92 protein-coding genes (2 of these 92 cut by a window edge) are annotated in these 115,343 nt (G+C 68.1%); 52 read left to right on the forward strand and 40 right to left on the reverse strand.

The window, feature by feature from the left end:
• The 5 genes from G4G00_RS16760 to adh form a co-directional block, all read right to left on the reverse strand.
• Window positions 1–1,450, reverse strand: the 5' portion of a protein-coding gene (locus G4G00_RS16760) for a TonB-dependent receptor (protein WP_240336173.1). The gene continues 1,304 nt to the left of window position 1, outside the view; the window shows 1,450 of its 2,754 coding nt (coding positions 1–1,450); its start codon is at window positions 1,448–1,450; its stop codon lies off the left edge, out of view.
• 169 nt (window positions 1,451–1,619) lie between these two features.
• Entirely contained in the window at window positions 1,620–2,015 is a 396-nt protein-coding gene (locus G4G00_RS16765; RefSeq protein WP_108754974.1) for a hypothetical protein, read from the reverse strand.
• A 24-nt stretch (window positions 2,016–2,039) separates the two neighbouring features.
• On the reverse strand, window positions 2,040–2,417 hold the full coding sequence (locus G4G00_RS16770) for a DUF779 domain-containing protein (protein WP_108751695.1): 378 nt from the start codon (window positions 2,415–2,417) through the stop codon (window positions 2,040–2,042).
• 116 nt (window positions 2,418–2,533) lie between these two features.
• Window positions 2,534–3,562 carry an alcohol dehydrogenase AdhP gene (adhP, locus tag G4G00_RS16775; protein ID WP_164275148.1) on the reverse strand — a complete coding sequence of 343 codons (1,029 nt, stop codon included), beginning with the start codon at window positions 3,560–3,562 and terminating at the stop codon, window positions 2,534–2,536.
• 74 nt (window positions 3,563–3,636) lie between these two features.
• Complete coding sequence (gene adh / locus G4G00_RS16780) at window positions 3,637–5,166, reverse strand: aldehyde dehydrogenase (protein ID WP_164275151.1); 1,530 nt, start codon at window positions 5,164–5,166, stop codon at window positions 3,637–3,639.
• A gap of 225 nt (window positions 5,167–5,391) precedes the next feature.
• Between adh and G4G00_RS16785 the strand changes: the two genes are divergently transcribed.
• A complete protein-coding gene (locus G4G00_RS16785; RefSeq protein WP_240336174.1) occupies window positions 5,392–7,266 on the forward strand; it encodes a sigma-54-dependent Fis family transcriptional regulator in 1,875 nt (624 codons plus the stop codon).
• 125 nt (window positions 7,267–7,391) lie between these two features.
• Here the strand turns inward: G4G00_RS16785 and eda are convergent, their stop codons facing one another.
• Window positions 7,392–8,030 carry a bifunctional 4-hydroxy-2-oxoglutarate aldolase/2-dehydro-3-deoxy-phosphogluconate aldolase gene (eda, locus tag G4G00_RS16790; protein ID WP_108751699.1) on the reverse strand — a complete coding sequence of 213 codons (639 nt, stop codon included), beginning with the start codon at window positions 8,028–8,030 and terminating at the stop codon, window positions 7,392–7,394.
• A complete protein-coding gene (locus tag G4G00_RS16795) occupies window positions 8,017–9,036 on the reverse strand; it encodes a sugar kinase (protein WP_108751700.1) in 1,020 nt (339 codons plus the stop codon). The genes eda and G4G00_RS16795 overlap by 14 nt, the downstream gene beginning before the upstream one ends.
• A gap of 285 nt (window positions 9,037–9,321) precedes the next feature.
• Between G4G00_RS16795 and G4G00_RS16800 the strand changes: the two genes are divergently transcribed.
• The 3 genes from G4G00_RS16800 (at window position 9,322) to G4G00_RS16810 (ending at window position 19,386) form a co-directional block, all read left to right on the forward strand.
• A complete protein-coding gene (locus G4G00_RS16800) occupies window positions 9,322–12,102 on the forward strand; it encodes a TonB-dependent receptor (protein WP_164275156.1) in 2,781 nt (926 codons plus the stop codon).
• A 224-nt stretch (window positions 12,103–12,326) separates the two neighbouring features.
• Entirely contained in the window at window positions 12,327–15,509 is a 3,183-nt protein-coding gene (locus G4G00_RS16805) for a TonB-dependent receptor (RefSeq protein WP_108751702.1), read from the forward strand.
• A 58-nt stretch (window positions 15,510–15,567) separates the two neighbouring features.
• Window positions 15,568–19,386: a LamG-like jellyroll fold domain-containing protein gene (locus G4G00_RS16810; protein WP_164275159.1), complete on the forward strand. Its 3,819-nt coding sequence runs from the start codon at window positions 15,568–15,570 to the stop codon at window positions 19,384–19,386.
• Between the two features lie 207 nt (window positions 19,387–19,593).
• Here G4G00_RS16810 and G4G00_RS16815 read toward each other — a convergent pair whose 3' ends face one another.
• From G4G00_RS16815 to G4G00_RS16830, 4 genes are all read right to left on the reverse strand, one after another.
• Window positions 19,594–20,181: a cysteine dioxygenase family protein gene (locus G4G00_RS16815; protein WP_108751704.1), complete on the reverse strand. Its 588-nt coding sequence runs from the start codon at window positions 20,179–20,181 to the stop codon at window positions 19,594–19,596.
• Window positions 20,182–20,302: 121 nt separating this feature from the next.
• A complete protein-coding gene (locus tag G4G00_RS16820) occupies window positions 20,303–21,130 on the reverse strand; it encodes a rhamnogalacturonan acetylesterase (protein ID WP_240336181.1) in 828 nt (275 codons plus the stop codon).
• A gap of 31 nt (window positions 21,131–21,161) precedes the next feature.
• Window positions 21,162–22,787: a carboxylesterase family protein gene (locus G4G00_RS16825; RefSeq protein WP_164275165.1), complete on the reverse strand. Its 1,626-nt coding sequence runs from the start codon at window positions 22,785–22,787 to the stop codon at window positions 21,162–21,164.
• Window positions 22,784–23,818, reverse strand: coding sequence for an alpha/beta hydrolase (locus G4G00_RS16830; RefSeq protein WP_164275167.1), 1,035 nt, complete (start codon window positions 23,816–23,818; stop codon window positions 22,784–22,786). The genes G4G00_RS16825 and G4G00_RS16830 overlap by 4 nt, the downstream gene beginning before the upstream one ends.
• A 155-nt stretch (window positions 23,819–23,973) precedes the next feature.
• Between G4G00_RS16830 and G4G00_RS16835 the strand changes: the two genes are divergently transcribed.
• From G4G00_RS16835 to G4G00_RS16880, 10 genes are all read left to right on the forward strand, one after another.
• Window positions 23,974–24,801, forward strand: coding sequence for a 2-keto-4-pentenoate hydratase (locus G4G00_RS16835; protein ID WP_108751708.1), 828 nt, complete (start codon window positions 23,974–23,976; stop codon window positions 24,799–24,801).
• Window positions 24,802–24,841: 40 nt separating this feature from the next.
• Entirely contained in the window at window positions 24,842–25,843 is a 1,002-nt protein-coding gene (locus G4G00_RS16840; protein WP_164275170.1) for a TRAP transporter substrate-binding protein, read from the forward strand.
• Between the two features lie 10 nt (window positions 25,844–25,853).
• Window positions 25,854–26,390, forward strand: coding sequence for a TRAP transporter small permease (locus tag G4G00_RS16845; RefSeq protein ID WP_108751710.1), 537 nt, complete (start codon window positions 25,854–25,856; stop codon window positions 26,388–26,390).
• Between the two features lie 3 nt (window positions 26,391–26,393).
• Window positions 26,394–27,677: a TRAP transporter large permease gene (locus G4G00_RS16850; protein ID WP_108747944.1), complete on the forward strand. Its 1,284-nt coding sequence runs from the start codon at window positions 26,394–26,396 to the stop codon at window positions 27,675–27,677.
• Window positions 27,650–28,831, forward strand: coding sequence for a pectate lyase (gene pelA / locus G4G00_RS16855; RefSeq protein ID WP_240336175.1), 1,182 nt, complete (start codon window positions 27,650–27,652; stop codon window positions 28,829–28,831). Before G4G00_RS16850 ends, pelA begins: the two co-directional genes overlap by 28 nt.
• 28 nt (window positions 28,832–28,859) lie before the next feature.
• Entirely contained in the window at window positions 28,860–30,446 is a 1,587-nt protein-coding gene (locus G4G00_RS16860) for a family 43 glycosylhydrolase (RefSeq protein ID WP_164275173.1), read from the forward strand.
• Between the two features lie 38 nt (window positions 30,447–30,484).
• Window positions 30,485–31,543, forward strand: coding sequence for a LacI family DNA-binding transcriptional regulator (locus G4G00_RS16865; protein WP_108751712.1), 1,059 nt, complete (start codon window positions 30,485–30,487; stop codon window positions 31,541–31,543).
• A 155-nt stretch (window positions 31,544–31,698) separates the two neighbouring features.
• On the forward strand, window positions 31,699–32,547 hold the full coding sequence (gene kduI, locus G4G00_RS16870; RefSeq protein WP_164275176.1) for a 5-dehydro-4-deoxy-D-glucuronate isomerase: 849 nt from the start codon (window positions 31,699–31,701) through the stop codon (window positions 32,545–32,547).
• An 81-nt stretch (window positions 32,548–32,628) separates the two neighbouring features.
• Window positions 32,629–33,384 carry a 2-dehydro-3-deoxy-D-gluconate 5-dehydrogenase KduD gene (gene kduD / locus G4G00_RS16875; protein ID WP_108751714.1) on the forward strand — a complete coding sequence of 252 codons (756 nt, stop codon included), beginning with the start codon at window positions 32,629–32,631 and terminating at the stop codon, window positions 33,382–33,384.
• Between the two features lie 92 nt (window positions 33,385–33,476).
• Complete coding sequence (locus G4G00_RS16880) at window positions 33,477–34,574, forward strand: GDSL-type esterase/lipase family protein (protein ID WP_164275179.1); 1,098 nt, start codon at window positions 33,477–33,479, stop codon at window positions 34,572–34,574.
• A 129-nt stretch (window positions 34,575–34,703) separates the two neighbouring features.
• Here the strand turns inward: G4G00_RS16880 and G4G00_RS16885 are convergent, their stop codons facing one another.
• Window positions 34,704–35,387, reverse strand: coding sequence for a DUF4375 domain-containing protein (locus G4G00_RS16885; RefSeq protein ID WP_240336176.1), 684 nt, complete (start codon window positions 35,385–35,387; stop codon window positions 34,704–34,706).
• A 117-nt stretch (window positions 35,388–35,504) separates the two neighbouring features.
• The gene (phhA, locus tag G4G00_RS16890; protein ID WP_164275182.1) at window positions 35,505–36,398 is read right to left on the reverse strand and encodes a phenylalanine 4-monooxygenase; all 894 of its coding nucleotides are present in this window, start codon (window positions 36,396–36,398) and stop codon (window positions 35,505–35,507) included.
• A 125-nt stretch (window positions 36,399–36,523) separates the two neighbouring features.
• On the opposite strand from phhA, the gene G4G00_RS16895 reads away from it, so the two are divergent.
• The 4 genes from G4G00_RS16895 (at window position 36,524) to G4G00_RS16910 (ending at window position 41,445) form a co-directional block, all read left to right on the forward strand.
• Window positions 36,524–37,006: an Lrp/AsnC family transcriptional regulator gene (locus tag G4G00_RS16895; protein WP_108747953.1), complete on the forward strand. Its 483-nt coding sequence runs from the start codon at window positions 36,524–36,526 to the stop codon at window positions 37,004–37,006.
• An 86-nt stretch (window positions 37,007–37,092) separates the two neighbouring features.
• Window positions 37,093–39,102 carry a hypothetical protein gene (locus tag G4G00_RS16900; RefSeq protein WP_164275185.1) on the forward strand — a complete coding sequence of 670 codons (2,010 nt, stop codon included), beginning with the start codon at window positions 37,093–37,095 and terminating at the stop codon, window positions 39,100–39,102.
• Window positions 39,103–39,229: 127 nt separating this feature from the next.
• Window positions 39,230–40,084 (forward strand): hypothetical protein, encoded by an 855-nt coding sequence (locus tag G4G00_RS16905; protein ID WP_164275188.1) that lies wholly within the window; start codon window positions 39,230–39,232, stop codon window positions 40,082–40,084.
• Window positions 40,081–41,445 (forward strand): XVIPCD domain-containing protein, encoded by a 1,365-nt coding sequence (locus G4G00_RS16910; RefSeq protein WP_164275191.1) that lies wholly within the window; start codon window positions 40,081–40,083, stop codon window positions 41,443–41,445. The genes G4G00_RS16905 and G4G00_RS16910 overlap by 4 nt, the downstream gene beginning before the upstream one ends.
• Window positions 41,446–41,512: 67 nt before the next feature.
• On the opposite strand, the gene G4G00_RS16915 is transcribed toward G4G00_RS16910, so the two are convergent.
• Window positions 41,513–42,505, reverse strand: a complete 993-nt coding sequence (locus G4G00_RS16915; RefSeq protein ID WP_108754679.1) for a patatin-like phospholipase family protein — start codon at window positions 42,503–42,505, stop codon at window positions 41,513–41,515.
• Between the two features lie 163 nt (window positions 42,506–42,668).
• Window positions 42,669–43,715, reverse strand: coding sequence for a TIGR00266 family protein (locus tag G4G00_RS16920; protein ID WP_108751721.1), 1,047 nt, complete (start codon window positions 43,713–43,715; stop codon window positions 42,669–42,671).
• Window positions 43,716–43,874: 159 nt separating this feature from the next.
• Between G4G00_RS16920 and G4G00_RS16925 the strand changes: the two genes are divergently transcribed.
• Window positions 43,875–46,142, forward strand: coding sequence for a TonB-dependent receptor (locus G4G00_RS16925; RefSeq protein ID WP_108754999.1), 2,268 nt, complete (start codon window positions 43,875–43,877; stop codon window positions 46,140–46,142).
• Between the two features lie 124 nt (window positions 46,143–46,266).
• Here G4G00_RS16925 and G4G00_RS16930 read toward each other — a convergent pair whose 3' ends face one another.
• The gene (locus G4G00_RS16930; RefSeq protein WP_108751723.1) at window positions 46,267–47,106 is read right to left on the reverse strand and encodes a phosphatase PAP2 family protein; all 840 of its coding nucleotides are present in this window, start codon (window positions 47,104–47,106) and stop codon (window positions 46,267–46,269) included.
• Between the two features lie 209 nt (window positions 47,107–47,315).
• Here G4G00_RS16930 and G4G00_RS16935 point away from each other — a divergent pair, with 209 nt between their 5' ends.
• Window positions 47,316–48,194, forward strand: a complete 879-nt coding sequence (locus tag G4G00_RS16935) for a hypothetical protein (protein ID WP_108755000.1) — start codon at window positions 47,316–47,318, stop codon at window positions 48,192–48,194.
• Between the two features lie 11 nt (window positions 48,195–48,205).
• Window positions 48,206–49,408: a DUF4785 domain-containing protein gene (locus tag G4G00_RS16940; RefSeq protein WP_164275193.1), complete on the forward strand. Its 1,203-nt coding sequence runs from the start codon at window positions 48,206–48,208 to the stop codon at window positions 49,406–49,408.
• Between the two features lie 220 nt (window positions 49,409–49,628).
• Here the strand turns inward: G4G00_RS16940 and G4G00_RS16945 are convergent, their stop codons facing one another.
• Window positions 49,629–50,387 (reverse strand): ATP-binding cassette domain-containing protein, encoded by a 759-nt coding sequence (locus G4G00_RS16945; protein ID WP_234414746.1) that lies wholly within the window; start codon window positions 50,385–50,387, stop codon window positions 49,629–49,631.
• A 215-nt stretch (window positions 50,388–50,602) separates the two neighbouring features.
• Here G4G00_RS16945 and G4G00_RS16950 point away from each other — a divergent pair, with 215 nt between their 5' ends.
• From G4G00_RS16950 to G4G00_RS16980, 7 genes are all read left to right on the forward strand, one after another.
• Window positions 50,603–51,805 (forward strand): fatty acid desaturase, encoded by a 1,203-nt coding sequence (locus G4G00_RS16950; protein ID WP_164275196.1) that lies wholly within the window; start codon window positions 50,603–50,605, stop codon window positions 51,803–51,805.
• Entirely contained in the window at window positions 51,802–52,134 is a 333-nt protein-coding gene (locus G4G00_RS16955; protein WP_164275199.1) for an EF-hand domain-containing protein, read from the forward strand. Before G4G00_RS16950 ends, G4G00_RS16955 begins: the two co-directional genes overlap by 4 nt.
• Window positions 52,135–52,178: 44 nt before the next feature.
• On the forward strand, window positions 52,179–52,829 hold the full coding sequence (locus G4G00_RS16960) for a hypothetical protein (RefSeq protein ID WP_240336177.1): 651 nt from the start codon (window positions 52,179–52,181) through the stop codon (window positions 52,827–52,829).
• Between the two features lie 66 nt (window positions 52,830–52,895).
• Window positions 52,896–53,708, forward strand: coding sequence for a bifunctional DNA-formamidopyrimidine glycosylase/DNA-(apurinic or apyrimidinic site) lyase (gene mutM / locus G4G00_RS16965; protein WP_164275202.1), 813 nt, complete (start codon window positions 52,896–52,898; stop codon window positions 53,706–53,708).
• Window positions 53,709–53,775: 67 nt separating this feature from the next.
• A complete protein-coding gene (locus G4G00_RS16970) occupies window positions 53,776–54,342 on the forward strand; it encodes an ECF-type sigma factor (RefSeq protein ID WP_108747965.1) in 567 nt (188 codons plus the stop codon).
• 22 nt (window positions 54,343–54,364) lie between these two features.
• Window positions 54,365–56,830, forward strand: a complete 2,466-nt coding sequence (locus G4G00_RS16975; protein ID WP_108751728.1) for a serine/threonine-protein kinase — start codon at window positions 54,365–54,367, stop codon at window positions 56,828–56,830.
• A 48-nt stretch (window positions 56,831–56,878) separates the two neighbouring features.
• The gene (locus G4G00_RS16980; RefSeq protein WP_164275205.1) at window positions 56,879–58,483 is read left to right on the forward strand and encodes a glucan biosynthesis protein D; all 1,605 of its coding nucleotides are present in this window, start codon (window positions 56,879–56,881) and stop codon (window positions 58,481–58,483) included.
• 506 nt (window positions 58,484–58,989) lie between these two features.
• On the opposite strand, the gene G4G00_RS16985 is transcribed toward G4G00_RS16980, so the two are convergent.
• Window positions 58,990–59,610, reverse strand: a complete 621-nt coding sequence (locus G4G00_RS16985) for a thymidine kinase (protein ID WP_108751730.1) — start codon at window positions 59,608–59,610, stop codon at window positions 58,990–58,992.
• 101 nt (window positions 59,611–59,711) lie between these two features.
• On the opposite strand from G4G00_RS16985, the gene G4G00_RS16990 reads away from it, so the two are divergent.
• The 5 genes from G4G00_RS16990 to G4G00_RS17010 all read left to right on the forward strand — a co-directional run bounded on the left by G4G00_RS16990 (window position 59,712) and on the right by G4G00_RS17010 (window position 64,725).
• Window positions 59,712–61,688 carry a UvrD-helicase domain-containing protein gene (locus tag G4G00_RS16990; RefSeq protein WP_108755007.1) on the forward strand — a complete coding sequence of 659 codons (1,977 nt, stop codon included), beginning with the start codon at window positions 59,712–59,714 and terminating at the stop codon, window positions 61,686–61,688.
• An 83-nt stretch (window positions 61,689–61,771) separates the two neighbouring features.
• A complete protein-coding gene (locus G4G00_RS16995; protein ID WP_164275208.1) occupies window positions 61,772–62,536 on the forward strand; it encodes a DUF3592 domain-containing protein in 765 nt (254 codons plus the stop codon).
• A gap of 45 nt (window positions 62,537–62,581) precedes the next feature.
• Entirely contained in the window at window positions 62,582–63,043 is a 462-nt protein-coding gene (locus G4G00_RS17000; RefSeq protein WP_164275211.1) for a DUF3592 domain-containing protein, read from the forward strand.
• A 91-nt stretch (window positions 63,044–63,134) separates the two neighbouring features.
• On the forward strand, window positions 63,135–63,671 hold the full coding sequence (locus G4G00_RS17005) for a GNAT family N-acetyltransferase (protein WP_164275214.1): 537 nt from the start codon (window positions 63,135–63,137) through the stop codon (window positions 63,669–63,671).
• A gap of 46 nt (window positions 63,672–63,717) precedes the next feature.
• On the forward strand, window positions 63,718–64,725 hold the full coding sequence (locus tag G4G00_RS17010; protein WP_164275217.1) for a DUF4272 domain-containing protein: 1,008 nt from the start codon (window positions 63,718–63,720) through the stop codon (window positions 64,723–64,725).
• A gap of 44 nt (window positions 64,726–64,769) precedes the next feature.
• Here the strand turns inward: G4G00_RS17010 and G4G00_RS17015 are convergent, their stop codons facing one another.
• Window positions 64,770–65,426, reverse strand: a complete 657-nt coding sequence (locus G4G00_RS17015) for a DUF480 domain-containing protein (protein ID WP_164275219.1) — start codon at window positions 65,424–65,426, stop codon at window positions 64,770–64,772.
• A gap of 102 nt (window positions 65,427–65,528) precedes the next feature.
• Between G4G00_RS17015 and G4G00_RS17020 the strand changes: the two genes are divergently transcribed.
• The 5 genes from G4G00_RS17020 to plsB all read left to right on the forward strand — a co-directional run bounded on the left by G4G00_RS17020 (window position 65,529) and on the right by plsB (window position 72,118).
• Complete coding sequence (locus G4G00_RS17020; protein WP_108751735.1) at window positions 65,529–66,452, forward strand: 5'-nucleotidase, lipoprotein e(P4) family; 924 nt, start codon at window positions 65,529–65,531, stop codon at window positions 66,450–66,452.
• Window positions 66,449–67,174, forward strand: a complete 726-nt coding sequence (pyrF, locus tag G4G00_RS17025; protein WP_108751736.1) for an orotidine-5'-phosphate decarboxylase — start codon at window positions 66,449–66,451, stop codon at window positions 67,172–67,174. The genes G4G00_RS17020 and pyrF overlap by 4 nt, the downstream gene beginning before the upstream one ends.
• Before the next feature lie 215 nt (window positions 67,175–67,389).
• Window positions 67,390–68,205, forward strand: coding sequence for a serine protease (locus G4G00_RS17030; RefSeq protein WP_164275222.1), 816 nt, complete (start codon window positions 67,390–67,392; stop codon window positions 68,203–68,205).
• 317 nt (window positions 68,206–68,522) lie between these two features.
• The gene (locus G4G00_RS17035) at window positions 68,523–69,482 is read left to right on the forward strand and encodes a hypothetical protein (RefSeq protein WP_164275225.1); all 960 of its coding nucleotides are present in this window, start codon (window positions 68,523–68,525) and stop codon (window positions 69,480–69,482) included.
• Window positions 69,482–72,118, forward strand: coding sequence for a glycerol-3-phosphate 1-O-acyltransferase PlsB (gene plsB / locus G4G00_RS17040; RefSeq protein WP_108747980.1), 2,637 nt, complete (start codon window positions 69,482–69,484; stop codon window positions 72,116–72,118). The genes G4G00_RS17035 and plsB overlap by 1 nt, the downstream gene beginning before the upstream one ends.
• A gap of 272 nt (window positions 72,119–72,390) precedes the next feature.
• Here plsB and G4G00_RS17045 read toward each other — a convergent pair whose 3' ends face one another.
• Window positions 72,391–72,594 carry a YdcH family protein gene (locus G4G00_RS17045; protein ID WP_079224582.1) on the reverse strand — a complete coding sequence of 68 codons (204 nt, stop codon included), beginning with the start codon at window positions 72,592–72,594 and terminating at the stop codon, window positions 72,391–72,393.
• A gap of 91 nt (window positions 72,595–72,685) precedes the next feature.
• Here G4G00_RS17045 and ttcA point away from each other — a divergent pair, with 91 nt between their 5' ends.
• From ttcA to G4G00_RS17060, 3 genes are read left to right on the forward strand one after another with little or no spacing between them, the layout of a single operon-like run.
• Window positions 72,686–73,573, forward strand: a complete 888-nt coding sequence (gene ttcA / locus G4G00_RS17050; protein ID WP_205515574.1) for a tRNA 2-thiocytidine(32) synthetase TtcA — start codon at window positions 72,686–72,688, stop codon at window positions 73,571–73,573.
• A 38-nt stretch (window positions 73,574–73,611) separates the two neighbouring features.
• Entirely contained in the window at window positions 73,612–74,517 is a 906-nt protein-coding gene (locus tag G4G00_RS17055) for a recombination-associated protein RdgC (RefSeq protein WP_108747982.1), read from the forward strand.
• 59 nt (window positions 74,518–74,576) lie between these two features.
• A complete protein-coding gene (locus tag G4G00_RS17060) occupies window positions 74,577–75,356 on the forward strand; it encodes a SprT family zinc-dependent metalloprotease (protein ID WP_108760841.1) in 780 nt (259 codons plus the stop codon).
• A gap of 168 nt (window positions 75,357–75,524) precedes the next feature.
• On the opposite strand, the gene G4G00_RS17065 is transcribed toward G4G00_RS17060, so the two are convergent.
• Window positions 75,525–76,388: a methylglyoxal synthase gene (locus tag G4G00_RS17065; protein WP_108751741.1), complete on the reverse strand. Its 864-nt coding sequence runs from the start codon at window positions 76,386–76,388 to the stop codon at window positions 75,525–75,527.
• A 165-nt stretch (window positions 76,389–76,553) separates the two neighbouring features.
• On the opposite strand from G4G00_RS17065, the gene G4G00_RS17070 reads away from it, so the two are divergent.
• A complete protein-coding gene (locus G4G00_RS17070) occupies window positions 76,554–79,016 on the forward strand; it encodes a response regulator (RefSeq protein WP_240336178.1) in 2,463 nt (820 codons plus the stop codon).
• Here G4G00_RS17070 and G4G00_RS17075 read toward each other — a convergent pair.
• The 3 genes from G4G00_RS17075 to G4G00_RS17085 form a co-directional block, all read right to left on the reverse strand.
• Entirely contained in the window at window positions 79,002–80,447 is a 1,446-nt protein-coding gene (locus tag G4G00_RS17075) for an FAD-dependent oxidoreductase (RefSeq protein ID WP_108751742.1), read from the reverse strand. The two genes, G4G00_RS17070 and G4G00_RS17075, sit on opposite strands and share 15 nt — an antisense overlap.
• 28 nt (window positions 80,448–80,475) lie before the next feature.
• Window positions 80,476–84,930 (reverse strand): glutamate synthase large subunit, encoded by a 4,455-nt coding sequence (gltB, locus tag G4G00_RS17080; RefSeq protein WP_108751743.1) that lies wholly within the window; start codon window positions 84,928–84,930, stop codon window positions 80,476–80,478.
• Between the two features lie 172 nt (window positions 84,931–85,102).
• A complete protein-coding gene (locus tag G4G00_RS17085) occupies window positions 85,103–85,492 on the reverse strand; it encodes an I78 family peptidase inhibitor (protein WP_108751744.1) in 390 nt (129 codons plus the stop codon).
• 118 nt (window positions 85,493–85,610) lie between these two features.
• Here G4G00_RS17085 and G4G00_RS17090 point away from each other — a divergent pair, with 118 nt between their 5' ends.
• From G4G00_RS17090 to G4G00_RS17105, 4 genes are all read left to right on the forward strand, one after another.
• A complete protein-coding gene (locus G4G00_RS17090) occupies window positions 85,611–86,663 on the forward strand; it encodes a DNA topoisomerase IB (protein WP_164275231.1) in 1,053 nt (350 codons plus the stop codon).
• Between the two features lie 127 nt (window positions 86,664–86,790).
• Window positions 86,791–88,209: an XVIPCD domain-containing protein gene (locus G4G00_RS17095; RefSeq protein ID WP_164275234.1), complete on the forward strand. Its 1,419-nt coding sequence runs from the start codon at window positions 86,791–86,793 to the stop codon at window positions 88,207–88,209.
• Window positions 88,210–88,212: 3 nt separating this feature from the next.
• Complete coding sequence (locus G4G00_RS17100; RefSeq protein ID WP_240336179.1) at window positions 88,213–89,013, forward strand: hypothetical protein; 801 nt, start codon at window positions 88,213–88,215, stop codon at window positions 89,011–89,013.
• Window positions 89,014–89,016: 3 nt separating this feature from the next.
• Window positions 89,017–89,835, forward strand: a complete 819-nt coding sequence (locus tag G4G00_RS17105) for a hypothetical protein (RefSeq protein WP_240336180.1) — start codon at window positions 89,017–89,019, stop codon at window positions 89,833–89,835.
• 35 nt (window positions 89,836–89,870) lie between these two features.
• Here G4G00_RS17105 and G4G00_RS17110 read toward each other — a convergent pair whose 3' ends face one another.
• Complete coding sequence (locus tag G4G00_RS17110) at window positions 89,871–90,215, reverse strand: hypothetical protein (RefSeq protein WP_108747990.1); 345 nt, start codon at window positions 90,213–90,215, stop codon at window positions 89,871–89,873.
• A gap of 198 nt (window positions 90,216–90,413) precedes the next feature.
• Between G4G00_RS17110 and G4G00_RS17115 the strand changes: the two genes are divergently transcribed.
• The 3 genes from G4G00_RS17115 to G4G00_RS17125 all read left to right on the forward strand — a co-directional run bounded on the left by G4G00_RS17115 (window position 90,414) and on the right by G4G00_RS17125 (window position 93,965).
• Window positions 90,414–91,520: an SDR family oxidoreductase gene (locus G4G00_RS17115; protein ID WP_164275237.1), complete on the forward strand. Its 1,107-nt coding sequence runs from the start codon at window positions 90,414–90,416 to the stop codon at window positions 91,518–91,520.
• 165 nt (window positions 91,521–91,685) lie between these two features.
• The gene (locus tag G4G00_RS17120) at window positions 91,686–92,072 is read left to right on the forward strand and encodes a BlaI/MecI/CopY family transcriptional regulator (RefSeq protein WP_108751749.1); all 387 of its coding nucleotides are present in this window, start codon (window positions 91,686–91,688) and stop codon (window positions 92,070–92,072) included.
• A 3-nt stretch (window positions 92,073–92,075) separates the two neighbouring features.
• Window positions 92,076–93,965: a M56 family metallopeptidase gene (locus G4G00_RS17125; protein ID WP_164275240.1), complete on the forward strand. Its 1,890-nt coding sequence runs from the start codon at window positions 92,076–92,078 to the stop codon at window positions 93,963–93,965.
• A 71-nt stretch (window positions 93,966–94,036) separates the two neighbouring features.
• Here G4G00_RS17125 and G4G00_RS17130 read toward each other — a convergent pair whose 3' ends face one another.
• The 3 genes from G4G00_RS17130 to G4G00_RS17140 form a co-directional block, all read right to left on the reverse strand.
• Window positions 94,037–94,360, reverse strand: coding sequence for an I78 family peptidase inhibitor (locus G4G00_RS17130; protein ID WP_164275243.1), 324 nt, complete (start codon window positions 94,358–94,360; stop codon window positions 94,037–94,039).
• Window positions 94,361–94,445: 85 nt separating this feature from the next.
• Window positions 94,446–95,468 carry a ribonuclease H-like domain-containing protein gene (locus G4G00_RS17135; RefSeq protein WP_164275246.1) on the reverse strand — a complete coding sequence of 341 codons (1,023 nt, stop codon included), beginning with the start codon at window positions 95,466–95,468 and terminating at the stop codon, window positions 94,446–94,448.
• Window positions 95,465–97,954: a DEAD/DEAH box helicase gene (locus tag G4G00_RS17140; RefSeq protein WP_164275250.1), complete on the reverse strand. Its 2,490-nt coding sequence runs from the start codon at window positions 97,952–97,954 to the stop codon at window positions 95,465–95,467. The genes G4G00_RS17135 and G4G00_RS17140 overlap by 4 nt, the downstream gene beginning before the upstream one ends.
• A gap of 236 nt (window positions 97,955–98,190) precedes the next feature.
• Between G4G00_RS17140 and G4G00_RS17145 the strand changes: the two genes are divergently transcribed.
• Together G4G00_RS17145 and G4G00_RS17150 are read left to right on the forward strand one after the other, a co-directional pair.
• Window positions 98,191–98,679 (forward strand): hypothetical protein, encoded by a 489-nt coding sequence (locus tag G4G00_RS17145; protein WP_164275254.1) that lies wholly within the window; start codon window positions 98,191–98,193, stop codon window positions 98,677–98,679.
• A gap of 37 nt (window positions 98,680–98,716) precedes the next feature.
• Window positions 98,717–99,391, forward strand: a complete 675-nt coding sequence (locus G4G00_RS17150) for a hypothetical protein (protein WP_164275256.1) — start codon at window positions 98,717–98,719, stop codon at window positions 99,389–99,391.
• A gap of 103 nt (window positions 99,392–99,494) precedes the next feature.
• Here G4G00_RS17150 and G4G00_RS17155 read toward each other — a convergent pair whose 3' ends face one another.
• The 9 genes from G4G00_RS17155 to G4G00_RS17195 are packed head-to-tail and all read right to left on the reverse strand — an operon-like array spanning window position 99,495 to window position 111,829.
• Window positions 99,495–101,303 (reverse strand): hypothetical protein, encoded by a 1,809-nt coding sequence (locus G4G00_RS17155; RefSeq protein WP_164275259.1) that lies wholly within the window; start codon window positions 101,301–101,303, stop codon window positions 99,495–99,497.
• Window positions 101,300–103,441, reverse strand: coding sequence for a DUF4175 domain-containing protein (locus tag G4G00_RS17160; RefSeq protein ID WP_164275262.1), 2,142 nt, complete (start codon window positions 103,439–103,441; stop codon window positions 101,300–101,302). Before G4G00_RS17160 ends, G4G00_RS17155 begins: the two co-directional genes overlap by 4 nt.
• Entirely contained in the window at window positions 103,438–104,559 is a 1,122-nt protein-coding gene (locus G4G00_RS17165; RefSeq protein ID WP_164275265.1) for a BatA domain-containing protein, read from the reverse strand. Before G4G00_RS17165 ends, G4G00_RS17160 begins: the two co-directional genes overlap by 4 nt.
• Window positions 104,556–105,452: a DUF58 domain-containing protein gene (locus G4G00_RS17170; protein ID WP_164275313.1), complete on the reverse strand. Its 897-nt coding sequence runs from the start codon at window positions 105,450–105,452 to the stop codon at window positions 104,556–104,558. The genes G4G00_RS17165 and G4G00_RS17170 overlap by 4 nt, the downstream gene beginning before the upstream one ends.
• Window positions 105,453–105,471: 19 nt before the next feature.
• Window positions 105,472–106,455 (reverse strand): MoxR family ATPase, encoded by a 984-nt coding sequence (locus tag G4G00_RS17175; RefSeq protein ID WP_164275268.1) that lies wholly within the window; start codon window positions 106,453–106,455, stop codon window positions 105,472–105,474.
• A 13-nt stretch (window positions 106,456–106,468) separates the two neighbouring features.
• Entirely contained in the window at window positions 106,469–107,176 is a 708-nt protein-coding gene (locus G4G00_RS17180; protein WP_108760858.1) for a DUF4159 domain-containing protein, read from the reverse strand.
• On the reverse strand, window positions 107,176–108,510 hold the full coding sequence (locus G4G00_RS17185; protein WP_164275272.1) for a TldD/PmbA family protein: 1,335 nt from the start codon (window positions 108,508–108,510) through the stop codon (window positions 107,176–107,178). Before G4G00_RS17185 ends, G4G00_RS17180 begins: the two co-directional genes overlap by 1 nt.
• Window positions 108,511–108,531: 21 nt before the next feature.
• Window positions 108,532–110,166, reverse strand: coding sequence for a TldD/PmbA family protein (locus G4G00_RS17190; protein ID WP_108751763.1), 1,635 nt, complete (start codon window positions 110,164–110,166; stop codon window positions 108,532–108,534).
• Between the two features lie 31 nt (window positions 110,167–110,197).
• Window positions 110,198–111,829, reverse strand: a complete 1,632-nt coding sequence (locus G4G00_RS17195; protein WP_164275274.1) for a TldD/PmbA family protein — start codon at window positions 111,827–111,829, stop codon at window positions 110,198–110,200.
• Between the two features lie 797 nt (window positions 111,830–112,626).
• On the opposite strand from G4G00_RS17195, the gene G4G00_RS17200 reads away from it, so the two are divergent.
• Window positions 112,627–113,241 (forward strand): DUF938 domain-containing protein, encoded by a 615-nt coding sequence (locus G4G00_RS17200; RefSeq protein ID WP_108751764.1) that lies wholly within the window; start codon window positions 112,627–112,629, stop codon window positions 113,239–113,241.
• Here G4G00_RS17200 and G4G00_RS17205 read toward each other — a convergent pair whose 3' ends face one another.
• The 3 genes from G4G00_RS17205 to G4G00_RS17215 form a co-directional block, all read right to left on the reverse strand.
• Window positions 113,242–114,528 carry a type II toxin-antitoxin system HipA family toxin gene (locus G4G00_RS17205; protein WP_108751765.1) on the reverse strand — a complete coding sequence of 429 codons (1,287 nt, stop codon included), beginning with the start codon at window positions 114,526–114,528 and terminating at the stop codon, window positions 113,242–113,244.
• A gap of 33 nt (window positions 114,529–114,561) precedes the next feature.
• Complete coding sequence (locus tag G4G00_RS17210) at window positions 114,562–114,921, reverse strand: helix-turn-helix transcriptional regulator (RefSeq protein WP_070488755.1); 360 nt, start codon at window positions 114,919–114,921, stop codon at window positions 114,562–114,564.
• 181 nt (window positions 114,922–115,102) lie between these two features.
• Window positions 115,103–115,343: the end of an indolepyruvate ferredoxin oxidoreductase family protein gene (locus G4G00_RS17215; RefSeq protein ID WP_108751766.1), read on the reverse strand. It continues 3,446 nt past the right edge of the window; 241 of the gene's 3,687 nt are visible here — the last part of the coding sequence; its start codon lies beyond the right edge, outside the window; it ends in the stop codon at window positions 115,103–115,105.

Consider the following 115,343-nt stretch of genomic DNA (forward strand, 5'->3'; position numbering starts at 1 on the left):
CGTTGAGCGCGGGGAAGAACGCCAGGTTGAGCTGCCGGCGCAGGTCGAGCTGCGCGGCGTACTTGTCATCCTTCACGTTCTCCACTTCGGTTTCGTAGGCCTCGAACACGTATTTCTCCGGCGAGGCATACATGTTGAAACCGTTGGAGGCTGCACTGGGCACGGTCTCGCCGCCATCGGCAGTCCAGCGCGTGCGCGAGGGCGCATAGGCCACATGCTTCAGGTTGGCGTAGTCCGAATCCTTGCGCGCGCCGGAATAGCCGACCAGCGCGTCGATATCCCAGCCGCCCACCTTCCAGTCCAGTTTGCTGCTGAACTGGCGATAGTCGGTGTTGGCGCTGCGTTCCTTGCTGAGGATCTCGTGCTGGGTGGCGGTGTAGGACACATCCTTCAGCACGGTGATGCCATAGGCCGACAGGGTGTCGCTGTCGTAGTCGTGGATGGTGTCGAGCGTGCTGCGGCTGGAGGCCGAATAGGCGGCCGCATCGTACTCGTCCTCATGCGTGTCGTAGCCGCCGAACATGGCATCGAAGCTGAGCGAGAACGTATCGCTGGGCTTGAACTGCAGCGATGCGGTGGCACCCCACTGGTCCTGTTCGTTCAGATAGACGCGGTCGCCGACCTTGTCCTGGAAGATGATGCGGCTGGTTTCATCCTTGTCCATGCGGTCCTGCACGATGATGCCCGCATCGCGCGCCAGCACCGCCGCGGCCTGCGCGCCACGCGTGCCTGACGCCTCCAGGAAGCGCCCCATCGGCCGGAAGTTGATGCCCGAGTTGGAATCAGTACGGTTCGTGCGCTTGGCCTTGGAGAACGACACCAGGCCACCCCAGTCGCCCCAGGTGTCGCTGGCCAGGAACGAGATCTTCGGATCGATCTTGCCGTTGATCGAGTTGTGCGAGGCTTCGGCCGAGGCGCTGAACTTCGGTTCGGCATAGTCGAACGGCTTGGCGGTTTCGATGTAGACCGAGCCGGCGATGCCCCCTTCCTCGTCGGCCGCGGTCGGCGACTTCTGCACGGTCACCGTCTGCACCACGTCGGCGGCGAAGATGTCGAACTGCACATCACGCCCACCGCTGCCGGAGGCCGTGGCCAGGTTGTTGATCGACACCAGGGTGAACTCGCTGGGCAGGCCACGCACGCTGACCTTGCTGCCCAGGCCCTTGTTGCGCTCGATGGTGACACCGGGCATGCGCTGCAGCGCTTCGGCCAGGTTCTGTTCGGGGAAATCGGCCACGTCGGTGGCCACGATCGAATCGGAGAAACCGATGTTGGCGCGCTTGAGGTCGACGGCCTTCTCAAGGCTTTTGGCGTAGCTGCCGGTCACGGTCACCGTGTCCAACTGCTGCAGCTGTTGGCGGGTATCGCCATCGGCGGCCTCTTCGGCCATCGCGTCGATGGGCAGCACGGCCAGGCCGCCGATCAGCACCGCATGCACGGCGCGGGACAAAAGCTTCGCATGGGGAGCCGCAACGGCGGCTTCCCGGATCTGGTGACGCATCGGATGATTTCCCGGTTCCCTGTGGTGTCTTACGCCGCGCCTGCCCCTTTATCCGTGGGTGCAGGCCCCTGCGCCGCGTTGCCGACGTTCGGCGGGCACCGAGCCTAGGGGGGAATTGTTAAGCCTGTGTTGCGCTGCGCGAGGGGCGGCGCCCGAACCACCAGCCCAGCAGCAGTTGCACCGGCAGTGACAGCAGCAGGGAAACCGCGAACCAGCGTGGGAAATCGCCGCCCATCAGCCACAGACCGTAACCGGCACCGAGCACCAGCAGCAGCCACACCGAGGTGCCATGCGCGCGCGGCCAGCACGGCGCGTAGTAGGTCGCGAAGGCAATGGCGGCGATGCCGCCCAGCACGCTGAAGGCCAGGTCCCAGCCCAGCTGCGCTTCACTGCCCGGGTGCAGGCCGAACAACGACGGCAGCCAGCCACCGGCGCTGCTGACCAGAGCCAGGGCAAGCAGCGCACCGATCAGGGCGACGATGGACAGGAAGATGGTTTTGAGCAGGGCAGGCATGCACACATTGTACGGCGCGCCGGGTCATGCCTTGCTGGCGGCCTGCAAGGCGGCGAACTCTTCATCGCTGAACAAGCGCGAGCGCACCAGGAAGCGCACGCCCTCGCCGTTTTCCAGCGAAAACATGCCGCCCCGCCCGGGCACCACGTCGATGATCAGCTGTGTGTGCTTCCAGTATTCGAACTGCGAGGGGCTGATGTGGAACGGCGCGCCGCCGATCTCACCCAGGCAGACGTCACGGTCGCCCACGATGAAATCGCCCTGCGCGAAGCACATCGGCGAAGAGCCATCGCAGCAGCCACCGGATTGATGGAACAGCAGCGGGCCGTGGCGCGCGTGCAGCCGCTCGATCAGCTGCAGTGCGGCCAGGGTGGCGGTGACCTGTGGCGGAAGGTCGTTCATGGTGGCCTCGTTCGAGGGTCAGAGCCCTCTGCCAGTGGCAGAGGGATCCGACCCCTTTGCACGCCTGCCGCGCCCGTGGGAGAGGGGGACGGGCGCGGCAGCCGTGCGCGGGAGGGTCAGGCGGCGAAGTCCAGCACCACGCGGCCTTCAATGGTGCCCGCGTGCATGCGCGCGAACACGTCGTTGACGTTCTCCAGGCGGTCGGTGCTGACCGTCGCCGCCACCTTGCCCTCGGCAGCGAACAGCAGCGATTCCTGCAGGTCCAGGCGGGTGCCGACGATGGAACCGCGCACGGTCACCCCGTTGAGCACCATGCCGAAGATATCCAGGGGGAAGTTGCCCGGCGGCAGCCCGTTCAACGACACCGTGCCGCCGCGGCGGACCATGCCCAGCGCCTGCTCGAACGCCTTGGGCGACACCGCGGTGACCAGTGCACCGTGCGCGCCGCCGATTTCCTTCTTCAGGAACGCGGCCGGATCGGTGGTGCGCGCATTCACCGTCACCTGCGCGCCCAGGCGCTCGGCAAGCTTCAGCTTGGCATCGTCCACGTCCACGGCCGCTACGTTCAGGCCCATGGCGCGTGCGTACTGCACGGCCATGTGGCCCAGGCCGCCGACGCCGGAAATCACCACCCAGTCGCCGGGCTTGGTGTCGGTCACTTTCAGGCCCTTGTAGACGGTCACCCCGGCGCACAGCACCGGTGCGATCTCCACGAAGCCCACTTCCTTGGGAAGCAGGCCGACATAGTTGGCATCGGCCAGTGCGTACTCGGCGAAGCCGCCGTTGACCGAGTAGCCGGTGTTGCGCTGTGTTTCGCACAGCGTTTCCCAGCCGCCCAGGCAGTGTTCGCAATGGCCACACGCCGAGTACAACCAGGGGATGCCGACCCGGTCACCTTCCTTGATGTGGCCGACCCCGCCGCCCACGGCCACGACGTGCCCCACGCCCTCGTGGCCGGGGATGAACGGCGGGTTCGGTTTCACCGGCCAGTCGCCCTCGGCGGCGTGCAGGTCGGTATGGCAGACGCCACAGGCCTCGATCTTGACCAGTACCTCGCCCGCCCCCGGGCGCGGTACCACCACTTCTTCGATGACCAGCGGCTTGCCGAACTCACGGACAACGGCGGCCTTCATGGTTCTGTTCATGCATGGATCTCCGTAGTGCGCTTGCGGACAGAATGGCGCCGGCGGCGAACCGGCGCCTTGATCACGATCAAACTTCAGAAGAAACCCAGCTTCTTCGGCGCGTAGCTCACCAGCAGGTTCTTGGTCTGCTGGTAGTGGTCGAGCATCATCTTGTGGTTTTCGCGGCCGATGCCCGACTGCTTGTAGCCGCCGAAGGCCGCGTGCGCGGGATAGGCGTGGTAGCAGTTGGTCCACACCCGCCCGGCCTGGATCGCGCGCCCGACCCGGTACAGGCGCGCCGCATCGCGGCTCCACACGCCCGCCCCCAGGCCGTACAGCGTGTCGTTGGCGATCTGCAGGGCCTCTTCCTCGGTCTTGAAGGTGGTCACCGCCACCACCGGCCCGAAGATTTCTTCCTGGAAGATGCGCATGCGGTTGTGGCCCTTGAACACAGTGGGCTTCACGTAGAAGCCGCCGGCCAGCTCACCCTGCAGCGTGTTGCGCTCGCCGCCGATCAGCACTTCAGCGCCCTCCTGGCGGCCGATGTCGATGTAGGACAGGATCTTTTCCAGCTGCTCGCTCGATGCCTGCGCGCCGATCATCGTGTTCGGGTCCAGCGGGTCACCCTGGACGATCGCCGCCACGCGCGCCAGCACGCGTTCGATGAACTTCTCGTAGATCGATTCCTGCACCAGTGCACGCGAGGGGCAGGTACAGACCTCGCCCTGGTTGAGCGCGAACATCACGAAGCCTTCCACCGCCTTGTCGAGGAAGTCATCGTCTTCGGCCATCACATCGGCGAAGAAGATGTTGGGCGACTTGCCGCCCAGCTCCAGGGTGACGGGAATCAGGTTCTGGCTGGCGTACTGCATGATCAGTCGGCCGGTGGTGGTTTCACCGGTGAAGGCGATCTTGGCGATGCGCGGGTTGCTGGCCAGCGGCTTGCCCGCTTCCAGGCCGAAGCCGTTGACCACGTTCAGCACGCCCGGCGGCAACAGATCGCCGATCACTTCCATCAGCACCAGGATCGAGGCCGGGGTCTGCTCGGCGGGCTTGAGCACCACGCAGTTGCCGGCGGCCAGCGCCGGGGCCAGCTTCCACGCCGCCATCAGCAGCGGGAAGTTCCACGGAATGATCTGCCCGACCACGCCGAGCGGTTCATGGAAGTGGTAGGCCACGGTGTCCGCATCGATCTCGGACAGGCTGCCTTCCTGCGCGCGCAGGGCACCGGCGAAGTAGCGGAAGTGATCGACCATGAGCGGCAGGTCGGCGTTGAGCGTCTCGCGGATCGGCTTGCCGTTGTCCCAGGTTTCGGCATGGGCCAGCAGTTCCAGGTTCTGCTCGATGCGGTCGGCAATGCGGTTCAGCACCAGCGAGCGCTGGGCCACCGGAGTGCGGCCCCAGCCCTCCCGGGCGGCGTGGGCCGCGTCCAGCGCGGCTTCAACATCGTCGGCATTGGAGCGGGCCACTTCGGTGAACACCTGGCCGTTCACCGGCGAGGTGTTGTCGAAGTACTGGCCGCTGCGCGGGGCAACCCAGTCGCCGCCGATGTAGTTGCCGTAGCGCGGCTTGAAGATCGAACGCGGGTCGGTGGCATGCGGACGGGTGGACGTTACGGCGTTCATGCGGGGCTCCCAACGGGTTGGCGTAGTGCCCGTGCTGGCGCAAGGACGGTGCCAACTGTGGCGTGCTGCGGCGCGTCACGAGGTCCTGCGCTGCCCCGCCTGCGCCTGAGACGCGCGGCTGCGGCGCTGCAGCAGCGGCCTTCCTTGCGGGCTGGCGCGCGATGTGCTGTTAATCGGAACAGGTCCTGAAACAACTGTCGCAGAATGCGACACAGGAGGCTGTCGGTGTCCCCGCTTGCTCCCGACCCGCGCCTGGGCAGTGCCCGGCGCAGTTTCTTCGAACGCGGTGCGGCGCCGGTGGGCGCGGTGCCCGACGCCATCCTGCACTCGTGGCAGCGCTGCCAGCGTCATGGCCTGCTGGTGGACGCGCAACCCAATGCCGAACCGCTGACCGATGGCCGCCTGCGCGAGCTGCGGCAGCGCCGCGAACGGTTGTGGCGGCAGGCCCGGCCCGAACTGGAAGGCTTGGCGGCGGAGATGACCCACAGCGGCAGCATCGTGCTGCTGACCGACGAGGATGGCTGGATCCTGGATGCCGAAGGCAGCACCGGCTTCCTGGACAAGGCTGGCCGTGTCGCGCTGATGCCGGGCGTGCGCTGGGACGAAACCAGCGTGGGCACCAACGCGATCGGCACCGCGCTGGTGGAAGGCCGTGCGCTGCAGGTACGCGGTGGCGAACACTACTTCGCCCCGCACGGCATCCTCACCTGCTCGGCGGTACCGATCATGGACCCGCACGGCCAATGCCTGGGGGTGCTGGACGTATCCGGCGACGCGCGCCTGCCCCACCTGCACGCACTGGCCCTGGTGCGGCAGGCGGTGGCCCAGATCGAGCACCGTGGTTTTGCCGATGGGCTGCCCGACTGCGAGCTGTTGCGCCTGCACCACCAACCGGTGCTGCTGGGCAGCGCGCGGGAGGGCGTGCTGGGCTTCCGCGGCGGGCGCCTGGTCGCGGCCAACCGTGCCGGCCTGGCCCTGTTCGGGCTGGAGCGCCATGACATCGGAAGAACGCCGTACGAAGCCTTGTTCGAGCAACCGCTGTCACGGCTGGCCGACGATGGCGTGCTGCTGGATCGCCAGGGCCGCCGCCTCTACGGGCTGCGCCAGCCGCGCGGTACGCGGCGCGCGCAGGGCGCCCCCGCGCAGCGCCTGCCGCAGGCGCCGCCGGTGGTCGCAGCGGTTCCGCGCGGGCCGTTGTTCGATGCCGCCCAGCAGGCGCAGCTCGACGCGGCCGGGCGGGTCCTGCAGGCGGGCCTGCCGGTGCTGCTGCAGGGTGAAACCGGAACCGGCAAGGAAGTATTCGCACGTGAACTGCATGCGCGCAGCGCACGCGCGGGGCGGCCGTTCGTTGCGGTGAACTGCGCTGCATTGCCCGAGGGCCTGATCGAATCGGAGCTGTTCGGTTACGAAGAAGGCGCGTTCACCGGCGCGCGCCGCCACGGCAGCACCGGGCTGCTGCGCCAGGCCGAAGGCGGTGTGCTGTTCCTGGATGAGATCGGTGACATGCCGCTGGCGCTGCAGCCCCGGTTGCTGCGCGTGCTGCAGGAACGCGAGCTGTCGCCGCTGGGCGGCGGCAAGCCGGTGAAGCTGGATTTCGCCCTGGTCTGCGCCAGCCACTGCGACCTGCCGCAGGCGGTGGCCGCCGGGCGCTTCCGCGCGGATCTGTACTACCGCATCGCCGACCACGTGGTGACCCTGGCACCGCTGCGCCAGCATCCCGATCGTGGCGCGGTGGTCGATGCGCTGTGGCAGCAGCTGGGCCACGACCAGGCGTTGCCCGCTGCCACCCGTGCCGCGCTGGCGGCCTGTGCCTGGCCGGGCAACCTGCGCCAGCTCAGCGCCTGCCTGCGCACCCTGGTGGCGTTGGCAGGGCCAGGCCAGCCGGCAGGCCCGGAACTGCTGCCTGATGTCGTGCGCAACGGTGCGGCGGACACCGTGCCACCGGTACTGGCGTCCACCGCAGCACTGGGGGAGATTGCCGAAGCGGCGATGCGCCAGGCGCTGGCCGCGTGCGAGGGCAATGTAAGCGCAGCGGCCAAGCGGCTGGGAATCAGCCGCAGCACGCTGTACCGGCGGCTGGGCGCACCGCGCGGCGGTTGAACGCGGGGCAATGCCGGGCTTGCGCGACGAACCCGGTCCGTAGAGTCGAGCTTGCTCGACTGCTCTACGCGAAATGCCGCGAAAGGCCAGTCGAGCAAGCTCGACTCTACCAACGGCGGTGGCCGTCAGCTGGCCAGTACCGAGGCCTGGCGTGCCAGGTCTTCGATGCCCTGCCAGTCGCGCGCCTGCACCAGGGCGGCGGTGGTCAGCCACGAACCGCCCACGCACAGCACGTTGGGCAGGTGCAGGAACTGCGGTGCGGTCTGCACGCTGATGCCGCCGGTCGGGCAGAAGCGCACATCGGCGAACGGGCCGTGCCAGGCCGACAACAACGCCGCGCCACCGGCCTGCACCGCCGGGAAGAACTTGAAGGTGTCCAGCCCGTGCTCAAGACCCACGATCAGCTCCGAACCGGTGGCCACGCCCGGCAGGTACGGAAGGTCGGCATCGCGGGCGGCGGCATACAGGGTGGGCGTTGCGCCGGGCGACACCGCGAAGCGCGCACCGGCGGCCTTCGCGGCCTGCATCTGCGCCGGCGTCATCACCGTGCCAGCGCCGACCACGGCATCGGGCACGGCCTCGACCATCGCCTTGATCGCCTCCAGCGCGCGCGGCGTGCGCAGGGTCACCTCGATCACCGGCAGGCCGCCACGGAACAGGGCCTGTGCCACCTGCACCGCATCGTCCACGTCATCGGGAGTGAACACCGGGATCACCGGGGCCAGTTTCAGTACCGCACGTACGCGCGGATCAGCGCCGGACATCGAATCGCTCCTCGCCCACCAGGGCCAGCACGTCAGCTTCGCTGACAGGGTTGAAATCGCCGGGGATCGAATGCTTCAGTCCGCCGGCCGCCAGGCCGAAGCGCACGGTGGCCTCGGCATCCAGACCGGACAGGATGCCATGCAGAATGCCGGCGGCGAAGGCGTCGCCACCGCCGATGCGGTCGACGATGCCCTGCAGCTGGCGTACCGGCGCCTGAGCGCGGGTGCCATCGCGGCCCAGCAGCAGCGCGCCCAGTGCGTGGTGGTCCACGCTGATCGCCTGGCGCTGGGTGCAGGCCATCCACTGCAGGTGCGGGAAGGCGGCAAAGGCGGCCGCCGCTGCGGCTTCCACCTTGGCCACCACATCGGCCTGCTCGAACCGCTGGCCGAGGATCACCTCGATGTCGCGGTAGTCGGCGAACACGATGTCGGCCTGCGCGAACAGCTGGTGCAGGATCGCCTGCGCATCGCCGCCCCAGCGCTGCCACAGCTTGGGCCGGAAGTTGCCGTCGAAGGACACGCGCACGCCCAGGGCGCGCGCTGCACGCGCTGCTTCCAGCGTGGCCTGCGCCACGTCCGGGCCCAGCGCCGGGCTGACCCCGGACAGGTGCAGCCACTGCGCGCCCTGCAGCAGTGCCGGCCAGTCGTAGTCGGCGGCAGTACTGCGGGCGAAGGCCGAATCGGCACGGTCGTAGACCACTTCGCTGGCCCGCTGCACCGCACCGGTGGTCAGGAAGTACAGGCCCATGCGCCCATCCGGGTCCTGGCGTACGCCGCGCGTGTCCACGCCATGGCGGCGCAGTTCGCCCAGCACGTGCGCGCCCAGCGCATTGCCGGCCACGGTGCTGACCATGGCCACCTCATGTCCGAAGCAGGACAACGAGACACCCACGTTCGCTTCCGCACCGCCCACATGCACCTGCAACTGCGGCGACTGCAGCAGCAGCTCGCGACCTGGTGCTCCCATCCGCAGCAGCAGTTCCCCGAAACACACGACACGACCCATTTCCGCTCCCTTACGCTGGCCGCCAGCACGTACGGCTGCACGGCGTGGAATCGCACCACGCACCCGCGTGGCGGTTGGCTATCGGTGTCATTGTAGATCCGACCCGCCGTCCGCACAGCCTAGCAAACTGTCGGAAGCATTGTCCCGCAAGCGTCTTGGAGACATTGCAGATCTGTTGCGGTGCAAGATGCCGGAACCGGGAGGTGCTGTTACCGTCCGCCTTGACCAGCGGTGTCATTCCGCTGAAACACTCGCGAGACCAGACCTTTGGGAGAGGGGAAAGGCATGCATTCTCGGAACCACGCAAAAAAGACACCGGTTACCTTGCTGGCCATGGCCGTCGGCCTGGCACTGTCGGCAGGCGCCGCCGCCCAACAGCAGAGCGAAGCGCCCGCCGCCACCAACCTGGACACGGTGAACGTCACCGGCTACCGCGCCAGCGTGGAAAAGGCGCTGGACATCAAGCGCAGCGAATCCGGCGTGGTCGACGCCATCGTGGCCGAGGATGTGGGCAAGTTCCCCGACCTGAACCTGGCCGAATCGCTGCAGCGCATTCCCGGCGTGGTCATCACCCGCGAAGCCGGCGAAGGCCGCAACATTTCGGTGCGCGGCCTGGGCCCGGATTTCACCCGCGTGCGCTTGAACGGCATGGAAGCGCTGACCACGGTGGGCGCCGGCGACCAGAGCGGCGGCACCAACCGTGGCCGTGGCTTCGACTTCAATGTGTTCGCCTCGGATCTGTTCTCGCAGATGATCGTGCGCAAGACCGCCTCGGCCGATGTCGAGGAAGGGTCGCTGGGCGCCACGGTGGACCTGCGCACCGCGCGCCCGTTCGACTACGACGGCTTCACCTTCGCGGCCAGCGGCCAGGCCGGCTTCAACGCCATGGCTGAAAAGGCCGACCCGCGCATGGCCGCGCTGATCGCCAACACCTTCGCCGACGGCACCTTCGGCGCGCTGCTGTCGGTGGCCTATTCCGAACGCCAGGCGCTGGAAGAAGGCTCCAACACCGGGCGCTGGGCCAACGGCACCAGCAACGGTGGGTTCGCCGCCAGCCCGCTGTTCCCGGCCGCGCGCAGTGCCGATGTGTACCACCCGCGCTTCCCGCGCTACGTGCAGATGGAACACGAACAGAAGCGCCTGGGCGTGACCGGTTCGCTGCAGTGGAAGCCGACCGATCGCACTGAAATATCGCTGGATACGCTGTATTCGAAGATCGACGCCACGCGCGACGAGCACTACATCGAAGCGATCTCGTTCAGCCGCAACCGCGATGCCGCCACCGGTGCCAACCGCCGCCCCGACCGCGACGGCAAGCCGGTGATGGTGGTGCGCAACGGCGAGATCCGCAACAACGCGCTGGTCTACGGCGAATTCGACAACGTCGATATCCGCAGCGAGAACCGCCACGACGAATGGAGCACCGAGTTCAAGCAGGCCAGCCTGAACTTCGATCATCGCTTCAACGATGCGTTCTCGTTGAACGGCAAGCTGGGCGTCTCGCGTTCCAAGCACGAGAACCCGGTGCAGACCACCATCATCATGGACAAGTACGATGTGGACGGTTACAGCTACGACTACCGTGGCAACAGCCGTGCGCCGGTACTGAACTACGGCATCGACCCGACCAACCCCAATGGCTGGGAGCTGGCCGAGATCCGCCTGCGCCCGCAGTACGTGGACAACGACTTCGACACCGCCGAAGTCAACTTCAACTGGAACATCAGCCTCGGCTTCCGCCTGAAGGGCGGCGTGCTGGCCAAGAACTACACCTTCGACACGCTGGAGCTGCGCCGCAACAGCGAAGGCGCGGTACCGACCTTCGCCAACGGTTCGCGCATCGTGCCGGTGGACCTGACCAGCCAGGCCGGGCTGAAGGGCATCTCCGGTTCGCCGTCGAGCTGGGTGGTGCCGAACCTGGATGCCGTGGCCGACGCGCTGGACATCTACAGCAATACCGGCACGTTCGCACTGGCACCGCGTGCCAACAACAGCCGCAGCGTGGAAGAGAAGGACCGTGGCGTCTGGCTGATGGGTGAGTTCTCCACCGATCTGGGCAGCATTCCGCTGTCGGGCAACTTCGGCGTGCGCTACGTGCAGACCGAACAGACCTCCAGTGGCGCGGCCACCGTGGGCGGCGTGCTGGTGCCGGCCACCACCAACCGCAAGTACAACGACACCCTGCCCTCGTTCAACCTGGTGGCCGAGATCACCCCGGACTTCCTGATCCGCCTGGGCGCGGCCAAGGTGATGAGCCGACCGGGCCTGGGCAACCTGACCCCCGGCGTGACCGTGGCCGTGGCCGGCGGTGCGCGCACCGTGGCCGGCGGCAACCCGAACCTGGATCCGTTCCGCGCCACCAACGTGGACATGAGCTTCGAGTGGTACTTCAACGAAGGCGCGATGGCCGGCATCGGCCTGTTCTACAAGGACATCGAATCGTTCGTGCAGACCACCCGCGAAGTGCGCCCGTATTCCACCAGCGGCCTGCCGGCCAGCCTGCTGGAAGGCACCGGTGCATCGGTCAACGATGACTTCACCTTCAGCATTCCGCTGAACACCCCCGGTGGCGAGCTGTACGGCGTGGAAGCCAACTACACCCAGCCCTTCACCTTCCTGCCCGGCAAGTGGTCGAACCTGGGCGTGCAGCTGAACTACACCTGGGTCGACACCAGCATCCAGTACGTGAACGGCAACGGCGTGGCGGTGATGAAGAACCAGCTGACCGGTACCTCGAAGAACGCCTGGAACGCCACGCTGTTCTACGAAGGCGAGGTCTGGTCCGGGCGCGTGTCGGCCACCAACCGCAGCGATTACCTGACCCAGGCACCGGGCCAGGAAACCGGCTTCAACCTGGATGGCTACCACGGCATGACCGGCACCACCGTGCTGGATGCTTCGATCCGCTACCGCATCAGCGACCAGCTGGAACTGAGCCTGGAAGGCATCAACCTGACCAACGAAGCATCCGACGAGTGGGTGTACTCGCCCACCACCGGTCAGCTGCCGCTGCAGTACACCGAAACCGGCCGCCAGTATCTGCTGGGCGTGCGCTACAAGTTCTGATGCAGCCGCGGCGGCGTGTGCGCACGCCGCCGCATTCCCGTGCAACGACATACCGCTGCGGCGCACTGCTGCGGCGCAAGATGCCGCGTCCCATGTGCTTTGTTACGTTCACGCATGACCCGCGGTGTCAGCACGTCGTTGCACCCGCGTCGTGCCGGAGGAGGCCGGCACGAACGCAGCAACGCACCTGCAACGCTTGAGGACACCCTGGGAGGGGATTTCAGATGGATTCGTCGCTCGCGCTTCATCGCGGCCGCGCGCCGCGCGCCGTGCTTGCCCTGTCGATCGGCCTGGTGCTGTGCCAGGCTGCCTATGCCCAGCAGACCCCGGAAGCGGCTGCGTCCGCACCCGATGCGGTCGACCTGGACAAGGTGGAAGTAAAGGCCACCTACCGCGAAAGCCTGCAGCAGTCGCTGGACGAGAAGCGCTACAGCGTCGAGCAGGTCGATGCGATCTACGCCGAGGACATCGGCAAATTCCCCGATCTGAACCTGGCCGAATCGATGCAGCGCATTGCCGGCGTATCGATCGACCGCGAAGGCGGCGAAGGCCAGCAGATTTCCGTGCGTGGCCTGGGGTCGGACTTCACCCGCGTGCGCATCAATGGCCTGGAAGCCCTGTCCACCGCCGGCAGCGGCACCACCGGGGTGAACCGCAGCCGTGGCTTCGACTTCAATACCTTCGCCTCGGAACTGTTCAGCCGGGTCAAGGTGAACAAGACCCAGTCGGCGCAGATGGATGAAGGCTCGCTGGGTGCGACCGTCGATCTGCGCGCCTCGCGACCGTTCGATTTCGAGGGCTTCCAGGCCTCGCTCAACGGCCAGTACGGCTTCAACGAACTGTCGCGCAGCAAGGACCCGCGCGTGTCTGCGCTGCTGAGCAACACCTGGGCCGATGGCCGCTTCGGTGCCCTGATGTCAGTGGCGTGGAGCAAGCGCACCATCTTCGAGGAGGGCTACAACCCGGTTCGTTGGGAGCACGGCAACTACCGCAACTCCAACCAGTCCACCGCTGCCAACAACGGCACCTACGGTTTCTGCAGCCCGGTGGGCTACGACCCGCAGACGCCGCGCAACCCGGCCAGCAATGAAACCGCGCAGGGCGTGGGCAGCGCCGCCAACCAGGCGCGCAACAACGGCTGGGGCAGCTACGGCATCGATGCCACCCACTGCGGCACCGGCATCGACCGGCCGGCGGCCACGGCAGAAAACATCGCCGCCTACGAGACCGCGACCAATGCGTGGATTCCCCGCTACCCGCGCTACGTACGCACCGAACACGAGATCGAACGGCTGGGCGTGACCGGCGCGCTGCAGTTCCGCTTCAGCCCCGACAGCCTGTTGAACCTGGACCTGATGTATTCCCGCCTGGACAAGGACCAGCGCGAGGATTCGCTGGGCGCCAACCTGCACCGCACCGCGCAGTACGGCGGCAAGACCCAGATCGCCGTGCGCGAGGCGCAGGTGGATGCGCAGAACCGCCTGGTCTACGGCGTGTTCGACAACGTGGATTTCCGCACCGAATCGACCTCGATCGAAGAGACCACCGAGTTCAAGCAGGCCAGCCTGAACTTCGAGCACCGCTTCAACGACGCGGTGCGCCTGGACGCGCTGGTCGGCCATTCCTCGTCCAGCTTCGAACGTCCCGTGTTCTCCATGGTCAGCTTCGACAACAGCAACCTGGATGGCTTCGTGCTGGACATGCGCAACGGCGCCAGCATGCCCTCGATGACCTTCCCGTTCGCGCTGGGCGATGCCGCATCGTGGCAGTGGCTGGGCTATGGCACTGCACCGGTGAATGCCAACGGCACCGCGCGCGGCGGCAACATCAGCGAAGTGCGGCTGAACCCGCAGTACGTCGACAACAGCTTCGACACCGCCAAGGTCGACCTGACCTTCAACATCTCGCCCACCTTCACCCTGCGCGGCGGCCTGGCCTACAAGGACTACGGCATGAGCACGCAGGAATACCGCAACATCAGCTACGGGCGCATGTCGCAGGCGCTGCCCAGCGGCGTGGGCGTGGGCGATCTGTCCACCACCCTGGACGGCTTCGGCAAGGGCCTGGACGGCAACACGCCGAACGGGTGGTTGATTCCCGATTTCAGCCGCATCGCCGAACTGCTGGATATCTACTGCAACTGCAACACCGGCACCCTGGGCGGCGACTACCGGCTGGCCGGCGTGGGCCACTATGGCGCATCGAACAACAACTTCGACGTGACCGAGAAGAGCTACGCCAGCTACCTGCAGCTCGATTTCAACACCGAATTGTGGGACCGGCCGTTCCGCGGCAACCTGGGCCTGCGCTACGTGCGCACGCAGATCGATGCCAGTGGCTATGCGCCGTGCCAGGCCGCCAACAGCAACGACCTGTCGTCGCAATGCGAGCCGTTCCTGGGCGTGGCCAGCGCCACCGCCGATGCCGGCGAGCGCCTGCTGGTCGGCACCACCGTCGCCCACCGCTACGACGACTGGCTGCCGTCGCTGAACCTGGCGTGGGACCTGACCGACACCTTCGTGCTGCGCTTCGGCGCGGCCAAGACCATGGCCCGGCCCACCCTGTCCAACCTGTCGCCCAGCGTCAGCGGTGGCCCAACCGCCTTCGTCGATGAAGACCGCTACTACTCGATCAACCTGGGCAACCCCAAGCTCGATCCGTTCCGCTCCACCAACTACGACCTGAGCGCGGAGTGGTACTTCCAGGAAGGCGCGCTGCTGTCGGCGGCGGTGTTCTACAAGGACATCGAGACCTACGTGCAGCGCACCCGCCTGCTGACCACCTGGCAGGACATGGGCTATTCGCTGGACCTGCTGCCGGCCGGCTTCAGTCCGAACTCGCTGTTCAACGTGCAGAGCTACTTCAACACGCCGGGCGGCCCGTTGAAGGGCTACGAGCTGACCTACCAGCAGCCCTTCAGCTTCCTGCCGGGCTTCTGGAAGAACTTCGGCATCCAGCTGAACTACACCCACGTGGATTCGAAGATCAAATACCTCTTCAGTTCCGGCAGCGGCGACACCATCGTCACCACCTACACCGAGAACGACCTGCTGAACCTGTCGCCGAACTCGTACAACGCCACCCTGTACTACGACGACGGGCGCTTCAGTGCGCGTGTTTCCACCAGCTACCGCGACGCCTACATCAACCAGATCCTGACCCAGGAAAACGTGTGGGACCTGGACGGCAACCAGTACGCCACGGCCGATGTGACCGGCAAGTACAGCGTGGAGAACGTGGATTTCAACATGTCCTGGAAGTTCAACAAGCAGCTGACCGTCAGCTTCGAGGCGATCAACCTGCTGGACAGCGCCGATGAGCGTTACGTGGACTCGGCCCTGTCCCTGCCCGACCGCTACACCCATACCGGTCGCCAGTACTACCTGGGGCTGCGCTACAAGTTCTGAGCCCCTGCCTGCCCTGCCGTACCGCTGCACCGTCGAATGCTGCTGAAAGGAAGGTTCCATGCACCGCACCGCATCTGCTTCGCCCCGTCCGTGCCGCCGCCTGCTGGTGGCCGCGCTGCTGCTGGCCACCGCCCTGCCTGCGGGCGCCGCGGCACCGCCCACGCTGCTGTTCCACGTGGACGCCAACCAGGGACTGACCGCGGTGACGGCGCAGGGCGAGGCGGTGCCGAACTTCCGCGACAAGGCGGCGGTGGTGGACGACGGCGCACGCGGCAAGGCGATCCAGTGGGAAGACGATGGCGTGCTGGCCTGGGATGCACCCGGCAACATCCAGGCCCAGCGCGGCACCCTGGCCTTCGACTGGCGCCCGCGCTACGCCGTGGGCGAAGCACCGTTCGTGATCTTCCGCGTGGGCTATGCCGACCACAGCAGCTGGGACATGGCCTGGCTGCGCATCGACTGGAACGGCCACGGCTTCGATGCGTTCGTGACCGATGCCAACCTGGCACGCAGCCGCGTGTCGTTCCGCATGGACACACCGCCGCGGCCGGACCAGTGGCTGCACCTGGCCTTCGCCTGGGACGAGGACCAGGGCGTGCGCCTGTTCGTGGATGGGCGCGAAGTGGCGCGCACGCAGGCCACCGGCGATTTCGATGCCGCGCTGGACCAGTTGGGCCTGGCCGGGCGAGTGATGGCCCCTTACCAGGTGCAGAGCCGCTACAACTTCCTGCGCGGCAGCGATTTCCAGCACATCCGCGTGTACGACCGCATGCTGGATGGGCCCGCCGTGGCCGCACTGGCGCGCGGCCAGGCACCGGCCAGCGCGGTGGCGTCGGCCACCGACGAACGCGCCTGGCGCCATCGCTTCGGCTGGGAAGGCGCCGCCCCGCCTGCGCTGTCGGCGGCGGGCACGCGCATCCGCAAGATCGAGTTCGCCGACACCCGCGACCTGAAAGCGTGGATGTGGAAGGCCACCGATGGCATTGCCGAGACCACCTGGCCCGGCGTTTACAACCGTTCGCGCCTGCCCGGCCGCAACGACTACTTCCAGTTGCCGGACTGGAACACCTACGTCGAAAGTGGCCAGCACCTGGACCTGACCCTGCCGGTGGGCGAAACGGTGAACCGGGTTGAGATCCGCGGTGCGGCCTTCGGCACCCTGGCCCACGGCGCCGACGCCGCGCATGCCAGCCAGGTGCTGGCCACGCGGCAACAGGGCGTGGTGCGCAGCGTGCAGGACATTCCCGCGCAGTCCGGTGGCGTGCTGCGCTTCAGCAACGTGGAACAGGAAACCCCGATCCAGGAAATCTGGGCCTACCACGTGAGCGAGGGCGCCGAGCCCGACGGCACGGTGAAGCAGACGTACATCATCGACAGCCAGGCCCTGCCCGACTACACCAACCTGGACGCGCTGCGCCGCTACATCGACGGCCGCTATCCGGCCGCCGAGCGCAGCACGGTCATGGCCCTGCCCAAGGGCGCCGGCTCACGCCGCCGCAGCGCCGATACCCTGCCGGCGCAGCCGCGCCCGATCGTGCACGTGCTCATTCCCTCCGGCGTGGGCGATGCGCCGGCCAACCAGCCGTTGATCCGCAGCTGGGCCTACAGCTGGGAAAACATGCACGACGGCCTGGACGGCGTGGCCATCGACCTGCCCGCGCTGGACCTGCCGGCCACGCAGGACGGCCTGATTCCCCTGAACATCCGCATCAAGGATCCGATCTGGCCGGCGCGCGACATGATTGATGTCTCGGTGTCGGTGCAGCCTGGGCAGAAGCGCACGCTGTGGCTGGACCTGCGCGACCGCATCCTGACCCCCGACAGCCTGTGGCTGAGCATCGCCTCGGCGGCACCGGGCTTCGACGCCGCTGCGCTGGATGGTGCGCAGGTGCGGCTGGTGTTCAAGCCGCGCGCCGAAGCGCTGAAGGAACACGTGGCCGACCGCTTCAACCAGGTGCGTGACAACTGGGGCTTCCTGGTGGAAGAACACACCACGTCCAAGCGCCAGCGCCTGTACGCGCGCGTGTACGCCGACCTGAGCGATCTGCTGCGGGTCGACCCGGACCACGAACTGGGCCGGCTGTACTGGAACTACATCAGCTACAACAGCCAGGGCCGCCCGCCGTTCAGCGCCCCGCAGGTGCCCAAGGGCGTCCCCGCCTGGGCGTTCCACCAGCTGCAGGACCTGGCCCACGTGCGCCGCTTCGTGGACTGGTGGATCGACGAACGCCAGGTGGCCTACGGTGATTTCGGCGGCGGCATCTCCGACGATTCCGACCTGACCCAGCAGTGGCCGGGCCTGGCCCTGATGGGCGTGCAGCCGGACCGCCTGAATGCCTCGCTCACCGCGTTGTCCGATGCGGTGTACCGCAACGGCATGTTCAGCAACGGCCTGAGCACCATCGAAACCGACGAACTGCATTCCTACGAGGAGGGCATCAACACCAACAGCGCCATGCTCTACCTCAACTGGGGCGACCCGCTGACGGTGGAGCGGCTGATGGAAACGGTGAAGGCATTCGACGAACGCATCATCCTGCGCAATCCGCAGGGCCACCTGCTGTTTTCCAGCAACTGGTTCGGCGGCAACAAGGTCTACCGCGAACCGAACTGGCAGTGGCAGAAGCCTTACTCGTTCCCGGTGCTGCACCCGGCGTTCCTGCTCGGCCAGTACAACGCCGATCCGACCGGCCGCAAGCTGGTGATCGGCCTGGCCGACGGCTATCTGGCCCACGCCGGCCGCGACGACAAGGGCCGCTTCACCCTGCCCAACGAAATCAACTGGGCCACCGGCGCCACCCGCGGCGGTGAACTGAACAACGGTTCCGGCAGCGGCGACATCATGCATACGTTCTGGGCCGCCTGGCGCTGGACCGGTGATGCGAAGTACCTGCAGGCGCTGGACTACCGCGTGGCCCGTGGCGGGCCGGGTGCGCTGGCCAACCTGGGCGAGAACTACGTGGAAGTGCTGGGCCGCCAGCAGGACTGGTACCCGCAGCTGACCGCCGATGCCAAGGCCGGCAAGACCGGCTTCGCCAGCCTGATGGCCTGGCAGGCGACCGGCGACCTGCAGTACATCGACGCACTGCATGCCGACGGTGTGCAGGCCAAGGCGCAGCGCGAGTACATGAACACCGAAGGCCACTGGTGGTCCGATCGCGTGGAAGCGCCCAGCGAGTTCCTGCAGCGTGCACGCCTGGGCGGCATCGCGTTGAAGCGCAACCAGAGCTGGCCCGGACACACCGTCAGCTGGCGCTTCGACCGCGAAGACGCCGCCGAGCAGGTCGCCCTGCTGGTGCATGCGCCATCGCGCGAGCGCTTCACGGTGACCAGCTACACCCTGGGCAGCCGCACCATCGCCGCGGACATGACCGGCTGGAACGTGGCCAGCGGCACCTGGCGCGTGCGCAGTGGCGTGGATACCGATGGCGATGGCCGCATCGACGGCAGCCCGCGCGAGCGCACCGTGCAGTTGGAAACCAGCGTCGCGGTGCCGATGCAGTTCCGCCCCGGCCGCACCGAGATCTTCGAGTTCGAGCGGGTGAGCGCGGGTACACCGGTGGAAACCCGCCCGGACCTGGGCATCGGCCGCGGCGATCTGCGCGTGGACGGGCGCCAGGTACTCGTGACCGTGCACAGCCTGGGCCATGTGGGCAGCGGCGTGGGCGTGGCCGTCCTGGAAGATGCGCGTGGCCGCGAGATCGCACGCAGCGAGGTGCCGGCCATGGCTGCCCCGGCCGAGCTGCAACCGAAGACGGTGGTGGTGTCGCTGCCGTTGCCGGCCGGCGACCGCAGCGGCCTGCGCGTGCGCGTGGCCCTGGCCGATGGTGGCGAGGAAGTGACCCGGTTGAACAACGTGGCCGACGTGCCGCGTTGAGGATGCGCACGCACGCGGCAACGCCCGGCCGGTTCCAACGTACCGCGTTGAGGGGGATCTGATCGCCCTGGCGTTCGTAGAGTCGAGCTTGCTCGACTGCGCTTTGCATGGCGCCAACAGCAGTCGAGCAAGCTCGACTCTACGAAGCAATGCAGGGCGCAGCCGGTTGAACAACATGGTCGCCGGGCCATGCCCGGCGGCACGCGGTCACGCCGCGTCGGTCTCCATCATCTTCACCCGGCGCTGGTACCAGCCGTCGCCCAACGGATCGAACACCGCGCTGCGTTCCATCACGCCCTGGTACACGTGCACCGACACGGCCACGTCGTCATCGCTGGCGTTGCGCAGCGTGTGGTACTCGTGCGGCGGAATCAGGCTGCCGGCGCTGCCGCGGTAGCCGTACAGCGCTTCCTGCGCGGCGAATCGGTGGCGTTCGCCCTGGCGTTCCAGCAGCGCATACGGGGTGACAATCAGTTCGCCCTGCCAGACCCCTTCCACGCACCACATGGCATCGTGGTCGTGCAGTGGCGTGCCCTGCCCCGGCCCCCAGCACATGGCGATGACGCTGTAGCCCAGGGTCGGGCTGCGGTGCAGTTCGCGACGGGCGTAGTGGCCGTCCACCGGGCGGCGTACGCAGGGTGGCAACTGAATCTGTGGATCGGCAATGGCCTCGCGCAGCACACGCTGCAGGGCGCCAGTGATCGCGCGCGGATCGGCCAGGCAGACGGCGCCGTCGATGGCCGCAAGCAGGCGCTCCCGGCCCGCAAACGGCAGTGGTGTGAATCGCTCTCCCATGACAGCCAGTCTAGGCGAGCGGGGTTAACAGAATGTTGTCATCCTGCTGCGGTCGCTGGGATGAAGCCGATTGCGACAGTTATCGCCGAACATCAACGAAAATGGCGGGTCAATTACGACATCATGGCAACAGCAACGGACGCAGCGCCGGCACCTCGCGGGCCAGTTCGGTCGCCACCAGGCTGGCGAACACCGCTGCGCCGTCCGCACCCAGGTGGGTGTAATCGAAGGCCCGCTTGGCCTGTCCCATCGGTTCCAGCGCCGCGTTCTGCGCCGCCGCCGTTGCACCGGCCACCGCAGGGCTGGCGCCGACCGTGGTACCGCCCAGCGCGCTGGCCACCTGCGCCTGGCTGGCCGGCGCCTGCGCCAACTGCATGGCCGGCACCGGTCCCAGTGCCTGCACCAGGGCGCGGCTGCGCGCATGCAGGTCCACCAGCGGCACCTGCAGTTCGCGCGCCACGGTGCGCACGCTGTCGGCCCATGGCGCCAGATCATCCACCAGCGCCCCATCAACGAACTGGCGACGGGTGAGCGGGGTCAGCAACACCGGCGTGGCGCCGGCGGCTCGTACCTGCTGCACGTAGCGGCGCAGGTTGTCGGGGAACTCATGCTGCAGATCGGTGGACCGCCCCGGCTTGCCCGGCTGGTCGTTGTGGCCGAACTGGATCAGCACCCAGGTGGCGGCGTAGCCCGGCGTGCGCATTTCCGCCTCGACCAGCGCCCACGAACCTTCGGCACGGTAGTTGTACGTACTGCGGCCGCCACGCGCCAGGTTCAGGCAGGCCGCGAACGAGGTCACATGGTCGGCGCAGAAACGCGGTCCCCAGCCGCCCTGCACCGCCGTGGTGGAATCTCCCACCAGCACGATCTTGCTGGCGCGGATCGGCGTGGGCGGTGGGCGGTCACTGATCGAAGGATCCGCCGCGGCCTGCGCGGTGCCGGCCGCCATCAGCGCCAGCAGGACAGTCAGAAAACGCATTTCAGGCAGTTCCTCGTTGCAGGAAAGGCACGCGCTGGTAGAGCTCGCGCTCGCCACCACGCGGGTCATCGGCGCCGCGGCTGTGCACGTCGAACAGCATGGTGCGCCGCTGCGGCAGGGTGTACGGCGCCCATGCCGGCAGACCGGCATGGTTGGGATCGCCGTGGCGGGCAAAGGCGATCAGCGCATCGCTCATGCGCGCCGCCAGTGCACGCGCCTCGCTGCCGCCGCCGGTGCGCGCGCTGGGCAGCCCGGCGTTGTCGAACACCAGCGGGATATCCAGCGTATGGAAGGCGCGCAGGCGGCCGTCTTCCACCGGCGAGGGCCAGTCCAGCTGGTAGGCCCAGGTAGGCGCCGCAGCGGCCGGCTGCCGTGCACGCGCCTCCAGCTCTTCCACCGCGCCGCGCCACGAACGGCCGGCGGTGGTGGCGGCGAAGAACACTTCCGACGCCGTGTAGTGCGGGTACATGCGCCGGTAGGCCTCGATCACCACCGATGGCAGCAGGTCGACGAACTGCTGTTTTTCCAGTTGCGCCGGCAGGGTGCTCCAGTCCAGCGCGAAGTTGGCCGGGTCATTGCCCAGGAACGCGCGGGTCTCGTCGCGGGTGTTGCCGATCACCATCGGGATGGCCGCCGATTGAGCCGGCGCCTGCGGCCAGAACGGATGCACCGGCAGTACCACCTCGTCCAGCACCGGACCGAAGTACAGCGCGGTGTCTTCCACCCGCGACGGATCGCGGGCCCGGGTGGCGGCCAGCAGATCGGCCGTCGGCAAGCGCAGCAGCGCCTTCATGTCCGCCGCGCCTACGCTCTGCATGGCCAGCGCCGCACGCTGCGCCGCTGCACGCGGGCCGGCCGCGGTCACCTGTTGTCCGCTCATGGTCCAGGCGCGCTGGAACAGGCCGCGCGCGGCCGGCATGGCCATCAGCGTGGCGATCTTGGCGCCACCGCCGGACTGGCCGAACACGGTGATGTTGTCGGCGTCGCCGCCGAACACGGCCGCATGCGCACGCACCCAGTGCAGGGCCTGCACCAGATCCAGCTGGCCCACGTTGCCGGACATCGCGTAGCGCGGGTCGCCCAGCGCGCCCAGGTACAGATAGCCGAAGGTGTTCAATCGATGGTTCAGCGTGACCACCACCACATCGCCGCGCCGGCACAACGCACTGCCGTCGTACAGCGGGTCGCTGCCCGAGCCGTTGTTGAAGCCGCCGCCGTGGATGTAGACCAGCACCGGACGGCGCGCGCCGTCGTTCAGCGCCGGGGTCCATACGTTGAGGTACAGGCAATCTTCGCTGCCCGGGCCTTCGCCGCCGCCCTGCGGTGCCGCCGCGCCGTACTCCAGTGCATCGGCAATGCCGCGCCACGGCGCCTCCGGCCGCGGCGGCTGGAAGCGGTAGGCGCCGGTGTCGGCGCCGTAGCGCAGGCCACGGAACACGTGCACGCCGTGTTCGCGCTGGCCGCGCACGCGGCCGCCCCGCACCCGCGCCACGACCTGCGTATCTGCGCGCGGGCCGGGTGCCGCCAGGGCGGCAGGTAGCGCTGCCACCGTTGCCGTGGCCAGCGCCCAGCGCGCACTGTCGCGCAGGAAGCGGCGGCGCTGCAGATCGTTCGGCGCGGTGTTCATCGGCTACCCCAGGGGCGGATTTCCTCTCCACCGGGGAGGGGCTCTGACCCCTCCCCCGTCTCACCCGCCGCCAGCCACGCCTGCGCCAGCGCCGGCCACAGCGCCAGCGTGGAACCGGGCGCAACGCGCATGCCGAAACCATGTCCGCCGTGCGCGAACAGGTGCAGTTCGTGCTCCACCCCGGCCGCCGCCAGTGCCTGCGCCATCAGCGCGCTGTTGTGCACGCTCACCACGCCATCGTCGCCGGCATGCACCAGCAGGGTGGGCGGCATGTCCGCGCGCACCTGCTGCTGCATCGAATACTGTGTTGCCAGCGCGGGATCCGACTGTTCGCCCAGCAGGCGCTTGCGCGAACCGCTATGTGCGTGCGCGCCCATGTCGATGACCGGATACACCAGCACCGCCCGTGCCGGGCGCGCGCTCAGCTGATCGATGGCATCGCGTGCCGGATAGGCCGGAACATCGAAGCCGGTGGCCAGCCGTGCCGCCACATGGCCGCCGGCGGAAAAACCCATCACCGAGACGATCCGCGCATCCAGCCCGCGCCGTGCCGCCTGTGCGCGCACCACGCGCATCGCACGCTGTGCATCGGCCAGCGCGGCCTGGCGGTCGCGGCCCGGCTGCGGCAGCCGGTAACGCAGCACGAACAGCGTGTAGCCGGCGCGGTCCACCCACTCCGGCAGCAAGGCGCTGTCTTCCTTGTCGATCACCACGCGCTGGTAGCCGCCGCCGGGAATCACCAGCAGAGCAAGGCCGTTGCTGCGTGCGGGGGTGTGCACCAGCAGGTAGGGCGCGTCCACCTGGTCGACGTAGCGGTCAGGCTGCGCCGGGTCACTGCTGCGCTCGACCACCCGTGGCGGCCGGGGCTTCCCCTGTTCGCCGGGCACCTGTCCGACCGGCCACAGCGCGATCTGTTCGCCCGCCAGCTCCTGGCTGGGCCGTTCGCCCTCGCGCAGTGGCGTGGCGCCACCGCTCAATGGCGTGGCCAGCAGAAGAGCGCACAACAACAGCACCACAGGACGCAGACGCATGGCAGGCAAGGGCTCCGAAGGCAGGGAACAGCGTGCCCCAAGGCAAGGTCCGGTGCACTTGATGCGCTGCGGCTTGCACGATGACACCGGTTTACCATATACACCTCCTGCAGACGCTGTCGATGGGCAGTGCAACAAACACAGGGAGACCGTTCTTGAGCAACGAACACGGCACACACGGGCAGACGCCGCCGCCGGACGATGCGGCCGCGATCGCCCACGCCTTCACCACGGCGCGCCGCGCCGGGCAGGCCCTGCCCGCATTCCCGGGCAATATCCCCGCCGACCTGGTCAGTGCCTACCAGCTACAGGACCTGGCCATTGCCGCCTGGGATGACCAGGTGGTGGGCTGGAAAGTGGGCTACATCGCCGCCGAGCGCCGCGATGGGTCCGGGGACGAGCGCCTGCTGGGCCCGGTTTTTTCCCGTCAGCTGAAAAATGCTACCGGTGGAACAACGGACATCCCGATCTTCGTCGGCGGCTTCGCTGCAGTCGAAGCCGAGTACGTGCTGGAGCTGTTGGAGGACGCTCCGGCCGGACAGGTGCAGTGGACCCCCGAGCAGGCCGAAGCCCTGCCCGCCCGCCTGTACATCGGCGTGGAAGTGGCCAGCAGCCCGCTGGCCACCATCAACGAACTGGGCCCGCGCGTGGTGGTATCCGACTTCGGCAACAACAACGGCCTGGTGCTGGGACCGGAGATCGTGGACTGGACCACGCGCGATGAAACCGCACTGCGCGCCGAAACCTTGATCGAAGGCGAAGTGGTCGGCACCGGTGGTGCCACCCGCCTGCCGGGCGGGCTGCGCGCGGCCTACGCGTTCGCGCTGTCCCGTTCGGCGCTGCGTGGCCGCCCGCTGCGCAAGGGCGACCTGATCGCCACCGGCAACGCGACCGGCATCCATGACATCACCGCCGGGCAGACCGCGCTGGTGCGTTTCGCCGGCTTCGGCGACATTGCCTGCAGGGCCGTGCCGGCCGGGTAACCGCCAGCACGCCCCAGTGAACACGCGCGGGAGGGCGCAGATGATCACACGACGTAATTTCCTGGCCGGTGGCGCTGCTGCCCTGGCCACGCCGATGCTCGCCGCCTGCAGCCGCGGGCCGGCCGGCAGCGTGGACGGCGGCGGCCTGTTGACCGCCACCGACGTGCACGTGGCCGACTACCCCACCGTGACCGCGGTGAAGTGGATCGGTGAGACCCTGCAGCGCGAAACCAACGGCCGCCTGCGCCTGCGCCAATACCACTCGGGCCAGCTCGGCCGCGAATCGGAAGCGATCGACATGGCCCGCTTCGGCGCCATCGACATCACCCGCGTGTATGCCGGTGCGCTGAACAACGCGTTTCCGCTGACCCAGGCGCTGTGCCTGCCTTACGTGTTCAAGTCGGTGGCGCACCAGCGTGCCGCGCTGGACGATGGCGTGGCCGAGGCGGTGCTGCGTGGTTTCGAGAGCCGCGACCTGGTCGGTCTGGCGATCTACGATTCCGGCGCGCGCTGCTTCTACAACACCAAGCACCCGATCGTGGCACCGAAGGACCTGCACGGCCTGAAGCTTCGCGTGGCCTCGTCGGACATCTTCATCCAGCTGATGCGCCTGCTCGGCGCGAACCCCACGCCGATGTCGCTGGGCGACACCTTCTCGGGCATGGAAACGCACATGATCGACGGTGCCGAGAACAACATGCGCAGCTTCCATTCCAGCCGCCACTTCGAGGCCGCGCACTACTGGTCGCAGAGCGATCACTCGTATGCGCCGGACGTGCTGCTGATGTCGCGGGCCAGTTTCGAGCGGCTGCAGCCCGATGACCGGCAACTGCTGCTGCACACCGCACGCGCTTCGGTGGCGGTGATGCGCGAGCAGTGGGATGCCTCTGAAAGCGCCGCACGCCGCGCCGTGCTCGATTACGGCGTGAAAGCCAACGAAGTGGACATGCCGGCCTTCCGCGCGGCCGCACAGCCACTGCTGAAGCACTACCTGCAACAGCCGGATATCGCCGCGCTGGTTGATCGCATCCGCGCTGCCTGAGGACCCTGCCATGACCGAGACGACGACGCCCGCCGCCGGGCCTGGACAGCGCCTTCTGGACCGCATTGCCGACATCGCCATCTACTGCGCCGTGGCCGCCCTGCTGGGGCTGGTGGTGGTGCAGGGCTGGCAGGTGTTCGCCCGCTACGTGATCAACGATTCGCCCAGCTGGACCGAACCGGTCACCCTGCTGCTGCTGGCCACCGCGATGAGCCTGGGTGCTGCCTGCGGGGTGCATACCAACCGCCATTTCGGCTTCTTCCTGCTGCACGCGTACATGGGCGCCGGCCTGCGCCGCGCCGTCGATGTGCTGATCCAGCTGGTGGTGGCGGTACTGGGCGGCTTCATCGCGTTCTGGTCGACCGACCTGCTGCTGGACGGCCTGGACATCAAGGCGGCCGGCGCCAACCTGCCGCAGAGCATCAACTACCTGCCGCTGGCACTCGGCGGCGCTCTCATGTTGCTGTTCGCGCTGAACCGTGCGTGGAAGGCACTGCACCAGACGGCGGCCGATACCGGCGCCGATGACGCTGAAGGAGATCGTTGATCCATGGGTATCACCATTCTGTTCTCCGTGTTCGCCGTGCTGCTGCTGTTGGGCGTGCCGGTGGCCTACGCGCTGGCGGCCGCGGCGCTGGCTACGCTGCTGTACCTGGATATTCCGACCATCGTGCTGGTACAGCAGATCTCGGCGGGTACCGGCTCGGCGTCGCTGATCGCCATCCCGCTGTTCATCTTCGCCGGTGAAATCATGATGCGCGGCGGCATCTCCGAACGCCTGATCGCACTGGCCTCGTCGCTGGTCGGCCGCATGCGCGGTGGCCTGGGCCAGGTCTCGATCCTGTCCTCGCTGTTCTTCGGCGGCGTGTCCGGCTCGGCCATCGCCGACGTCTCGGCCGTCGGCGGCACCATGATTCCGCAGATGGTCAAGCGCGGCTACGACCGCGACTTCGCGGTGAACGTCAGCATCACTGCCGCGTTGGTAGCGCTGCTGGTGCCGCCGTCGCACAACCTGATCCTGTTCTCGGCCGCGGCGGGCGGCGGGTTGTCCATTGCCGATCTGTTCGCCGCCGGCATCGTTCCCGCGCTGCTGATGACCCTGGCGCTGATGCTGACCGGCTACGCGGTGGCACGCCGCCGTGGCTATGGCGTGGAAGCTTTCCCCGGCTGGCGCGCGGTGCTGCTGCGCATCGTCTCCGCCCTGCCCGGCCTGGGCCTGGTGGCACTGATCTTCGTCGGTATCCGCGCGGGCATCTTCACTGCAGTGGAAAGCGCGGCCATTGCCGTGGTCTACGCCCTGCTGGTGACCACGGTGCTGTACCGGCAGCTGCGCTGGCGCGAGTTCTTCGACACGGTGATCCACGCCGCGCGCAGCACCGGCGTGATCCTGTTCGTGATCGCCACCGCCGCCGTGTTCGGCTGGCTGCTGGCCTACCTGCAGGTGCCGACTGCGGCCGTGGACTTCCTGCAGTCGTTCGCGCACAGCCAGTTCATGGTGCTGCTGATGATCGTGGTGATGCTGCTGCTGCTGGGTACCTTCATGGACCTGGCGCCGATGATCCTGATCTGCACGCCAATCTTCCTGCCGGTGGCCAAGGCCTATGGCATCGACCCGATCCACTTCGGCCTGGTGCTGGTGCTGACCGGTGGCCTTGGCCTGGTGACCCCGCCTGTGGGCTCGGTGCTGTTCATTGGTACCTCCATCGGCAAGATCACGGTGGGCCAGAGCATGCGCACCATCTGGCCGTTCTGGTTCGCTGCGTTGGCGGTGCTGCTGATCGTCACCTTCTTCCCGCAGCTGTCGCTGTGGCTGCCGGCCGCGTTGCGCGCATGATGCGCGGGCGCACGCTGCCATTGCTGCTGTGCCTGGGCGTGGCGGCCGCCGCCGCCCAGGCCGGGCCGCCGCCGGCATCGCCGGCATCACAGGCAATTCCGGTGGGCAGCTTCAACGATGGGGTGAACCACTGGCGCAGCGGCCATGCAGAGGATTACGCGCGGCTGCAGCCGCAGCAGTACCGGCAGATTGCCGACAACCTGCTGCTTCTGCAGCGCCGCTCCGGCGGCTGGCCGGTGAACCAGGACCCGCTACGGGTGCTGGATGCCGCGGCCCGCGAGGCCGCACGCAAGGCGCAGGACGAACCGGGCGGCAGCTTCGACAACCGCACCACCTATACCCAGGTGGATTACCTGGCCGAAGCCTTCGCCCGCAGCGGTGACAGCCGCTATCGCGATGCAGCGCTGCGCGGCCTGGACTTCATCCTCGACCAGCAGATCGCCAGTTGCGGCGGCTGGCCGCACTCGGTGCCGGCGCGTACCGATTACCACGACCGCATCACCTTCGCCGACGATGTGACCAGTGGCGTGCTGACCACGCTGCGGCAGGTGCAGACGGCGCAGCGATTCGCCTTCGTCGATGCCGCGCGGCGTGCACGGGTGGCCAGCGCCGTGCAGCGTGGGGATGCCTGCCTGCTGCAGTTGCAGGTGCGCCAGCAGGGCCGGCCCACGATCTGGGCGGGCCAATACGATGCCGCCACGCTGCAGCCCGCACCGGGGCGGAAGTTCGAACTGGCCGCACTGGTCACCGACGAAAGCGTGGGCGTGGTGCGCTACCTGATGTCCATTCCCGCTCCGTCGCCGCAGACGGTGCAGGCCATCGACGGCGCACTGGCCTGGTTCCAGGCCAATGCCCTGCACGGGCTGCGCCTGCAGACCGTGGATGCCCCGGCCGAACAGTTCGCCCACCACCGCAGCACGCAGGACCGGCAATTGCTGGCCGACCCCGGCGCGCCGCTGCTGTGGGGCCGCTTCCACGACCTGGCCGACAACACGGTAGTGCTGGCCGACCGCCAGGGCCAGCGCCTTCAGACCTATGCGCAGGTGGGCCGCGAACGCCGCACCGGCTACCACTGGTACGGCACCTGGCCGCAGGCCCTGCTTGACCGCGACGCGCCGGCCTGGCGCGCGCGTACCGGGCACCGCGCCCCCTGAACCCGCATCCGCACCACGGAGGAACCCGATGCTGTCCAGCACCGCTCTGAAATCCCTGTTGGCCGCCACCCTGCTGCTGGCTGCGCCTGTGCTGGCGCAGGCCCAGCCAGCGTCCACGGCGTGGAAGCGCGGCATCGAGAACCAGCGCCAGGCCGACCTGGGCGACGGCACCTTCCTGAACCCGGTGTTCGCCGGCGACCGCCCCGACCCGTCGGTGCTGAAGGACGGCCAGGACTACTACCTCACCCTGTCCTCGTTCGATGCCTACCCCGGCCTGCCGATCTGGCACTCGCGCGACCTGGTGAACTGGCAGCCGCTGGGCCACGCGATCACCCGCAACGTGGGCGCGATCTGGGCACCGGACATCGTCAAGCACCAGGGCCGCTACTACATCTACTTCCCGGCCCGTACCGGCGAACACCGCAGCAACTTCGTGGTCTGGGCCGACAGCATCAAGGGCCCGTGGAGCGATCCGATCGACATCGGCCTGGGCGGCTACATCGATCCCGGCCATGCCGTGGGCGAAGACGGCAAGCGCTACCTGTTCCTGAGCGGCGGCGACTACGTGCAGCTGGCCGACGACGGCCTGAGCGTGGTAGGCACGCCGAAGCACGTCTACGACGGCTGGAAATACCCGGAAAGCTGGGACGTGGAGGCCTATGCGCAGGAAGGCCCGAAGATCCACTTCCGCGACGGCTGGTACTACATGACCACCGCCGTGGGCGGCACCGCCGGGCCGCCCACCGGGCACATGGTGATCACCGCCCGCTCGCGCTCGATCCATGGGCCGTGGGTGAACGCACCGAACAACCCGATCATGCGCACGCAGTCGGCCGCCGAACCCTGGTGGTCGCGCGGCCATGCCACGGTGATTGAAGGCACCGACGGGCGCTGGTGGATGATGTACCACGGCTACGAGAACGGCTATTGGACGCTGGGCCGGCAGGCCCTGCTGGAGCCGATCGAGTGGACCGACGATGGCTGGTTCGTGGCCAAGGGCGGCGACCTGGGCCAGCCGCTGCGCAAGCCTTCGGGGGAATCGGTGGGTCGCCACGGCATGGCCCTGTCCGATGATTTCCGCGGCACGGCGCTCGGCCCGCAGTGGTCGTTCTTCAACCCGGCCCAGGACGAGTACCGGCGGCTGGGCTTCAGCGGCCAGGGCCTGGTGCTGCAGGGCAAGGGCCAGACCCCGCGCGACAGCTCGCCGCTGACCGCCATCGCCGGCGACAAGGCCTACCAGTTCGAGGTGGAGATGGACATCGCCCCGGGTGCGGTGGGCGGCGCCCTGCTGTTCTACAGCGACCGCCTGTACGTGGGCGTGGGCAGCAACGGCGAGAAGTTCATCATGCACCGCTACGGCGAGGAACGCCCCACCCGCTTGGCGCCCAGCGCAAAGGGCGGCAAGCTGTGGCTGCGGGTGACCAACAACCGCCACATCGTCACCATCCACTCCAGCACCGATGGCCAGCGCTGGCAGAAGTACCCGGTTCAGATGGAAGTGTCCGGTTACCATCACAATGTGGCGGGCAAGTTCCTGGCACTGAAACCGGCCCTGTATGCGGCCGGCGACGGTGCGGTAACCTTCCGCAGCTTCCGCTATCGCGCGCTGGACTGAGCGCGCGCTGGAATCCCCAGACTTACCGGGTTCACTACATGTCAGTGCGCAACAAGAACGATGCCGCCACGCCGGCATTGGCGAAGGGCAAGGCCGCCACGATCAACGACATCGCGCGACTGTCGGGAGTATCGAAGAAAACGGTTTCACGGATCATCAACAACTCGCCGCTGGTGCGCAAGGACACGCGTGACAAGGTCGAGGCGCTGATGCGCGAGGTCGGCTACACGCCCGATCCGCTGGCCCGTGGCCTGGCCTTCCGCCGCTCCTTCCTGATCGGCATGGTCTACGACAACCCCACCGCGCAGTACATCGTGGACATGCAGTACGGCGCGCTGGACGCGCTGCGCGGCTCCAGCTTCGAACTGGTGGTGCACCCCTGCGACAGCCGCAGCCCGGGCTACATCGATGGCGTGCGCCGCTTCGTGCAGCAGCAGAAGCTGCACGGGGTGATCCTGGTGCCGCGTGCGTCCGAGGACCAGGCGCTGGCCGACATGCTGGATGAGATCGGTTGCCGCTTCACCCGCGTGGCCGCGCTGCCGCTGGATGACAGTTCGCAGATGGTGGTGACCCACGACCGCGACGGCGCCGCCGAAGCGGCGGACTACCTGCTGTCGCTGGGCCACCGCGAGATTGCCCTGGTGACCGGCCCCAGCGCCTACCGCTCGGCCCATGAACGCACCGCTGGCTTCATCGACGCGCTGTCCCAGCGTGGCATCGAGCTGCCGAAGGACCGCATCATCGAGGCCGGCTACACCTTCGAATCGGGTGTGGCCGCGGCGGAGAAACTGCTGCTGGGCAAGCGCCGGCCCACCGCCATCTTCACCGGCAACGATGAAATGGCCGCCGGCATCTACAAGGTGGCGCTGCGGGCGGGCATCAACATTCCGCGCCAGCTGTCCATCGTCGGCTACGACGACAGCCCACTGGCCTCGCGGCTGTGGCCGTCGCTGACCTCGGTGCGCCGGCATACCCGCGACACCGGGCGCACCGCCGCGGCCATGCTGATCCAGCCCGAAGGCCAGGCCGCGCTGCAGATTGCCAGCGTGCGCCCGCACCTGATCGTCCGCGACTCCTGCCAACCGCCCGAGGACTGATGCCGAAGGCATCAGTCCGGTAGGTCGCAAGCTTGCTTGCGACACATCACCCTATCGTGCGACGCAAAATGACACCGGTTACCAGCGTCGCTAGAATCGATCACGAACCGCGCCGGGGCCGAACCCTTCGGCCCGCCCCCTGCTCTGGAGAAGCCATGTACTGCAAGACCCACTACGCCACCCATCCCGACGCCATCAAGGGCGCCAGCAACGACCAGCTGCGCGAGCTGTACCTGCTCGACGGCCTGTTCAACGCCGGCCAGATCACCCTGAAGTACACCCACTACGAGCGCTTCGTGCTGGGCGGTGCCGCCCCGGTGGATGCCCCGCTGGCGCTGCCGGCGCAGACCGAACCGGCCTCGGCCGCCGGCCACCCGTTCCTGGAGCGCCGCGAACTGGGCGTGATCAACGTGGGCAGCGGCACCGGCACGGTGACCGTCGATGGCACCGTGTACACGCTGGGCCCGAAGGATGGCCTGTACGTGGCCATGGGCAGCAATGACGTGGTGTTCGCCTCGCAGGACGCCGCCAACCCCGCGCAGTTCTACCTGGCCTCGACCCCGGCCCACGCCCGTTTTGAAACCAAGCAGCTGTCGATCAAGGACGCGGTGGCGCTGGACCGCGGCGCGCTGGAAACCAGCAACGAACGCACCATCTACCAGTACATCGTGCCGGCCACCTGCCAGTCCTCGCAGCTGCTGCTGGGCCTGACCGTGCTGAAGCCGGGCAGTGTCTGGAACACCATGCCGCCGCACCTGCACGACCGCCGCAGCGAAGTCTATTTCTACTTCGATCTGGGCCAGAACGACCGCGTGTACCACTTCATGGGCGAACCGGACGCGCAGCGCCACATCGTCATGCAGAACAACGAAGCGGTGGTATCGCCGCCGTGGTCGATCCACATGGGTGCCGGCACCAGCAACTACGCCTTCATCTGGGCGATGGGTGGCGAAAACCTGGATTACACCGACATGCACGTGCTGGACATCTGCCAGCTCAAGTAAGCCCTGCCCTGCCACCGCGCACCCGGTGCCGGTGGCCTTCGGCCTGCATCACGCAGGCCCCTACCAAGGAACGCACACGCAATGGCTAATCCCTTCAGCCTGGAAGGCAAGGTCGCTCTGGTCACCGGTGGCAACACCGGCCTGGGCCAGGGCATCGCAGTGGCGCTGGCCGCCGCTGGCGCCGACGTCGCCGTGGCCGGCATCGCCCCGCCCACCGAGACCATCGAGAAGATCACCGCGCTGGGTCGCCGCTGCCTGGCCATCGAAGCCAACCTGATCAGCATCGAGCCGGTGGAACGCGTGGTGCGCGAAACCATCGAAGGCCTGGGTGGCCTGGATATCCTGGTCAACAACGCCGGGCTGATCCGCCGCGCCGATGCCGTGGACTTCAGCGAGCAGGACTGGGACGACGTGATGAACGTCAACATCAAGTCTGCGTTCTTCATCTCGCAGGCGGCCGGTCGCCACTTCATCGAACAGGGCCGCGGCAAGATCATCAACATCGCCTCCATGCTGTCCTTCCAGGGCGGTATCCGCGTGCCGTCGTACACCGCCAGCAAGAGCGGCATCGCCGGCATCACCCGCCTGCTGGCCAACGAGTGGGCAGGCAAGGGCGTGAACATCAACGCCATCGCGCCGGGCTACATGGCCACCGACAACACCGCCCAGCTGCGTGCCGACGAAGCGCGCAACCAGTCGATCCTGGACCGCATTCCGGCCGGTCGCTGGGGCACGCCGGATGACCTGGCTGGTGCGGCGGTGTTCCTGGCGTCGTCGGCGTCGGACTACGTGAACGGCGCGGTGCTGCCGGTTGATGGCGGCTGGTTGGCGCGGTAACCCGGCAAGGCAACCAACGGTGGGTGCGGACCTTGGTCCGCGCCGCTTCCGCAACGCAGCCGGGCAGGGCTCGGCTCTACAGGAGTGCCGCGATGCGAAGGCTGTTGCTGCTGTTGTTGCTGTCATGCACCGCCGTGCAGGCGGCCCCCGTACGGGTGTTCATTGCCGGTGATTCCACCGCTGCCGAATACGGGCCCGAGCGCGCACCGCAGGCGGGCTGGGGCCAGGCGCTGCAGAGCTACCTGGACCCGGCGCGCTTCGAAGTACACAACCACGCCAAGGGCGGGCGCAGCACACGCAGCTTCATCGACGAAGGACGCCTGGACGCAATGGCTGCCGAGCTGCGGCGCGGCGATGTGCTGCTGATCCAGTTCGGCCACAACGATGCGAAGTTTGAAGACGCCAGCCGCTACACCGATCCGGACAGTGACTATCCGCGCCTGCTGATGCGCTACGTGCAGGTGGCGCGCGAGCGCGGCGCCACGCCGGTGCTGATCACCCCGGTGGCGCGCCTGCTGTACGACTTTGGATCGCTGCTGGACACGCATGGCCGCTATACGCAGTCGATGAAGGCCTTGGCCGCGCGCGAGCAGGTCGCGTTGATCGATCTGAACGACCGCAGCACGCGCTGGATCCGCGCGCTGGGCGAGCAGGGCGCACGCCCGTACTTCCTGTTCGTGCCCGAGCAGGGCAAGGCCGACGGAACGCACTTCAGCGTGGCCGGCGCCAATGCGGTGGCCTGTCTGGTGCTGCGCGAGGCGGTGCCCTTGCGTGCCGATCTGAAACCGGCGCTGCGGCGCGACATCGACTGCGATGTGATGGCGCCGGCGCAGGGCGGCGAAGCGCCGCGCGCCTCGCAGGTGGTGCACGAAGACGCGGTGAAGCGCACCCAGCCAGGCCCGCATGGCGGTGCCGGGCCGACCACCGCGTATCCGTTCTTCGCCGATGCAGCGGATCTGCCGTTCGTGCTGCGCAAGCGGGTACTGCACAAAGGCGCCGGCATCGGCCTGCATCCGCAGCACAAGGATGAGATCTATTACATCGTGAGCGGGCAGGGCAGTTACGTGCTGGATGGCAAGCAGCACGACGTGCGTGCCGGCCATGCGCTGCTGACACGCACCGGCAGTACGCACGCGCTGCAGCAGGTGGGCGACGAGGATCTGGTGGTGTTGCTGGCGTACCCGCGTTGAACCGTGATACCAACACCGCGTCAGTCGAGCAAGCTCGACTCTACAAGGGGGACGCCGCATCGTAGAGTCGAGCTTGCTCGACTGCTCTTCCATGTCAGTCGAGCAAGCTCGACTCTACCGGGGGCTGGGTCATCGTTGTTCAACTGGTTCCGCGCCGAAGTGCATCAACCCCAGCCGGGCCAGATCTTCCGGGCGCTCGAAATACGCTTCGTCGAAGGCATGCAGTGCCTCCTGCTCCTGCTCGGTCATCGCGCCGTACAGGTCGGTCAGCTGGGTGATCGCCGGGTCATCTTCCAGCCGGTCCAGCAGCCCGCGCATGCCGGCCAGGATCGCGTGGGTCTGCGCCGCACCCATCGCCTGCAATGCACGCAGCGCCAACTGGCAGGTGGGATCGCCCCAGTTGCACAGGAACTGCATGAAGCCGCCGTTGTTGATGTCCGCTTCCATGCGCCACAGCGCCACCAGCTGCTGGTCTTCATCGGACAGCGCATCCAGCTTCCATGCCGCCGCCTTCAGTCGCGCCAGCGCCGCCTCGTAGCGGTCGTCCCAGACCTGGTTGGGGATATCGACCACGCCGTGCTCGCGCGGCGGCAGCAACGCTGGCCAGTTCACCCCCAGGCCATTGGGCGTGGCAACCCAGTGCGCGCGCTGTTCGGGCGTGGCCTCGAACAGCGCAGGCGCCCAGCGCAGCGGCTGGCGGGTGCGGCGGCCATCGGCCAGGGTCAGCAGGATGAAGTCGTCGTTGAAGGCGACGTCGGATACGCGCAGCGAGGCAAATACGTCAGACATGCCGTGCAGGATAGCGGACGCCATGGGACGACCGTCATAACCTTCAAAAGCGGCAGAGGCTTTTGAAGGTTAGCCAGCAGCATTCGGGGTCAGCGCCCTTTCGTGCGAAAGGGATCTGACCCCAACGGCCAGAGGGTGGCCTCAGACGTCGCCGCCGTCTGCCCAGCCCTCACCGGTGCCCGCCTGGAACACGCGGTCGTCGGCCTGCACATCGCCGGCCGGCAGGTGGGCCTGGTCGGCCAGTGCGGCGTAGATCGGGGTGAAGTCGGGCGAGGTCGCCTGCATCAGCTGTTCGAAACTGTCGATGACGAAGTAGGTCTTCTGGAACGTGTCGATGCGGTAGCGGGTGCGCATGATCCGCTGCAGGTCGAAGCCGATCCGGTTGGGCGCGGCCGATTCCAGCGAGTACAGCGATTCGCCCTTGGACGACACGATGCCGGCGCCGTAGATGCGCAGGCCCTCGGGCGTGTCGATCAGGCCGAACTCCACTGTGTACCAGTACAGCCGGGTCAGGTTCTGCAGCGCGTCGGGGCCGATCGCGTGGGCCTTCACGCCACCCCGGCCGTAGGCTTCCATGTAGTCGGCGAACACCGGGTTCATCAGCAGCGGCACATGGCCGAACAGGTCGTGGAACAGGTCCGGCTCGGCGATGTAGTCGATCTGGTCCGGGCGGCGGATCCACCAGGTGACCGGGAAACGGCGGTTGGCCAGGTGGTCGAAGAAATCCAGTTCCGGCAGCAGGCCTTCCACGCCCACCAGGGTCCAGCCGGTGGCCGCGCCCAGCACTTCGTTCAACTGGTCGAAGCGCGGAATCATGTGCGCGCTCATGCCCATCTCGTCCTGCGCGTCCAGGAATTCCTGGCAGGCGCGGCCGACCAGCAGCTCGCGCTGGCGCTGGTACAGCGTGCTCCAGGTGGCGTGGTCGTCTGCGCTGTAGGTTTCCCACGGCTGCTCGACCAGCGCGGTGGTGTACACCGGCACGTAGCCCTTGTCGGTCTGCTGGGGTTCGACGCGGCGGGGCTGGGCGAGGTCCATGGGGCACTCCTTGATGGGATACCGGTGATGCTAGGGCAGGGCGCGCGCAACAGGGTTGCAAAAGTTGCGCCGAATGCGGCTTGTGGCGCAATATCATTGCGTACTCACCGTGTTGCGGGGCAGCAATGGCCGGAGAAGTCCAGTTCGATCGCACGGATATACGCCTGTTGGCCGAGATCCAGCGTGATGGTCGCGCCACCAACGCCGAGCTGGCGGCGCGGGTGAACCTGTCCCCGTCTGCCTGCCTGCGCCGCCTGCAGCGGCTGGAAAGCGAGGGCGTGATCGTGGGCTATGGCGCACGGCTGGAGCCACGCCAGCTGCGCCTTGGCCTGCAGGCCTTCGTGCGGGTGCAGCTGGAAAAGCACGACCAGGCCGCCATCGGCCATTTCGTGGACAGCGTGCAGGGCTGGGATGAAGTGGTGGCCTGCCATGCCCTGACCGGTGACATGGACTACCTGCTGCACGTCTACGTGCGCGACCTGGAACATTTCTCGCGCTTCCTGCTGGACAAGCTGCTGAACGCCGGCGGCGTGGCCGATGCCAATTCCAGCTTCGTGCTGCGCACGGTGAAGGGGTTCCAGGCCCTGCCGCTGTCGCAGCTGGAATGAACGGCCGCTGCGATTTGACGGCGCCGGGCGGGTAGCCGAGCATCACCGCCCTGCGCCCGCCGCAGCGTTCCTTTCCGGTAACAGGCATGTCCGATATCCAGCCCCCGGTGCTTGCCACCACCTTCCTGCCGCTGCAGCGCAAATCGCTGGCGCGCTTCATCGCCCACGGCACGCCGCCGCAGACCGCGCTGGAACAGGCCGGGCTGATGGCCGCGCAGCTGTGCCGCGCACGCCTGCACGCACCAGCGGAGATCGAGCGGCTGCTGCACGATGCCTGCACGCTGTTCGCCGCCGATGGTGCCGCCGCAGCCGCGCAGCTGGCGGGGCAGGGCGGCGGCGCGCAGCCGGAACTGGATGCCTGGCTGTCCGCACTGGCCGCGCACGGTGTGTTGCTGGCCCCGGCGGAGATCCTGCAGGACTTCATCGTGCAGTCGCCACGCGCCTATCCCGGCCTGGCCCTGCAGCAGGCCTGCCAGCAGACGCTGGCCGAGCATGCCATCCGCTTTCCTGCCACCTTCGCCAGCGATGTCGATGATGACGATGCTGCACAGGACGATGCCGCCGCCGAAGACGCGCGCGCGGTCGAACACCACGGCCTGTACACCAGCGAACAGGCGCGCGTGCTGCGTGCCATCGCGGCCAATCCCGATGAACTGATCGATCTGGACGGCTACGCCGGTACCGGCAAGGGCCATCTGGTGCTGGCACTGATGGATGCGCGCCCCGGCCGCTATACCTATGTAGCGCCGTCACGCGCGCAGGTGGAAGCATTCCGCAGCCGCGTGCCGGGCAGTACCGCAGCGCGCCTGCTGACCCAGATCGAATTCGCCAACCGCGTGGCCCAGCACGCCGCGCGCAGTGGCCTGAGCAACGGCTTCGTGGCCAGCTACCGGCGCAGTACGCGCACCCCGCGCGAGATTGCCGGGCGCATCGGCCTGCAGGGCATCGGCGCGCGTACGCCGGAACAGGTGCTGATGACGGCCTTCGAGGCGATCAACCGCTGGTGTGCCTCGGCGGCCCCGCGCATGGCCTTCCAGCATTTCGACCGCTCGGTGCCGGCGGCCATGCTCGACGGGGGGCCCTATCTGCAGGCGGCCGAATATGTCTGGCGCTGCATGTTCGACGCCGAGCTGCAGCGTGGCACGCTGTTGAGCCTGAGCCCGCTGCACATCGGCAAGTGGCTGGCCCTGCGCGGGGTGCGTCCACCGTTGGAGCTGGGCATGCTGCTGATCGACGAGGCACACGATCTCAGCCCATCGTGGAAGCAGCTGCTTGCCACCCACGCGCCGGGCGTGGTCAGCCTGGGCGACCCGCACCAGTGCCTGACCGGCACCGTGCCGCGCTGGGCTGCATCGAAGGTGCTGGAAATGCACCAGTCGGTGCGGCAGGGCAACCAGGTGGACGACCTGGTGAACCAGACCCTGGCGCTGGACGGGCTGGGCCAGGACAGCGGGCCCTTCGTTGGCGCCACCGACCGCGCCACCGGCGTGCTGCAGTACCGCGACTGGACGCAGGTGCCGATCGCCGGCCTGCGCATCCACGGCAGCGCGGCGCCTCTGGCCCAGGATGCGGCCCAGCTGCAGCTGCGTGGTCTCAGCCCCTACCTGCACCCGGCGTCACTGCGCGCGCTGCGCAGCCAACTGCAGCGCCCGCTGGACGCCTGGCGTCGGCGCGGCGACAACGGCTCCAGCCAGGAGTGGCAGCGCGTGCTGGCGGCCCTGGCCGACGACGGGCAGGGCGCACTGGTGGAACTGCTGGCATCCAACGAACAGGTGCAGGCGCTGCTGCAGGTGCTGGATGCGCAGGAAGCGGCCAGTGATGGCGGCGTGGTGCTGTGCCTGGCCGAACATGCGAAGAACCTGCAGTTCGACGTGGTTGCACTGTCGCCCAGCTGCTTCAGTGCAGGGCAGGGTAGTCGTATCTGGCACAACCCGGTGCGCGCGGCCTATCTGGCCATGACCCGTGCGCGGCGCCAGCTGCATGTGCCTGCCGATGGCATGGAACACCTGCAGCACACGGCCGCTCTGCAGGAACAGGCCCGGCAGGCACGCAAGCGCGAGCGGCAGCACGCCAGCGGCTACCGGCCCATGCGCTGATTCCTGCGCGGATGGGCCACCGGGACGGTGGTTCGCGCCGTGACCGGGGCCGCACAACCGGGCGATGACCACGCCGCACCTTCATGGCGCGACGTATGCTGGGCCGTGTCTTACCGCAAGGATTGCAATGCATCTGCTGAAGTTGCCCGTGGCTGGCCTGTTGATCACGCTCTTGCTGGGTGCGTGCGCGCAGGCTGAGACGCCGCGCAAACCGCCGCGGCTCCTGACGAACGATCAGGGGTGCTCGATCACAATCGACAACCAGCCGATCAATCCCTACCAGGTTCCGTCACCCGTCGAGCGGGCCTGCGTGGGGCCCTATCAGCTGGAGTTGCCGCAGAATTACTTCAGCACACAGATGGGGCCTGAGCACGATGGCAGCTTCTCACTGGCGCTGGAGTACCCGTCGCTGCAGCCCTTCAAGCCCGGCGAGCGGATGAACCTCACGGTCGATGTATCCATCCGCACGGTAAGGCTCAGTTACATGTACATCGGCCAGGCAGACGTCTGGGACGTGATGCAGCGCAGATACACCCCCCGGCCAGGCCGGATCGATGACCCGGCTGCATCACTGGAAGGGCGCGTCCAGGGTGACGCGCTCCATGGCTTGGTTCCCTACTACATAGACATGGACAACGTGCGTGCTTACCACCGCGCGAGAGGATTGCCCGAAACAGCACCGGTCATGAAACCGGACTATCACTACGACTGGTACGTATCGCGCGACGACGCGGGGCGCGTCGACCAGCTGGTTCGCTGCACGCCGCGCGAGATCACCGAGTCGGGCGTGGAGTACCGTGATGGAAAGATGGTGAAGAAGCGCGTTATTGGATTCGCCGAATGCCAGCAGACGTTCGTCATCGAGGAACTGAACACCATCGTTGACATCAAGTATCCCCGCGAGGGGCTGCCGCAATGGAAGCAGATCGCAACGCGCGCGCGCGCGTTGCTGATTGACAACATTACGAAGGAGCGCAAGTGAATACTGGAAAGGACGGACTGAGCAGGCAGGACCTCGATATTCTTGAGGCTTACGCAGAGGCGGGCAACCGCGAGTTGTATTTCAATTACCTCGCGCAGAAGCAGGGCAATGATGGCTACGGCCTGCTGGCACTCGGTGTCGTGCGCAACGACAACAACCCCGGTGCCACGGCGAACAGCTTCGCGGACCGGCAGGCGCGCGCCGATGGCGCTCATTTCAATGAAGGTCAGTGGCAGGAGTTCGGCGTTGAGCTGATCCAGCGCGACTTCGCGCTGCGCGCAGCACAGTTTGAAGCGGGCAGGTCGGATCTTGCGTTGAACCTCCCAGTCGATGACATCCAGCAAGCGCATGATGACGCATTCAACGCACGCGGCATTGATCCTTCCGCTTGGACCCCCTACACGCTGTTGGTGGCCGCGCGCGCCCATGGTGGTCGTGCAGAAGCCGAAGCCGTCTGGACCATGCTGCTGGACAACAACAACCGCGGCCTGGATCGCGCGGCCGAGACAACGAACCTGGTGCTCGGCAAGTACCGGAACCTGATCGACGATCCGGCCGGCTATCTGAAGAACATGGCCGAGGCACGTGGACCGCATGGCCTGCAGCCGGTGTCCAATCTTGACCCGGATAGGATTGCCTACCACGGTGCGACGTATGTGCACGACGATGCCAAGGGACAGTGGCGCCGCGAAGTCTCGGTGCCGGTGAATGCCCCGGTGCTGCCGCTGCCCATCGGTTCGGTGCCCGTGGGCAGCGTGCGCGAGACCGATCCGGCCACGCTGCGGTATCTGGACGATGCACGCGACGTGCGCCAGTTGCGCGAGACGCTGCGCGGGCAGTTCCATGCGGACGATGAGAACAAGGACCGGCCGATCATGGCCAGCCCGTTCGTGCTGAGTGATGCCACCCCGCTGCAGATGCAGCCGGAACGGCAGAGTGCCGGCATCGATCCGCGCGAGCCCGGGCATGCACGCCACGCGCTCTACCAGCAGTGCGCGGCGGGCGTGCGCGATCTCGAGGCGGGGCTGGGCAAGCCGTGGGATGCGCAGAGCGAGTGCGTCAGCGCCAGCCTCACCACGCTGGCGGCCGGTGCCGACCTGCAGCGGGTGGACCACGTGCTGATGGGGCGCGGGGCGGCGGCCGGGCAGGAAGGGCCGAACCTGTTCGTGGTGCAGGGCGACCCGGCCGACCCGGCGCATCTGCGCGCGCAGATGCCGGTCGCACAGGCGCTGGCGACTTCGGTGGAGCAGACCTTCCAGCAGTTAGCGGTGAACGATCAGCGGCAGGCGCAGGAACAGGCGCTGCAGCGTGAGCAGGATCAGCAGCTGCAGCAGGCCCGCAGCGCGCCGGTCATGGCCTGACCGGCCCCGGCGCATCTGCGTAGGCGGTGGGCGCGGCCTGCGGGCCACGCCTGCCGATCGTCTCAGCTCAGCACTTTTCCTTGCGGCCCATCAGCTTGCCCAGGCGCGACGGTTCTTCGCACTTGGGTGCCACGACCGGGGTCGGTGCCAGCGCCGCGCCGCGTGCCTTCTGCATCTGCTGCAGCTTGGCGCGGATCTGCGGCATGGCCGCCATGGCCGCCTTCTCACCTTCCAGAATGGCGGTGCCGCGCTGGCTGAAATCGGCCGCGCCGATATCCAGCACCTTCGGTCGGATCACGATGTCGGCGCGGGCCAGTTCCTGCTCGCCCAGGCGCTGGCCCATGATCGCGATCGACTGGTTGACGATGCCCAGCATGCCGGTCGGCGCCTTGCCGCTGGCCTTGCTGGAAATATCCACGGCGATCACGAACTCGGCGCCGAGCTGGCGCGCGGCGTCCACCGGTACCGGGCTGACCACGCCGCCGTCGATGTAGTTGCGGCCGCCGATCTTCACCGGCTCGAACACGCCGGGAATGCTGCTGGACGCGCGTACCGCCTGGCCGACATTGCCGCGCACGAAGATCGAACGCTCGCCGGTTTCCAGCTGGGTGGCGACGGCGGCGAAGGGCTTCTTCAGCTTCTCGGCGGGGCGGTTGGCCACCTGTTCGTTGACGTAGTCCTGCAGCTTCTGGCCCTGCACCAGGCCGCCGGAGAACAGGCGCACGTCGCGGATGCTGGCTTCGTCCAGCGCCACCGCCTTGCTCTGCATCTGGAAGGCGTCCATGCCGCTGGCATACAACGCACCGACCACGCTGCCGGCGCTGGTGCCGGACACCACCACCGGTTCGAAGCCGTTGGCTTCCAGCATCTTGATCACGCCGATATGGGCAAAGCCCTTGGCCGCGCCGCCGCCCAGGGCGATGCCGATCTTCACCGGCTTGGCCTGCGGCACCACGGTCGGCGGCGGGGGCGGGGTGGGCCGCACCTCTTCGCCACCGCAACCGGCCAGCAGGCCGAGCAAGGCGACGGAGAGCAGCACGCGGGGGCGGAACACGGTCATCGGCAGCGGCGCACGGGGCGCGGGTTCAGGAAAGGGCGCCAGCATACCGAAGCTGCAATTTACGTGGGTAGCGCCGGGCGATGCCCGGCCGATGGTTCAGCTGGCGGTGCCGTTGCCGTCGCCGCTGCGCTCGCCGGGCGTGGCCCGGCGCTACCGTGGAAGGTCAGAAGCGGTTGTCGCCGTCCAGCATGCGGCCCAGCCCACCCAGCACCGAGCCTTCGCCGCGGTTCTTGCCACCGCCCTGCGGCGCGGCCATCCACATGCGCCCGGCCAGGCGCGAGAACGGCAGCGACTGCAGCCAGACCTTGCCCGGCCCGGTGAGGGTGGCCAGGAACACGCCCTCGCCACCGAACAGCATGCTCTTGATGCCGCTGACCCGGCGCACGTCCATGTCCACCGTGGGGTGGTAGGCCACCACGCAGCCGGTATCCACGTCCAGGCGCTCGCCGGCGGCCAGCTCACGCTCGACCACGCAGCCGCCGGCATGGATGAACACCCAGCCGTCGCCTTCCAGCTTCTGCATGATGAAGCCCTCGCCGCCGAACAGGCCGGTCATGATCCGGCGCTGGAACTGCACGCCGATCTGTACCCCGCGGGCGCCGGCCAAAAAGCTGTCCTTCTGGCAGATCAGGCGGCCGCCATGCTGGTCCAGCTTCATCGGCAGCACGGTGCCGGGGTAGGGCGCGGCGAAGGCCACGGTGCCGCGGCCGTTGCCGGTCTGGGTATAGACCGTGGCAAACAGGCTTTCGCCGGTGACCACCCGGCGGCCGGCGGCCATCACCTTGCCCATGAAGCCGCTGCTGGCCTGCGAACCGTCGCCGAACACGGTGTCCATCTGCACCGAGGCGTCCTTGAACATCAGCGCGCCGGCTTCGGCAATCGCGCTCTCGCCGGGGTCCAGGCCGATTTCCACGAACTGCATCTCATGGCCCACGATGCGGAAATCGATCGGGTCGCCGTGGCCGCCGCTGTTGCTGACCGGCGATTCCACGCTGCGATGCGCCGCGGCCGGCGGTGGTGCGCCCGGTGGCGACGTAGGCGCGGTCGGCTGGCGCAGTGCGGCAACGTCGGACACCGGTGTCCACCCGGACATGCCCTGGCACCAGGCCAGCGCGTGTGGATACGCCTGCGCATGGGCGCGCGCGGCCTCGTCATCAAGCGGGCCGACACGCTCGGCCTGGCCGGCGGCATGGAAGTACCACTGGGTCATTGCTGCAGCTCCGTTGCGGGAACAAACCACGAGTCTAGCCGCAGCACACGGGGGCGAATGGCAGGGCCATGAACGATCGGCATTTGCGGCGCGGGTGCTGTATTGCAACAATTATCTGGTAGCGCCGTTTTACCACCCCTCCAAACACAGCCTACCGCCATGTCTCCGACCCGCACTTCCCGTGGCCGCCTTCCGGTCGCGCGCCCCCTCGTTGCCGCTCTTTCCGCTCTGTTGCCGCTGGTAGCAGCCGCCCAGGAAACCCCTGCCGCCAAGGACCCGGTTGCCCTCGACGCCCTGCAGGTGACCGCGCAGCGGCGCGTGGAAAATGCCAAGGACGTGCCGGTGGCGATCACCGCCATCCAGGGCGAAAAGCTGGATGTGCTCGGCTCGGCCGGCGATGACATCCGCTTCCTGTCCGCACGCGTGCCCAGCCTGAACATCGAGTCGTCCTACGGCCGTGCCTTCCCGCGCTTCTACATCCGCGGCCTGGGCAACACCGATTTCGACCTCAATGCCTCGCAGCCGGTGTCGCTGGTGTACGACGACGTGGTGCAGGAAAGCCCGCTGTTGAAGGGCTTCCCGCTGTTCGACCTGGCCGGCGTGGAAGTGCTGCGCGGCCCGCAGGGCACCCTGTTCGGCCGCAACACCCCGGCCGGCGTAGTGAAGTTCGATTCGGCACGCCCCTCGCAGGACGCCGACGGCTACGTGAAGGTGTCCTACGGCAGCTATGACACCTGGAACGTGCAGGGCGCCTACGGCGGCCCGCTGACCAGCCGCTGGTCGGCCCGCGTGTCCGCGCTGTACCAGCGCCGCGACAACTACGTCGACAACACCATCGCCAATGCGCCCAGCTCGGGCTTCGAAGGCTATGACGAAGCCGCTGGCCGCGTGCAGTTCCTGTACGAAGGCGACGACGTGGAAGCGCTGTTCAACCTGCACAAGCGCAAGCTCAACGGCACCGCGCGCCTGTTCCGCGCCAACATCATCCAGCCGGGCAGCAACGCACTGGTCGAGAACTTCGACCGCGACAAGGTGTCCACCGACGGCCTGAACTTCTCCAACCTGGAAACCTGGGGCGGCAGCGCGCGCATCAAGTGGGACCTGGGCCGGGTCACCCTGCATTCGATCACCGGCTATGAAACCGCCGAATCGCTGAACCACGGCGACGTGGACGGCGGCTACGGCGCCTCGTTCCTCGGTGCGGGCAACTACGGCCCGGGCTTCATTCCGTTCCCGTCCGAGTCGGCCGACGGCCTGCCGCACCACCGCCAGTGGACGCAGGAATTCCGCGTCGAATCCAACGAGTGGGGCCGCTTCGACTGGCAGGCCGGCGTGTTCTACTTCGATGAAGACGTCACCATCGACAGCTTCAACTACGACTCGCTGACCCCGGGCAACCCGCAGACCGGCCACGCCGTGCAGAGCCAGCGCAACAAGGCCTGGGCCGCGTTCGCCTCGGGCGACCTGGACGTGACCGACCGCTTCAAGCTGCGTGCCGGCGTGCGCTACACCCAGGACAAGAAGGACTTCACCGCCAGCGTGCTGCAGGCCGTGTCTGGTGGTACGCCGGTGAGCGGCCCGTACCTGGCCAACAGTGACGTGGACGATGTCAGCTGGGACCTGAGCGGCGTCTACCAGATCACCGACAACATCAACGCCTATGCGCGCGTGGCCAAGGGCTTCCGCGCACCGTCCATCCAGGGCCGCCTGGCCTTCGGCGGCGTCACCCAGGCCGATTCGGAAAAGGTGATCTCGTATGAGGCCGGCATCAAGGCCGACCTGTTCGACCGCCGCGCACGCCTGGGCTTCAACGTGTTCCGCTACAACGTGGACGGCCAGCAGCTGATCGCGGTGGGTGGCAGCAACAACACCGCCACCCTGCTCAACGCCGACAAGACCATCGGCCAGGGCTTCGAGCTGGACTTCGAGGCCTACCTGACCGACCATGTGCTGATGACCCTGGGCAGCAGCTACAACGACACCGAGATCAAAGACCGCGATCTGGCGGTGGCGATCTGCGGCGGTGGCTGCACCATCACCGACCCGACCACCGTCATCAACGGCGGCACCTACGCGCTGGTGAACGGCAACCCGCTGCCGCAGGCGCCGAAGTGGATCCACAACCTGACCCTGCGTGCCGGCTTCCCGGTGAACGACGCCAGCGAGATCTACGTCTACACCGACTGGGCGTACAAGAGCCCGGTGAACTTCTTCCTGTACGAGTCGCCGGAGTTCCGCAGCCGCAGCTCGCTGGAAGGTGGCCTGCGCGTGGGCTACAACTGGGACTACGGCCAGTACGACGTGGCCGTGTTCGGCCGCAACCTGACCAACCAGACCCGCGTGGTCGGTGCGATCGACTTCAACAACCTCACCGGCTTCCTCAACGAGCCGCGCACGTTCGGCGTGGAATTCACCGCGAAGTTCTGAGGCGGTTGACCGCGTGATGCAATGAAGAAGGGCCGGCGAAATGCCGGCCCTTCTGCTTTCTGTAGAGTCGAGCCATGCTCGACTGCCGTGAGCCGAGCATGGCTCGGCTCTACGGAGACGTGCCTTACAGCGCGCTCTGCGGGCGCACCTTCAACACCGCCTCTTCTGCCGCACAGTCGCGGGCCGAGTGCTGCCCCGCCTTGCGTGCTGCGGCAATTTCCCTGCGTGCCGCCAGCAGGTCCTGCTGGAACGCCGCATTGTCGTGCAGGCGCGCAACGGCGGCGGCACCCATGAAGCGGCCTTCCAGGATGTCGCTCTGCCAATGCACGTTGCACACCAGGCGGCTTTCCCCGTAGTTGCGGCCGCGGGCCTGGATGGCGTCGGCGCGGTCCGGGGCGATCTCGGAAAGAATCAGCGCCCAGGCCCAGCCGATCGAGGTGTGGCCGGAGGGGTATGAACCGTTCTTGCGCAGCCCGGCCTCATCGTCGGGCGTGCAGGTGGGTTCGCCATTGACCATGAACGGGCGCGGGCGCTGGTAGTGGTTCTTGGCCGCCTTGGTGGCCGCACTGGCATCGATCCGGCTGCGCTCCAGCAGGCGATACAGCGCAGGCGTCTTCACTGCATCCACGTCCACGTCGATCGCGCACGAGAACTGGTTGGCGCCTTCCGGGAAGCCCAGTTCGGCGTCACGCGTGGCCTGGGCGAAGCGCGGCGTGCCGCGCAGGGCGCGGGCTTCACGGCTGACCTGTTCGTCCAGCGCGAAGCCAGCCGAACCGGCCGCAGGCGGGGCAGGCACCAGCAGCAGGCTGGCCGGCACTGCGGTTGCGTCCAGGTAGCCCACTGCCCGGGTGGTCACGTTGGCCTCCACCGCGGTGGGCTTGCTGGCGGTGGCGGCGCAGCTGGCCAGGGTCATGGCGATGGCAAGACCCAGCAACGGGCGGGCAGGGCGGGCGATCAGGGACATGGGCAGACTCGGGGCTGTGAACACAGGCGCCATGATCGCAGCCGCCGCCGGGTGCCGCAGCGCCCATCGGTCATACGGCCAGACCCGGCACGGTCGGCTTGTCGCCAATGTCCTGATTCCGGTCACAGCGCACGGACTTTCACACGCCTTCAGCACCAGCATCTGCCCACAGCCGGGCCGGGGGGATCTGCTGACAAGGGAGAGATGCGATGCGCAGCACCGCAACAGGAAGTACCGTCCTGGCCCTGCTGGTGGGCCTGGCCGCCGCACCGGCACAGGCCGCCGACGTCTACGGCGTGGCCTTCGTGCATGGCACCGGCGCACAGACCAACGCCACCCAGGATTACTGGCAGCCGGCGATCATCGACACCGTGCGCCAGGGGCTGCCGAACAGCAGCAACTACGTGGTCATCAACTGCGATTTCACCCAGTACATGTGGAAGCCCGAAGCGGCCGGCTGCCTGGCCAGCCAGCTCACCGGCTTCATCGACAGCCGCGGCATCACCCAGCTGGTGGTCATCACCCATTCCAACGGCGGCAACGTGATGCGCTGGATCCTGTCCAACCCCACCTACGACAGCCGCTACCCGAAGATCATCAGCCGTACCCGCAAGGTCACCGCACTGGCCCCGTCGTCAGCCGGCACGCCGCTGGCCGATGCGGTGCTCAACGGCAACACCTTTGAAACCTCGCTGGGCTGGTTGCTGGGCTACAAGAACGATGCCGTGCGCATGCAGCAGGTCGGCCACATGGCCACCTACAACGCGCAGAACCTGTATGGCACCGCCGGCCGCCCGGCGCTGCCCAAGCCGTTCCGCGCGGTGGTCGGCAGCGATGTCGAATCGGCGGTCTGGGACAGCAACAGCTACTGCGGCGGCTACGCGGCGAATGTCGGCCTGGAATTCACCCAGAACTGGTTGTCGTCCTGTTCCGATGGTTTCCTGGAATGCAGCAGCCAGAAGGCGGCCGGCAGCCTGCTGTTCACCGACAAGGCGCGCACCCAGGGGGCCGAGCCGTTGAGCCACAACCAGAGCCGGCGCGAATGCTTCGGCCTGGGCACCATCCTGCGCAACGACCTGACCCAGTGAGGGAGACGACCATGAAGATCCATTCCACCTTCCTGGCCGCTGCCGTGCTGACCGCACTTGCCGCCGGGCCCGCCCTGGCCGCTCAACCGCTGCGTGCCGCCCTGGGCACCGACCAGGTGCCCGCCGCGCTGGTGGCCGCGCCCCTGCCCGCCGAAGACAGCGAGCGCGTGCCGCTGGCCTTCGCCTGGGCGCTGGACCCGGCGCAGCCGTTGCAGGCACCGGGCGCGTATGCCGCCGTCAGCCGCAGCTATTGGCAACAAGTCGACGCGGCCGAGCTGCAGCGCGGCCTGGACCTGCCGCTGACCGCCCCGGACGCGGTGATCCAGGTCAGTCCCGGTGCCGGCGCACGCGCGCTGCCCGCCGACGCACTGCAGGTGCGTGATGCCGCTGGCCGTACCAGCGTGGCCCGCAGTGTTGATGCGCGCCAGCTGCAGGACGCCGGCATGGCGGTGAGCGATGGCAGCAGTATGCTGCGCACCGGTGCCAGCAGCGCGGTGGGCGCCTACCGCCTGCAGAGCGCGCAGGCGCAGGGGCGCTACGTGGTGCAGGTGCTCGAACCCAACAGCCCCGTGCGGTTCGAAGTGCAGGCCAGCCAGGCACAGGTGCTGGCCGGTGGCAGCGTGCAGCTGCAGGCGCGCCTGCTGGAAGACGGTGCCAACGCCAACCAGCTGGCGGCACGGCGCGGCAGCCTGGGCGGCGAGGCATTGCTGGTGGCGCCCGATGGCCGCAGCTGGCCGCAGCGGCTGCTGCGTACCACCGACGGCAGCCTGCGTGCGCAGGTGCGCATTCCGGCCCAGGCCAGCACCGTGCAGGGGCTGTGGGAACTGCAGGTGTTCGCCCAGGCAGACGGCGTACTGCGCGATGGCAAGGTGGCCTTTGCCGTGGCCCAGCCCACCGCGCGGTTCAGCGGCCAGGCCAGCCCGGATACCGCCAGCCGCCGGGTCAGCCTGCCGCTGCAGGTGGCGGCCGCCGGTCGTTACGAGGCGCGCGGCACGCTGTACGCCACCGGCGCCGACGGCCAGTTGAAGCCGGTCGCGCAGGCGCATGCCGCAGCGTGGTTCGACGGCGCCGGACAGGGCGCACTGGTGCTGCCGTTCGACCAGGCGCCGCTGCCTGCCGGCTTCGGTGCGCCGTATGAACTGCGTGAGCTGCAGCTGCAGGACCAGAGCCGGATGGCACCGATCGAATCGCGCGCGCAGGCGCTGCGGTTCTGAGCAACAGCAGCGGGCCGGTAAACCCGGCCCGCTGCAACCGCGTAAGGGCGAGGCAACATCGCGATGGGGCGGGACCATGGCGGGGTAGAGTCGACTGTCAGTCGACTACCGCGCGCCGCGCGGGACTTTCGGGGGCCGTACGAAGAGCAGTCGACTGACAGTCGACTCTACCGTCGTCCGCCAACCGTCGTCCGCCGTCCGTGCGCTTCGACCCGGTGGTTCACCCCGCGTACGCGCTCAACCGGCCTTCGTGTTCCACCACGTGGATCGCACCGCCGAACACTGCCGACAGCGGCTCATCACGCAGCAGTGCATCGCGCGGGCCATCGGCCAGCACGCGGCCGTCGCGCAGCAGCACCACCCGCTCGATCTCGGGGATCACTTCTTCGATGTGGTGGGTCACCAGCACCAGGGTGATGCCCTGCTGGGCCAGGGTGCGCATGGTGGCGATCAACTGCTGCCGCGCCACCAGGTCCAGCCCCGTGGACGGTTCATCCAGCAGCAGCGCCTGCGGCCGGTTCACCAGTGCGCGGGCAATCAGCACGCGGCGGGTCTCGCCGGCCGACAGCTCGGCATACGCGCGTTCGCGCAGGCCCAGCGCACCGGTCATGGCCAGGGTCTGGCCGACCCGCTCGCGCATGTCGGCGGTCACTTCGCGGAACGCCGGCACCACATAGCTGGCGAAGAAGCCCGACAGCACGGCCTGCTCCACGGTCAGCCCGGGCATGTCGGACAGGTTGCTGCTCAGATCGCCGGTGACGATGCCCAGCTGCGAGCGCAACCGGTCCACCTGCCAGCGGTTCTGCCCCAGCACTTTCACCGCCACCCGGCCGTCGGCCTGGGCCAGCGGGTACAGCTCGCGGGTAATCAGCTTGATGAAGGTGGATTTGCCACAGCCATTGGGGCCCAGCAGCGCGGTGTGCTGGCCCTGGGCGATGCGCAGGCTGAGCGCGTGCAGCACCTTCACCTGGCCACGCATCACGCTGGCGTGGTCCAGTTCGATCAGGGGCGGCAGGGCGTCGCCGGCGCCGGCCGGCGACGGGGCGTGGGTGCGTGGTTCAGGACTCGACAACGGGGTTCCCCAACGTGTGAACGGTGCCACGGAATGACGGTGCCGATCACCGTCGCAGGGTGCAGTTTGCAACGCAAGCGCCCATCATGTCTGCCATCCCCGCGTCGATCTGGAGAGCCGCCATGCCCGATGCCCTGATCTCCCTGCTGGCCCACGGCCTGCTTGGCCCGACGTGGTGGGAGCTGCTGCTGGTGCTGCTGGTCTTCACCCAGCTGACCATCTTCTCGGTCACCCTGTATCTGCACCGCAGCCAGGCCCACCGCGGCGTGGATTTCCACCCGGTGCTGGCCCACCTGTTCCGTTTCTGGCTGTGGCTGACCACCTCGATGATCACCCGCGAATGGGTGGCCATCCACCGCAAGCACCACGCCAAGGTGGAAACCGAAGACGACCCGCACAGCCCGGTCACCCGTGGCATCGGCCAGGTGTTCTGGCACGGCGTGGAACTGTACCGGCAGGCCCGCGGCCAGCGCGCGGACATCGAACAGTACGGCCGGGGCACTCCGGACGACGCCATCGAGCGCCACCTGTATACGCCGCGCGCCAACCTGGGCCCGGTGCTGCTGCTGGCCATCAACGCGGCCTTGTTCGGCCTGCCGGGCGTGGCGCTGTGGGCCATCCAGATGGCCTGGATTCCGTTCTGGGCCGCCGGCGTGGTCAACGGCCTGGGCCACTGGTGGGGCTACCGCAACTATGAATCGGCCGATACCTCCACCAACCTGACCCCGTGGGCGTTCTGGATCGGCGGTGAAGAACTGCACAACAACCACCATGCCTTCCCCAGCTCGGCGCGCTTTGCGATTCGGCGCTGGGAATTCGACATCGGCTGGAGCGCGATCCGCCTGCTGCAGACGTTGCGCCTGGCCACGGTGCTGCGCGTGGCGCCGGCCATGGATGTGCGCCCGAACATCGCCGTACCCGATGCGGACACCCTGAAGGCATTGCTGTCGCACCGTTTCCAGGCCATGACCGACTACCAGCGCAACGTCTTCGTGCCGGCACTGCGCGAGGAGGCCGCCCACGCCGGGGCGAAGCTGCGCCGTCTGCTGCCGCGCCGGCTGCGCCGCGGTCTGGTGAACGACGGCCGCTGGCTGCATCCGGACAGCCGCGCGCAGTTGCGCGCCTGGGTCGCGCAGCGTCCGCGCATCGGGGTGCTGGTCGAGTTCCGCGCGCGCCTGGCCACGCTGCTGGAAGCCCGCGGCCACGACGCGGCCGAGCGCCTGCGCCAGCTGCAGGCCTGGTGCCGCGAAGCCGAAGAAAGCGGCATCGCCACACTGCAGGCCTACGCCGCGCGCCTGAAGGGCTACACCCTGGTGGGCGCATGAAGCGCATTGCAGGAGCATTGTTGGCCGTGCTGGTGCCGCTGTGCGCGCAGGCCCAGGTGAGCGACACCGCCACCTACCTGCAGCGCATGGACAGCGATGGCGACGGCCGCGTGAGCGAAGCGGAGTACGTGCAATGGATGCTGTACGCCTTCGACCGCATGGACCGCAACGGCGATGGCGTACTGACGGCCGACGAGCTGCCGGGCGGCAAGGGCCGGCCGATCACCCGCGAGCAGCAGCGGCAGACCCTTATCCAGCGCTTCCACAAACAGGATGCCAACCGCGATGGCTATCTGGACGCGCGTGAACTGTCCGCCCCGCCGCGCTGATCGGCGATCATGACGGCCGCACCGCTGCAAGGGAAAACCTCACCATGGATGACCGCATCGACGATGAACTGATGCAGGAGTGGACGGCATTCTGTGCCGGACACAGCGAGCAGGAGGACTGGTATTTCTCCGGCCTGCTGCAGGGCGTGACCGGGCCGGACACGCTGGACGCGGTGTTCGCCACCTTTCCGCATGCCGATGAACTGCGTGCGCGCGCGCTGGACGTGCTCGGTGCCGGTCACTGGGGCGACCACCTGTACCTGCAGCCGGCCCACGTGGGCGATACGCAGGCGCTGGCCCGCGCCGCGCGCGCGTGGCTGGATGAGCTGGCCCGGGTGGCCGGTGCTGCCGGCGAGCCCGCGCTGCAGGCCACGCTGCGCGCTGTGCCGGTGGTCGAAGCCCCCGCCGAGCGTCTGCAGTCGGCCTGGAGCGGCTCGGGCCCAGCGGCTTACCTGCACGATGTCATCTGCGATGAAGTGCGGCGGGCGCGCACGCTCGACACCCCGCAGACGAACGCACTGGACGAGGCGCTGTACCACCTTGCCTCCGATCTCTACCTGGGCTGGTACATCGCCCAGCCACTGGCCCCGGCCGCGGTCGATTTCGGGCCCTATCTGGCGTTCTGGCGGCTGGGTGGGCGGGGTGCATTGGTGGAAGGTGCCTTCCTGGTCGAAGCGCCCGCCGCGGACGCGTAGGGCGCCTTGTCCGGTAGCGCCGGGCCATGCCCTACGGCTTCGCATGGCCCGGCGTAGAATCAGCCCATGCCTGAACTGCCCGAAGTCGAAACCACCCGCCGTGGCCTGGCGCCGCATCTTGAAGGGCGCCGCGTACACGGGGTGATCCTGCGCCGCGCCGACCTGCGCTGGCCCATCCCACCGGACGTGGCCGAGCAGTTGCCGGGGCAGCGCATCGACAGCGTACGCCGCCGCGCCAAGTACCTGTTGCTGGATACCGCCGTGGGCAGCGCCGTGCTGCACCTGGGCATGTCCGGCAGCCTGCGCGTGCTGCCCGGCGACACGGCGCTGCGCACGCACGACCACGTCGATATCAGCCTGGACAATGGCCGCCTGCTGCGCTTCAACGACCCGCGCCGCTTCGGCAGCCTGCTGTGGCAGCCGGCCGGTGAAGTGCATCCGCTGCTGCAGGGGCTGGGCCCGGAGCCCCTGGACGAGATCTTCGACGGCGACTACCTGTTCGAGCGCAGCCGCGGCCGCAGCGCGCCGGTGAAGACCTTCCTGATGGACCAGGCGGTGGTGGTGGGGGTGGGCAACATCTACGCCGCCGAAAGCCTGTTCAAGGCCGGCATCAGCCCATTGCGCGAGGCCGGCAAGGTCTCCCGCGCGCGCTACCAGCGGCTGGCGCGCGAAGTGAAGGACACGCTGGGCTATGCGATCACCCGCGGCGGCACCACCCTGCGCGATTTCATCAGCCCCGACGGCGCTCCCGGTTACTTCGAGCAGGAACTGCTGGTGTACGGCCGCGATGGCCTGCCGTGCCCGCAGTGCGGGCGCCCGCTGAAGCACGCCATGATCGGCCAGCGCGCCAGCGTCTGGTGCAGCCGCTGCCAGCGCTGAACGTCTTCATGCGCTGCACACCGGCAGCGCTATAGTCCAGCCAACATCCGGCGGGGGAACGTTGGCGATGGATGAGGGACCGGACATCACCGTATGGCTGGACGCTGCGCGTGGCGGTGATCGCACCGCGCTGGACCGCGTGCTGACCACCCTCTACCAGGAACTGCACACCATGGCCCGGCGCCAGTTGGCCGGCCAGCAGGGGCGCACCCTGGATGCCACGTCGCTGGTGCACGAGTCGTACCTGAAACTGCTGGGCAGCCGCGGCGCCGCCCGCTTCGAAGATCGCGCGCACTTTTTCGCCTACGCGGCCTCGGCCATGCGCAGCGTGGTGGTGGACTACGCGCGCAACCGCCTGGCCCGCAAGCGCGGTGGCGACCTGAAACGGGTGGCCGAGATTCCCGAGAACAGCAGCAGTGGCGTGCGCCTGGACGAAGACCTGCTGGCCCTGGACGTGGCCCTGGAACGCCTGCAGGCGGTGGATGCGCACCTGGGCCGGGTGGTGGAACTGCGTTACTTCGCCGGCCTGTCCGAACAGGAGATTGCCGAACTGAGCCAGCGTTCCGAACGCAGCATCCGCCGCGACTGGCAGAAGGCGCGCCTGTTCCTGCTGGCCGCCATGCGCGAAGACTGAGCACCGCGACGCGGCCCGGCCGATGGACAGCGCACGCTGGCAGGAACTTTCATCCTGGCTGGACCAGTTGCTGGAACTGGACCCGGAGGCGCGGCAGCGGCGCCTGCAGCGCCTGACCGAACATGACCCGGCGCTGGGCCATGAACTGCAGCGGCTGCTGCAGCAGGAACCGGACAGCCAGGACTTCATGGCCCAGCCGCTGTGGACCGCGCCGCCACCGGGCCGCGCCGGCAGCGAGGTGGGGCCGTACCGGCTGTTGCGCCCGCTGGGCGAAGGCGGCATGGGCGAGGTCTGGCTGGCCGAGCGCTGCGATGGCCTGTACCAGCGCCAGGTGGCGCTGAAGCTGCTGCGCAGCGGCGTGGCCGATCCCGGCCTGCGCCAGCGCTTCGGCCGCGAGCGGCAGATCCTGGCCCGGTTGCAGCACCCGCACCTGGCGCAGCTGCTGGATGCCGGCGTGGATCTGCACGGACAGCCCTACCTGGCGCTGGACTACGTGGAAGGCGAGCCGATCAGCGATTACTGCCGCAGGGTGCAGCCGCCGCTGGAAGCCCGCCTGCAGTTGATGCTGCAGGTCTGCGCGGTGGTCAGCCATGCCCACGCCAACCTGGTGGTGCACCGTGACCTGAAACCGTCCAACATCCTGGTGCGCGACGATGGCACGGTGAAGCTGCTGGATTTCGGCATCGCCAAGCTGCTGGACCACGACGACACCAGCAGCCCGCACCCGGCCACCGAGATCCGTGCGTTCACCCTGCACTACGCGGCCCCGGAGCAGGTGCGCGGTGAACTGGTCACTACGCTCACCGACGTCTATTCGCTGGGCGTGGTGCTGTTCGAAGTGGTGACCGGGCACAAGCCCTACCGGCTGCGCCGGCACAGTGATGCCGAATGGGAACGTTCGATCCTGGACGTGCAGGCGCCACGCGCCTCGGTACTGCTGCAGCGGCTGGCCGACCAGCCCGGCGCGCCGCGTCGCGCGCTGCAGCGGCAGGCCCGGCGCCTGCGCGGCGATCTGGATGTCGTGCTGGAAAAGGCCCTGCAGAAAGACCCCGACCAGCGCTATGCCTCGGCCGAGGCGATGGCCGGTGACCTGCGGCGCTTCCTGCAGGGGCAGCCCATCCAGGCCCGTCCGCCCGGCGTGGGCTACCGCGTGCGCAAGTACGTGGGCCGGCACCGGTGGGGCGTGGCGCTGGCGTCGGTGGCCGTGCTGGGCTTGCTGGGCACCACGTCCATGGCGTTGTGGCAGGCGCGGCAGGCGCGGCTGGAAATGGCCCGCGCGCAGGCCATGCAGGATTTCACCGTGGGTCTGTTCGACAAGGCGGCCAGCCAGCGCCACGGGCATTTCGACGTGCCGCAGCTGCTGGCTGCCGGGCAGCAGCGTGGCGAAGCCGAGCTGGCCGACCAGCCGCTGGCACTGGCCGAGCTGGAGGGCGTGATCGGGCGGCTGCGGATCGGCCTGGGCGACTACCAGTTGGCCCTGCAGACGCTGGACCGGCAGCGCCAACTGCTGCAGCGGGTGGACGATGTGCCGCCCGCGCTGCAGCTGGAGGCGGTGACCCAGCGCGGGCGTGCGCTGCGCATGCTGGGCCGCGACCGCGAATGCCTGGCCCATCTGCAGCCGCTGCAGTCCCAGGCCGCCACCGAAGCCAGCGCCCTGCCGGCGTCGGTGGCCGAATTCCACAGCCAACTGGGCCGCTGCCAGGCCGAACTGGGCGATGCCGAGGCGGCACGGCGATCCTTCACCCAGGCCCTGGCACTGCGTCACCAGGGCATCGGCGAGCGCTTCGGGCGTGCCGAATCGCTGGCCGACCTGGCCGGTCTGGACGCCGCCGCGGGGGACCTGCCAGCGGCGCTGGCCGGCTACCGCCAGGCCTTGGCGCTGCTGCAGCAGCCCAGCGATGCCAGCAGCCCGCAGGTGATCGCCCTGCACCGCCAGCTGGGGGATGTGCTGGCGCGGCAGGGACAGACGGCTGCCGCTGCCACCGAGCTTGAACTTGCCTGGACAGCCGCCCAGGAGGCCTGGGGCCCGCGCCACCCGGAGGCGCTGGTGGTGCGCCGGGCGCGCGCGCTGCTGGCGCTGCAGCGGGGCGAACTGGCGCTGGCCGGCGAGGAGCTGCGGACCGCGCAGGCGCAGCTGCTGACCGCGCTGGGGCCGAGCCATCGCGAGATCGGCCACGGTGAATTCGCCCTGGGCCAGTGGGCCAGCGCCAGTGGCGATGCGGCTACCGCGGCGGGCCACTACGCGCGCGCGGCCACGCTGTGGCGACAGCCCGACCACACCGCGTTGCTGCCACAGGCGCTGCTGGCGCAGGGGCAGGCGCTGCAGCAGGCCGGTCACCCCGCACAGGCGCGCGAGGTGCTGGCCGAAGCGCGGCAGCTGCTGCTGGCCCAGCGCGGCCCGCAGGCGCCGGGCCTGCGCGGGCTGGAGGCTCGCATCGCCGCGCTGGCGCAGACTGAACCGCAGCCGGCCACCTCCGCTGCCCGTTAACGTTTGTCTGCCTATGATGGCCGACCTTTCCCTTGCTCCCGCGCCTGCATGCAACGTCGCGATTTCCTCCGCAATGCCTCCCTTGCCCTGGCTGCGTTCGGCCTGCCTGCCCTGCCTGCCTGCGCGGCCGGCAAGAGCGGCCAGCTGGGCCTGCGTCGCCTGGGCCAGCCGCAGCCGTTCGATTTCGCCACCCTGAAGGGCCAGGCCCGTGCCCTGGCCCAGGCCCCCTACAAGAGCCACAAGCGCGTGCTGCCGGGCCGGCTGGAAGGGCTGGACTGGGACCAGTACCAGTCGATCGGCTACCGCCAGGACCACGCGCTGTGGGCCGACCAGCCGGGCCGGTTCCAGGCCAAGTTCTTCCACCTGGGCCTGTACTTCCATTCGCCGGTGCGCATGTTCGACGTGGTCGATGGCAAGGCACAGGAACTGGCCTACGACGGCGCGGCGTTCAACTACGGCAAGAGCGGCATCAAGAACGGTGAACTGCCCGCCGACCTGGGCTTCGCCGGTTTCCGCCTGAACACCCGCACCGACACCGACCGCGATTTCGCCGCCTTCCTCGGCGCCAGCTACTTCCGCGCCGTTGGCAAGGAAGGCCAGTACGGCCAGTCCGCGCGTGGCCTGGCCATCGACACCGGCATGGGCAAGCCGGAAGAATTCCCCGATTTCATCGCCTACTACCTGGAACAGCCGGCGGCCGATTCCAACACCCTGGTGGTGTATGGCCTGTTGGATTCGCCCAGCGTGACCGGCGCCTACCGCTTTGCCATCACCAATGGCGACGTGCTGCTGATGGATATCGACAGCGCCCTGTACCCGCGCAAGGCGATCGAGCGGCTGGGCATTGCGCCCTGCACCAGCATGTACCAGGTGGGCGAGAACGACCGCCGCATGGGCTGGGACTGGCGCCCGGAAATCCACGATACCGACGGCCTGTCACTGTGGACCGGCGCGGGCGAATGGATCTGGCGGCCGCTGCTGAACCCGCGCAACCTGCGCTTCAACATGTTCGTGGACCGCAACCCGCGCGGCTTCGGCCTGCTGCAGCGCGACCGCAACTTCGACCATTACCAGGATGACGGCGTGTTCTACGAGAAGCGCCCGTGCCTGTGGGTGGAGCCGAAGGGCGAATGGGGCGAAGGCTCGGTGCAGCTGGTGGAAATTCCCACCGTGGATGAAACCTTCGACAACATCGTCGCGTTCTGGAACCCGAAGGAAAAGCCGCAGGCCGGGCAGGAACTGCTGATCGGCTACCGCCTGTACTGGGGCGCCGAACCGCCGGCGCGCCCGCCGCTGGCGCACTGCGTGGCCAGCCGTACCGGCCTGGGCGGCATCATCGGCAAGAAGCGCGAGTACTTCAGCTGGCGCTTCGCGGTGGATTTCGAAGGCGGCGAACTGGCCGGTCTGATCGACAAGGCCGACGTGGAAGCGGTGGTGGAAACCAGTCGTGGCCGGGTCGAGATCGTTTCGGCGCGCCCGCTGCGCGAGATCAAGGGGTACCGGGCGATGTTCGACCTGGTGCCGCCGGAGGGCAGCAGCGAGCAGATCGACATCCGCCTGTACCTGCGCAGCGGCGGCAAGACCCTGACCGAGACCTGGCTGTACCAGTACACCCCGCCGCCGGCCGGCGCACCCGAGCGCACGCTGTACTGAGTTGGGGTTGGTCAGCAGGGCTTGCAGCCCTGCACCTGCCGAAGCAACGTCAAAGGCCTGCATTCCCTGGGGTGGCGGGGTGGGTCCGGTTGAGGGGGACGCTGCAAGTACGTCCCTGTAAGCTCGGTCGCCGCATCCATGCGGCTCACGCCCCCTCAACCGGACCCACCCCGCCTTCGACAGTTTCCCGCGATCTGTCGGAACGGCGTTCTGCTCTGGTAGGTGTCGACCTTGGTCGACACGGATGAATTCATTCGATATCTGACAGAAAAATCGTGTCGACCAAGGTCGACACCTACCAACAGCCGCGTGAACCTGTCAGGGGTGGGGCGGTGTCGGAGTGCGGGGTGTCCGCGGCATGGATGCCGCGGCCAAGCCTACAGGGACGTACTTGCGGCGTCCCCGCACTCCGACACCGCCCCGCCAACCCACCGAATGCCGCTTTGGCTGTTGCTGTTGCTCCAAAGCAGGTGCAGGGCTGCAAGCCCTGCAAAAGACCCCACCCCTTACAACGGCAGCGGGGCCTGCATCGGCTCGATCCGCCCTTCGCCCCGGGTGATCTTCTTGAACTCGGCGCGGCTGACCGACACGTAGCGGTCGTTGCCGCCGATCTCCACCTGCGGGCCGTCCTGCACCGCATGGCCGTGTTCGTCCACGCGCACGGTCATCGTGGCCTTCTTGCCGCTATGGCAGATCGTCTTGATCTCCTGCATCTCGTCGGCCCAGGCCAGCAGGTACTGGCTGCCCTCGAACAGCTCGCCGCGGAAGTCGGTGCGCAGGCCGTAGCACAGCACCGGAATGCGCAGCTGGTCCACCACCTCGCTGAGCTGCCAGACCTGGGCGCGGCTGAGGAACTGCGCTTCGTCCACCAGCACACATCCCAACGGTCCGTTGGCCGCCAGATCCTGCTGCACCCACCGCTGCAGATCAGTATCGCGTTCGAAGGCCATGCCGTCGGCACGCAGGCCGATGCGCGAGGCCACCACCCCGGCGCCGGCGCGGTCGTCCAGGCGCGGGGTCAGGATCGCCACCCGCATACCGCGCTCGCGGTAGTTGTGCGCGCTCTGCAGCAGGGTGGTGGTCTTGCCGGCGTTCATCGCCGAATAATAGAAATAGAGCTTGGCCATCGGCAGATTGTACGCCGCAGCCCCCGCCGGCCGAAGCCGTTCAGCATCCCTGCCGGTCGGCGGCTGTGGCCGTCACCCGGGACCGCTACAATCCCCTTCCAATGCACGGTCTCAATCCCCCCCAAGCCGCCGCCGTCCTGCACATCGAAGGCCCCCTGCTGGTGCTGGCCGGTGCGGGCAGTGGCAAGACGCGCGTGATCGTCGAAAAGATCGCCCACCTGATCGGCTGCGGGCGCTACCCCGCGCGCCGCATCGCGGCGATCACCTTCACCAACAAGTCGGCCAAGGAAATGCGCGAGCGCGTGGCCAAGCGCCTGCGCGAACAGGATGCCGACGAGGTGACCATCTGCACCTTCCACGCCCTGGGCCTGAAGTTCCTGCAGATCGAACACGCGGCGGTGGGCCTGAAGCGTGGCTTCTCGATCTTCGATGCCGACGATGCCGCCGCGCAGATCAAGGACCTGATGTCCGGCGCCAAGCCCGATGACATCGAGGACATGAAGAACCTGGTGTCGCGCGCGAAGAACGCCGGCCTGTCGCCCGAACAGGCGATGGCCGCCGCGCGCAGCAACCGGGAAAAGGAAGCGGCCAGCGTCTACGAGCGCTACCAGCTGCGCCTGACCGCCTTCAACGCGGTCGACTTCGATGACCTGATCCGCCTGCCGGTGCAGGTGCTGGAGGAAAACCCGGATATCGCCGTGGCCTGGCGCGAGCGCATCGGCTACCTGCTGGTGGATGAATGCCAGGATACCAACGATGCGCAGTACCGGCTGCTGAAGCAGCTGGCGGGCGAAAAGGGCAACTTCACCTGCGTGGGTGACGATGACCAGTCGATCTACGCCTGGCGCGGCGCCAACCCGGAAAACCTGCAGCAGATGGGGCGCGACTACCCCGCGCTGGAAATCATCAAGCTGGAGCAGAACTACCGCTGCTCCAACCGCGTGCTGCGCGCGGCCAATGCGCTCATTGCCAACAATCCGCACGAACACCTGAAGAAGCTGTGGAGCGACCAGGCCGACGGTGAGCGCATCCGCGTGTGGGAATGCCGCAACAGCGAACACGAAGCAGAAAAGGTTGCCGCCGAGATCGCCTTCGTGGCGCAGTCGCGCAAGGTGCCGTGGAGTGATTTCTGCATCCTGTTCCGCGGCAACTTCCAGTCGCGTCCGCTGGAAAAGGCGATGCAGCTGCTGCGCATTCCCTACCACCTGACCGGCGGCACCATGTTCCTGGAACGCCAGGAAGTGAAGGACACGCTGGCCTGGCTGCGGCTGCTGGTGAACCCGGACGACGACACCGCGTTCATGCGCGCGGTGCAGTCACCCAAGCGCGACGTCGGTGCCGGCACGCTGGCCAAGCTGGCCGAGCTGGCGCAGGAAAAAGACATCCCGATGGCGCACGCCGCCGAAGCGATCGGCGCGCTGCAGCAGTTGCCGCCGCGCGCGGCCAACAGCCTGGCGCGCTTCACCGACATCCTGCGCGACCTGCGTGCGCAGACCCGCCAGATCACCTCCGGCGACATGATCCGCAAGGTGGCCAAGGAATCGGGGCTGTTGAGCGAACTGCGCCAGCAGGCCAAGGAAGAGGCCAGTTACCAGCGCCGTGCCAACAACATCGAGGAACTGGCGCAGTGGTTCGAGGGTGGCCCGCGTGGCGCCACCGCCGCCGACCTGGCCGGTCAGCTCGCCCTGCTGTCGCGCAGCGACAAGGACGAGGGCGGCAACCAGGTGCGCATGATGACCATGCATGCGTCCAAGGGCCTGGAATTCCCGTACGTGTTCATCGTCGGCTGCGAAGACGGCGTGCTGCCGCACCAGGTCAGCCTGGACGAAGGCAACCTGCAGGAAGAACGCCGCCTGCTGTACGTGGGCATCACCCGCGCCAAGATCCAGCTGTGGATGAGTTACAGCAAGCTGACCCGCAAGTTCGGCGAGCATGTGCGCTTGAAGCCGAGCCGGTTCTTCGAGGAGATTCCGGCCGAGGAGATCCAGCGCGATGGCGCGGACCCGGTGGCGGATGCGGCGCGGAAGAAGGAGCGCGCGACGGCGGGGTTGGCGGCGATCGAGGCGCTGTTCGATTGAGGATCGAAAAGCCACTAAAGTGGTATTCCAATCCGTCCGATTGACGCTTCTGGCCTTGAGCCTGCGTCGGGTTAAGGCCTAGTGTGAGCGCACTCGAAGTGCGCGCCGTGTTCTTCATCGTGTCCAACGACATCCCTGCTGTTCTCACTCATACCTTCCTCGGGCTGGGCCTGGTCCTGCTTGTTTCAGCGCTTCTGGCCTACGTTGGTGCCAGGCGCTTCCTCGATGGGGCGATCATTGCCGATGGCAGGATCACCCATGTGGGTGCCATCCGTGTTGATCGCCGTGGTTCGCGCACTTCAGTGGTGAAGTTCGTGTACTCGGTGGACTTCACTACCAGCAACGGGCAAGTGATGCGGTTCATCGCAGGTCGTACCCGCCATCGTGCCTACATGACGGGCGATCATGTAGATGTGCTGTACCTGCCGGACCGCCCGGACAAGGCCCTGGTGCGTTCGCTCTCATCACCCTGGGGCCTGAGCGTCATACTGGGATTGAACAGCGGCCCATTCCTGCTGGCGGCGGGACTTCTGCGCCTGCCGCAGGCGGCGAGGGCATGGCGGCGCAGGCAGCTCCTTCGCCACGGGACACGGGTGCAAGCCAAGGTCCGGGCGATCAAGCGCGATCGCGGAGTATTTTCGGGGGGAAGGCATCCGTTCGTCATCGTCTGCGCCTGGCGCGATCCTGAAACGACTCGATGGCATGTCTTCCACAGTGCGTATCTCTGGGCCGATCCCCGTGCACAGGTGAGTGGGCGTGAACTGGATGTCCATGTCATGCCGGGCAATCCGCGCTACTACCATGTCGATACCTCCTTCATTCGATCAGCGCCGGCACCTGCACGCTGATCGATCAACCCGGCCAGCACCCTGCCCACCCTCCTCAGATGTTTTTTGCTGTTTTTCTTTGCCGTGGGCCTGCTGATCCTTCTGGCCGCCCCCTGGCTGTTTGTGGACGTCCAGCGTTTCGCGCGCAAGGCCGTTTTCGCAACCGGAACGGTGGTGGCCGTCCAGGCAGAGGATGCCCGGTCGGAAATGGAGGGGATGCCCGCACGTGACATCACCCTGCATCGCCCGGTGGTGAGGTTCCAGACCGCACAGGGGCAGATGATTCAGTTCACCGCGTCCTTTGCTACCGGGGCACCACTGTACGTGGTCGGCGAACAGGTACAGGTGCTATATCCCGGCGGCATGCCTTCCAAGGCTCGTATCCAGCACCCGGGATTGCGCTGGGGCGCACCGCTGCTGTTGGCGCTGATGGGCATGGGGTTCTGCCTGATCGCCGCATGCGTCCATCGCCTGTGCGTGCGCTACTGGCCGATCCTGTTCGGCCCGCGTGACGGGGCATGTGGCTAGGCTGAGCATCGTAGTGGCCCACTTGGCCTGAGCGTGCTGCACGGCGGGCGCTGGCGTTGCAAAATCGAGGTATTCCTTCCGGAGCCCACCCATGCATCCCATCGAAAGCGAACGCCTGCGCCTGCGCGCCCTCGAGCCCGATCGCGATGCGGCGTCGATGCTGGCGCTGCTCAACGATCCCGGCTTCCTGCGCTTCATCGGTGACCGCAACGTGCGCAGTGAGGAACAGGCGCGGGAGTACATCGCGCTGCGCGTGCTGCACAGCTATGCCTTGAACGGGTTCGGCATGTACGCCATCGAGCGGCGGTCCGATGGCGCCTGGCTGGGCAATGCCGGCCTGGTGCGGCGTGATGGCCTGCCGGGACCGGATATCGGCTATGCGGTGCTGGCGGCGTTCGGCGGCCAGGGCTATGCCAGCGAGGCGGCGCGGGCGGTGTTCGCGCATGCGCGTGCGGAGCTGGGCATCGAGGATCTGTACGGCATCACCGACCTGGACAACGTGGCCTCCGGGCGCATCCTGCTGGGCCTGGGCATGCAGGAACGCGGGGTGATCCAGCTGCCCGGCGTGGACGCGGCCAGCCGCTTGTATGCCACACCGGGCGCTGCGGCGGTTCAACCGCCAGCATGAGCCAGTGGAGTAAGGTGCAGGTCTGTTTTCCTGCACGGATGCTCCGATGCTGATCAACGCGTACTCCACCCTCGGCCACGTACTGGCACCGCCACCACAGGCTGACGCTGCCAACGTCCGTGGTCTTGATGACCCCGCACTGGCCCCGCACCTGGGCGGCTTCGTCAACTACGTGCTGGGCCATGGCGACGGCCAGATGACCGCGGCGCGCTATCACCTGATGCGGCACGTGCAGCGCGTGCGCCAGCACTACCTGTTCGAGCTGGCCGAAGCCGATCTTGGGGCGCTGCAGCCTTGGCTGCTCCAGGCCAACGCGGTGTGCTTCCTGGAAGATGGCAGCGTCCGCGATCCGGCCGGCAAGGTGCTGTTGGGTGACGCGCTCGATCCGCAGGCACAGGTGCCCTATCCCGTCGACGCTGAGCAGCGCCGGGCGCGCAGCCAACAGCAGCTGCAGGCCCACGCGGTGCATGCCCCGCCGTCATTGCCACCCGTGGTGGGCGCGGCCGAGGCACAGCTGCGCGCGCCTGCCCAGGTCTGGGCCAGAGCACAGGCGCTGCTGGCGTGTGCGCTGCGCGCCGAGGCGCTGCAGGCCGGTGACCCACCGTTGAGCCTGGCCGAGTTGGCCGAGCGTCTGCCGGCCCTGCCCGAGGCCCTGAGCCCGGCCGAGGCCGCCTTCATCGAGCACGGGGACGCCGAGGCGGCTCTGCCGTTCGGCTGGCGCTACGAGAGCCTGGCCGTGCTGCTGTGGGCGCTGGGCCTGTCCGAGGCGCTGCCGTGGCCGCAGGCGACCTGTGCCGTGCCGGATGTGGTGGGCGCCTTGCTGCAGAAGGCTGACAGTGGCAGCGAACCTGCAACCCTGCGCGACACCGCCGAGCTGCTGGATGCGCTGGATCTGCACTACCGCCTGCACTGGGCTGCGCGCGAGGCCCAGCGCCAGGGTGCACCGATGCCCGGTGCGCTGGAGGGCGGTGTGATCTACGAGCGCCACTACGCGCTGAACTGGTTGTTCTGCTTTGAACAGGCCGACTGGGACGACGTGGATACGCCGACCTGAGTCTGCAGGGCGAGGGCGGTCAGGCCGCCCTCGCCGGAACCCCCTCAGCCGCGCAGTTCTGCCAGTTGCGCCTGCAGTTCTGCCACGGTGGCTTCCAGCTGCTCCACCCGGGCCAGCAGGTCCGGGTCGGCGCCGGCGGGACTGCTGCCACCGCCGCTGCCGGCGTACTTCGCCGCCAGTGCCGTGCCATCCACTTCACCGCACAGCAGGTGCATGTAACGGTCTTCGCGCTGGCCGCTGGCGCGCGGCAGCACCAGCAGCAGGCCACGCTGCTGCAGGCGTTCGATCGCGTGGCGGGCTTCGTCGGTGTCGGCGAAACGGTGCAGGCGCTCGCTGCGCGTCACCAGTTCGCCCAGGGTCTGCGGCCCACGCAGCAGCAGCAGGGCCAGCAGCACGGTCTGCTGCCGGGTCAGGTCCAGCGCGGCCTGCAGGCGGTGCTCGTAGCGGTCGGCGCGCGACGAGAAGTGCTGGCGGGCCAGGCCCAGCGTCTCCAGCTGTCGCAGGGCGTGCTGCACGCTGCCGGCATCGACGTTCATCACTGGCTCGCGGGCGGTCTTCTGGTTGGCCGCCGACTGCGCAGCATTCACCGTCAGCGGATAGGTGTCCGGCGTGGTCGCCTCCTTCTCCACCAGGCAGCCCAGCAGGCGGGCCTGGATGGGGTCGAGCAGGGGAACGTCGGGGGTCGGGGCGGAATCGGTCATGGCAGCCTGCAGCACGCAACGGGTGAACCGGGAAGCATAGCGGCCCCGGTGGCGTCTTTGCCGGTAAAATGGGCCGGTATATCTGAATGCCGGTGAATCCTGATGCGTCGTCCCGTTGCCCTGTCCCTGAGCCTGCTCGCCACTGCAGCGCTCGGCCTGTCCGCCTGCAAGCGCGTGGATGCGCCTGCCGCTGAAGCCGCCGCCCCGGAGGCTGCGGCCGCCACTGCCAAGGCAGAAGGCGCGCCCGATGCCACCGCCAACGACAACCTCAATGCGGTGCTGTGGATGCAGCGTGCGCAGGAATACAAGGCGATCACCGAGCAGACCTACCGCGCTGCCGCCGACCACCTGGACGTGGCGCTGAAGGAAGCCCATTGGGACGCCCTGGTGCCCGAAGAGCGCGGCAACGATGCCAAGGGCCTGAAGCCGGCCGTGGTGCTCGACCTTGATGAGACCGTGCTGGACAACTCGCCCTACCAGGCGCGTCTGGTGCGCGATGGCAAGGAATACGACGAGCTGAGCTGGGACCAGTGGGTGGCCGAAAAGAAGGCCAAGGCCATTCCCGGCGTTGTCGATTTCGCCAAGGCCGCCAACGCCAAGGGCGTGACCCTGCTGTACATCTCCAACCGCGCCGTGCACCTGAAGGACGCGACCCTGGCCAACCTGCGCGAACAGGGCCTGCCGGTGGCCGATGACAGCGTGTTCCTGGGTCTGGGCACCGTGGTGGAAGGCTGCGAGCAGGCCGGCAGCGAGAAGAACTGCCGCCGCCGCCTGGCCGGGCAGAAGTACCGCGTGCTGATGCAGTTCGGCGACCAGCTGGGCGATTTCGTCGAAGTGACCGCCAACACCAACGAAGGCCGTGACGCGCTGCTGCAGCAGTACCACGACTGGTTCGGCGAGCGCTGGTGGATGCTGCCGAACCCGACCTACGGCGGTTTCGAGCCGGCCCAGTTCAACAACGATTACAGCCAGTCGCGCCAGGCCCGCCATGACGCCAAGCGCGCCGCGCTGGACTACGCACCGTGAGCCGCGCGCCCTTGCCGCTGCGCGCTGACGAGCGCCTGATCTTCGCCCTGGACGTGCCCGACCGCGTGCAGGCGCTGGAGTGGGTGGACCGTCTGGGCGACAGCGTGGCGTTCTACAAGATCGGCATGGAACTGCTGGCCTCCGGCGAGTACTTCCAGGTGCTGGACGAACTGGCCCGCCGCGACAAGCGCGTGTTCGTCGACCTGAAGTTCTTCGATATTCCGGCCACCGCCGCCGCGGTGATCAAGCGCCTGTCGCAGTGGCCGGTCAGCTACGCCACCATCCACGGCTGGCACCCGGCCATGATGGAAGCCTGCGCGGCCGCCAACGGCAGCGACATGCGCCTGCTGGCGGTGACCGTGCTGACCTCGATGGGCCGTGCGGACCTGGCGCAGATGGGTATCGACCGCGAACCGGTCGACGTGGTGGTCGAGCGCGCGCTGGCCGCCCAGGCAGCCGGCATCGACGGGGTGATCGCCTCGGGCCAGGAAGCCGGTCCGATCCGCGCCGCCACCGGTGCCGGGTTCTCGATCGTCTGCCCGGGCATCCGCCCCGGTGGCCCGGTGGGCGATGACCAGAAGCGCACGGTGGGCGTGGCCCAGGCCTTCGCCGACGGCGCCGACGCCATCGTGGTCGGCCGCCCGATCCGCCTGGCGGCCGATCCGCAGGCCGCCGCACGTGCCATCCAGCAGGAAATCGTGGCGGCTCTGGCTGCCCGCTGAGCCTGCCGGCGACGTACCGCACTTCCGTACCCCGAACGCCATCCCACCCACCGTGGGATGGCGTTCGCATTTGTGCGGATGAGCCTGTCGCAAGCATCCCCAGCGGCGAAAACTGTGCGCGGGTCGGCGCAACGGCGCGCCGCTGTGCTTCCCAATCGGTGAACCGGCACGACCTCTGGCTGCCGGCCCACTCACGATGAAGGGAGTACACCTACATGGATCGCAATACCCTGTTCCTGCTGGCCGGCCTGCTCGCCGCGTCCAGCACCGCCAGCGCGGCGCCGGCGCCACGCGAAACGCCGCGCATCATCGGCGGCGAAAGCGCCCAACCGGGCCAGTACCCGTTCATGGTCAGCCTGCAGGGGCTGTCCTACGGCGATACCGACTACGACCGGCACTTCTGCGGCGGCACGCTGATCTCACCGTCCTGGGTCCTGACCGCCGCCCATTGCGTGCAGGGCGCACAGCCGGCTGCGCTGGCGGTGCTGGGCGGCGCCACCGCGCTGTCCACCGAAGCCAGCCCGCGGCCCTCGAACGTGCGCGCCCTGCACGTGCACCCGGCGTTCAACAGCGGCAGCGCGCTGGAACACGACGTGGCCCTGATCCAGCTGGACGCGCCGCTGGCCGACGCCGAACCGGTGCAGTTGCGGCTGCGCCCGGATGCCAGCTACCTCAAGCTCGGCCGCGATTTCACCGTAATCGGCTGGGGCACCACCGAAAGCGGCGCCGACGCCTTCCCGACCCATCTGCAGACCGTGCAGGTGCCGTTCGTGCCCTTCGCCGAGTGCCAGCAGGCCTACGCCGGCGAGCTGTCGCGCGGCAAGGTCATCTGTGCCGGTCGCGAAGGCATGGACAGCTGCCAGGGCGATTCCGGCGGGCCGCTGCTGCTGCGCCTGCGCGAAGGCTGGACCCAGTTCGGCATCGTCAGCTGGGGCGAGGGCTGCGCGCTGGCCGGCTACCCCGGCGTTTATGCCCGAATCGCCGAAAAACATGCCGTGGATTTCATTGAAGCGGTGTGGCAGAAGGATTGAGTCAATAAAATCAATTATTTAACTTGTGTTACATGAAGTATTGCCTGAACTTGAAGGTCGGCGTAGCATCGCCGCCATCCGGCCTCGTGCCGGAACCGTGCGACACCTTGTCCTCCGGCCTTGTGCCGGTTTGAAGAGCCTGCGATCCAAGTGATCCGGGCTCTTTTTTTTGTACGCCAGCGCAGTGGGGTCAGCGCCCTTCTGCCGGGCCGCAGAAGAGATCCGACCCCGGGCTGTGCGGGAAACCGTGACCGTGCGGCTTGCCGCTGTCACCTCGCAGGCCGCAAGATGCGGACCGGTCCGGGGAGTCCGAATGCATGAGCGTGGCAAGGGCAGTGCAAACAAGGTCTGCGCGTTACGGGGGGCTGTTGGCCGTGCTGCTGCTGGCGGTGGCCGCCTGCCGCCAGTCCAGCCCAGATGCCGTCGCACCTGCCGCTGAGCCGGTCGCTGCGGTGCAGGCCATGGCCCAGCGCCTGGCCGAAGATGATCTGGTGGGCTACGCCAGGCTGGCCGTACCGCCCAGCCAGTACCAGCGGCTGCAGCAGGCCTGGGACGAAGGCCACAGCCAGTGGCCGCTGACCGAACTGCCGCTGGGTGACCAGTTGCTGCCGATGCTGTCGGCCCTGCGCGAACCCGATGCCGGCAGCCGCCTGCAGCGCAGCTTCGACCGCCAGCTGGCCGGCCAGGCCAGCGCGGTGCGCCAGGCCGCGCAGTCGATGGGCAACTTCGGGGTGCAGTACCTGCAGCACCAGAAGGGCTACACGCCCAGCCAGCAGGCGCACTACGTGCAACTGGTGCAGACCCTGGCCCTGTGGGCGCAGGGCGCTCCGATCAGCGACCGTGCGCGGGCGCGCAGCACCATCAGCGCGCTGGTCGGTGCCGCCGGCAAGGTCGGCTTCGGCGACGAAGAGGGCCTGCGTGCGGCCGGCATGGAAGGCAGCCTGCAGCAGCTGGCGCCGTTCATCCACACCCTGAAGGCCGTGCTGGCCAGCTACGGGCTGGGCGTGGACGAAGCGCTGCGCAGCCTGCAGGGTGAGCTGCTGTCGGTGCAGGGCGACAACGCCCTCGTCCGCATGACCTACGAACTGGCCGGCAGCACCCTGACCCTGCAGTTGCCGCTCAGTCGCCGCGAAGGCCACTGGTACCTGACCCGTACCCTGGCCGATACCGACGCCCTGCTGCGCCAGGCCGATGCCGCGCGCGCGGCCGCCGCACCGGCACCCACCGCGGCCCCGGACGCGGCCGGGGAAGCGGCAACACCGCCGCCTAAGCCATAATGGCGCCGATGTCGAAACAGAACCCGCTGCCGTTCCCCGGCGAAGAATCCCAGACGACGCCCGCCGATGCAGTGCCGGCGTCCCCCTCGACCGGCACCGGCCCCAACCCGGTACCGCCGCCTGCGGCTGCGCGTGCCGCGGGCCGCCGCCCGTTGTGGGCGCGGCTGCTGGGCCGGCTGGTGGAACCGTGGCTGTCGCTGAAGATCGAACCGGAAGACCCGGGCCAGTACAACGACGGCCGCCCGGTGGTCTACGTGCTGGAAGACTACGGCCTGTCCAACGCGCTGATCCTGGACAAGGCCTGCCGCCAGGCCGGTCTGCCCTCGCCGCTGGTGCCGCTGGCCGGTGACCCCACCGGCCGCAAGCGCGCCTATCTGGCGCTGTCGCGGCGCAGCTCCAGCAATTCGCTCATTCCCGAGCAGCGCGGCGCCAAGACCCATTCCGATTCGCTGGCCAAGGTGCTGCAGGCGCACCGCGTGCGCGACGATCTGGACGTGCACCTGGTGCCGGTCTCGATCTTCGTCGGCCGCGCGCCGGACAAGCAGAGCGGCTGGTTCGCGGTGCTGTTCTCGGAAAACTGGGCGCTGGTCGGCCGCTTCCGCCGCTTGCTGGGCCTGCTGCTGAACGGCCGCAGCACCATCGTGCGCTTCGCCCCGCCCATTTCGCTGCGTTCCACCGTGGACGAGGGCCTGGAGCCCGAGCGTACGGTGCGCAAGCTGCAGCGCGTGCTGCGTACCCACTTCCGCCGCATCCGTGAATCGGTGATCGGCCCGGATCTGTCCACCCGCCGCCTGCTGGTGGACCAGGTGCTGGCCGCCGAAACGGTGCGCGAAGCCATTGCCGCCCAGGCCAAACGCGACAACTCCAAGCCCGCCGAGGCCTGGAAGAAGGCGCATGCCTACGCCTGGGAAATCGCCGCGGACTATTCCAGCCCGGTGGTGCGTTCGGCCAGCTTCATGCTCAGCCACGTGTGGAACCGCATCTATGCGGGCGTGCTGGTGCACCACTTGGACAAGTTCAAGGCCGCCGCGCCGGGCCACGAAGTGGTGTACGTGCCCAGCCACCGCAGCCACATGGACTACCTGCTGCTGTCCTACCTGCTGTACGACCGTGGCATCGTGCCGCCGCACATCGTGGCCGGCATCAACCTGAACCTGCCGGTGGTCGGCACCCTGCTGCGCAAGGGCGGTGCGTTCTTCATCCGCCGTTCGATCCGCGGCAACGCGCTGTATTCGGCGGTGCTGAGTGAATACGTGGCGCAGCTGGTCGCCGGCGGCTATTCCATCGAGTACTTCGTCGAAGGTGGCCGTTCGCGTACCGGCCGCCTGCTGCAGCCCAAGGGCGGCATGATCTCGATGACCCTGCGCGCCTTCCTGCGCCAGCCGCGCAAGCCGGTGCTGTTCCAGCCGGTCTACATCGGCTATGAAAAGCTGATGGAAGGCGGCAGCTACCTGGATGAACTGTCCGGGCGGCCGAAGGAAAAGGAGTCGATCTGGCAGCTGCTGTGGGGCATCCCCAAGGTGCTGAAGCAGAACTACGGCCAGGTGGTGGTGAACTTCGGCGAACCGATCGCGCTGAACGACGTGCTGGCTGAAAAGGCGCCGGAGTGGAACGGCGAGGCCGTCTCGGAAGACGAGAAGCCGAGCTGGCTGTCCAGCACCGTCGATACCCTGGCCGAGCGCATCCAGGTGCGCATCAACGGCGCCGCCGACGTCAACCCGATCAACCTGCTGGCGCTGGCGCTGCTGTCCACGCCCAAGCACGCGATGGGCGAGGCCGACCTGATCGCGCAGATCGAGCTGTGCAAGACCCTGCTGGTCGAGATGCCGTATTCGGACCGCGTGACGGTGACCCCGCACTCGCCGGAGCGCATCATCGCCCACGCCGAGGAAATCAACGTCCTGACCCGCATCAAGCACCCGCTGGGTGACGTGCTCAGTGTCAGCGGCGACACCGCGGTGCTGCTCAGCTACTTCCGCAACAACGTGCTGCACCTGTTCACCGCGTCCTCGTGGGTGGCCTGCTGCTTCCAGAACAACCGCCGCATGAGCCGCACCGGCCTGGTGCAGCTGGGCCGCACGGTGTACCCGTTCCTGCAGGCCGAGCTGTTCCTGCCGTGGAGCGAAGATGAATTCGCCCAGCGCATCGAGCAGACCATCGACGTGTTCGTGCGCGAAGGCCTGCTGCAGAACATCAACGACGATGACGGCGGCATCCTGGCGCGCAACACCGGACAGACCGACGAAGTCTTCCGCCTGCGCGCGATCGGCCATTCCCTGCAGCAGGCGTTCGAGCGCTACTACATCACCATTTCGGTGCTGGTGAAGAACGGCCCGGGCGTGCTCGGTACTGCGGAACTGGAAAGCCTGTGCCAGCAGGCGGCGCAGCGCCTGAGCCTGCTGTACGCCCCGGCCGCGCCCGAGTTCTTCGACAAGACCCTGTTCCGCGGCTTCATCCAGAAGCTGCGCGAGCTGCGCCTGGTCTGGCCGGATGAGAACAGCAAGCTGGTGTTCGACCAGCGGCTGGATGCCTGGGCCAAGGACGCCAAGTTCATCCTGGGCCGCGAGCTGCGCCACACCATTGAACGGGTCAGCCCGGAAGCGGCGCGCCCGGACGAGCCGACCCCGCAAGCCTGACGGCAGCGCCGGGCCACGCCCGGCGGCGATGGGTTGGTGCGGACCTTGGTCCGCACACCTTCCACCCGTGCCAACCAAGGTTGGCACCTACCAGGGCCGGCGGGAATGGGTAGGTGCGGACCTTGGTCCGCACATCTTCCGCCCGTGCCAACCAAGGTTGGCACCTACCAGGGCCGGCGGGAATGGGTAGGTGCGGACCTTGGTCCGCACACTTCCGCCCGTGCCAACCAAGGTTGGCACCTACCAGGAGCGGCGGGAACCCGAACGGGCCGTTACGCCGGTTCGTCGGGAATCTGCAGGCTTTCCAGCTTGGCGATGCAGTCCTTCAACTGCAGCTTGCGCCGCTTCAGGCGCTTGGATTCCAGTTCGTCCTCGCCATTGGCCGCCATGCGGGTGATCTGTTCATCCAGCACGCGGTGCTCGGCGCGAAGGGCGACCAGGCGTTCGACGATCTCGGCGGGGCTGTAGGTGTCCACAGTCTGCGAGCATACACAGCGACGATGACGACCGGGAGAGGGGAATTCCGACCCCCGGTCGGGGCGGCCGCAAGCCGTTAGAATGGAGCGCATGAGTGCTGTGATCTCCCTTCCCGACCCGGTGCCGCGCGCGGTGCGCGATGCGCGCGCGGGCGCGGGCGGGCATGACGCACTGGAACGGCGCCTGCGCCGCCAGGTCGGCCAGGCCATCGCCGATTTCGGCATGATCGGCGCCGGCGACAAGGTCATGGTCTGCCTGTCCGGCGGCAAGGACAGCTACACCCTGCTGCACCTGCTGCTGCAGCTGCAGAAGAAGGCACCGGTGCCGTTCGAACTGGTGGCGGTGAACCTGGACCAGAAGCAGCCGGACTTCCCCGAACACGTGCTGCCGCAGTACCTGGCCAGCCTGGGGGTGGCGTACCAGATCATCGAACAGGACACCTATTCGGTGGTCAGCCGGGTCATTCCCGAAGGCCGCACGATGTGTTCGCTGTGTTCGCGCCTGCGCCGCGGCGCGCTGTACGCCCATGCCGAACGGCACGGCTTCACCCGCATCGCGCTGGGCCACCACCGCGACGACATGGTAGCCACCTTCTTCATGAATCTGTTCCACCACGCCAAGCTGTCCGGCATGCCGCCGAAACTGCGCAGCGACGATGGCCGCCACGTGGTGATCCGCCCGCTGGCCTACGTGCGCGAGCACGACATTGCCGCCTACGCACAGGCACGCCAGTTCCCGATCATTCCCTGCAACCTGTGTGGCAGCCAGGAAAACCTGCAGCGCCGCCAGGTGGGCCTGATGCTGAAGCAGTGGGACATCGACCACCCCGGCCGCGTCGACCAGATCGCGCGGGCCATGGGCCAGGTGCATCCCTCGCAGCTGGCCGACCCCGCATTGTTTGATTTCATGGCGTTGGACCGTGGCAGTGCACCGCCACCGCCCGATGACCACGCACCCGCACAGATATCCGCTGCCTGAGCGGAATCGTCCTTTTTCCTCTTGCCTTCCGGAATTCCATGTTCTTTCGCAACCTGACGTTCTTCCGTTTCCCGACCGCCACTGATTTTTCCGAAGTCGATACCCTGTTGCCGCACGCCCTGCTCAAGCCGGTGGGCGCGCTGGAAATGAACTCGCGTGGCTTCATCTCGCCGTTTGGCCGCGAGGAGAAGGAACAGCTGTCGCACCGCATCGCCGACCACCTGTGGCTGACCGTGGGTGGCGAAGACAAGATCCTGCCGGCGGCGGTGGTGAACGATCTGCTGGAGCGCAAGCTGGAAGAGATCGAAGAGAAGGAAGGCCGCCGCCCGGGTGGTCGCGAGCGCAAGCGCATGAAGGACGACCTGCTGCACGAACTGCTGCCGCGCGCCTTCGTGAAGTCCTCGCGCAATGACGCGTTCATCGATCTGCAGCACGGCTACGTGGTCGTGGATACGTCCAGCCGCAAGACCGGCGAATACTTCATGTCCGACATCCGCGGCCTGCTGGGCAGCTTCCCGGCCATGCCGCTGAACGCCGAAGTGGCGCCGCGCTCGATCCTGACCGGCTGGATTGCCGGCGAGCCGCTGCCCACCGGCCTGAGCCTGGGCGAAGAATGCGAGATGAAGGACCCGGTGGAAGGCGGCGCGGTGGTGAAGTGCCAGCACCAGGAACTGCGTTGCGACGAGATCGACAAGCACCTGGATGCCGGCAAGCAGGTCACCAAGCTGGCGCTGATCTTCGAAGACAACCTGTCCTTCGTGATCGGCGACGATCTGATCGTGCGCAAGCTGAAGTTCCTCGACGGCGCCCTGGACCAGCTGGAGCACGCCGACGAAGACGGCCGCCGCGCCGAGTTCGACGCCCGCTTCGCCCTGCAGAGCGCCGAGATCCGCCGCCTGTTCCTGCTGCTGGAAGAGGCCTTCAAGCTCAGCAAGGCTGACTGAACAGGCACCCCGTCGGCCGCCGGTCATCCGGCGGCCGCGCACGGCGCTATGCTGGGCACATGAGCCGCCTGCTGCGCCGCCTGATCGGCACGACCCCGCCCGCCACCGTGCAGCGCGATACCGTGCGCCTGCGCCTGGAAGATGCCGAGATCGAGGTGCTGCGCGTGCGCGACCCGCGCGCCCGCCGCATCAAGCTGAGCGTGGACGAGCGTGGCGCGCGCCTGACCCTGCCGCCGCGCGCCAGCCTGGTGATGGGCGAGCGCTTCCTGGAACAGCACCGCGACTGGCTGGCGCTGCAACTGCGCGTCTACCAGGACAACGGCCTGCCGGCGCCGCTGCAGCCGGGTGAGCCCGGCGAGCTGCCGCTGCGCGGCGAGCTGCTGCCGGTGCGCTGGCAGGAAGGCCGCTACGCCCGGCTTGAGATCGACGAACACGGCGCCTGCGTGCAGTGGCCGACCCGTGCCGGCGATGCCACGCTGCGGCGCCTGCTGCGCGAGTTCTACGAGGCACAGACCCGCGCCGATGTCGGCCGCTGGCTGCCGAAGTACCTGCCGGGCCTGCCGCGCGCGCCCAGCCGCGTGCGGCTGAAGGTGATGTCCTCGCAATGGGGCTCGCTGGCCCCCGATGGCAGCATGGCGCTGGACCTGGCGCTGGTGCTGGGCCGCCCGGCGGCGTTCGAGTACGTGCTGGTGCACGAGCTCTGCCACCTGATCCAGGCCAACCACTCGCCGGCGTTCTGGCAGGAAGTGGAACAGCGCTTCCCGGCCTGGCGCGAGCAGCGCGACTACTTCCAGCTGGAAGGCCGCCGGTTGAAGGCCATGCTGCGCCAGCTGCTGTAGCGTCGAGCTTGCTCGACGGCGCTTGGGTCCAACACCGCGCTGTTGCTGTTGTAGCGTCGAGCTTGCTCGACGGCTCTTGGGTCCAACACCGCGATGTTGCTGTTGTAGCGTCGAGCTTGCTCGACGGCTCTTGGTTCGAACGCCGCGCCCAGTCGAGCAAGCTCGATTCTACTTGCGCCTTGCGGCTGCGGTCGCCCAACGGGCGGCCACCTGCGGTGCGGTGATGCACACCGCCTGGTCGGTCACGGTGGTGACGGCGCGTTCCAGCAGCTGGATGTCGGCTTCGTGCTGGCGTGCCACGTGCGGGTCCTCGAAGAAGATCGCGCGCTGGCACAGGCCCTCCAGCACACGGTCGGCAATCTGCGCATCCCCGCCCATCGGCCCGCTCTGGTAGCGGGTCACCCAGGGCGTATCCGACGACCAGCCGCGGCTCCACGCCAGCTCGTTCAAGCGCTGGCCGGTGGTGCCGGTGGCCACGCGTTCGCCGAACCGTGCCAGCACATCGAAGTGCGCATCGGCGAAGGCGAGCATGGCCGGCTTCATTGCATCGTGGGCAATCAGCGCCAGCGTCTGCTGGCCGAAGGCATGCAGGTCATCGGCGCCCGGGTCGGCGGCCAGACCGGCATGCACGCGTTCCACTTCCACCCAGTCGCGCGCCGTGGCCACCGTGGAAATGAAGGGCTTGCCGTGGATCACGCACTGCCGCTTCAAGGCGGTGGCTTCGGGAAACACCGAGGACGGATCGACCGGATCGATCAGGTAGATGGCGCCATCCAGCACGCGATCGCCGCCCATGCCGACCACTTCCGCCACCAGCTTCATCAGTCCGCCCTGGCGACCGTACGGATAGCGGCGCAGGCCTTCGTAACCGGCCAGGAAGCCATGCCGCTCGATCGCATCGTGGGTGCGGCCCACCGCATGCAGCGACACGCCCAGCTGGCGCAGGCCCGCTTCGCTGGCGCGCAACCAGCGGAACAGCGCCGCACGGGGATCATGGTGGTGCAGACGGTTGGCGGCCAGGCCGATGCGCATCGTGGGTTCCAGCAGATGGTAGAAGCGGCAGTGTATGTCGTGATCGGCGCGCTAGAGCGGCTTTTGCAAGTTTCCTCATTGTCGTGCCGATCCCAGTCGCTAGCGTGACGGCAGGGCACCGAGCGGTTTCGCTGCCTGCTTGCCCGCGCCAGAGAGGATGCCAACGTGATCGTTGCCGGCCGTGCGGCCCGGGCCCTGCTGGCCATGCTGGCCGCGATGCCCGCCGCCTACGCCAAGGACGCGTGCCAGGGGCCGTGGTCAGTGGCCTATCCGGCCGATCGTCCGCCCCTGTCGATGGTGCATGAAGGCCAGCCCGCCGGCGTGCTGGCCACGTATCTGCAGGCCCTGCAGCAGCACGATCCCAGCATGCAGGCCAGGCCGGTGCCGGCCGCCGCGCTGTCCGCGGGCCAGCTGCCCGCCGGTACCCAGGCCATCCTGGGCTGGCCGCGTGCACAGGTGCCGGCGGGATGGGTCAGCAGCCACAGCTACCTGCAGGTGCCGCAGGTGATCGTGCGCCTGCGTGGCGCGCGTCCGGTCCTGGGGCTGGGCGACCTGCAGGGCGCTACGGTCGCCAGCCCCGAACGGCAACCGCTGGCCCGGCACCTGCGCGAACAAGCCCCGTATGCCCTGCTGCTGCCCCCCGCGCCGGTGGACAAGGCCTTCGATCTGCTGGTGGAAGGGCGCGTGGATGCGGTGGTGGTGAACCTGGCCGAAGCCAGCGCTGCACTGCAGTTCTACGGCGATGTGCTGCGGGTGGCTGCACCGGCCGGCTTCAGCGATGCGCTGGTCATGGCCACCGTGCCCGAATGCGCAGCGCGGCTGGCCCGCCATGCACCGCTGCTGCAGGAACCGTCGCCTGCCGCGCAGGCCGAGGCGCTGGCGCGCTGGACGCCGTTGCAGGCGCAAGCGCGGCCGCCGCCGCAGCGTGCGCTGCGCTGGCTGGTACCGACGCTGCTGGCCGCCATGGCCTTGGCGCTGGTGCATGCCTACGGGTTCTGGCGCCTGCACCGCGAAGGGCTGCAACGGCAGCGGCTGGAACAGCGCCTGCTGGATGTCACCGCCAGCCTGCCTGCGGTGGTGTTCCGCGCCCGTCGCAGCAGCAGCGGTTTCTACAGCGTGCCGCATATTGCCGGCGATGTGCACGCCTTGTTCGGGGTCAGCGTGGATACCGCGCGCATCGATCATGCGCAGCTGATGGCCGCCGTGCATCCGGACGATCGTGCGCGGGTGCTGGCACATGTCGATGCCGCCGCCCTGGTGCGTGGCCCGATCGATGTCAGCTTCCGCAGCCGCGGCCGGCGTGGCTGGCGTTGGGTGCGCTCGCGTGCGCAGCCGATGGCCGTGCGTGGCGAGCAGACCGGCGACATGGAATGGACCGGCTACTGGATGGACGTGACCGACGCCCACGACCGTGCACTTGCCTTGGAGGACGCACGCCAGGAGGCCGAGCAGGGCGCGCTGGCCAAGACCCATTTCCTGGCCACGATGAGCCACCAGATCCGCACGCCGATGAGCACCTTGCTGGGTCTGCTGGAACAACTGGGCAGCACCGCGCTCGATGGCCGCCAGCAGCAGGCACTGTGCAGCCTGGACGAGGCCGCAACGATGCTGCGGCAGATCCTGGACGACGTGCTGGACAGCCAGCGCCTGCAGCCGCAAGCGGCGGCGCTGGCGCCCCAGCCCACCGACCTGCGCGCCCTGCTGCTGGGCGTGCAGCGGCTGTTGGCGCCGCTGGCGGCAAGCAAGGGCCTGTACCTGCGCTGCGAAGTGGATCCTGCCCTGCAGGCCGGTTGCTGGGTGGATGCGCTGCGCCTGCGCCAGATCCTGATGAACCTTGTCGGCAACGCGCTGAAGTTCACCCTGGACGGTGGCGTGGAACTGCGCGTGCAGGTGCTGCCGCAGACATCGCCGCAGCAGGGCGATGGCCAGCAGGTGCGGCTGCAGGTGGCCGACACCGGGGTCGGCATCAGCCCCGCCCGGCAGCGGGCGGTGTTCAGTGCCTATACCCAGGCCGAAGCGTCCACCACGCGCCGGTTCGGCGGCAGCGGTCTGGGCCTGGCGATCTGCCACGAGCTGGCCGCCACCATGGGCGGCCAGCTGCAGCTGCGCAGCCGCGTGGGGCAGGGCAGCACGCTGTGGCTGGACCTGTGGCTGCCGGCCTGCGTGCCGCCCGCCGCACTGCCGGTACCGGCGCGGCCGGGGCCGTCGCAGCGGCTGCCCAGCGTCGATGTGCTGGTGGCCGAGGACCATCCCACCAACCGCCAGCTGCTGGTGAACCGCCTGCGTGGCCACGGGTTGCGGGTGCAGGCCGTGGCCGATGGTGCGCAGGCCTGGAAGGCCTGGCAGGCGCAAACCTTCGCGCTGGTCGTCACCGACTGCCAGATGCCGGGCATGGATGGTTTCGCGCTGGCCCGCGCGATCCGTGCCGACCCCCGCCCGGGTGCGGCGCGGGTGCCGATCATCGCGCTCAGTGCCAGCGTGCTGGCCAGTACCCGCCAGGCCTGTGTCGACGCAGGCATGGACCGCTTCCTGGCCAAGCCGGTGGCGGCGCACGACCTGCACGCGGCCGTGGCCGACCTGCTGGCCACGCCGCTTCAGCCGGGCACGACGGTCTCAGCTGGCCAGTAGCCGCACGATGCTGGCGGCCGCATCGCGCCCTTCGGCCACGGCGGTCACCACCAGGTCGGCACCGCGCACCGCGTCGCCACCGGCGAACAGGCGCGGGTGCGCGGTCTGGTACGGCAGGCGCTGCTTACCACCGGCCACGATGCGGCCGTTGCCCTGGCTTTCCACCCCGTGTTCGGCCAGCCACGGCGGCAGGGTGGGCGAGAAGCCGAAGGCGATGATCACCACGTCGGCCTCCAGCAGCGATTCGCTGCCGTCGATCGGCACCGCGTTCTGGCGGCCATTGGCATCGGGTTCGCCCAGGCGGGTCTCGACCACGGTCACGCCGATCACTTCATCGTCGGCGCCGGCTTCGATCGACAGCGGCTGGCGGTTGAACAGGAAGCGCACGCCTTCTTCGCGCGCATTGGCCACTTCGCGCGCGCTGCCCGGCATGTTCGCCTCGTCACGCCGGTAGGCGCAGGTGACCTTGGCCGCGCCCAGGCGCACGGCACTGCGCACGCAGTCCATGCCGGTATCGCCGCCGCCCAGCACGACCACGCGCTTGCCGTTCAGATCGGGCAGGGCAATGGTGTCTTCCCAGCCGGCAATCGGCCGGCCCTTGGGGTCATCGCCGCTGACAATGCGGCTGTTCTGCACCAGGAACGGCAGCGCCGGCAGCACGCCCTTCAGGTCCTGGCCGACCAGGCCGCCGTCGGTGTAGCGGTACGCACCGGTGCCGACGAACACCGCGTCATGGCTGTCCAGCAGCTGCTGCACGCTGATATCGCGGCCGATCTCCACGCCCAGCCGGAACTGCACGCCCATGCCCTCCAGCACTTCGCGACGGCGGTGGATCACATCCTTGTCCAGCTTGAAGCTGGGAATACCGAACTGCAGCAGGCCACCAATCTGCTCGTAGCGGTCATAGACCACCGCGGCAATGCCGGCGCGGGCCAGGCGGTCGGCGCAGGCCAGGCCGGCCGGGCCGGCGCCGATCACCGCCACGCTGTGGCCGGTGGGCTGCACCGCTTCCAGATCGGGGCGCCAGCCGGTGGCCAGCGCGGTATCGACGATGTACTTCTCGACTGCGCCAATGGTGACCGCGCCGAATTCCTCCAGCGTGCAGCTGCCTTCGCACAGGCGGTCCTGCGGGCACACCCGGCCACACACTTCCGGCAGCGGGTTGGTGCTATGGCACAGCGTGGCCGCTTCGTGGATGCGGTTTTCCTGCACCAGCTGCAGCCACTGCGGAATGGCGTTGTGCACCGGGCACTTCCAGCTGCAGTAGGGATTGCCACAGTCCAGGCAGCGGCCGGCCTGGTACTGGGCGTCTTCCTTGCCGAATTTTCCGTACAGCTCACCCCAGTCGCCGGAGGTGCGCAGTTCCACGGGAATGCGCTGCGGCATGGTGCGGGGCAGGTCGAGGAACTGGAAAGCGTGCTTGCGGCTCATGATCGTCTCGGCAGTGCAGTGCGCGCGCTCAGGCGGCGCGGCGCAGGGTTTCGGTCAGCGACTCGATGCTGGCGGCCTTGGGTTTGACCAGCCAGAACTTGCCGATGTAATCGCGGAACTCGTCCAGGATCTGCTGCGCCCAGATGCTGCCGGTCAGCTCACGGTGGCGGCCGATCAGGCGGTGCAGGTGCTGGCGGTAGTTCTCGAAGCCCTCGGCGGACACGCGGTGGATGTCGATCAGCTCGTGGTTGTAGCGGTCGACGAAATCGCGGTCCACGTCCAGCACGTAGGCCAGGCCACCGGTGAAGCCGGCGCCGAAGTTCAGGCCGACCTTGCCCAGCACCAGCACCACGCCGTCGGTCATGTATTCGCAGCAGTGATCACCGGCCCCTTCCACCACCGCCAGCGCGCCGGAATTGCGCACGGCGAAGCGCTCGCCCGCGCGGCCAGCGGCAAACAGCTCGCCGCCGGTGGCGCCGTACAGGCAGGTGTTGCCGATGATGGCGGTGCTGCGTGCCTCGAAGCGCGCGCCGCGCGGCGGGCGCACCACCAGGCGGCCGCCGGCCATGCCCTTGCCCACGTAGTCGTTGGCTTCGCCTTCCACTTCCAGATGCAGGCCGCCAACGTTGAACGCACCGAAGCTCTGCCCGGCACTGCCGCGGAAGCGCAGTTCCAGCGGCGATTCGGCCATGCCCTGGTTGCCGTGCACGCGTGCCACCGTGCCGGCCAGGCGGGTGCCGATGCTGCGGTCGGTGTTGTGGATCAGGAAGCGGTGTTCGCCGCCGCGCTTCTCTTCGATGGCCTGGGCCAGCAGGCCGTCCATCTGCGTGGCCAGGCTGTCCGGCGATTCGTACAGGCGCTGGGCGGCGCAATGGCTGCCCTCGTAGCGGGCATCGGACAGCAGGCGCGACAGGTCCACGCGCACGCCCTCGCGCGGTGCCGCGTCGATCTGCCGCAGCAGGTCGGTGCGGCCGACGATCTCTTCCAGCGAACGCGCGCCCAGGTAGGACAGCCAGCCACGCACTTCCTCGGCCAGCAGGCGGAAGAAGTTCTCCACGCGCTCGGGCTGGCCGGTGAAGTGGTTCTCGCGCAGGCGATCATCCTGGGTGGCCACGCCGGTGGCGCAGTTGTTGAGGTGGCAGATGCGCAGGTACTTGCAGCCCAGCACGATCATCGGCGCGGTGCCGAAGCCGAAGCTGTCCGCACCCAGCAGTGCGGCCTTCACCACGTCCAGGCCGGTCTTCAGGCCACCGTCGGTCTGCAGCAGGGTGCGCCCGCGCAGGTCGTTGGCCAGCAGCGCCTGGTGCGCTTCGGCCACGCCCAGTTCCCACGGCACGCCGGCATAGCGGATCGAGCTGACCGGCGAGGCACCGGTGCCGCCGTCATGGCCGGAAATGGTGATCAGGTCGGCGCCGGCCTTGACCACGCCGGCGGCAATCGTGCCCACGCCGGCGTGGCTGACCAGTTTCACCGACACCAGCGCGGTGGGGTTCACCTGCTTCAGGTCGTAGATCAGCTGGGCCAGGTCTTCGATGGAATAGATGTCGTGGTGCGGCGGCGGCGAGATCAGGCCGATGCCCGGCTTGGCGTAGCGCAGCCGCGCGATCAGTTCATTGACCTTGTGCCCGGGCAACTGGCCGCCTTCGCCGGGCTTGGCGCCCTGAGCGACCTTGATCTGCAGCACCTCGGCATTGACCAGGTATTCGGCGGTGACGCCGAAGCGGCCCGAGGCCACCTGCTTGATCTTGCTGCGACGTTGCGTGCCGTAGCGCGCGGGATCTTCGCCACCTTCGCCGGAATTGCTGCGGCCGCCGAGGCGGTTCATGGCGATGGCCAGCGCTTCGTGTGCCTCGGGCGAGAGCGCACCCAGGCTGATGGCAGCGGTATCGAAGCGCGGGAACAGTTCGCTGGCCGCGGCCACTTCGTCCAGCGGCGTCGGCGCAGCGGCCGGTACCAGTTCCAGCAGGTCGCGCAGTGCCGACGGCGGCCGTGCGTGCACCGCATCGCAGTACTGCTGCCAGGCACGTGGATCACCGCTGCGCGCCGCGCGCTGCAGGGTGGTCACCACGTCCGGGTTGTACATGTGGTACTCGCCGCCGTGTACGTACTTCAGCAGGCCGCCTACATCCACGCCCTGCTGTGCATCCCAGGCCTGCGCGCACAGCTCGCGGGCGTCGGCGTCCAGGCGCGCGAAGCCGGCACCGCCAATGCGCGAAGCGGTATCGGGGAAGCACAACTCGACCACCTCCGGTTCCAGGCCGATGATCTCGAACAACTGCGCGCCGCGGTAACTGGCCACGGTACAGATGCCCATCTTCGAAATGATCTTCGACAGGCCCTTGTAGACGCCCTTGCGGTAGCGGCGGCCGATCTGCGACTGCTCGCCGCCCTTGCTGAGCTTGAGGATGCCGCGCCGGCCCAGGTCGAACAGGGTCTGGTAGGCCAGGTACGGGTACACCGCGGTGGCGCCGAAGCCGAGCAGGCAGGCCATGTGGTGCGGGTCGCGCGCGGTGCCGGTTTCGACGATCAGGTTGACGTCGCAGCGCAGGCCCAGGCGCGAGAGGTGGTGGTGGATGGCACTGGTGGCCAGCAGCGCATGCACCATCGGCCGCCCGGCCACCGGGTAACGGTCGGACAGCAGCAGCATCACCATGCCCTCGCGGGCGGCCTGTTCGGCCTCGCTGCAGATGCGTTCGATGCCGGCGCGCAGGCCCTCGTCTTCGCTGTAGGACAGATCCAGCAGACGGTTGGCCTGCACGTACTGGTCCATCTTCAGCAGCTGGCGCAGCTTGCGCTGGCTCAGCACCGGCGAATTCAGGATGACGTGGTTCACCGTCTCCGGGCCGGCGTGGAAGATGTTGGTCTCCTTGCCGAGCTGGGTGGACAGGGACATCGCGCAGTCTTCGCGCAGCGGATCGATCGGCGGGTTGGTGACCTGCGCGAACGCTTGGCGGAAGTAGTCGTAGAGCGGACGGCTGCGCTGGCTCAGCACCGCCATCGGCGTGTCATCGCCCATCGAGCCGGTGGCTTCCTGCTCGGTTTCGGCCAGCGGCCGCAGCACCTGCTCCACTTCTTCGCTGCTGAGCTGGTACAGCTTGTGGTAGCTGCGCAGGGTGCCTTCGTCGAAGGGTTCTTCCACCAGCGACGGGTCGATCAACTCGGTCTGCAGGTAGGTCACGCCCTGCTGCAGCCACTGCTTGTACGGCGCGCGGCCGCGGTTGATACGGTCGATGGCCTCCGAATCGAGCAGGTCGCCGCGCTTGAGGTCGATGGCGATCATCTCGCCCGGCCCCAGCTTGCCCTTGCGTACCACCCGTTCGGTGGGCACTTCCCACACACCGGCTTCGGAAGCGACCAGAAAGTGGCGGTCGGCGGTCAGCATCCAGCGCGCCGGGCGCAGGCCGTTGCGGTCCAGGGTACAGACCGCGTAGCGGCTGTCGCAGGCCACGATGCCGGCCGGGCCGTCCCAGGGTTCGCTGTTCAAACCGTAGAACTCGTAGAACGCGGCCAGGTCCGGGTCCTTGAATTCCAGCGACTGGGTGGCCGGCGGCACCAGGATGCGCAGCGCCTGGATCAGCTCCATGCCACCGGACACCATCAGTTCCAGCATGTTGTCCAGGCTCTGCGAATCCGAGCCGTGCATGGAAATGACCGGATCGAACTCGGCGATATCGAAGCGCGGGGTCTTCCACACCTTGCTGCGCGCCTGCGCCCAGCGCCGGTTGCCTTCGATGGTGTTGATCTCGCCGTTGTGGGCGAGCATGCGGAACGGGTGCGCCAGCGGCCAGCGCGGCAGCGTGTTGGTCGAGAAGCGCTGGTGGAACACGATCGCGCTGGAGGCCAGTTCGCGCCGCTGCAGATCGGTGTAGAAGCGGCTGAGCTTGTCCGGCAGCACCATGCCCTTGTAGCTGATCGCGTTCGGGGTGAGCGTGGTGACGTAGAAATCGGCGTGCTCGCGCAGCTGCTGTTCGCTGCGGCGGCGGGCAAGGAACAGGGCCAGCGCGAAGCCGGCATCGTCCTGGCCGACACCGGCATCGACGAACACCTGTTCGATGCGCGGCAGGGTGTCGCGCGCCAGTTGGCCGCACACGCTGTCGTCGGTCGGCACCAGGCGCCAGCCGGCCACCTTGCAGCCCACCGCTTCGATCTGCTGCTGCAGCTGCGCGCGGCAGGCCTGGGCGGCCGCTTCATCGTGCGGCAGGAACACCAGGCCAGCAGTGAAGCGTGCGCCGATGGCGATGCCGGCCTCGCTGGCCAGCAGTTTCAGGAAGGCATCGGGGCGCCGCAACAGCAGGCCGCAGCCGTCGCCGGTCAGGCCGTCAGCGGCGACGCCGCCGCGGTGGGTCATGCGCGAGAGCGCGGCAATGGCGGTGTCGACCAGCAGACGCGAAGGCTGGTCGTCGAGCTGGGCGACCATGCCGAATCCACAGGCATCGCGCTCGGAGCGCGGGTCGTAAAGCCCTTGGCGGTTGCGGGGGGCCATCTCTACCTCGATGCGAAATGAAATGAGCGGGGACACTCGTGCCCGCTCATTCCCTGGAGCGCATCGTGAGGCCACCGGATGCCTCGACTAGATCACAGTTGCTGCAACGCCGCAACACACGGTTGCGCGTGCAACCAAAGCGCTGGCAAGTGCCTGCCAGCGCAGGGGTTTTTCAGCCGCAGCGAACGCCGCTCACCACGTCCTTGGCGTCCACTTCCACATTCAGGCGATCACCCAGGAATTCCATGGTGGCCACGTCGTTGGGCTTGAGCACGCGCACCTGGCTGGCGCCGGCATCTTCCTGGGCCTGCTTGCCTACCGCATCGGTGTAGGCCTGGCCGACCAGGCTCTGCACCTGGCTGGCATCGCAGGTGCCGGCCGGCGGTGCTTCGGTGGCCTTGCCGGCTTCATCGGCCGGGGCCTTGGCCGCTTCGGCGGCCTGCTGGGCATGGGCGGTCGCCGCATCCTGCTCGTCCATCGACGGCGCCTGGCAGGCGGTCAAGGCCAGCACGGCCGGCAGCAGCAGGGCGGACAGGGATCGGGCGCGGATCGGGAACGACATCAAGGACTCCAGAAAGGGATGGAAGGGTATGCCCCGAGGATAGCCGCGAACCCACCCTCACGTGTTTGTCTTGCGTTATTGACGCGTCGGCTGCACGGCGCTGGCCATGCTGCCAGCCATGCCCAACGCCCCCACCCCCGAACGCCAGGCTGCACGCGCCGCCGGCCTGCGCTATGTCGATGACACCCAGCCGGGCATCAGCCGGCGCCGCGCCGGCAAGGGTTTCAGCTACCGCGATGCAGACGGCCACGCGCTGCGCGACGCCGCCACGCTGCAGCGCATCCGCGCGCTGGCCATTCCGCCGGCCTACACCGCGGTGTGGATCTGCGCCCATGCCAACGGCCACCTGCAGGCCACCGGCCGCGATGCGCGCGGCCGCAAGCAATACCGCTACCACACCGACTGGGCCGCCGTGCGCGACGCCGGCAAGTTCGACCGCGTCATCGCGTTCGGTGAAGCGCTGCCAGCCCTGCGCCGGCGCCTGGCGCGCGACCTGAAGCAGCCCGGCTTCCCGCGCGACAAGGTGCTGGCAGTGGTGGTGGCCCTGCTGGCCGATACCCTGGTGCGGGTGGGCAACGAAAGCTATGCGCAGGAAAACAAATCCTACGGGCTGACCACGCTGCGCAACCGCCACCTGGACCTGCTGCGCGGTGGCCGCGTGCGCATGCGCTTCCGGGGCAAATCGGGGCAGTTGCACGAGGTGGTGGTGGGCGACCGCCGCCTGGGCACGCTGGTGCGCGGCATCCAGCAGCTGCCCGGGCAGGCGCTGTTCCAGTACCGCGATGACGAAGGCGCGCTGCAGCCGGTGGATTCCGGCGCGGTGAACGACTACCTGCGAGAGATGATGGGTGAAGACTTCACCGCTAAGGATTTCCGCACCTGGGGCGGCACGCTGGCGGCGGTGCAGGCATTCGCCGCCACCGAACTGCCCGAACCGGCCAGCCAGCGGGCGCTGGCCAAGGCGCAGCGCGAGGTGGTGTGCCAGGTGGCGGCCCGGCTGGGCAACACGCCGGCCGTGTGCCGCAAGGCCTATATCGACCCGTGCGTGTTTGCCGGCTGGGAGCGCGGTGAGCTGGCCTCGCTGGCCGGCCTGCGCGGCCCGCGGCAGTGGGAACAGGCCACGCTGAAAGTGCTGCGCCGGGCACGGCGGTTGGCCCGGCGGGGAGGCTAAGGTCGCGGCGACTCGGGTCGACTACGGCTATTTCGGAATTGTCCGATTACGGTCTGTGCAGTAATTCAAGGATACGCCTGCAGGCGCTGGTTAGGCTGGGGCCCTGACGGATGACAAGGACGCGGACATGCCCGAGATGGATATCAGTAGTGCAGCCGACGAAGTAGTGCGGTTGCTGCGGGAGAACCAGGCACGCGCTGCCGCCGAACGGCTGGAGGCTCTGTGTGATGGCCAGGCTGCGGTTGTCCAGGAGGCACTGGACCGGTACGTCTCGGTTCGCGGCGCGGCTGAGCTGGGAGCGCTGCAGGCCGCTGGGGGTGTTGCCGCCGGGGATAGGGCCATCGTCAGCCCGATGCTGGATCGACTGCGTGAGGCGTCGCGGCCGCCGCGGATGCCAGATGCTGAGGAAACGAGGGATCTGAGCCAGACACAGCAATACGACGTGTACGGCAGCGTAGTAGCAGTACGGGGTAGTGCGGCTGCGCATGATGCCATGGGTACCCAAGACCGGGTCATCCTTGGCTTGCGTAAGGAGGACCGCACGACCACGGAGCTCGGTCGAGGTGACTACAACGACCGCATCGTCGTGCTCTGGAAGGATGCTGAGGGTGGCCGGTATGCCCGTGAATTCAACGAGGCTACCACCGAACCTACCGCCCAGTACGATGCCCACGCCGCGACCAGGCAGCCGAGTCCGGGGTTTGAAAACGTGATTCGGAAGAAGAAGACCGAAGGAGAAGACGTCAACGGCGATGGTGTCAGGGATCTTGGCCGGTTGACCGAGGGAACCACCGAGATGCGGGCGGCCACACACCCGCGCCGAGATCATCCAGCCGAGTTCGCCCTTCGCCCGAGCTCGGCAGCAGTCATTGCCGGCGCTCGTCGCGTCGAGCGTGACAGCAATGGCGACGGTTGGTTTGATGCACGCGATACCTACGGAATGCAGGACCTCAACTCGACCTTCAAGATCCATCGTGGAAGCTCGCGGAACACCGATTCAGCCGGTTGCCAGACAATCGGTGGTGGAAAATACGACGACTTCATCGAGGTCGTGCGCGGTACGCCTGGACAGAACAGCTGGCAGTACGTCTTGACCTCGGTCGCACCAGGACAGGTTCGCGAGCGCGGTGGTCAGGAAGTTTCCCCCGCAGCAACAGATGATCCGCGTCTGCCGTCACATCGTGACCATCCCCTACAGCAGCAGATCAGCCAAGGCTTGCGTGCAATGGGCGGTGCCTATGCAGAGCACGCAGACGAGTACAGCCTGGTGATGTTGCTTGAAGCGAAGGCTGCGGGTCTGAGCCGAGTAGACCAGGTGGTGGCAAGCAATCCGGTGCAGGGAGGCGCGGCTGGCGAGACGCTGTTCCTGGTTCAGGGGAGCCTCACCGATCCAGCTGCACAGCGCGTTGGAGTGAATGCGGCCAAGATTGCAGAGACCAACGCGGAGGCCAGTCTGCAGGAGCTTCAGCGGCAATCGCGGGAGCAGACGCCCCCGCACCAGACGCCTGCACAGCAACAGGAAGCACCTGTCATGGGAGGACGCTGAGCCATGCAACACCGTTACCTGACTACATCGGTTGTTCTGTTTTCGCTGTTGATCGGCAGCGCCTGTACCTCCAGCCGTGAAAGCCCTCTGGCACCTCGCCTGATCCCGCCCGCCGGGGAATCCTCGTCCGTTGCTGCAGTGCGCGACGAAGGGTTGCCGGGGTTGCCCGATGTGAGCGGCGCCCCCGACCTTCCAGGCAGAGTGGGCTCGCTGCCTCCCGACGCCACGCGAATACTGACGGGGTTGGGCTGCGTTCTGGACGGTAGTGCCAAGGTGCTGCTGACCGAGGTAATGGGCGAGGATGGACGCCGCGATGTGATGGTGTCCGACCATATCGGCACGCGCTACCGCTACTGGCTCCGATCATTCTCCGGCAGTGGCGACACTACCGGCTATCTGGTGCAGCTGAACGGATGCCCCGTCTCTACGGTCGGCATGCGGGCATACATTGCCCGCGGCGCCGCCGCGCCGCAGGACGTGACGGCGTCGGTTCTTGCGAACAGTGCGCTGCCCGACGCCGCCACCATGGCCGCCTACGCTGAGGCCGGTGTGAGCGATCTGTTCGCCCTCACCTGGAAGCTGGATAAGGTCCCGGTAGTGCGCTGGGTGGCCGAGCCCGACGTGGATCGACCCATCGCATTGGATGGCCGAACTTTCGACCGGGGCAACATGGTGCACGCGGGCTTTCTGGTATGGGAAAAGGATCGCTTCACCTTTCACAAATCCGTTCCGGCAGCCCTGTGGCCCTGCAAAAAATGGGAGGCACTTTCCTGCAGTGAGGATCCTTTCCTGAAAGGCTGGTAGCGGATGGACAAGGACGCGGACATGCAGACGATCAGGACCAGACAGCCGATGCAGCACGCCGCTTCGACCGGTAAGGGAAGCCGAAGCAAGCTTCACCGTGGCCTGACGTCGTCGGCGTTCCTGCTATCGCTGCTGGCTTGCAGCACGTCCGCCACGGACCTTGGAGTCGGGCTGCCTGGATTGCCCGCCGCAAGCGGCAGCTCGGGTTCCGGGGGGAGTTACGGCCCGTTGCCGGCACACGCCAAGCAGGTGCTGACAGGGCTCGGGTGCCGTCTGGACGACACGGCCAAGACGCGGGTGCTCTATGTAGACGGTGCGGGTGGGCGTCAGGACGTGATGGTGACCGACATCAGCGGATCGGCTTTCCACTACTGGCTCCGATCATTCTCTGGCAGTGGCGACAGCACCGGCTACCTGCTGCAGCTGAAAGGCTGTCCTGCCTCCACGGTCGGCATGCGCGCCTACATCGCCAAGGGCGACGCCGCGCCGCAGGACGTGACTGCAGCGGTTCTGGCACAGAGCGCACTTCCCGACGCCGCCGCGATGGCCACGTACGCCAAGGCAGGGGTGAGCGAGATGTTCGCCCTGATCGAGCAGCTGGGCACCGTTCCCGTGCTGCGCTGGATTGCCGAACCGGACCCTGATCGCCCCATTGAAGAAGACGCCCGCACGATTGACCGCGGCAATTTCGTGCATGGCGGCTTCCTGGTATGGGAAGGGGATCGCTTCACGTTCCACTGGACGATCCCGACTGCGATGTGGCCATGCCGCCGCTACCCGACCATTCCCTGCAGCCATGACCCCTTCGTGAAGAGGCCATAGAGGTACTCCGTAGCGTCGAGCTTGCTCGACGGCTGTTACCCGCAATAAATGGCGGTGATGTTGTTGGTGCGCCCGGTCTCGATGGTCAGGCGATCACCGCCTTCGCTTGCCGCGCCCGCCGCCGGATCGGCATTGCCACTGGCGGTGTTGCCGCTGTGCTCGCGGCTGCCACGGGTGACCTGCACGTTCAGGCTGTCGCTGTCCACGCGGGCGCGTTCGACGGTCATGTCAGAGGCAGCCAGCCCGACCGCGCCGCGCACCATGTCGGTGTGGCACTGGCCGGAGATCACGCCGTCGATGGGCTGGATCTGGGCGACCGGGCTGCTGCTGCAGGCGGCCAGGGCGAAGCAGACGGCGGCGGTGGCAATGGCGTGCTTCATGGGGACGTTCCTGATGAGTGTCGTTGATGGCAGGGTGCGATGACACGCGTGGTGGCGGAATGAAGCCGTGCACGCGATGGATACAACGCACTCACTGCGCCCAACAGCCCCGGTAGGGACACTGCACGAGCGGCGCCCGCCGCCCCCGGTAGCGCCGGCCTTTGGCTGGCGGCCCCTTTCCCTCCCGAGGAGACCCGCATGGCCACGACCAAGACATTGCCCGCCCGCCGCAAGGCATCGCCCAAAGTGCGCAAAGGCAGCACCGCGACGAAGCCGGTTGCCGACAGCGATCGCCCGCGCGTGGTGAAGACCGCCACCCGCAAGGCCGCCGCCAGCGATCCGCGTGCGGCCCGCGTGGCGTCGCGGCAGCGGCGGCTGCAGGACCAGGAGAAGGCCAAGGATGCGCGCGCCACCAAGAAGGCGGCGAAGAAGACGGCCACCCAGGCCGGCACGCGCAAGCAGCCGGAAACCATGCCGGCCCAGCATCTGCCCAAGCCCGGCCACGAACATGCGCTGGAGCTGGCGCCGCGCTTCCTCGCCCCCGACTACGTGGGCAGCGGCAAGCTGCAGGGCATGCGCGCGATCATCACCGGTGGTGACTCCGGCATCGGTCGCGCGGTGGCGGTGCTGTTTGCCCGCGAGGGCGCCGATGTGGCGGTGCTGCATCTGGACGAGGCCGAGGATGCGGACATCACCCGCCAGCATGTGGAACGCGAAGGCGGTCGCTGCGTGGTGATCGCCGGCGACGTGCGCGACCCGCGCTTCTGCAACAAGGCGGTGAAGCAGGTGGCCAAGGTCTTCGGCGGCATCGACATCCTGGTCAACAATGCCGCGTTCCAACTGCATTGCCAGCGTCTGGAAGACCTGGAAGACGCCCACCTGCAGGAAACCCTGCAGACCAACATCGGCGGTTACATCCAGATGGCGCGCGCGGTGCTGCCGCACCTGGGCGAAGGCGCCAGCATCATCAACACCGGCTCGGAAACGGGCATCTTCGGCAGCAAGGCCTTGATCGACTATTCGGCCACCAAGGGCGCGATCCATGCCTTCACCAAGGCGCTGGCCAGCCAACTGCTGCCGCGCGGCATCCGGGTGAACTGCGTGGCGCCGGGGCCGGTGTGGACACCGCTGAACCCGGCCGACAAGCAGGCGCAGGACGTGGCTGAATTCGGCAAGGACAGCGACATGGGCCGGCCCGCACAGCCGGAAGAACTGTCGCCGGCCTATGTGTTCCTGGCCTCGCCCGCGTGCGCCAGCTACATCAGTGGCGCGATCCTGCCGGTGATAGGCGGGCCGCGCGGCTAGCGAAGACCAACGTTGAGGCATGGGGTCAGATCCCTTTCGCAAGCGAAAGAGATCTGACCCCGCTCACCCGCCCCCTACCGTTCGTCGGCCCATGACTTCCGGGGGGTTGACTACACGTGTCGTCACGTCGACAGTAGCTACACGTGTAGTCAATGGAGTGGTGTCATGCGCGGCAAGACCATCGGGGACCAGGAACTGGCCCTGCTGCAGTACATCGATGAACATGCGCCGGCCAGTGTCGGCGAGGTCGCCAGTGGCTACGGCGAGGCCCGCGGGCTGGCCCGTTCCACCGTGCTGACCATGATGGAGCGCCTGCGGGCGAAGGGGTATCTTCAGCGCCAGCAGCAGGACGGTGTCTACCGCTACCAGGCCACCCGTGGCCCGGAAAGCGTGCTGCAGGGCGCGGTGGCCCAGTTCGTCGACAACACCCTGCAGGGTTCGGTGTCGCCGTTCGTGGCCTATCTGTCGCAGCGCCAGCAGGTCAGTGACAACGAACTGGCCGAGCTGGAAGCGCTGGTCGCCGAACTTCAATCGCGTCGCCACGAGGGCTGAGCCATGGATACCACGATGCTGATCGCGTTGCTGGAACGGCTGGGCTGGACCAGCCTGCAGACCGCCCTGCTGGTGGGGCTGGTGTATCTGGTGTGCAAGCGGCTGCCGTCGCTGTCGGCGGCCACGCGCTGCCGCCTGTGGTGGCTGGTGTCGCTGCAGGCCGTGTTCGGCCTGGCCTGGAGCCAACCGCTGCAGCTGCCCTGGCTGCCGGCTCCTGCTGAGGTGGCGATGACCACCACCGACCTGGCCGCCGATGCGATCTACCCGCTTGCGCCCGAAGCGTCGGCGCAGCTGCTGTCCGCCGCGCCGATCGACCAGACCCACGACATCGCCGCGTCCATCGGTACCGGCGCATCGCCGCTGGCCGTGTGGGCACTGGCGCTGGCCGCGCTGTGGTTGTCCGGCGTGCTGCTGATGGCATGGCGCACCTTCGGCGAATGGCGGCAGTGCCGCGCGCTGCTGGCCGCCGCGCACCCTTGCGAAGACGCCGCCCTGGTGCAGGCGCTGCAACTGGCGGCCGATGCCCATGGCCTGCGCCGTGCACCACGCCTGTGGATGAGCGCGCAGGTGGACGCACCGCAGCTGGTCGGGCCGCTGCGCCCGGTGCTGCTGCTGCCCGCCGGTGCCAACGCGCTGCAGGGCGATGCGCTGGACCTGGCGCTGACCCACGAACTGCAGCACCTGCAGCGCCGTGACCTGCAATGGGGGCTGCTGCCGGCCCTGGCGCAGCACCTGTTCTTCTTCCATCCGCTGCTGCGCATGGCCGTGCGCGAATATGCCCAGGCCCGCGAGGAAGCGGTGGATGCGGCGGTGGTCGGCCAGCACGGTGCCAGCCGCCACGCCTATGGCCGCCTGCTGCTGCAGCTGGGCGTAGCACCGGCACCGCATCTGGGCGTGGCCAGCGCTGCACCCAGCACCACCAGTCTGAAGCGCCGCCTGCTTTCGCTCCAACCGCGCCGGTCCTGCCCGCGCGTGTTGGCGGCCGCGCTGACCACCCTGGTACTGGCGCTGAGCGTGGCGCCGATGCAGCTGGTGGCCGCCCCGGTGCCGCCGGCCCCGCCGTCGCCGCCGGCTGCGGTAGTGGCGCCCGCTGCACCGAAGGCGCCTGCCGCCCCGGCGCGCGCACTGCCCGCCGTGCCCGCACCACCGGCCGCTCCCGCCGCGCCGCCCGCACCGCCGGCCCCGCCGCTCGATGAGGACGATGACGACAGCTTCACCACGGTCGGCCAGCTGCATCTGGGCAACGACATGGAACGTGGCCACGTGTTGATCGACCACGGCCGCAGCTACGCCAGCGCCACCATCGACGACATCAAGCAGGCCCGCCGCGATGTCGGCCGCGAGGGCCCGGTGCTGTGGTTCCGCGAGGGCAACAAGCGCTACGCCGTGCGTGACCCGGCGCTGATCCAGCCGCTGCAGCGCGTATACGCGCAATCGGCGGAAGTGGGCCGGCAGCAGGGTGAACTGGGCCGCGAGCAGGGCGCGCTGGGGCGCCAGCAGGGCGAGTTGGGCCGCAAGCAGGCGGTACACGCGCGTGAAATCGCCCGCGTGGCGACGCAGGCGGCCAGCAAGGCCGTGCGCGCCACCGACATCAACCGTGAGGCTGCGGCCGAGGCGGCACGGGCGACACGCGGTGTGACCGACGATGCCGCGATTGCCCGCGCGGCCGACGCCGAAGTGCGTCGTGCCATGCAGGACCTGCAGGACACCCACAGCCGCGATATCAGCGAGCTGGCCGATCAGCAGGCCCAGCTGGGCCTGCGCCAGTCCGCGCTGGGCAGCCAGCAGGCCGAACTGGGGGAACGCCAGGCCCAGCTGCAGGCGCAGGCCTCGGCGCAGGTGAAACAGGTGATAGCCCGGGCGATGGCCAGTCGCAAGGCCCAGCAGCTGTAGGACCGCTTCGCTCGCCGGGCATGCCCGGCGCTACCGGATCGATCGCGTCCGGTAGCGCTGGCGCGATTACATCAACCGCAGCTGGCGCGCTCGATCTTGTTCTGCGCGTCCACCTGCACGGTGACCCGGTCCTGGCGGAAATCCATGGTGACCGCCATGCCCGGCTTCACCACCCGCGCGTTGCGCGCGCCGCTGTCGGCCACCAGCGTCTTGATGGTGGCCTCATCGGCGGTCTTGCCGGTGAATGCCTCCAGCGCTTCGGGACGGCACTCCTGCGGGCCATCGGACACCTTGGCCGGCAGGCTGCCGGAATCGGCGGTGCTGTTGCCGCCGGCGTGGCTGCAGGCAGCCAACGGCAGGATGGCGGCCAGCAGCAACAGGGAAGAAGAACGCATGGGCACGACTCCGCAGGATGGAATAACCGGCAGTGTCGCCGCTGTGCGTGTCAGCTGTGTCAACGCTGCCTGAATCCGCGCCGGGTTAGTGCCCGACCAGCGCCAGCGTCTCGCGCTCGCGCTGTTCCTCGCGCACCAGCCGCTGCAGCAGCAGGGCCAGGGTCACCACGTCCTGGTGGTTGTGGTCGGCCACCCGGCGCAGGTTCAGCGCATCGCCACCGCGCAGGTAGCGCAGCCACGCACCGGGTGCCTCCGAACCCGGCAGATCATCCTCGCGTACCACCTGCAGCAGCTGGCGTTCGATGGTGGACAGCTTGCAGTTTTCCCAGCTGCCGCGATAACGGCGGCGCGTGGGGTAGAGCAGGTCCACATGGTCCAGCGCGCTGATCGGGTCGCGCTGCCGGGCCAGGCGGTAGCGGGCCTTCAGCAGCGGTGCGTCGTAGCTGCGGCCGTTGTAGCTGCAGAACACTGTGGACGGCCGCAGCCAGCCGGCAAAGGTGGCCAGCATGGCTTCTTCGGCGGCCATCGTGGACATCAGCAGCTGGCGGATGCGCAGGCCTTCGCCGCGCTGCGGGCAGGCATGCCAGTCCGCAGCGCCGATCATGAAAGCGCGGGTGCCGGTGCCGCCGGCCAGGCCGGTGGTTTCGGTATCGAAGAACAGCAGGTCACGTGCGGCCACGTACTGGCCATCGCGGCGGGCGAAGTCCAAGGACAGCGGCTGCGCCGGAATCGGCTGGGGCTGCAGCGATTCGATCAGGAACAGGCCTGGCGCGATTTCCTCGCCGGGCAGTTGCCGGTCCTGCGCGCTGGCGCGCGCCGGTGCCGGACCGCCGCGTGTGCGCAGGCCAAGCAGGCGATGCAGGCTGCCCACCTCCGGCCGCCGCAGCGGTGCAGCGGCCGCCGCCGGCGCGGCGGCACCGGTCGGCTTGTGGCGGATTTCCTGTTCCACCCAGGCGAACACCGAGCGTTCGGCGGGCGGTTGCCGTGCATCGTTGGCGGCCACCGGGGGCGGTGCTGCGGGTGGCGGCTCGGGCACGGCTGGCGCGCTGGCCTTCGGGTCACCGGCCTGTCTGCGCAGCAGGCGCAGTTTGTCCAGGCTCAGGCTCACGGCGCCAGCAGCTCCATCGGGTCGCGCGTGGTCACCACCACATCCGGCACGTGCTGACAGGCGTGTGCATCGAACAGGTCCAGCACGCGCAGTGCCAGCGCACGCGGCGAGGTTTCGTCCTCTTCCTGCGCGGCCAGCACCGGGCCCACGCAGGCCGGGCAGCCGGCCTTGCAGTCGCAGCGCTGCACCAGTTCACGCGCGCGCTGCACCAGCTCGGCTTGGCGTTGCCACAGCGGCTCACTCAGGCCGACGCCGCCGGGGAAGTTGTCGTACAGGTACACGGTGGGCACGAATTCCTGCAGCAGCTCGACGATGCCGGGATCACCCTCGCCGCCGCGCAGCTGGCCACGGCCGGTCTGGTCGGCGATCGCGAACCAGGAACCATCACCGTTGCCGACCGACTTCTGCAGGTCGCGTGCATCGGCCATCACCGCCACGGTGGCGACGATGTGCAGCGCATAGGCCGCGCCGAGGAAACCATCCAGCGCGTCCTGCTTGCTGGCGAACGCGCGCAGCAGCAGCGCCTGCGGCAGCTGCCACCACACCGCCGTGGTGTGCAGTTCCTGGTCGGGCAGATTCACCGGCCCGTAGCCGATGTTCTCGTGGGTGTAATAGCGGATCTTCTTGTAGCCGGCCACGCGGCGCACCACGTGAACTTCGCCATGGTGTGAATCGCCACGACCAGCCACGCCACCGTCGAAGCGGTCCAGCACCTTGAGCTTGGTGAAGTCGATGCTGTCGGTGTAGTAGTCCACGTGGGTGCGGGTGACATAGGCCTTGCGGCCTTCCCAGTCCAGCGTTTCCACCTGGTACGGGGTGGACTGCACCATGTGGATGGCGCCTTCGTACAGGGTGAGCGCGGCGGCGGAGTAATCCACTTCGGCGATGATCTGCTGGCGGCCATCGCTGCGGTCGACCACCACGAAGTTGCCATCGGCCACCGCGCGCAGACTGACCGCGTTGGCCGGATAGCTGTCGGCGATCCATTCCCAGCGCTCGCCTTCGCGGTGGATGACCTCGGTTTCGGCCAGCGCTTCCAGGAACACTTCCGGATCGACCGGGCCGAAGCCATCGCCGACCCGGAACGGCAGTTCGAAGGCGGCACAGCGGATGTGGTCGAACAGGATCAGCGGCTGGTCCGGGGCGATGCGCGCGTGTTCGGGCGAGGCTTCGGCGAAGAAGTCCGGATGGCGCACCACGTACTGGTCCAGCGGCTGCGAGCTGGCCACCATCACCCCCAGTGCGGGCTGCTGGCGGCGACCGGCGCGGCCGAAGCGCTGCCAGGTGGCGGCCACGCTGCCGGGGTAGCCATTGAGGATCACCACGTCCAGGCTGCCGATATCCACGCCCAGTTCCAGCGCCGAGGTGCTGACGATGCCGTCGATGTTGCCGGCACGCATGGCCCGTTCGGTCTCGCGGCGCTCGGTGGGCAGGTAGCCGCCGCGGTAGGCGCGGATGCGCGGTGGCTTGCGCGGGTCGTGGTCGAAGATGTCCTTCAGGTACTTGGTCAGCACTTCCACCATCAGCCGGGTCTGCGCGAACACCAGGGTCTTCAGCCCGGACTTGATCGCGATGCGGGCGATGCGGTTGCTCTGCGACCGTGCCGAGGCCCGCAGGCCAAGGTCGGGGTTGATGACCGGCGGGTTCCACAGCAGCACCTGCTTGGGCCCGCTGGGCGCACCCGATTCGGTGATGGCGGTGACCGGGGCTTCGATGAGCGCTTCGGCATGCGCCTGCGGATTGCCGATGGTGGCCGAGCATAGGATGAACTGCGGTTGCACGCCGTAGAACGCGCAGATGCGCTTGAGCCGGCGCAGCACGTTGGTCACGTGGCTGCCGAACACACCGCGGTAGGTGTGCACTTCGTCGATGACGATGTAGCGCAGGTTCTCGAAGAACTGCGCCCACTTGGTGTGGTGCGGCAGGATGGCCTGGTGCAGCATGTCCGGGTTGGACACCACGATGTCGCCGTGCAGGCGGATGGCCTGGCGTGCATCGCCGGGGGTGTCGCCGTCGAAGGTGAAGGCCTTCACGCCCAGGTCGCCGGCGCGGTTGAGTTCCAGCAGTTCGGCCACCTGGTCCTGGGCCAGTGCCTTGGTCGGGAACAGGTACAGCGCCTTGGCCTTGTCCTGCATGGCCGCGCTGACCACCGGCAGGGTGTAGCACAGCGACTTGCCGCTGGCGGTGGGGGTGACGATGGCCACGTGTTCGCCGCGCTGGCTGGCATTCCACGCTTCGGCCTGGTGGCTGTACAGCTGCTCGATGCCGCGCGCCTTCAGCGCGGCGGCCAGGGCCGGCGGCACCGACTCGGGAATGGGCGCGTAGCGGCCCTCGCGGCCGGGAATGGCGAAGCTGCCGGTAATGCGGTCGTGGTAGCGGCGCTGCAGGCGGGCGCTGAGCAGCGCGCCATCGCGCGCCGGAAGGCCATCGCGGGTGGCGAGCTTCTGCTCGGCATCGGCAGTGCGCTTGGCGAGTTCGTAGGCCATGGGGAGCGGGGTTACGGTTTGCGAGGGGTCACATGGCACCACAGATGGGTCTCAGGGTGTGAGACCGCGGGCCGGGATGCAGTAAACCATTCAGTGCCGGGGCCCCGCAGCCACTGTCTTCCAGCCCAGCGCAGCGCGCCTGGAAGCGCGCCTGACACTGAACGCCTGCACGGCTCGCCAACAAAATCTGAAGCCGCCATGCGTATGCTCGCAGACTGGACACATCCGACAGGGCAATGGCTGTGGCACGACGGACACTGCAGGGAGCACTTCTGGCCGGCATGATGCTGGCCGTCACCGCGCATGCGCAGCAGCTGCCTGCGCCGCCGACCGAGACCAGCGTGCAGGCAACGCCAGCAACCGCATCCGCGCCGGACAGCGTGACCACGCTGGGCGAAGTTCGTGCCTTGAAGCCGGAAGATGACCAGCCGCTGGATCTGTACCGCTTCAAGAACCCCGTGAAGTTCGGCGACAACCGCTTCAGCCGCGATTGGCAGGAACCGCCTACGCCCGAGCAAGTCAGCCTGGGCGGAGGCTACATCATGATGGGCGTGGTCAAGGGTGTGCTCGCCGCAGGCCGCGGGTTGAACAAGCTGACCGGCGGCCCGGACCAGATCCAGTCGGCCATTGCACGGCCACCGCCGGAACTGAGTGCCGACCAGCAGCGGCGCGCATTGCAGTTCTGCCAGCAGCAGGACGGCTGCGGCGCACCGCCGCAGGACTAGGCGCTATCCTGCGGTCTTTCTTTCCGAGGCTGCCTGGATGCTGCTGCGTTCCCTTTTCCTGATTTCCCTGTGCGGCCCGTCGTTGGCGCTGGCCAGCGAGCTGGCCGACGACGGTTCATGCCGCAATGGCGCCTTCCCCTCGCAGCAGTCGGACTTCGCCGTGGCCACGGTGGTGGGTACGCAGCGTCTGTACCTGCTGCGCGACCTGGACGGCTGCCCGGAAAAGGGTGAGGCCGCGTGCCGCCAGCGCAGCTACGTGGTCAGCGGCGATACGGTGGTGACCGGCCGCGACCTGGGCTCGTACCGCTGCGCGTTCTTTCCCAACAAGGTGGGCGGCAGCGCGGGGTGGGTGGATCGCAGCAAGCTGCAGCCCGTGCCGCAGGTGACGCCGACCCTGCAGGGATGGGCGGGTGACTGGAAGGACGGCGACAACGGCCTGCAGATCCGCGTGCGTGGCAGCCAGTTGCAGGTGGAAGGCGATGCCTACTGGCCGTCGGCCAATCCGTCGCTGGAAGAGCGGCCGGGTGGGCCGCACATCGGTGCGGTGAACGCGTCGGCCACGCCGCGCGGAAGCCAGGTCGATTTCGTCGAGGACACCTGCAGCGTGCACGCGCAGTTGCTGGGCGATCTGCTGGTGGTGTCGGACAACAGCGAATGCGGCGGCATGAACGTGCGCTTCGACGGGGTGTACCGGCGCGCGGGAAAACGCTGAGGGATCCGACCCCGGTAGATCCACGCCATGCGTGGATGCCGTCCGCGATCCGTGTGATGGGGTCAGAGCCCTTTCGCGTGCGAAAGGGATCCGACCCCGGCGTTCATCTACGCCGTTCAAGCCACCACAGCAGCGAAGCGCACAGCACGAACGCCAGCCACCATGGCCAACGCGGGCCGGCCACCGGCTGCATCGCCTGCGCGCTGACCGGCACGGTGGTTGCCAGCGCCTGCGTCGTAGCATCGATCATCGCCTGGCGGTGCAGGACGGCGGCGTCCTTCGTGTCGAACACATAGCGCCATACCGCCGCGTCGCCATGCTGCAGCCGCTGCCAGCCTGCTTCACGCGGCCACCAGCCAGCGCAGCGCTGCGACGCTGTGGCGGCGTCAACGACCAGTGGCACGCCTGCATCCTTTGGATCGAAGGCCTGCAGCGGTGCCTGCACGCCGCACAGGGCGACGCGCTCGCCCAGCCAGGCCTGCGCCTGCGGTGACCAGAGCGCGTCGCCGTTACGCTGCGCGCGGGCCACGCTGGCCAGCACCGTGCTCCACAGTTCGCCGTGGCGATCATCGCGACCGGCCAGCACCCAGCGCCACGTGTCAGTGAGCGGCAGCAGGCCGATACGGCCTTTGCCGACGCTGCGCCAGCTGCCGATCGGCGCGCCGGTCTGGTCGTGCAGCAGTGCATTGCTGCCGGGCGACTGCAGGTCCAGTGCTTCCAGCGCGGGCAGTGCGGCCGTGTGCGAGCTGCGGTCGGCGACTTCGCCGTCGGCGCTCGGCAGTGTGCCGGCGGCCAGCGGACCCCGGCGCGCGGCCAGCATCGCGCTGTCACCATCGCCGGGCAGCGCAACGGCATGGCCGCCGCCATCACCCTGCACCGGCAAGCCGAGATCGCGCAGGCGCTGCCGTGCGCTGGCCGAGGGCGCGCCGCTACTACGGACCAGTACGCCCAGCCCCTCGCGCAGGGCCTGGCGCAGCACGGACACCTGCCCGGCGCCCAACGCTGCCAAGCTGCGTTCGTCCAGCAGCAACAGATCGCTGCGCGCCAGACTGGCGGCGTCCAGCGGCACCGCACCGTCACCCACGCTGAGACCGGCGCCGGTGTCGGCCTGGACCTGCACGCGCAGGCCGGCATCGGTGGCCCAGCGGCGCAGGTACTTCAGCTCCGGCCCCGGCGCACTGGCGCGCACCCGCAGGCGCAGCGGCGGCGCCGCAACGGTCTGCTGCGGCACCGGCACGCTGTCCAGCACATGGGCCTGCGCATCCAGCAGGCGCAGATGGAACACGCTGCGGCCGGGCGCGCGGGCGATGCCGCTGAGGCGCACGCGCCCATCGGCGCCCAACGTCGCTCGATCAACCACGGTGTCGGCCGGGTCCAACAGTTCGGCGCGCCCGCCGGTGACGCCGCGCGCCTGCGCGTGCACCTCGAAACGGGCACCGGGCGCCGCATCGGCCGGGGGCTGCAGCGCGATCCAGCCACGCGGCGCAGGAGATGCCTTCCAGGTCACGCTCGCTGGCAGCATGGCATCGCGATCGCGGGCTGCCAGCCCGGCACCGACCAGCGTGAGCGTGGCGGCAGGATGCCTGCGCAGCGCGGTGGCCAGGTCGGGCACACGTTGGCCACCCGCCACGTCCGCCGCCTCCGGCAACAGCAGCACTGGACCGCCACTGGCCGGCACGGCACCCGCGGCGGCGGCATCTGCGGTGAGCACGACCAGGCCGCCCGCGGGCTGCTGCGCGCTGGGCGGCAACAGGCAGAAGTACAGCAGCACGGCGGCAATCGCCTGAAGACCCAGCCGCACCACGCGCCGGCCGCGATGCGCGGTGGGCGTGCGCAGCTGCAGCAGGCTGGCCACGACCACGATGACGGCCAGGGCAACGGCCAGCCACAGGTTCAACGCGGTGGCCGTCATGGCTGCGCCTCCAGTGCATCCAGATACTGTTGGCCCATCGCATCGGTGGCTGTGCGCCGCATCACCTGCGGCAGCGGGCGTTGCAGGGCGCGCCACAGCTGCGCGCGCAGGCGCTGGCGGCAGTCGTTGCAGCCTGGCTCGATACGCACCTGCTCGATGGCGGCGGCCAGGTCCAGTGCATCGGGCAGGTAGGCCGCATTGCGTTGCTGCCAGCTGGCCAGTGCATCCAGGTCGGCGGTGCCATCGCCATCACCCAGCCGCTGCCAGGCCTCGACGATGGCCGGGTCCGGCGGCGTGCGTGGCGCCAACGGCAGTTCACGGCTGGCCAGCCCGGCGCGGTCACCGCCCAGCCGACGGCTCTCATCGATGGGCGGCAGCTCCGGCCCCACGCGGGCCAGGTAGATGCGCTCGGCCTGCTGCACCTGCTTGATGAAAGCCAGCGCCTTGTAGGCGAAGGGCAGTGCCTGCTCGGGGCGGCCCTGGCGCAGCTCGCCTTCGGCCGACCACATCTGGTCCAGCGCGGCCTTCAACGTGGCCCGCGTCTGCGGGTCCAGCAGGGTCGCCGCTTCGGCGTGGTCGTGGGTGTGGCCGTATTCGGAAAGCACGTCGGTGGAACTGCCGAATACCGGCGGCGTATCGGCGCTGCTGGCGGTGCCGCCGTGATCATGGTCATGATCGTCGCCGTGGTCGTCGTGATCGTGCGCGTCGGCGCTGGGCGCATCGCTGGTGGGCAGATCGCTGGTCGGCGGCGGCTTCGCTGCGCCTTCGCTCTCCTCGCCCAGGAACTGGCCGTAACGCAGGCGCAGGATGCGCTGGTCCACGCCGATGGCATCGCTGCGCGTCACGAACGCGTCGGCAGCGAGGGCACGCCGCTGCCGGATCAATGCTTCGGCATCGATGATGATCTGCCGCTGGCTGCGGAAGTAGGCCGGCAGGGTCTTCTTGATGCGGCCTTCCAGTTCGGCGGTGAGTGCCACCTCCGCACTCGGCAGGCGCAGGATCACGCTGCTGCTGCGCGCGGTCTGCGGCCGGGGGGCATGGTTGTCGCGGACCTCCAGCTGCGCGATCACATCGCCGCCGGGCTGCGCGCCCAGTGCGGCCAGATCCAGCGTGTGGGCGAAGCGCCGCGCGCTGGCTTCGCCGGTGCCGGTCAGCGCCACGCGGCGTGTTGCGAAGGTGATGTTCTCGCCACTGCCCTGGGTGGTGGTGATCGACAACATTGCCCCCGCAGCGACGCCATAGTCATCGCTGGCTTCGAAGCGCAGCGTCCACTGGCGTTGCCCGGGCGTGCCCAGCACCAGGCTGGATGCCGGTTCCAGCACGCGCACGCTGGGGGCCCGGTCGGCCACTACGTCCAGCCGGTGCAGGCGGGTTTCGGCCAGCGCCGGTTCGCTCACCACGCGGTACAGCACGGGCGCACGCGCAACGTCCTGCGCCAGCCAGTGGCCGTCCTGCTCGCGCAGCGGCAATTGCCGGCCATCGTGGAACTGCAGCCAGGCCCTGGTCGGGGCGCGATCAAAGCGCAGTGACCAGGACAGCCGGCTGTCGGCGGCGACCTTGGCATCCAGGGCATTCTGGGTGAGGGTCGGTTGCCCCGTGTAGGCCGGCGCGTCCACGCGCAGGCGAGTGGACTGCAGGTGCAGCGGTCCTGCGGGCGTCTGCCGGCCCGCTGCCGGCGCGTGCGCAGGCTGCGACGGTGTGCCCGCACGCGGCCAGCCCAGTGCCAGCAGCGCGATGGCCAGGCCGCCCAGCCAGCACAGCAGCAGCGCGCCGCGCGGCCAGCGCGGACGCAGCTCCGGCATTGCCCGTTCCAGGGTGGCCAGCACGTGCGTGCGCTGGCGCTGCTGCAGCGGATTGAGCGTGGCGGCATCGGCAAACAGCAGGTCGGCGCTGTCTTCGCTGCTGCCGCTGCTGTCGAGTTGCCGCTGCAGCCACTGCCGGTCCAGCCGACGGGCATGCGCGGTGGCCAGTGCCGCGCAGGCGAGCAGACCGACCGTGGCGACCACGCAGGCCATGTCGAACCCGGCCAGGCGCAGGGCCAACGTGACGGCGGCCAACGCCCAGGGCAGTCCCAGCAGCAGGGTGATGAGCGCGCGCCGGCGTCGGGCGCGGCGCCATGCGAGCTGGAGTGTCTTCATCCTGCGTTCCCGCGCCGCGCGCTGCTGGCCATCCAGCGTTCCAGCGCGAACAGCAGCACGATGGCCAGCAGCAACCACGCGGTGGGCTCGCGCACTGGCGCTGTGGCGGCTGGCAGTACCGCGTGCTGTGGCGCCTGGTCCAGGGCATTTCCCAGCCGCGGTGGCGGCGGTGGCTGCAGGGCCAGCAGCAGGGCACGCGGCAGGTGCGGATCGCGCAGCGCCTCGGTCTTGGCGACATCCCAGTCAGCGGGCAGCGACAGCAGACGGCCGCGGCCGACGCGCTGCTGCCAGAGCAGGGGGGCGCCGCTGGCGTCGCGCAACAGCACACTGGCGTCTGCGCCAGGCTTGGCGGCGGTCAGCACCTGGCCGCCGTCGCCCAGCCACGCCTGCCAGCGGGCGGGCAGTGCCTCGCCCCGGGTCCATACAGCGGTTTCGCCGCGCGCGGGCAGGGCATCGACAGGCAACGTATCCGGCGCTGCCTGCACGCCCCACGCGCGCTGCAGTGCGTTCACCCAGTGCTGCGCCGCCCTGGGCGCATCGGCCTGCACGCGCAGCTGCGGTGGCGCTGCTTCCGCCTGCTCCGTGGCGACTGCGAGCGGATGCGCATGCCATTGCACGTCGCGTGACAGCTGCACCCGTGCGCCATCCAGGCCGGGCAACGGATCGGGCACGTGCACGATCAACGCGGTGCCTGCAGAAAGCTGCGCGTCCAGTTCGCGCAGCAGGCTGGGCAGGGTGGCGCTGGCGGGCACCGGCGCTTGTTCGATGGCCGGGAAGCCGGGCGCCAGCCAATGCCAGGTCGCAGCGTCGGCGCCACCCCGCAAGGCGCCCGCATCCAGCCCCGGGGCGACCACGGTCCAGGCGGCGGGCACCGGCGCAGGGCCGGTCAGCGCAGGCCTTGCCAGAAGCAATGCCAGCGCAGCCAGCAACAGCAAGCGCACCAGCAGCAACGGCCAGTCATCGAAACGGATGCGCTGGCGCGGGCGGATCTGCGCGCGCAACCAGCGCAGGGCCGCGAAATCCAGCGGCGTGTAGGGATGGCGGCGGGCCAGGTGGATCAGCAGCGGCAGCAGCCAGGCAGCCAGTGCGGCCAGGCCCAGCGGGAACAGCAGGTTCATGCGCTGCCCCGGCGGCCGAACAGGGCCTGCAGTGGCTGGTCCAGCGGTTGGTCGAGCCAGCCGGTGGCGCTGGCGATGCCGCTGGCCTGCAGGCGTGACTGCAGGGCGGTGCGTGCGGCAGCGAAGCGCTGCAGGTAATCGCTGCGGATTGCCGCGCCATCGCCCAGCAGTTCGTCGCCGGTTTCCGGATCGCGGAAGCGATGGCCAGCATCGAACGGGAAGTCGCGTTCGTCGGCGGTCAGGATCTGCAGCAGCATCACCTCGCGGCGCGCGCCGGCCAGTTGTTCCAGCAAGGCGATACCGGCTTCGTCGAAGCCGTCGCCGATGGCCAGCAGCAGATCGCCGGGGCGCACGCGCTCCCACAGCGGCCGCAGGCGCTCAGCCACCGGCCACGCGCCGCGGGCCTGCAGGGCATGCAGCTGCAGATGGATGCGATCGCGCTGGCGTGCACCGCTGGCGGCCGGCACCAGTTGCAGGCCATCGCCGTTGATTGCCAGCAGGCCGAAGCGGTCGCCTTGCTGCAGGGCCAGTTCCAGCACACACGCGGCAACGCCGCGCATGTGGTCCAGGCGCGTGCGCTGCGGTGCTGCACGGTCGGCCTGGCCGGCCGAGGCGGTGGCGTCCAGCAGCAGCCAGACGGTAATCGGGCTTTCGCGTTCGGACTCGCGCACGAAGAAGCGGTCCGAGCGGGCGTACAGCTTCCAGTCGATCTGGCGCAGCGCGTCGCCCGGCTCATAGGCGCGGTACTGGGCAAACTCCAGGCCGGCACCGCGGCTGCGGCTGGCGTGCTGGCCGATACCGCTTGCCCCGCTGGCGAAGCGCGGCGACAGCCGCAACGTGCGCAGGCGCGCACGCAGGTCCGGCGGCAGGGTCAGCGGCAGGGTCAGCGGGATGGCGGCGCTCACGCGGGAATCAACCGGGGAACGGTACGGCCTGCAGCAGCGCTGCAACCACGTCGTCGGCGCGCTTCTGCTCGGCTTCGGCGGCGAAGGACAGCAGCAGGCGATGGCGCATGACCGGTGCGGCCAGCGCCTGCACGTCCTCGCGCGTGGCGGCGAAACGGCCCTGCAGCAGTGCGCGGGCCTTGGCTGCCAGCACCAGTGACTGCCCGGCACGCGGGCCGGCGCCCCACTTCACCCACTGGTTGATGGCCGCCGGCGCACCGTCGCCGGGGCGGCTGGCGCGGACCAGGCGGGTGATCCAGGCCAGCACGTCGGGACTCACGTGGACCTGGCGCACGGCCGCCTGCAGGGCGATCACCGCCTCGGCATCCATCACCTTCGGCACCGCTGCGCTGGCGCCGCCGGTGGTCTGTTCCAGGATCTGCCGTTCCTCGTCTTCGCTGGGGTAATCCACCAGCACGTGCAGCAGGAAGCGGTCCAGCTGCGCTTCGGGCAGCGGATAGGTGCCGGCCTGCTCGATCGGGTTCTGCGTGGCCAGCACGAAGAACGGCGCGGGCAGTGCATAGGTCGTTCCCGCGTAGCTGACCGTGCGTTCCTGCATGGCTTCCAGCAGCGCCGCCTGGGTCTTGGGCGGGGTGCGGTTGAGTTCGTCGGCCAGCAGCAGGTTCGTGAAGATCGGGCCCTGCTGGAAGCGGAAATGACGATGGCCGGTGCCGTGGTCTTCCTCCAGCAGTTCGGTGCCGAGGATGTCGCTGGGCATCAGGTCAGGGGTGAACTGCACGCGCCGGAACTGCAGTTCCAGCGCCTGCCCCAACGAGCGCACCAGCAGGGTCTTGCCCAGCCCGGGCGCGCCTTCCAGCAGGCAGTGGCCGCCGGCCAGCAGGCCGATCAGCAGCTGCTCGACCACCGCGTTCTGGCCGACCACGGCATGGGCCAGGGCATCGCGCAGCGCAGGCAGGCGCGGCAGCAGGGAATCGAGGTCGGGCTGGGTCATGGCGGTGTTCCGATCAGTTGTTCAGTGCGTACATCACGATGTTGACGCCGAAACGGGTGTTGTCTTCGGCCAGGAAGCGCTTGTTGCGCCAGTCGTAGTCCCACTCGCAGCCGTAATCCTTGTTGCTGTAGAGCACGCCCAGGCGGCCATCAACCTCGATGCCCTTCAGGTAGTCGTGCACCAGGTCGTCGCCCCAGCCGTTCAGTTCGAAGCTGGTGGCGGGCGGACCTTCGGGGAAGCGGAAGAAACTGCGGTACAGCGCGTGGCTGTTGGGCAGCTTCTGCAGTGCCTTCGGCCCGAACAGGCGCGCCATCTGCGCTTCGAACGAAGTGGCGAACAGGCCGTCGATGTCATGGTTGCAGTCATCGACGAAGACGAAGCCACCGTTGCGCACGTAGCGCACGAAGTTCTGCCGTTCGGCGGCGTTGAACTCCACCAGGGTGTGGCCGGCCAGATAGCAGAAGGGCGCTTCCAGCATGCGTGGATCGGCCAGGGCCACCACGTGTTCCTGCGGGTCCACGCGCAGCGAGGTGTAGTCGATCAAGGACGTGATGAGGTTGGACGGCATGCGCGCGTCCACGTCCCAATCGCCGGAATCGTACTGCAGGCGGGTGAACCAGAAGTCGTAGCGCGAACTGCGCGGGCCCGCCTGCGCCCACGCTGGCAGCGCCGCCGCCGAAGCGGCAGCGGCCAACCAGCGCAGGCAGGCCCGGCGATCCATCAGACCGCGTCGGACAACGAGGTGAAGGTGAAATCGCGCAGCTTCATCGGCGGGATCATCATCACGAAGCTGGATTCGTCACCGGCCACGCGCACCGGCTTGCCCAGCTCTTCGATGTTGTTGAGCATGATCACCGGCGATTCGTTGAAGCGGAAATTCTTCACCGGGTGCTTGATCTGGCCGTTCTCGATGTAGAAGGTGCCGTCGCGGGTCAGGCCGGTCAGCAGCACGGTCTGCGGGTCGACCATGCGGATGTACCAGGTGCGGGTGACCAGGATGCCCTTCTGGGTGCCTCGCACCAGCTCGACGGTGCTCTTCTCGCCGCCGCTCATCAGCAGGTTGCCCGGCGTGGCCTTGGCGGTCTTGCCCTGCTTCTGCGCCCAGAAGCGCGAGTAGTCCAGGTTGGCCACCTTGCCGTTCTCGATGATGGCCATGCGCTCGCGCGGCATGCCTTCGCCGTCCCACGGCAGCACCGGCGCTTCCGGGTGCCACGGGTCTGCGTACATGCTCACGCGCGGGTCGTACACCTGCTCGCCCAGCTTGTTGCCGCCGCCCTTCTTCGACAGGAAGCTGCGGCCTTCGTCGGCCGAGCGTGCGCTGAAGAAGTTCATCATGAAGCTGATCAGGCCGGCCGCTGCGGCCGGTTCCAGGATGACCGTGTACTTGCCCGGCTCCAGTGCCTTGGCCTCGGCCGATTCGGTGGCCTTGCGCATGGCGATGCGGATGTCCTGCTCGGCCTTGAAGTCGGCAGCGTCCTTCAGGTTGCGGCCGACCCAGCCCGAACCGCGGCCGTCCTCGGTGCGCACGGTGCAGGTGTAGTCGAAGCTGGTGGTGCGCTGGTAGCCGAAGTTGCCATTGCTGTTGGCCGTGGCATAGAAGCCCTGGCCATCTTCCAGGAAGCCGGCGGCGATCAGGCCGTTGCCACGGCACGGGGCGATCGAATCGGCGGCGACCTTGGCCCGGAAGGCCGGGTCGATGGCGGCGGTGGATTCGCTGAAGGTGGGACTGGCGCGGTAGGTCTGCTTGCCGATGGCCGGCATGAACTCCGGGTTTTCCGGGGCCAGGCGGGCCAGATCCTCGGCGCGGCGGACCACGCGTTCCAGCGCGGCATCGTCGAACTCGTTGATCGAGGCGGTGCCCACGCGCTTGCCGAAGGCCACGGTGACGGCCAGTTCGGTGTTGTCGACAATGCCGCTGGTGGACACGTTGTTCAGCGCGAAACGGATGTTGCCGTTGAGCGAGCCGACCAGGACGGCGCTGCATTCATCGGCCTTGGACAGGGCAATGACCTTGTCGAGGATGGCCTTGGCCTGGGCTTCGGTGAAGATACTCATGGTGTAAGGGCTCCTGACCGGTCAGCCGAGGCTGCGTGCGGTGTTGATGACGTTGATGCCGTTGAAGCGCGCGGTGGACGAACCGTGCGAGACCGCCGAAACCTGGCCCGGCTGGCCCTTGCCGTCGAAGAACGAACCGCCCAGGCGGTAGTCGCGCTCGTCGGCCACGGCGGTGCAGGCGTTCCAGAACTCCGGCGTGCGGATCTGGTAGGCCACGTCTTCCAGCATGCGGGTGATCTGCCCGTTCTTGATCTCGTAGAACAACTGGCCACCGAACTGCGCGTTGTAGCGCTGCTGGTCGATCGAGAACGAACCGTCACCGATGATGTAGATGCCGTTCTCCACGTCCTTGATCATGTCGGCCACGCTGAGCGGGGTCTTGCCCGGTGCCATCGACACGTTGGCCATGCGCTGGAACTGCACGCTGGACCAGGAATCGGCATAGCAGCAGCCGTCCGATTCGGTCTTGCCCAGGATATGGGCCTGGTCGCGGATGGTCTGGTAGTCCACCAGCTTGCCGTTGCTGATCAGGTCCCAGCGCTTGCACTTCACGCCTTCATCGTCATAGGCAACCGCGCCCAGGCTGCCCGGCTGGGTCTTGTCGGCGAAGATGTTCACCTGCTCGCTGCCGTACTGGAAGTGCTGTTCGCGCTTGTCCAGGGTGGCGAAGCTGGTGCCGGCGTAGTTGGCTTCGTAGCCAAGCACGCGGTCCAGTTCCAGCGGGTGGCCGATCGATTCGTGGATGGTCAGCCAGGTGTGCGACGGGTCGAGGACCAGGTCGTACTTGCCGGGCTTCACCGACGGCGCCTTCAGCTTCTCCTGCGCCTGCTTGGCGGCCGCGATGGCGTCTTCCTTCATGTCGTAGGAGGAGCCGTAGTTCACCACGCCGTTGGGGGTGAGCACCTTGCCGGCGGCGGCGCCGTCCAGGTACTCGTAGCCCAGGCCCATCGGTGCGGACAGGCCTTCGCGGGTGCGGAACTTGCCGCTGGCCTTGTCGATGGCGGTGATCGTCATCGGTGCCCAGATGCGGTGCACGTCCTGGTCGATGTAGGAACCATCGGTGGAGGCAAAGTACTTCTGCTCGTTGACCAGGAACAGCATCGAGTTGACGAAGCTGGCACCGGCGCCCATCGCGGCCGCGTTGACGTCCAGCAGCAGGTCGACCTTTTCCTTGATCGGCACCTCCATGGCGTTCTTGCGGATCGGCGTCTTCCAACTCACCTCGCCCACGCCCGGTGCCTTGGCCAGCTGCACCGGTGCGGTCTGCACGCCGGCGTTGGCCTTGGCAATCGCGGCGGCCTGCTGCGCGGCGCGGGCCACGTCGGCGGTGCCCAGCGCATTGGTGGCGGCAAAGCCCCAGGCACCGTTGACGATCACGCGGATGCCCACGCCGGTGGACTCGGTGTTCACCACGTTCTGCACCTTGTCCTCGCGGGTGATCACGAACTGCCGCAGGTAGCGGCCGATGCGCACGTCGCAGTAGGTGGCGCCGGCGCTGCGCGCGGCCTGCAGGGCGGCGTCGGCCAGGCGCTTCTTCAGCGCCGGGTCCAGGCTGGACTGCAGCTGCTCGGCGGCAATGGCCTTGCCGAAGAACGAGGGCACGATCAGGCCGCCCGCGGTAAGCCCGGTCAGGGCCAGGAAGTCACGTCTTTGCAAGGCTGCTCTCCACGTCGAAGGATGGGAAGACTCAGGCGCCGAGACTGCGCGCGGTGTTGATGATGTTGATGCCGTTGAAGCGGGTGGTGGACGATCCGTGCGAGACCGCCGAGACCTGGCCGGGCTGGCCCTTGCCATCGAAGAAGGAACCGCCGAGGCGGAAGTCGCGCTGGTCGCAGATCGCGGTGCAGGCGTTCCAGAACTCCGGCGTGCGGATCTGGTAGGCCGCGTCCTCGACCATGCCGGCGATCTTGCCGTCCTTGATCTGGTAGTACAGCTGGCCGCCGAACTGCGCGTTGTAGCGCTGCTGGTCGATGGAATAGGAGCCGCGGCCGTGGATCCAGATGCCGTTCTCCACGTCCTTGATCATGTCGTCCACGCTCAGCGGCGCCTTGCCCGGCGCCAGAGAGACATTGGCCATGCGCTGGAACTGCACGCTGGACCAGGAATCGGCGTAGCTGCAGCCGTGCGAGGCCTCGCGGCCCAGAATGTGGGCTTCATCGCGGGTGGCCTGGTAATCGACCAGCACGCCGTCGCGCACCAGGTCCCAGCGCTGGGTCTTCACCCCTTCATCGTCGTAGCCCACCGCACCGAGGCTGCCCGGCTGGGTCTTGTCGGCGAAGAAGGTGACGAGGTCGCTGCCCCAGCGGAAACCGGCATCGCGCTTGTCCAGGGTGGCGAAGCTGGTACCCGCGTAGTTGGCCTCGTAGCCCAGCACGCGGTCCAGTTCCAGCGGGTGGCCGACGTTCTCGTGGATGGTCAGGAACAGGTTGGACGGGTCCAGCACCAGGTCGTACTTGCCGGGCTTCACCGAGGGCGCCTTCAGCTTCTCGCGCGCATGGCGGGCGGCGGCGATGGCGTCCTCGACCGGGTCGTAGGAATCGCGGTAGGCGGTGATGCCGCCGGGCAGCTGCACCTTGCCGCGCGCATCGCCATCGAGGAATTCATAGCCCATGCCCATCGGCGAGGACAGCCCGGCACGGGTGCGGAACTTGCCGCTGGCCTTGTCGATGGCGGTAGCGGTGAACGGCAGCCAGATGCGGTGGATGTCCTGGTCGATGAACGAGCCGTCGCTGGAGGCGAAGTACTTCTGCTCGTTGACCAGGAACAGGGTGGAGTTGATGAAGTCGGCGCCGGCGTCCAGCGCGGCGCTGTTGAGCGCCAGCAGCAGTTCCACCTTGTCCTGGATCGGTACGGCCATGGCGTTCCTGCGCACCGGCGTCTGCCAGCGCACGTCGCCCACGGCCGGGGTGGGGGCCAGTTGCACGGGGCGGGTCTGGATGGTCGCGTTGGCGCGGGCGATGGCGGCTGCCTGCTCGACGGCCCCGCGCACGGCGGCCTCGGTCTGCTGGTGGGTGGCGGCGAAGCCCCAGGCGCCATTGACGATCACCCGCACGCCCACGCCGGACGACTCCCGGTTGGTCACGTTGCCGATCTGGTGCTCGCGGGTGATGACCGACTGGTTGAGGTAGCGGCCGATGCGCACGTCGCAGTAGCTGGCCTTGGCGCTGCGGGCGGCGGACAGGGCCACCTCGGCCAGGCGCCTGCGCTGGGCGGTATCAACCGGGGCCAGCAGCTGCTCGGCCGCGATCAGCCGCGAATGCGGCAGCACCAGGCCCGCCAGACCCAGACCGGAAAAAGCCAGGAACTCACGTCGTTGCACAGCGTCTCTCTCTCACTTCCGTGCGGCTGGCAACGGGCCAGGCCGATCACTTCAACTCCCTGACTTTCGCCAGCGCGGGGCATGGCGGCAAGTGACTGCAGTCATGGGTGGGGAGGGTTTGGGCAGGGCTTGCAGCCCTGCACCTGCTTGGGGCAACGGCAACGGCCAAAGCCAGAGCCAGAGCCAGAGCGGCATTCCGTGGGTGGGCGGGGCGGTGTCGGATTGCGGGGACGCCGTGAATCCGTCCATGGAGGCTTGGCAGCCGCATCCATGCGGCTGACACCCCGCAATCCGACACCACCCCACCTCTGACAGATTCCTGCAGCTGTTGGGAACTGCGATGGTTGTCCGCGCGGCTGTTGGTAGGTGTCGACCTTGGTCGACACATCTGTCAGATATCGATACATAAAAATGGGGTCAGATCCGTTTTCCTTCGGAAAACGGATCTGACCCCAAGAGCTGTCCTGACAGAACGCAGCCAACTGTCGAAGGCGGGGTGGGTCCGGTTGAGGGGGCGTGAGCCGCATGGATGCGGCGACCGAGCTTACATGGGTGAGGGCGCTTTGCTTGCGAAGCACTGCTTCGCAAGCGCCCGAACGCACAGCCGCCAGCGGCTGGGCCGGGCCCCGGAGGGGGACTTGCAGCGTCCCCCTCAACCGGACCCACCCCGCCAACCCAAGGAATGCAGGCTGTTGCTGTTGCTGTTGCTGTTGCATTGAGCAGGTGCAGGGCTGCAAGCCCTGCCCAACAATCCCCCCTCGTGCACAATGGGCCGACTCCGCCTGGACCCCGCCCTGATGTCGAGCAAGCCGTATTCAGAAGCCTGCGAACGCAACCGCGAACCAATCGCCGCGGCGCTCGACCCGTGGATGGGCGATCGCCACCGGGTGCTGGAAATCGGCAGCGGTACGGGCCAGCATGCCGCGTTCTTCGCGGAGCGCTGGCCGTGGCTGCGCTGGCAGCCCAGCGATCACCCCGACCATCTGCCGGGCATCGAGGCCTGGCGCGCCGAGGCGGCCTTGCTGAACCTGCTGCCGCCGCTGGCGCTGCAGGTGGAACTGCCGCCTGCGCCAGGTCTGGCGCTGCCCGCAGGCAGCACCTTCGACGCCGCATTCAGCGCCAACACGCTGCACATCATGGGCTGGGACTACGTGCAGGCCTTGTTCGCCGCCCTGCCGCCGCTGCTGCGCCACGGCGCGTTGCTTGCGGCGTACGGCCCGTTCAATTACGGCGGCCGCTACACCAGCGACAGCAATGCGCAGTTCGATGCCTGGCTGAAGGCGCGCGACCCGCGCAGCGGCATCCGCGATGTGGAAGCCGTGCAGGCGCTGGCCGCGGACAACGGCTTCACCCGCCTGCGCGACGTGGCCATGCCGGCCAACAACCGACTGCTGCTATGGCGATTGGGGTGATCAGGTAGCGGATTGTTCGAATTGACGCAGGCAGCGCTGGCAGCTTGCACTGATGCCGTCCACCAGACGTTCCAGAACCGGGTGGCGCATGCCTTCTGCCTGCAATCCCGCAAGCAACGCCCGGGCGATGCCGGGAAGCTCTGTTGCCATGTCGAACAGGCCCGACAGTGCTTTCTGCGGGTCCAGCTTCATTCCATCAGCGGTTGCCTCCCAATCCGCCAGGCGGACATCCCACCAGCGGTAATGACTGCCGATCTTCATGGCCATCTTGATCTTGCGTTGCTGCAGATGTGCATAGGGCAGTGCACTTGAGATGTCATACAGCGGGGCAAGGCGAACGTTTCCTTGTGCGCCGATCAGCAGCGAATAGTTCTTGGCATGCGCGTCAGTGCCGCCTATGAGATAGTTGAACTGCAGTGCCTGCAGCAGTCTTTCGACATCCGCTCGGGGCTTGCTGGAATGTTCCCAAAGCACGCGCGCCAGATCGGCCGGCCCCGGTCCGCCCTGATTCTGGTACTTGATGTGTGGCATGACACCCAACGCCTGGCAGAAGTCTTCCTGGTGAACGCGTTGCCAACCCTGCGCTGTTCGTACGCGGTCGAAGCGCGTCACCGCAATGGCCTGTGCATCCTCCATGCAGATCATTTCAGTGGACGCAGCCGACATGCCGAGTTGACTGGCCAGGCGCAGACAGAAGACCTCGTTCTCCACGAATCCGTCGTAGTCGCCACTGGGGGGTTTGAGGATATGCGTGGTGGGGATGCGACCGGCCGGAATTGCCCAACCTCCATCGTCGCGTTGCATCAGGGCGATCTTCGGTTGCGCCCCGGCCAGGCTGAACTGGCCGACATCATCGGGTTGCCGCGCTGCAATCTGGTCCACTCGGATCCGCTGAAGGCGCTGGGCGACCTCATGGAGGGACAGCGGCTCCTGCTGATCGTCCTCACCGGCAAGTACGGCGGCGAGCCGTTCGCCTCGTACGAACTGGACCGCGCCGGCACAGTCTTCACCGACATGTGACAGCAACGCGACCGGGTTGCGGGACGAAACATGGAACCGGGAAGCCCATCGCTGCAGAAGGGCCTCGTTGTCGGGCAGCAGCCCCCACAGGACCGCAGAGAGCGTGGCAGCGGGCGCGCTGTTCTCTGTCAATGGAAGTGCAAGTGACAAGGGATAGGCGCCCGGCGTCTGGCGCCAACTGTCTGCATACCGGAATGTCGGATGGCCATGTGCATCCTGTCCCAGGTATCCAGCCAGTCTGTTGGAAAGGAGTACGTTGAGGTCCATGCGGGAGGCACGATGTCCGGGAGGAAGGGGCTGTCAGACGGCCTTGTGGGGCTTTCTACGCCCCAACGTCATGGCAGTCGCGCGGTGCTCGTCCGGGCGCAGCCCGTTGCCATCCACGATAGTGTCGATATCAGGCAGTTCCAGAGGCATTTCCGACGATGCAGCGGAGGAGGCCATTCCCTCGACAGTGCCCGTAGCCAGTATCAGGCCGAGGACGTTGAGCGTCCGCAGCACCAGTTGCAGCTCCACCCGCGGCTTGCCCTTCTCCATTTCGATGACCCATTGCCGACTGACGCCTACGCGTTCGGCCAGCTGGGCCTGATCCCAACGGAGTGCTTTGCGACGCTGGCGGATGACCAGGCCCAGGTCTCGGGACGTTCGCAGGATGTCCATAGCTGGAATGTATGCGCTCGGCAACATTTAATCAAAAGTCGACGTTCGATAACATTTCAAGAATGTCATTGAACGGCGACAATTTCTCAAATGTTGGCGTTCGCTGGCATTGATCGCCAGCGCTTCAGGCGCGAAATCCTTCCGGGCAGTCGGCCAAGGGCCGGGAGGGTCCTGCTGCCGATTACGCCACCTGCACGATATGCAGCGCCTTCGGGTTGCGCCACTGCGCCAGGAGCGCCGCTTCGCGCGCCTTGGCCTGCGCGAAATGGGCTTCCTTGACGTGGCCGAAGCCGCGGATGTGCTCGGGCACGCTGGCAATCTCCACCGCCAGCGACAGCCGGTCGTCCTCCAGTCCGTCCAGCAGCAGCTGCACCGTCGCCTCGTAATCGGCAATCAGCTGGCGTTCCATGCGGCGCTCTTCG

This window comes from Stenotrophomonas sp. B1-1, from assembly GCF_010894375.1.
In the GTDB taxonomy this organism is placed as follows: Bacteria; Pseudomonadota; Gammaproteobacteria; order Xanthomonadales; family Xanthomonadaceae; genus Stenotrophomonas.

Excerpts from the sequence above, each read along its gene's own strand:
- G4G00_RS16765 (WP_108754974.1), bottom strand. The coding sequence starts at position 2,015 with ATGCCTGCCCTGCTCAAAACCATCTTCCTGTCCATCGTCGCCCTGATC.
- G4G00_RS16770 (WP_108751695.1), bottom strand. The coding sequence starts at position 2,417 with ATGAACGACCTTCCGCCACAGGTCACCGCCACCCTGGCCGCACTGCAG.
- adhP (WP_164275148.1), bottom strand. The coding sequence starts at position 3,562 with ATGAACAGAACCATGAAGGCCGCCGTTGTCCGTGAGTTCGGCAAGCCG.
- adh (WP_164275151.1), bottom strand. The coding sequence starts at position 5,166 with ATGAACGCCGTAACGTCCACCCGTCCGCATGCCACCGACCCGCGTTCG.
- eda (WP_108751699.1), bottom strand. The coding sequence starts at position 8,030 with ATGTCCGGCGCTGATCCGCGCGTACGTGCGGTACTGAAACTGGCCCCG.
- G4G00_RS16795 (WP_108751700.1), bottom strand. The coding sequence starts at position 9,036 with ATGGGTCGTGTCGTGTGTTTCGGGGAACTGCTGCTGCGGATGGGAGCA.
- G4G00_RS16800 (WP_164275156.1), top strand. The coding sequence starts at position 9,322 with ATGCATTCTCGGAACCACGCAAAAAAGACACCGGTTACCTTGCTGGCC.
- G4G00_RS16805 (WP_108751702.1), top strand. The coding sequence starts at position 12,327 with ATGGATTCGTCGCTCGCGCTTCATCGCGGCCGCGCGCCGCGCGCCGTG.
- G4G00_RS16810 (WP_164275159.1), top strand. The coding sequence starts at position 15,568 with ATGCACCGCACCGCATCTGCTTCGCCCCGTCCGTGCCGCCGCCTGCTG.
- G4G00_RS16815 (WP_108751704.1), bottom strand. The coding sequence starts at position 20,181 with ATGGGAGAGCGATTCACACCACTGCCGTTTGCGGGCCGGGAGCGCCTG.
- G4G00_RS16820 (WP_240336181.1), bottom strand. The coding sequence starts at position 21,130 with ATGGCGGCCGGCACCGCGCAGGCCGCGGCGGATCCTTCGATCAGTGAC.
- G4G00_RS16825 (WP_164275165.1), bottom strand. The coding sequence starts at position 22,787 with ATGAACACCGCGCCGAACGATCTGCAGCGCCGCCGCTTCCTGCGCGAC.
- G4G00_RS16830 (WP_164275167.1), bottom strand. The coding sequence starts at position 23,818 with ATGCGTCTGCGTCCTGTGGTGCTGTTGTTGTGCGCTCTTCTGCTGGCC.
- G4G00_RS16840 (WP_164275170.1), top strand. The coding sequence starts at position 24,842 with ATGATCACACGACGTAATTTCCTGGCCGGTGGCGCTGCTGCCCTGGCC.
- G4G00_RS16845 (WP_108751710.1), top strand. The coding sequence starts at position 25,854 with ATGACCGAGACGACGACGCCCGCCGCCGGGCCTGGACAGCGCCTTCTG.
- G4G00_RS16850 (WP_108747944.1), top strand. The coding sequence starts at position 26,394 with ATGGGTATCACCATTCTGTTCTCCGTGTTCGCCGTGCTGCTGCTGTTG.
- G4G00_RS16860 (WP_164275173.1), top strand. The coding sequence starts at position 28,860 with ATGCTGTCCAGCACCGCTCTGAAATCCCTGTTGGCCGCCACCCTGCTG.
- G4G00_RS16865 (WP_108751712.1), top strand. The coding sequence starts at position 30,485 with ATGTCAGTGCGCAACAAGAACGATGCCGCCACGCCGGCATTGGCGAAG.
- kduI (WP_164275176.1), top strand. The coding sequence starts at position 31,699 with ATGTACTGCAAGACCCACTACGCCACCCATCCCGACGCCATCAAGGGC.
- kduD (WP_108751714.1), top strand. The coding sequence starts at position 32,629 with ATGGCTAATCCCTTCAGCCTGGAAGGCAAGGTCGCTCTGGTCACCGGT.
- G4G00_RS16880 (WP_164275179.1), top strand. The coding sequence starts at position 33,477 with ATGCGAAGGCTGTTGCTGCTGTTGTTGCTGTCATGCACCGCCGTGCAG.
- G4G00_RS16885 (WP_240336176.1), bottom strand. The coding sequence starts at position 35,387 with ATGGCGTCCGCTATCCTGCACGGCATGTCTGACGTATTTGCCTCGCTG.
- phhA (WP_164275182.1), bottom strand. The coding sequence starts at position 36,398 with ATGGACCTCGCCCAGCCCCGCCGCGTCGAACCCCAGCAGACCGACAAG.
- G4G00_RS16895 (WP_108747953.1), top strand. The coding sequence starts at position 36,524 with ATGGCCGGAGAAGTCCAGTTCGATCGCACGGATATACGCCTGTTGGCC.
- G4G00_RS16900 (WP_164275185.1), top strand. The coding sequence starts at position 37,093 with ATGTCCGATATCCAGCCCCCGGTGCTTGCCACCACCTTCCTGCCGCTG.
- G4G00_RS16905 (WP_164275188.1), top strand. The coding sequence starts at position 39,230 with ATGCATCTGCTGAAGTTGCCCGTGGCTGGCCTGTTGATCACGCTCTTG.
- G4G00_RS16915 (WP_108754679.1), bottom strand. The coding sequence starts at position 42,505 with ATGACCGTGTTCCGCCCCCGCGTGCTGCTCTCCGTCGCCTTGCTCGGC.
- G4G00_RS16920 (WP_108751721.1), bottom strand. The coding sequence starts at position 43,715 with ATGACCCAGTGGTACTTCCATGCCGCCGGCCAGGCCGAGCGTGTCGGC.
- G4G00_RS16925 (WP_108754999.1), top strand. The coding sequence starts at position 43,875 with ATGTCTCCGACCCGCACTTCCCGTGGCCGCCTTCCGGTCGCGCGCCCC.
- G4G00_RS16930 (WP_108751723.1), bottom strand. The coding sequence starts at position 47,106 with ATGTCCCTGATCGCCCGCCCTGCCCGCCCGTTGCTGGGTCTTGCCATC.
- G4G00_RS16935 (WP_108755000.1), top strand. The coding sequence starts at position 47,316 with ATGCGCAGCACCGCAACAGGAAGTACCGTCCTGGCCCTGCTGGTGGGC.
- G4G00_RS16940 (WP_164275193.1), top strand. The coding sequence starts at position 48,206 with ATGAAGATCCATTCCACCTTCCTGGCCGCTGCCGTGCTGACCGCACTT.
- G4G00_RS16945 (WP_234414746.1), bottom strand. The coding sequence starts at position 50,387 with ATGCGTGGCCAGGTGAAGGTGCTGCACGCGCTCAGCCTGCGCATCGCC.
- G4G00_RS16950 (WP_164275196.1), top strand. The coding sequence starts at position 50,603 with ATGCCCGATGCCCTGATCTCCCTGCTGGCCCACGGCCTGCTTGGCCCG.
- G4G00_RS16955 (WP_164275199.1), top strand. The coding sequence starts at position 51,802 with ATGAAGCGCATTGCAGGAGCATTGTTGGCCGTGCTGGTGCCGCTGTGC.
- G4G00_RS16960 (WP_240336177.1), top strand. The coding sequence starts at position 52,179 with ATGGATGACCGCATCGACGATGAACTGATGCAGGAGTGGACGGCATTC.
- mutM (WP_164275202.1), top strand. The coding sequence starts at position 52,896 with ATGCCTGAACTGCCCGAAGTCGAAACCACCCGCCGTGGCCTGGCGCCG.
- G4G00_RS16970 (WP_108747965.1), top strand. The coding sequence starts at position 53,776 with ATGGATGAGGGACCGGACATCACCGTATGGCTGGACGCTGCGCGTGGC.
- G4G00_RS16975 (WP_108751728.1), top strand. The coding sequence starts at position 54,365 with ATGGACAGCGCACGCTGGCAGGAACTTTCATCCTGGCTGGACCAGTTG.
- G4G00_RS16980 (WP_164275205.1), top strand. The coding sequence starts at position 56,879 with ATGCAACGTCGCGATTTCCTCCGCAATGCCTCCCTTGCCCTGGCTGCG.
- G4G00_RS16985 (WP_108751730.1), bottom strand. The coding sequence starts at position 59,610 with ATGGCCAAGCTCTATTTCTATTATTCGGCGATGAACGCCGGCAAGACC.
- G4G00_RS16990 (WP_108755007.1), top strand. The coding sequence starts at position 59,712 with ATGCACGGTCTCAATCCCCCCCAAGCCGCCGCCGTCCTGCACATCGAA.
- G4G00_RS17005 (WP_164275214.1), top strand. The coding sequence starts at position 63,135 with ATGCATCCCATCGAAAGCGAACGCCTGCGCCTGCGCGCCCTCGAGCCC.
- G4G00_RS17010 (WP_164275217.1), top strand. The coding sequence starts at position 63,718 with ATGCTGATCAACGCGTACTCCACCCTCGGCCACGTACTGGCACCGCCA.
- G4G00_RS17015 (WP_164275219.1), bottom strand. The coding sequence starts at position 65,426 with ATGACCGATTCCGCCCCGACCCCCGACGTTCCCCTGCTCGACCCCATC.
- G4G00_RS17020 (WP_108751735.1), top strand. The coding sequence starts at position 65,529 with ATGCGTCGTCCCGTTGCCCTGTCCCTGAGCCTGCTCGCCACTGCAGCG.
- G4G00_RS17030 (WP_164275222.1), top strand. The coding sequence starts at position 67,390 with ATGGATCGCAATACCCTGTTCCTGCTGGCCGGCCTGCTCGCCGCGTCC.
- G4G00_RS17035 (WP_164275225.1), top strand. The coding sequence starts at position 68,523 with ATGAGCGTGGCAAGGGCAGTGCAAACAAGGTCTGCGCGTTACGGGGGG.
- plsB (WP_108747980.1), top strand. The coding sequence starts at position 69,482 with ATGGCGCCGATGTCGAAACAGAACCCGCTGCCGTTCCCCGGCGAAGAA.
- ttcA (WP_205515574.1), top strand. The coding sequence starts at position 72,686 with ATGAGTGCTGTGATCTCCCTTCCCGACCCGGTGCCGCGCGCGGTGCGC.
- G4G00_RS17055 (WP_108747982.1), top strand. The coding sequence starts at position 73,612 with ATGTTCTTTCGCAACCTGACGTTCTTCCGTTTCCCGACCGCCACTGAT.
- G4G00_RS17060 (WP_108760841.1), top strand. The coding sequence starts at position 74,577 with ATGAGCCGCCTGCTGCGCCGCCTGATCGGCACGACCCCGCCCGCCACC.
- G4G00_RS17065 (WP_108751741.1), bottom strand. The coding sequence starts at position 76,388 with ATGCGCATCGGCCTGGCCGCCAACCGTCTGCACCACCATGATCCCCGT.
- G4G00_RS17075 (WP_108751742.1), bottom strand. The coding sequence starts at position 80,447 with ATGAGCCGCAAGCACGCTTTCCAGTTCCTCGACCTGCCCCGCACCATG.
- gltB (WP_108751743.1), bottom strand. The coding sequence starts at position 84,930 with ATGGCCCCCCGCAACCGCCAAGGGCTTTACGACCCGCGCTCCGAGCGC.
- G4G00_RS17085 (WP_108751744.1), bottom strand. The coding sequence starts at position 85,492 with ATGTCGTTCCCGATCCGCGCCCGATCCCTGTCCGCCCTGCTGCTGCCG.
- G4G00_RS17090 (WP_164275231.1), top strand. The coding sequence starts at position 85,611 with ATGCCCAACGCCCCCACCCCCGAACGCCAGGCTGCACGCGCCGCCGGC.
- G4G00_RS17095 (WP_164275234.1), top strand. The coding sequence starts at position 86,791 with ATGCCCGAGATGGATATCAGTAGTGCAGCCGACGAAGTAGTGCGGTTG.
- G4G00_RS17100 (WP_240336179.1), top strand. The coding sequence starts at position 88,213 with ATGCAACACCGTTACCTGACTACATCGGTTGTTCTGTTTTCGCTGTTG.
- G4G00_RS17105 (WP_240336180.1), top strand. The coding sequence starts at position 89,017 with ATGGACAAGGACGCGGACATGCAGACGATCAGGACCAGACAGCCGATG.
- G4G00_RS17110 (WP_108747990.1), bottom strand. The coding sequence starts at position 90,215 with ATGAAGCACGCCATTGCCACCGCCGCCGTCTGCTTCGCCCTGGCCGCC.
- G4G00_RS17115 (WP_164275237.1), top strand. The coding sequence starts at position 90,414 with ATGGCCACGACCAAGACATTGCCCGCCCGCCGCAAGGCATCGCCCAAA.
- G4G00_RS17120 (WP_108751749.1), top strand. The coding sequence starts at position 91,686 with ATGCGCGGCAAGACCATCGGGGACCAGGAACTGGCCCTGCTGCAGTAC.
- G4G00_RS17125 (WP_164275240.1), top strand. The coding sequence starts at position 92,076 with ATGGATACCACGATGCTGATCGCGTTGCTGGAACGGCTGGGCTGGACC.
- G4G00_RS17130 (WP_164275243.1), bottom strand. The coding sequence starts at position 94,360 with ATGCGTTCTTCTTCCCTGTTGCTGCTGGCCGCCATCCTGCCGTTGGCT.
- G4G00_RS17140 (WP_164275250.1), bottom strand. The coding sequence starts at position 97,954 with ATGGCCTACGAACTCGCCAAGCGCACTGCCGATGCCGAGCAGAAGCTC.
- G4G00_RS17145 (WP_164275254.1), top strand. The coding sequence starts at position 98,191 with ATGGCTGTGGCACGACGGACACTGCAGGGAGCACTTCTGGCCGGCATG.
- G4G00_RS17150 (WP_164275256.1), top strand. The coding sequence starts at position 98,717 with ATGCTGCTGCGTTCCCTTTTCCTGATTTCCCTGTGCGGCCCGTCGTTG.
- G4G00_RS17155 (WP_164275259.1), bottom strand. The coding sequence starts at position 101,303 with ATGACGGCCACCGCGTTGAACCTGTGGCTGGCCGTTGCCCTGGCCGTC.
- G4G00_RS17160 (WP_164275262.1), bottom strand. The coding sequence starts at position 103,441 with ATGAAGACACTCCAGCTCGCATGGCGCCGCGCCCGACGCCGGCGCGCG.
- G4G00_RS17165 (WP_164275265.1), bottom strand. The coding sequence starts at position 104,559 with ATGAACCTGCTGTTCCCGCTGGGCCTGGCCGCACTGGCTGCCTGGCTG.
- G4G00_RS17175 (WP_164275268.1), bottom strand. The coding sequence starts at position 106,455 with ATGACCCAGCCCGACCTCGATTCCCTGCTGCCGCGCCTGCCTGCGCTG.
- G4G00_RS17180 (WP_108760858.1), bottom strand. The coding sequence starts at position 107,176 with ATGGATCGCCGGGCCTGCCTGCGCTGGTTGGCCGCTGCCGCTTCGGCG.
- G4G00_RS17185 (WP_164275272.1), bottom strand. The coding sequence starts at position 108,510 with ATGAGTATCTTCACCGAAGCCCAGGCCAAGGCCATCCTCGACAAGGTC.
- G4G00_RS17200 (WP_108751764.1), top strand. The coding sequence starts at position 112,627 with ATGTCGAGCAAGCCGTATTCAGAAGCCTGCGAACGCAACCGCGAACCA.
- G4G00_RS17205 (WP_108751765.1), bottom strand. The coding sequence starts at position 114,528 with ATGGACCTCAACGTACTCCTTTCCAACAGACTGGCTGGATACCTGGGA.
- G4G00_RS17210 (WP_070488755.1), bottom strand. The coding sequence starts at position 114,921 with ATGGACATCCTGCGAACGTCCCGAGACCTGGGCCTGGTCATCCGCCAG.